103 protein-coding genes, 1 tRNA gene and 5 pseudogenes are annotated in these 113,561 nt (G+C 63.6%); 68 read left to right on the top strand and 41 right to left on the bottom strand.

Annotated features, from left to right (window positions below):
• Positions 1-580 precede the first annotated feature (580 nt).
• Complete coding sequence (locus ACFVTE_RS18170) at positions 581-2,737, top strand: glycogen debranching N-terminal domain-containing protein (RefSeq protein ID WP_387102736.1); 2,157 nt, start codon at positions 581-583, stop codon at positions 2,735-2,737.
• A gap of 613 nt (positions 2,738-3,350) precedes the next feature.
• Here the strand turns inward: ACFVTE_RS18170 and ACFVTE_RS18175 are convergent.
• Together ACFVTE_RS18175 and ACFVTE_RS18180 are read right to left on the bottom strand one after the other, a co-directional pair.
• The gene (locus tag ACFVTE_RS18175; protein ID WP_387102738.1) at positions 3,351-3,557 is read right to left on the bottom strand and encodes a hypothetical protein; all 207 of its coding nucleotides are present in this window, start codon (positions 3,555-3,557) and stop codon (positions 3,351-3,353) included.
• Positions 3,558-3,848: 291 nt separating this feature from the next.
• Positions 3,849-4,190: pseudogene (locus ACFVTE_RS18180) on the bottom strand (acyl-CoA thioesterase domain-containing protein); the annotation flags it as partial.
• Positions 4,191-4,452: 262 nt separating this feature from the next.
• Here ACFVTE_RS18180 and ACFVTE_RS18185 point away from each other — a divergent pair.
• On the top strand, positions 4,453-4,599 hold the full coding sequence (locus ACFVTE_RS18185) for a hypothetical protein (RefSeq protein ID WP_387102740.1): 147 nt from the start codon (positions 4,453-4,455) through the stop codon (positions 4,597-4,599).
• Between the two features lie 656 nt (positions 4,600-5,255).
• On the opposite strand, the pseudogene ACFVTE_RS18190 reads toward ACFVTE_RS18185, so the two are convergent.
• From ACFVTE_RS18190 to ACFVTE_RS18200, 3 genes and pseudogenes are all read right to left on the bottom strand, one after another.
• Positions 5,256-5,536, bottom strand: a pseudogene (locus tag ACFVTE_RS18190) (leucine zipper domain-containing protein); the annotation flags it as partial.
• Between the two features lie 344 nt (positions 5,537-5,880).
• Complete coding sequence (locus ACFVTE_RS18195; protein WP_387102742.1) at positions 5,881-7,269, bottom strand: MFS transporter; 1,389 nt, start codon at positions 7,267-7,269, stop codon at positions 5,881-5,883.
• On the bottom strand, positions 7,259-7,699 hold the full coding sequence (locus ACFVTE_RS18200) for a MarR family winged helix-turn-helix transcriptional regulator (RefSeq protein WP_387102743.1): 441 nt from the start codon (positions 7,697-7,699) through the stop codon (positions 7,259-7,261). Before ACFVTE_RS18200 ends, ACFVTE_RS18195 begins: the two co-directional genes overlap by 11 nt.
• Before the next feature lie 375 nt (positions 7,700-8,074).
• Between ACFVTE_RS18200 and ppsA the strand changes: the two are divergent.
• From ppsA to ACFVTE_RS18215, 3 genes and pseudogenes are all read left to right on the top strand, one after another.
• Positions 8,075-10,474 (top strand): annotated as a pseudogene (gene ppsA, locus ACFVTE_RS18205) (phosphoenolpyruvate synthase).
• Positions 10,475-11,316, top strand: a pseudogene (locus ACFVTE_RS18210) (pyruvate, water dikinase regulatory protein). It abuts the pseudogene before it with no gap.
• A gap of 1,429 nt (positions 11,317-12,745) precedes the next feature.
• Positions 12,746-13,243, top strand: coding sequence for a hypothetical protein (locus ACFVTE_RS18215; RefSeq protein ID WP_387102745.1), 498 nt, complete (start codon positions 12,746-12,748; stop codon positions 13,241-13,243).
• A 707-nt stretch (positions 13,244-13,950) separates the two neighbouring features.
• Here ACFVTE_RS18215 and ACFVTE_RS18220 read toward each other — a convergent pair.
• Positions 13,951-15,021: a glycoside hydrolase family 26 protein gene (locus ACFVTE_RS18220; RefSeq protein ID WP_387102746.1), complete on the bottom strand. Its 1,071-nt coding sequence runs from the start codon at positions 15,019-15,021 to the stop codon at positions 13,951-13,953.
• A gap of 219 nt (positions 15,022-15,240) precedes the next feature.
• On the opposite strand from ACFVTE_RS18220, the gene ACFVTE_RS18225 reads away from it, so the two are divergent.
• The 3 genes from ACFVTE_RS18225 (at position 15,241) to ACFVTE_RS18235 (ending at position 17,181) form a co-directional block, all read left to right on the top strand.
• Positions 15,241-15,651 (top strand): DUF6855 family protein, encoded by a 411-nt coding sequence (locus ACFVTE_RS18225; RefSeq protein WP_387102748.1) that lies wholly within the window; start codon positions 15,241-15,243, stop codon positions 15,649-15,651.
• A 248-nt stretch (positions 15,652-15,899) separates the two neighbouring features.
• Positions 15,900-16,793, top strand: coding sequence for a DNA/RNA non-specific endonuclease (locus tag ACFVTE_RS18230; RefSeq protein WP_387102750.1), 894 nt, complete (start codon positions 15,900-15,902; stop codon positions 16,791-16,793).
• 139 nt (positions 16,794-16,932) lie between these two features.
• Positions 16,933-17,181 carry a hypothetical protein gene (locus ACFVTE_RS18235; protein ID WP_387102752.1) on the top strand — a complete coding sequence of 83 codons (249 nt, stop codon included), beginning with the start codon at positions 16,933-16,935 and terminating at the stop codon, positions 17,179-17,181.
• Between the two features lie 406 nt (positions 17,182-17,587).
• On the opposite strand, the gene ACFVTE_RS18240 is transcribed toward ACFVTE_RS18235, so the two are convergent.
• The gene (locus tag ACFVTE_RS18240) at positions 17,588-18,091 is read right to left on the bottom strand and encodes a DUF4188 domain-containing protein (protein ID WP_387102754.1); all 504 of its coding nucleotides are present in this window, start codon (positions 18,089-18,091) and stop codon (positions 17,588-17,590) included.
• 74 nt (positions 18,092-18,165) lie between these two features.
• On the opposite strand from ACFVTE_RS18240, the gene ACFVTE_RS18245 reads away from it, so the two are divergent.
• Positions 18,166-18,768 carry a TetR-like C-terminal domain-containing protein gene (locus ACFVTE_RS18245; protein WP_387102756.1) on the top strand — a complete coding sequence of 201 codons (603 nt, stop codon included), beginning with the start codon at positions 18,166-18,168 and terminating at the stop codon, positions 18,766-18,768.
• A gap of 295 nt (positions 18,769-19,063) precedes the next feature.
• On the opposite strand, the gene ACFVTE_RS18250 is transcribed toward ACFVTE_RS18245, so the two are convergent.
• From ACFVTE_RS18250 to ACFVTE_RS18260, 3 genes are all read right to left on the bottom strand, one after another.
• A complete protein-coding gene (locus ACFVTE_RS18250; RefSeq protein ID WP_387102758.1) occupies positions 19,064-19,288 on the bottom strand; it encodes a hypothetical protein in 225 nt (74 codons plus the stop codon).
• A gap of 21 nt (positions 19,289-19,309) precedes the next feature.
• Positions 19,310-20,683 carry a hypothetical protein gene (locus ACFVTE_RS18255; RefSeq protein WP_387102760.1) on the bottom strand — a complete coding sequence of 458 codons (1,374 nt, stop codon included), beginning with the start codon at positions 20,681-20,683 and terminating at the stop codon, positions 19,310-19,312.
• Positions 20,684-20,802: 119 nt separating this feature from the next.
• Positions 20,803-21,081, bottom strand: coding sequence for a hypothetical protein (locus tag ACFVTE_RS18260; RefSeq protein ID WP_387102762.1), 279 nt, complete (start codon positions 21,079-21,081; stop codon positions 20,803-20,805).
• A gap of 112 nt (positions 21,082-21,193) precedes the next feature.
• Between ACFVTE_RS18260 and ACFVTE_RS18265 the strand changes: the two genes are divergently transcribed.
• The 3 genes from ACFVTE_RS18265 to ACFVTE_RS18275 all read left to right on the top strand — a co-directional run bounded on the left by ACFVTE_RS18265 (position 21,194) and on the right by ACFVTE_RS18275 (position 26,254).
• On the top strand, positions 21,194-21,418 hold the full coding sequence (locus ACFVTE_RS18265) for a three-helix bundle dimerization domain-containing protein (protein ID WP_387102764.1): 225 nt from the start codon (positions 21,194-21,196) through the stop codon (positions 21,416-21,418).
• A 1,307-nt stretch (positions 21,419-22,725) separates the two neighbouring features.
• The gene (locus ACFVTE_RS18270; protein ID WP_387102766.1) at positions 22,726-24,474 is read left to right on the top strand and encodes an Ig-like domain-containing protein; all 1,749 of its coding nucleotides are present in this window, start codon (positions 22,726-22,728) and stop codon (positions 24,472-24,474) included.
• 289 nt (positions 24,475-24,763) lie between these two features.
• Positions 24,764-26,254 (top strand): sensor histidine kinase, encoded by a 1,491-nt coding sequence (locus ACFVTE_RS18275; protein ID WP_387102768.1) that lies wholly within the window; start codon positions 24,764-24,766, stop codon positions 26,252-26,254.
• Here ACFVTE_RS18275 and ACFVTE_RS18280 read toward each other — a convergent pair.
• Positions 26,241-26,912 (bottom strand): response regulator transcription factor, encoded by a 672-nt coding sequence (locus tag ACFVTE_RS18280; protein ID WP_387103080.1) that lies wholly within the window; start codon positions 26,910-26,912, stop codon positions 26,241-26,243. The genes ACFVTE_RS18275 and ACFVTE_RS18280 overlap by 14 nt on opposite strands.
• 187 nt (positions 26,913-27,099) lie before the next feature.
• Between ACFVTE_RS18280 and ACFVTE_RS18285 the strand changes: the two genes are divergently transcribed.
• The 3 genes from ACFVTE_RS18285 (at position 27,100) to ACFVTE_RS18295 (ending at position 31,547) form a co-directional block, all read left to right on the top strand.
• Positions 27,100-28,257, top strand: coding sequence for a DUF1611 domain-containing protein (locus tag ACFVTE_RS18285; protein ID WP_387102770.1), 1,158 nt, complete (start codon positions 27,100-27,102; stop codon positions 28,255-28,257).
• Positions 28,258-28,277: 20 nt separating this feature from the next.
• Positions 28,278-29,882, top strand: a complete 1,605-nt coding sequence (locus ACFVTE_RS18290) for an ABC transporter transmembrane domain-containing protein (RefSeq protein WP_387102771.1) — start codon at positions 28,278-28,280, stop codon at positions 29,880-29,882.
• A gap of 69 nt (positions 29,883-29,951) precedes the next feature.
• Positions 29,952-31,547: a flavin monoamine oxidase family protein gene (locus ACFVTE_RS18295; protein ID WP_387102773.1), complete on the top strand. Its 1,596-nt coding sequence runs from the start codon at positions 29,952-29,954 to the stop codon at positions 31,545-31,547.
• A 262-nt stretch (positions 31,548-31,809) separates the two neighbouring features.
• On the opposite strand, the gene ACFVTE_RS18300 is transcribed toward ACFVTE_RS18295, so the two are convergent.
• Positions 31,810-32,226 (bottom strand): hypothetical protein, encoded by a 417-nt coding sequence (locus ACFVTE_RS18300; RefSeq protein WP_387102775.1) that lies wholly within the window; start codon positions 32,224-32,226, stop codon positions 31,810-31,812.
• A gap of 256 nt (positions 32,227-32,482) precedes the next feature.
• Here ACFVTE_RS18300 and ACFVTE_RS18305 point away from each other — a divergent pair, with 256 nt between their 5' ends.
• Both ACFVTE_RS18305 and ACFVTE_RS18310 read left to right on the top strand, forming a co-directional pair.
• A complete protein-coding gene (locus ACFVTE_RS18305; protein WP_387102777.1) occupies positions 32,483-33,010 on the top strand; it encodes an undecaprenyl-diphosphate phosphatase in 528 nt (175 codons plus the stop codon).
• Positions 32,985-33,419, top strand: coding sequence for an undecaprenyl-diphosphate phosphatase (locus tag ACFVTE_RS18310; RefSeq protein ID WP_387102779.1), 435 nt, complete (start codon positions 32,985-32,987; stop codon positions 33,417-33,419). The genes ACFVTE_RS18305 and ACFVTE_RS18310 overlap by 26 nt, the downstream gene beginning before the upstream one ends.
• 152 nt (positions 33,420-33,571) lie before the next feature.
• On the opposite strand, the gene ACFVTE_RS18315 is transcribed toward ACFVTE_RS18310, so the two are convergent.
• Entirely contained in the window at positions 33,572-34,252 is a 681-nt protein-coding gene (locus ACFVTE_RS18315; protein ID WP_387102781.1) for a VTT domain-containing protein, read from the bottom strand.
• A gap of 163 nt (positions 34,253-34,415) precedes the next feature.
• On the opposite strand from ACFVTE_RS18315, the gene ACFVTE_RS18320 reads away from it, so the two are divergent.
• From ACFVTE_RS18320 to ACFVTE_RS18330, 3 genes are all read left to right on the top strand, one after another.
• Positions 34,416-35,660 (top strand): alkaline phosphatase family protein, encoded by a 1,245-nt coding sequence (locus tag ACFVTE_RS18320; RefSeq protein ID WP_387102783.1) that lies wholly within the window; start codon positions 34,416-34,418, stop codon positions 35,658-35,660.
• Positions 35,661-35,933: 273 nt separating this feature from the next.
• Positions 35,934-36,470 (top strand): hypothetical protein, encoded by a 537-nt coding sequence (locus tag ACFVTE_RS18325; protein ID WP_387102785.1) that lies wholly within the window; start codon positions 35,934-35,936, stop codon positions 36,468-36,470.
• A 628-nt stretch (positions 36,471-37,098) separates the two neighbouring features.
• Positions 37,099-37,725: a glycoside hydrolase family 16 protein gene (locus ACFVTE_RS18330; protein WP_387102786.1), complete on the top strand. Its 627-nt coding sequence runs from the start codon at positions 37,099-37,101 to the stop codon at positions 37,723-37,725.
• A gap of 274 nt (positions 37,726-37,999) precedes the next feature.
• On the opposite strand, the gene ACFVTE_RS18335 is transcribed toward ACFVTE_RS18330, so the two are convergent.
• Positions 38,000-39,412, bottom strand: a complete 1,413-nt coding sequence (locus ACFVTE_RS18335) for a sensor histidine kinase (protein ID WP_387102788.1) — start codon at positions 39,410-39,412, stop codon at positions 38,000-38,002.
• On the bottom strand, positions 39,409-40,107 hold the full coding sequence (locus tag ACFVTE_RS18340) for a response regulator transcription factor (RefSeq protein WP_387102789.1): 699 nt from the start codon (positions 40,105-40,107) through the stop codon (positions 39,409-39,411). The genes ACFVTE_RS18335 and ACFVTE_RS18340 overlap by 4 nt, the downstream gene beginning before the upstream one ends.
• 389 nt (positions 40,108-40,496) lie before the next feature.
• Here ACFVTE_RS18340 and ACFVTE_RS18345 point away from each other — a divergent pair, with 389 nt between their 5' ends.
• The 3 genes from ACFVTE_RS18345 (at position 40,497) to ACFVTE_RS18355 (ending at position 44,711) form a co-directional block, all read left to right on the top strand.
• Positions 40,497-41,768 (top strand): hypothetical protein, encoded by a 1,272-nt coding sequence (locus ACFVTE_RS18345; RefSeq protein WP_387102791.1) that lies wholly within the window; start codon positions 40,497-40,499, stop codon positions 41,766-41,768.
• Positions 41,769-42,847: 1,079 nt separating this feature from the next.
• Positions 42,848-43,246, top strand: a complete 399-nt coding sequence (locus tag ACFVTE_RS18350) for a DUF3732 domain-containing protein (protein ID WP_387103083.1) — start codon at positions 42,848-42,850, stop codon at positions 43,244-43,246.
• A gap of 448 nt (positions 43,247-43,694) precedes the next feature.
• Positions 43,695-44,711, top strand: a complete 1,017-nt coding sequence (locus ACFVTE_RS18355) for a hypothetical protein (protein ID WP_387102793.1) — start codon at positions 43,695-43,697, stop codon at positions 44,709-44,711.
• Between the two features lie 1,404 nt (positions 44,712-46,115).
• On the opposite strand, the gene ACFVTE_RS18360 is transcribed toward ACFVTE_RS18355, so the two are convergent.
• Positions 46,116-46,250: a hypothetical protein gene (locus tag ACFVTE_RS18360; protein WP_387102795.1), complete on the bottom strand. Its 135-nt coding sequence runs from the start codon at positions 46,248-46,250 to the stop codon at positions 46,116-46,118.
• A 165-nt stretch (positions 46,251-46,415) separates the two neighbouring features.
• On the opposite strand from ACFVTE_RS18360, the gene ACFVTE_RS18365 reads away from it, so the two are divergent.
• Both ACFVTE_RS18365 and ACFVTE_RS18370 read left to right on the top strand, forming a co-directional pair.
• Positions 46,416-48,791: a UvrD-helicase domain-containing protein gene (locus ACFVTE_RS18365; protein WP_387102797.1), complete on the top strand. Its 2,376-nt coding sequence runs from the start codon at positions 46,416-46,418 to the stop codon at positions 48,789-48,791.
• Between the two features lie 409 nt (positions 48,792-49,200).
• The gene (locus tag ACFVTE_RS18370) at positions 49,201-50,022 is read left to right on the top strand and encodes a nuclease-related domain-containing protein (protein ID WP_387102799.1); all 822 of its coding nucleotides are present in this window, start codon (positions 49,201-49,203) and stop codon (positions 50,020-50,022) included.
• A gap of 559 nt (positions 50,023-50,581) precedes the next feature.
• On the opposite strand, the gene ACFVTE_RS18375 is transcribed toward ACFVTE_RS18370, so the two are convergent.
• On the bottom strand, positions 50,582-50,866 hold the full coding sequence (locus ACFVTE_RS18375; protein WP_387102801.1) for a hypothetical protein: 285 nt from the start codon (positions 50,864-50,866) through the stop codon (positions 50,582-50,584).
• A 216-nt stretch (positions 50,867-51,082) separates the two neighbouring features.
• On the opposite strand from ACFVTE_RS18375, the gene ACFVTE_RS18380 reads away from it, so the two are divergent.
• Positions 51,083-51,589: a hypothetical protein gene (locus ACFVTE_RS18380; protein ID WP_387102803.1), complete on the top strand. Its 507-nt coding sequence runs from the start codon at positions 51,083-51,085 to the stop codon at positions 51,587-51,589.
• A 117-nt stretch (positions 51,590-51,706) separates the two neighbouring features.
• Here the strand turns inward: ACFVTE_RS18380 and ACFVTE_RS18385 are convergent, their stop codons facing one another.
• From ACFVTE_RS18385 to ACFVTE_RS18405, 5 genes are all read right to left on the bottom strand, one after another.
• On the bottom strand, positions 51,707-52,192 hold the full coding sequence (locus tag ACFVTE_RS18385) for a hypothetical protein (protein ID WP_387102805.1): 486 nt from the start codon (positions 52,190-52,192) through the stop codon (positions 51,707-51,709).
• A gap of 204 nt (positions 52,193-52,396) precedes the next feature.
• The gene (locus ACFVTE_RS18390; RefSeq protein ID WP_387102806.1) at positions 52,397-52,924 is read right to left on the bottom strand and encodes a DinB family protein; all 528 of its coding nucleotides are present in this window, start codon (positions 52,922-52,924) and stop codon (positions 52,397-52,399) included.
• A 34-nt stretch (positions 52,925-52,958) separates the two neighbouring features.
• Positions 52,959-53,444 (bottom strand): GNAT family N-acetyltransferase, encoded by a 486-nt coding sequence (locus ACFVTE_RS18395; RefSeq protein ID WP_387103085.1) that lies wholly within the window; start codon positions 53,442-53,444, stop codon positions 52,959-52,961.
• A 38-nt stretch (positions 53,445-53,482) separates the two neighbouring features.
• Positions 53,483-53,833, bottom strand: a complete 351-nt coding sequence (locus ACFVTE_RS18400) for an ArsR/SmtB family transcription factor (RefSeq protein WP_387102808.1) — start codon at positions 53,831-53,833, stop codon at positions 53,483-53,485.
• A 92-nt stretch (positions 53,834-53,925) separates the two neighbouring features.
• Entirely contained in the window at positions 53,926-54,666 is a 741-nt protein-coding gene (locus ACFVTE_RS18405; RefSeq protein WP_387102810.1) for an aquaporin, read from the bottom strand.
• A gap of 46 nt (positions 54,667-54,712) precedes the next feature.
• On the opposite strand from ACFVTE_RS18405, the gene ACFVTE_RS18410 reads away from it, so the two are divergent.
• The 9 genes and pseudogenes from ACFVTE_RS18410 to ACFVTE_RS18450 all read left to right on the top strand — a co-directional run bounded on the left by ACFVTE_RS18410 (position 54,713) and on the right by ACFVTE_RS18450 (position 62,083).
• A complete protein-coding gene (locus ACFVTE_RS18410) occupies positions 54,713-55,387 on the top strand; it encodes a helix-turn-helix domain-containing protein (protein ID WP_387102812.1) in 675 nt (224 codons plus the stop codon).
• 187 nt (positions 55,388-55,574) lie between these two features.
• The gene (locus ACFVTE_RS18415) at positions 55,575-55,997 is read left to right on the top strand and encodes an arsenate reductase ArsC (RefSeq protein ID WP_387102814.1); all 423 of its coding nucleotides are present in this window, start codon (positions 55,575-55,577) and stop codon (positions 55,995-55,997) included.
• A gap of 29 nt (positions 55,998-56,026) precedes the next feature.
• Positions 56,027-57,034 (top strand): thioredoxin-disulfide reductase, encoded by a 1,008-nt coding sequence (gene trxB, locus ACFVTE_RS18420; protein WP_387102816.1) that lies wholly within the window; start codon positions 56,027-56,029, stop codon positions 57,032-57,034.
• A gap of 176 nt (positions 57,035-57,210) precedes the next feature.
• Positions 57,211-58,599, top strand: a complete 1,389-nt coding sequence (locus ACFVTE_RS18425; protein WP_387102818.1) for an FAD-dependent oxidoreductase — start codon at positions 57,211-57,213, stop codon at positions 58,597-58,599.
• Between the two features lie 35 nt (positions 58,600-58,634).
• On the top strand, positions 58,635-59,294 hold the full coding sequence (locus ACFVTE_RS18430) for an arsenate reductase ArsC (RefSeq protein ID WP_387102820.1): 660 nt from the start codon (positions 58,635-58,637) through the stop codon (positions 59,292-59,294).
• On the top strand, positions 59,291-59,722 hold the full coding sequence (locus ACFVTE_RS18435; RefSeq protein ID WP_387102822.1) for a low molecular weight phosphatase family protein: 432 nt from the start codon (positions 59,291-59,293) through the stop codon (positions 59,720-59,722). Before ACFVTE_RS18430 ends, ACFVTE_RS18435 begins: the two co-directional genes overlap by 4 nt.
• A gap of 2 nt (positions 59,723-59,724) precedes the next feature.
• Positions 59,725-60,933, top strand: coding sequence for an MFS transporter (locus ACFVTE_RS18440; protein WP_387102824.1), 1,209 nt, complete (start codon positions 59,725-59,727; stop codon positions 60,931-60,933).
• Positions 60,923-61,432, top strand: a complete 510-nt coding sequence (locus ACFVTE_RS18445; protein ID WP_387102826.1) for a universal stress protein — start codon at positions 60,923-60,925, stop codon at positions 61,430-61,432. Before ACFVTE_RS18440 ends, ACFVTE_RS18445 begins: the two co-directional genes overlap by 11 nt.
• Before the next feature lie 140 nt (positions 61,433-61,572).
• Positions 61,573-62,083 (top strand): annotated as a pseudogene (locus tag ACFVTE_RS18450) (recombinase family protein).
• Positions 62,084-62,087: 4 nt separating this feature from the next.
• Here ACFVTE_RS18450 and ACFVTE_RS18455 read toward each other — a convergent pair.
• Complete coding sequence (locus ACFVTE_RS18455; RefSeq protein WP_387102827.1) at positions 62,088-63,338, bottom strand: hypothetical protein; 1,251 nt, start codon at positions 63,336-63,338, stop codon at positions 62,088-62,090.
• Between the two features lie 329 nt (positions 63,339-63,667).
• Here ACFVTE_RS18455 and ACFVTE_RS18460 point away from each other — a divergent pair, with 329 nt between their 5' ends.
• Together ACFVTE_RS18460 and ACFVTE_RS18465 are read left to right on the top strand one after the other, a co-directional pair.
• The gene (locus tag ACFVTE_RS18460) at positions 63,668-64,180 is read left to right on the top strand and encodes a hypothetical protein (RefSeq protein ID WP_387102829.1); all 513 of its coding nucleotides are present in this window, start codon (positions 63,668-63,670) and stop codon (positions 64,178-64,180) included.
• 183 nt (positions 64,181-64,363) lie between these two features.
• Positions 64,364-65,167 carry a hypothetical protein gene (locus tag ACFVTE_RS18465; RefSeq protein ID WP_387102831.1) on the top strand — a complete coding sequence of 268 codons (804 nt, stop codon included), beginning with the start codon at positions 64,364-64,366 and terminating at the stop codon, positions 65,165-65,167.
• A gap of 118 nt (positions 65,168-65,285) precedes the next feature.
• Here the strand turns inward: ACFVTE_RS18465 and ACFVTE_RS18470 are convergent, their stop codons facing one another.
• Positions 65,286-65,843: a recombinase family protein gene (locus tag ACFVTE_RS18470; protein WP_387102833.1), complete on the bottom strand. Its 558-nt coding sequence runs from the start codon at positions 65,841-65,843 to the stop codon at positions 65,286-65,288.
• A gap of 273 nt (positions 65,844-66,116) precedes the next feature.
• Here ACFVTE_RS18470 and ACFVTE_RS18475 point away from each other — a divergent pair, with 273 nt between their 5' ends.
• On the top strand, positions 66,117-66,416 hold the full coding sequence (locus ACFVTE_RS18475) for a hypothetical protein (RefSeq protein WP_387102834.1): 300 nt from the start codon (positions 66,117-66,119) through the stop codon (positions 66,414-66,416).
• Between the two features lie 320 nt (positions 66,417-66,736).
• Positions 66,737-67,903, top strand: a complete 1,167-nt coding sequence (locus ACFVTE_RS18480; RefSeq protein WP_387102836.1) for a hypothetical protein — start codon at positions 66,737-66,739, stop codon at positions 67,901-67,903.
• A gap of 100 nt (positions 67,904-68,003) precedes the next feature.
• Here the strand turns inward: ACFVTE_RS18480 and ACFVTE_RS18485 are convergent, their stop codons facing one another.
• Entirely contained in the window at positions 68,004-68,432 is a 429-nt protein-coding gene (locus ACFVTE_RS18485; RefSeq protein WP_387102838.1) for a hypothetical protein, read from the bottom strand.
• Between the two features lie 856 nt (positions 68,433-69,288).
• A complete protein-coding gene (locus ACFVTE_RS18490) occupies positions 69,289-69,744 on the bottom strand; it encodes a hypothetical protein (RefSeq protein ID WP_387102840.1) in 456 nt (151 codons plus the stop codon).
• Between the two features lie 194 nt (positions 69,745-69,938).
• Between ACFVTE_RS18490 and ACFVTE_RS18495 the strand changes: the two genes are divergently transcribed.
• The 3 genes from ACFVTE_RS18495 to ACFVTE_RS18505 all read left to right on the top strand — a co-directional run bounded on the left by ACFVTE_RS18495 (position 69,939) and on the right by ACFVTE_RS18505 (position 72,467).
• Positions 69,939-70,607 (top strand): TetR/AcrR family transcriptional regulator, encoded by a 669-nt coding sequence (locus ACFVTE_RS18495; protein ID WP_387102842.1) that lies wholly within the window; start codon positions 69,939-69,941, stop codon positions 70,605-70,607.
• A 455-nt stretch (positions 70,608-71,062) separates the two neighbouring features.
• Positions 71,063-71,896: a hypothetical protein gene (locus ACFVTE_RS18500; protein ID WP_387102844.1), complete on the top strand. Its 834-nt coding sequence runs from the start codon at positions 71,063-71,065 to the stop codon at positions 71,894-71,896.
• A gap of 169 nt (positions 71,897-72,065) precedes the next feature.
• On the top strand, positions 72,066-72,467 hold the full coding sequence (locus ACFVTE_RS18505; protein WP_387102846.1) for a response regulator transcription factor: 402 nt from the start codon (positions 72,066-72,068) through the stop codon (positions 72,465-72,467).
• Between the two features lie 409 nt (positions 72,468-72,876).
• Here the strand turns inward: ACFVTE_RS18505 and ACFVTE_RS18510 are convergent, their stop codons facing one another.
• Positions 72,877-73,080, bottom strand: coding sequence for a cold-shock protein (locus ACFVTE_RS18510; RefSeq protein ID WP_387102848.1), 204 nt, complete (start codon positions 73,078-73,080; stop codon positions 72,877-72,879).
• A gap of 1,138 nt (positions 73,081-74,218) precedes the next feature.
• Here ACFVTE_RS18510 and ACFVTE_RS18515 point away from each other — a divergent pair.
• Complete coding sequence (locus ACFVTE_RS18515; protein WP_387102850.1) at positions 74,219-74,968, top strand: hypothetical protein; 750 nt, start codon at positions 74,219-74,221, stop codon at positions 74,966-74,968.
• Positions 74,969-75,011: 43 nt separating this feature from the next.
• Here ACFVTE_RS18515 and ACFVTE_RS18520 read toward each other — a convergent pair.
• The 5 genes from ACFVTE_RS18520 to ACFVTE_RS18540 form a co-directional block, all read right to left on the bottom strand.
• Positions 75,012-75,084 (bottom strand) — tRNA-Lys (locus ACFVTE_RS18520).
• A 343-nt stretch (positions 75,085-75,427) separates the two neighbouring features.
• Complete coding sequence (locus tag ACFVTE_RS18525; RefSeq protein WP_387102851.1) at positions 75,428-75,862, bottom strand: GIY-YIG nuclease family protein; 435 nt, start codon at positions 75,860-75,862, stop codon at positions 75,428-75,430.
• Positions 75,863-76,073: 211 nt separating this feature from the next.
• A complete protein-coding gene (locus ACFVTE_RS18530) occupies positions 76,074-76,313 on the bottom strand; it encodes a hypothetical protein (protein WP_387102853.1) in 240 nt (79 codons plus the stop codon).
• A 46-nt stretch (positions 76,314-76,359) separates the two neighbouring features.
• Positions 76,360-76,779 (bottom strand): SRPBCC family protein, encoded by a 420-nt coding sequence (locus ACFVTE_RS18535; protein ID WP_387102855.1) that lies wholly within the window; start codon positions 76,777-76,779, stop codon positions 76,360-76,362.
• Positions 76,780-77,167: 388 nt separating this feature from the next.
• Positions 77,168-77,404, bottom strand: a complete 237-nt coding sequence (locus ACFVTE_RS18540; protein WP_387102857.1) for a hypothetical protein — start codon at positions 77,402-77,404, stop codon at positions 77,168-77,170.
• Positions 77,405-77,517: 113 nt separating this feature from the next.
• Between ACFVTE_RS18540 and ACFVTE_RS18545 the strand changes: the two genes are divergently transcribed.
• From ACFVTE_RS18545 to ACFVTE_RS18555, 3 genes are all read left to right on the top strand, one after another.
• Complete coding sequence (locus ACFVTE_RS18545; protein WP_387102859.1) at positions 77,518-77,751, top strand: three-helix bundle dimerization domain-containing protein; 234 nt, start codon at positions 77,518-77,520, stop codon at positions 77,749-77,751.
• Between the two features lie 82 nt (positions 77,752-77,833).
• Positions 77,834-79,348: a CHAD domain-containing protein gene (locus ACFVTE_RS18550; protein WP_387102861.1), complete on the top strand. Its 1,515-nt coding sequence runs from the start codon at positions 77,834-77,836 to the stop codon at positions 79,346-79,348.
• 1,014 nt (positions 79,349-80,362) lie between these two features.
• Complete coding sequence (locus ACFVTE_RS18555) at positions 80,363-80,515, top strand: hypothetical protein (protein ID WP_387102863.1); 153 nt, start codon at positions 80,363-80,365, stop codon at positions 80,513-80,515.
• A 188-nt stretch (positions 80,516-80,703) separates the two neighbouring features.
• Here ACFVTE_RS18555 and ACFVTE_RS18560 read toward each other — a convergent pair whose 3' ends face one another.
• Both ACFVTE_RS18560 and ACFVTE_RS18565 read right to left on the bottom strand, forming a co-directional pair.
• The gene (locus ACFVTE_RS18560; protein ID WP_387102864.1) at positions 80,704-80,940 is read right to left on the bottom strand and encodes a hypothetical protein; all 237 of its coding nucleotides are present in this window, start codon (positions 80,938-80,940) and stop codon (positions 80,704-80,706) included.
• Between the two features lie 388 nt (positions 80,941-81,328).
• A complete protein-coding gene (locus tag ACFVTE_RS18565) occupies positions 81,329-81,757 on the bottom strand; it encodes a hypothetical protein (RefSeq protein WP_387102866.1) in 429 nt (142 codons plus the stop codon).
• Between the two features lie 110 nt (positions 81,758-81,867).
• Between ACFVTE_RS18565 and ACFVTE_RS18570 the strand changes: the two genes are divergently transcribed.
• The 4 genes from ACFVTE_RS18570 to ACFVTE_RS18585 all read left to right on the top strand — a co-directional run bounded on the left by ACFVTE_RS18570 (position 81,868) and on the right by ACFVTE_RS18585 (position 86,207).
• A complete protein-coding gene (locus ACFVTE_RS18570) occupies positions 81,868-82,584 on the top strand; it encodes a site-specific integrase (RefSeq protein WP_387102868.1) in 717 nt (238 codons plus the stop codon).
• Complete coding sequence (locus ACFVTE_RS18575; RefSeq protein WP_387102870.1) at positions 82,584-83,045, top strand: tyrosine-type recombinase/integrase; 462 nt, start codon at positions 82,584-82,586, stop codon at positions 83,043-83,045. Before ACFVTE_RS18570 ends, ACFVTE_RS18575 begins: the two co-directional genes overlap by 1 nt.
• Before the next feature lie 512 nt (positions 83,046-83,557).
• The gene (locus tag ACFVTE_RS18580; protein WP_387102872.1) at positions 83,558-85,567 is read left to right on the top strand and encodes a tyrosine-type recombinase/integrase; all 2,010 of its coding nucleotides are present in this window, start codon (positions 83,558-83,560) and stop codon (positions 85,565-85,567) included.
• On the top strand, positions 85,554-86,207 hold the full coding sequence (locus ACFVTE_RS18585; RefSeq protein WP_387102874.1) for a DUF6262 family protein: 654 nt from the start codon (positions 85,554-85,556) through the stop codon (positions 86,205-86,207). The genes ACFVTE_RS18580 and ACFVTE_RS18585 overlap by 14 nt, the downstream gene beginning before the upstream one ends.
• A gap of 179 nt (positions 86,208-86,386) precedes the next feature.
• On the opposite strand, the gene ACFVTE_RS18590 is transcribed toward ACFVTE_RS18585, so the two are convergent.
• Together ACFVTE_RS18590 and ACFVTE_RS18595 are read right to left on the bottom strand one after the other, a co-directional pair.
• Entirely contained in the window at positions 86,387-86,659 is a 273-nt protein-coding gene (locus tag ACFVTE_RS18590) for a DNA gyrase subunit A (protein WP_387102876.1), read from the bottom strand.
• A 1,256-nt stretch (positions 86,660-87,915) separates the two neighbouring features.
• A complete protein-coding gene (locus tag ACFVTE_RS18595; protein ID WP_387102878.1) occupies positions 87,916-88,548 on the bottom strand; it encodes a hypothetical protein in 633 nt (210 codons plus the stop codon).
• 233 nt (positions 88,549-88,781) lie between these two features.
• Here ACFVTE_RS18595 and ACFVTE_RS18600 point away from each other — a divergent pair, with 233 nt between their 5' ends.
• On the top strand, positions 88,782-89,012 hold the full coding sequence (locus ACFVTE_RS18600; RefSeq protein WP_387102880.1) for a hypothetical protein: 231 nt from the start codon (positions 88,782-88,784) through the stop codon (positions 89,010-89,012).
• A gap of 1,722 nt (positions 89,013-90,734) precedes the next feature.
• On the opposite strand, the gene ACFVTE_RS18605 is transcribed toward ACFVTE_RS18600, so the two are convergent.
• Positions 90,735-90,995 (bottom strand): hypothetical protein, encoded by a 261-nt coding sequence (locus tag ACFVTE_RS18605; protein ID WP_387102882.1) that lies wholly within the window; start codon positions 90,993-90,995, stop codon positions 90,735-90,737.
• Positions 90,996-91,552: 557 nt separating this feature from the next.
• Here ACFVTE_RS18605 and ACFVTE_RS18610 point away from each other — a divergent pair.
• The 14 genes from ACFVTE_RS18610 to ACFVTE_RS18675 all read left to right on the top strand — a co-directional run bounded on the left by ACFVTE_RS18610 (position 91,553) and on the right by ACFVTE_RS18675 (position 105,837).
• Complete coding sequence (locus ACFVTE_RS18610) at positions 91,553-91,879, top strand: ArsR/SmtB family transcription factor (RefSeq protein ID WP_387102884.1); 327 nt, start codon at positions 91,553-91,555, stop codon at positions 91,877-91,879.
• Complete coding sequence (locus ACFVTE_RS18615; RefSeq protein WP_387102886.1) at positions 91,876-92,709, top strand: cation diffusion facilitator family transporter; 834 nt, start codon at positions 91,876-91,878, stop codon at positions 92,707-92,709. Before ACFVTE_RS18610 ends, ACFVTE_RS18615 begins: the two co-directional genes overlap by 4 nt.
• A 3-nt stretch (positions 92,710-92,712) precedes the next feature.
• Positions 92,713-93,636, top strand: coding sequence for a cation diffusion facilitator family transporter (locus ACFVTE_RS18620; RefSeq protein WP_387102888.1), 924 nt, complete (start codon positions 92,713-92,715; stop codon positions 93,634-93,636).
• A complete protein-coding gene (locus tag ACFVTE_RS18625) occupies positions 93,636-94,346 on the top strand; it encodes a DsbA family protein (protein ID WP_387102890.1) in 711 nt (236 codons plus the stop codon). The genes ACFVTE_RS18620 and ACFVTE_RS18625 overlap by 1 nt, the downstream gene beginning before the upstream one ends.
• A 233-nt stretch (positions 94,347-94,579) precedes the next feature.
• The gene (locus tag ACFVTE_RS18630) at positions 94,580-95,221 is read left to right on the top strand and encodes a hypothetical protein (protein WP_387102892.1); all 642 of its coding nucleotides are present in this window, start codon (positions 94,580-94,582) and stop codon (positions 95,219-95,221) included.
• Positions 95,222-95,322: 101 nt separating this feature from the next.
• A complete protein-coding gene (locus ACFVTE_RS18635; protein WP_387102894.1) occupies positions 95,323-97,302 on the top strand; it encodes an amino acid transporter in 1,980 nt (659 codons plus the stop codon).
• Between the two features lie 167 nt (positions 97,303-97,469).
• Positions 97,470-97,619: a hypothetical protein gene (locus ACFVTE_RS18640; RefSeq protein ID WP_387102895.1), complete on the top strand. Its 150-nt coding sequence runs from the start codon at positions 97,470-97,472 to the stop codon at positions 97,617-97,619.
• Positions 97,616-97,714: a potassium-transporting ATPase subunit F gene (locus ACFVTE_RS18645; RefSeq protein ID WP_387102897.1), complete on the top strand. Its 99-nt coding sequence runs from the start codon at positions 97,616-97,618 to the stop codon at positions 97,712-97,714. Before ACFVTE_RS18640 ends, ACFVTE_RS18645 begins: the two co-directional genes overlap by 4 nt.
• Before the next feature lie 7 nt (positions 97,715-97,721).
• Positions 97,722-99,389 carry a potassium-transporting ATPase subunit KdpA gene (gene kdpA / locus ACFVTE_RS18650; protein ID WP_387102899.1) on the top strand — a complete coding sequence of 556 codons (1,668 nt, stop codon included), beginning with the start codon at positions 97,722-97,724 and terminating at the stop codon, positions 99,387-99,389.
• On the top strand, positions 99,386-101,518 hold the full coding sequence (gene kdpB / locus ACFVTE_RS18655) for a potassium-transporting ATPase subunit KdpB (protein WP_387102901.1): 2,133 nt from the start codon (positions 99,386-99,388) through the stop codon (positions 101,516-101,518). Before kdpA ends, kdpB begins: the two co-directional genes overlap by 4 nt.
• Before the next feature lie 8 nt (positions 101,519-101,526).
• The gene (gene kdpC, locus ACFVTE_RS18660; protein WP_387102903.1) at positions 101,527-102,144 is read left to right on the top strand and encodes a K(+)-transporting ATPase subunit C; all 618 of its coding nucleotides are present in this window, start codon (positions 101,527-101,529) and stop codon (positions 102,142-102,144) included.
• Between the two features lie 12 nt (positions 102,145-102,156).
• Positions 102,157-104,847 (top strand): DUF4118 domain-containing protein, encoded by a 2,691-nt coding sequence (locus ACFVTE_RS18665; protein WP_387102905.1) that lies wholly within the window; start codon positions 102,157-102,159, stop codon positions 104,845-104,847.
• The gene (locus ACFVTE_RS18670; protein WP_387102906.1) at positions 104,844-105,521 is read left to right on the top strand and encodes a response regulator; all 678 of its coding nucleotides are present in this window, start codon (positions 104,844-104,846) and stop codon (positions 105,519-105,521) included. Before ACFVTE_RS18665 ends, ACFVTE_RS18670 begins: the two co-directional genes overlap by 4 nt.
• Positions 105,522-105,579: 58 nt before the next feature.
• Positions 105,580-105,837, top strand: a complete 258-nt coding sequence (locus ACFVTE_RS18675) for a hypothetical protein (RefSeq protein ID WP_387102908.1) — start codon at positions 105,580-105,582, stop codon at positions 105,835-105,837.
• 72 nt (positions 105,838-105,909) lie between these two features.
• Here the strand turns inward: ACFVTE_RS18675 and ACFVTE_RS18680 are convergent, their stop codons facing one another.
• From ACFVTE_RS18680 to ACFVTE_RS18690, 3 genes are all read right to left on the bottom strand, one after another.
• Positions 105,910-106,089 carry a hypothetical protein gene (locus ACFVTE_RS18680; RefSeq protein WP_387102910.1) on the bottom strand — a complete coding sequence of 60 codons (180 nt, stop codon included), beginning with the start codon at positions 106,087-106,089 and terminating at the stop codon, positions 105,910-105,912.
• A gap of 251 nt (positions 106,090-106,340) precedes the next feature.
• Positions 106,341-106,667, bottom strand: a complete 327-nt coding sequence (locus ACFVTE_RS18685; RefSeq protein WP_387102912.1) for a thioredoxin family protein — start codon at positions 106,665-106,667, stop codon at positions 106,341-106,343.
• A gap of 277 nt (positions 106,668-106,944) precedes the next feature.
• On the bottom strand, positions 106,945-109,077 hold the full coding sequence (locus tag ACFVTE_RS18690; RefSeq protein WP_387102913.1) for a phosphocholine-specific phospholipase C: 2,133 nt from the start codon (positions 109,075-109,077) through the stop codon (positions 106,945-106,947).
• A gap of 230 nt (positions 109,078-109,307) precedes the next feature.
• Between ACFVTE_RS18690 and ACFVTE_RS18695 the strand changes: the two genes are divergently transcribed.
• Positions 109,308-109,700, top strand: a complete 393-nt coding sequence (locus ACFVTE_RS18695) for a nuclear transport factor 2 family protein (protein ID WP_387102914.1) — start codon at positions 109,308-109,310, stop codon at positions 109,698-109,700.
• 288 nt (positions 109,701-109,988) lie between these two features.
• Here ACFVTE_RS18695 and ACFVTE_RS18700 read toward each other — a convergent pair whose 3' ends face one another.
• Positions 109,989-110,570, bottom strand: a complete 582-nt coding sequence (locus tag ACFVTE_RS18700; RefSeq protein ID WP_387102915.1) for a hypothetical protein — start codon at positions 110,568-110,570, stop codon at positions 109,989-109,991.
• Between the two features lie 373 nt (positions 110,571-110,943).
• Between ACFVTE_RS18700 and ACFVTE_RS18705 the strand changes: the two genes are divergently transcribed.
• Positions 110,944-112,056, top strand: a complete 1,113-nt coding sequence (locus ACFVTE_RS18705; protein ID WP_387102917.1) for a hypothetical protein — start codon at positions 110,944-110,946, stop codon at positions 112,054-112,056.
• A 102-nt stretch (positions 112,057-112,158) separates the two neighbouring features.
• Positions 112,159-113,556, top strand: a complete 1,398-nt coding sequence (locus ACFVTE_RS18710; RefSeq protein ID WP_387102919.1) for a hypothetical protein — start codon at positions 112,159-112,161, stop codon at positions 113,554-113,556.
• Positions 113,557-113,561: the final 5 nt, after the last annotated feature.

Genomic DNA, 113,561 nt, shown 5'->3' on the forward strand with positions numbered 1-113,561 from the left:
CGGCAGTCGACTTCGAAGGCCAGCACATCGACATCGCCCACGTGAAGACCGCCGAGGGAGTCATCGCTCTGGCAGAAGCCATCAACACCAACGCCTGAGTTGGACAGCCAAGGTTTCGAGAACGCCTGAGTTGGACAGCCAAGGTTTCGAGTTCATGGTTGAACAGCCACGGCGGCGCTGCTTGACTCCCAACTATCGCAACTCTTGAGCTTGGCGAACGTCGCCACTGTAGAGGTGTCGACATATTGCTGCGTTTCAAGTCAGCTGCGGCTGTGCAAGCGAGGAGTCGACCAATCAAGTCTGCCGTGGAAAGTCTCCGCCAACACACTCGCCCGGTCCGCCCAGGCTTCTTACCGCGCTGGCTGGTGCGATGAACGAATGCCAGAACATGAGGCTGATTTGGGATTGACCAATTGGATCTGAAACCAAAGGTCCTAATCGAGGTTGCCTGACGTCACTTCCCTCTGGTGCCAGGGACAGGACGGGCGTAGTGTCGATCAAAAATCGAGAATGCGGTGATCCGCGCCGGGGTCGGCAGTGCGGCGGCGGGGCCCCGGTCAATCGGTCGAAGGAGCCGGGAATGCCGGGATGGAACGCTGAAACCGCGGCCGGGCCGTTGGGTGCAGGAACGGTCACTTTGGTGGAGGGCACGTCCTTCTGTATCTCGTCGCCGAACGGCGACATCCATCCTGCATTTCCGCACGGGGTTTTTTTCCAGGACACGCGCATCCTGTCCGGCTGGAGCCTGACCGTAAATGGACAGGCGCTGGAGCCTCTGGCAGCAGAGACGAAGGAGCCGTACCGTGCACTGTTTGCCTGTCGCGTTGCACGCTCCGATGGGTACGCGGACAGCCCGCTGTTCGTGGAGCGACTGCGTGAAGTGGGCGCAGGGATCCTGGAGCAGATTACGATACGAAACTACAGCCGGGATTCTTCCGAGTGCCTCATTTCACTGAGTGTCGAGTGTGATTTTGCGGATCTCTTCGAAGTGAAAGAAGCGCGGATCCAGCGACACTGGGACGAAACACGTCAAGTCGCCGGTGATGCACTGACAATCCGGGCTGCATGGAAGGAAATCCGCAAGGCCATGATGGTCCAAGCCCCTGGAGCGGACGTCGGCCAAGAGGCCGTCACGTACCGGGTTTCCATCCCCCCACACGGCAAATGGACGTCCGTGCTCAGCGTGATGCCCCTCTCTGACGGAGTCAGCCCCGCAGCATTGTTTGTCCGTCGGGACTCAGAAGAGCTGTCCCCGAGTGACAGGCGTCGGAGGGAATGGGTAGCGAAGATTCCGGTGCTGCAGATGGGAAATGGGTCGATCGAACGGACTCTTCGGCACAGCTACGACGACCTGGGCGCCCTTCGCATCGAGGACCCGAACCACCCGGACCGCGTGGTGGTGGCCGCTGGCGCACCATGGTTCATGACTCTTTTCGGTCGCGACTCGCTACTGGCGTCGCTGATGGCATTGCCGGTGGACCCCTCTCTGGCCTTGGGAACCCTGCAGACGCTGGCGGAACGCCAAGGGACCAGGGTGGACCCAATGAGCGAAGAGGAACCCGGCAAGATTCTGCACGAGGTCCGTCTCGATGTCTCCAGCGGATTAGCGCTGGGCGGAAAATCCGCGTACTACGGCAGCGTCGATGCGACGCCCCTGTTTGTGATGGTGCTCGGGGCTGTCAGCCGTTGGGGATTCGCCGCGGATACCATCAATGCACTGTTGCCCCATGCGGACCGCGCGCTGGACTGGATATACGAATACGGGGACAAGGACGGCGACGGGTTCGTCGAGTACGAGCGTCTTAACGACCGAGGGCTGATCAATCAGGGTTGGAAGGACTCATGGGACGGCATCAACTTTGCCGACGGGACTTTGGCCGAGCCACCGATTGCGCTCTGCGAGGTGCAGGCATACGTCTACACTGCCTACTTGGCGCGCGCCCGGATCGCTTACGACGCCGGTGACGTGACTTTAGCGGACGGACTCGCTGATCGGGCGGCGAAGTTTAAGAAGCGGTTCAATGAAGCGTTCTGGATGCCTGACCGCGGATACTACGCCATTGCCCTGGACGGCAGGAAGCGACAGGTCGACGCATGCGCTTCCAACATGGGCCACTGCCTATGGCTGGGTCTGGTAGATGAGGACAAGGTCCCACTGGTCGCCGAACGTCTGATGTCCGCAGAAATGTTCAGCGGCTGGGGAGTACGAACCCTGGCAAGTGACATGGGCGCCTACAACCCCGCCAGCTATCACAACGGATCCGTTTGGCCGCACGACAATGCAATCATCGCAACCGGACTGCTGCGATATGGCTACGTCGCCGAAGCGCAGCGGATATCCACCGCGCTACTCGAGGCGGCAGACTACTCCGGCGGCCGCCTCCCAGAGTTGTTCTGCGGGTTAAGCCGGGACCAGTTCACCGCGCCCGTGCCCTATCCGACGGCATGCTCGCCGCAGGCCTGGGCCGCGACCACCCCTATTCACCTAGTAACGAGCCTGATGCGGTACGACACCCATGTTTCCCGCGGTAGCCTGTGGATGGATCCCGTACTTCCCAAGTCCTACGGCGACCTGCACATTACTAATGCGCCTTTGGCCAGCGGCCGGATCACGATCGACATTGCCAACTCAGTACCGTCCGTAGAAGGACTCCCCGAGGGCATCGTTTTTCATCGCGGGCACCGGCCGTGGCTGACCGAAGCCATGGAGCAGAGCAAACAGCAACGGGGGACGTAGCGCCGGCGCAAGGCATCCATTCGGCGTTAGGCCTTCGCCGTTCATCGAAAGCTCGCACCACCGCGCGGACGGATGGCGGCAAGATGGCGCCGAAATCGTCGCCTGACCGCGTGCCTCCGCGGTCCGTGCCAGCCAGCCCCAAAAAGGCCACGGTGCGGACGCGCCGCCGACGAAGGGGCATGGCGCCGGGACGTGCAGTACTTCCCCGTAAGAGGCCGAGCAGCTCTCCGGGTGAAGCATTGATCCCGGAGTCGGTTCAGCCAGTCATGGCTACTCGGGGCAGAACGTGCGGGGCCTGCAGCGCTTTTATGGCATATTCGCTGCGATCATGCTGCAGACCCCTCACCGCCTAGAGACCCCTAACTTGGCTGCAGTTGCAGGCTCTTCCAAACCGCACCGCCAGAGCCCTAGGCGTCGCAATTGCCCACGCCAATATCGTTAGCCGGACGCCGTCGTCGTCGACGGCGCGCTTCAGCAGCCCTGGGCTGGCGCCCAGGTTCACAGCCGCTGAGGCTGCTGTTCCGGGGTGGGATCGTCCGTGCCCGGTCACCCCGCATGAGAAGTGCTGGCTGAATTCGGCAAGCCCTTGAAGGCCTGACGAAGGGGCCAGTAGTTATGGCCGCCCGACACGGACCGCATTCCGCGCATTGGCAAGTCCTACAACGCTCGCGGAACCAGAGGCGCCGTGGCGGTCAAAGAGCACGCCTGTCCCCGTGGAGATCCCAGCATCCGCCGTGCGGTGGCTGATGGAGATGCCGACTCCCTGGGCGAGCGGCATGCGGGAGAGTCCGACCGTGACGTCAGCATTGATGAACTCCACGCCCCGATCGCCCCAGTGGACGACCAAACTGGTGAGATCGCTGGTTGCCGCAACACACTGGAATGGAGTCGGCACCTCGCCCTGCACAACGGGGCGGGGCTCCTGCCAGACCGACTTCGGCTGGCCGTTATTGTGGTCCGTCGCGGAGGATGTCCATGAACCTGAGCCGCTCCGGTAGAGACGGCCTTCCCCGTCGGCCGGAGTGCCTGCCGCAGGCGCGGGCAGATGAGCGTCTGGTTCCCAGAGCAGTCCTTCAGGGTTCGCAGACGCGGCCAGCAAGAGGACGTGAGCACGAGCGACCACGATGTCGTTTTGGACAAGCTCGCTATCGACAAGGGAGAGTCGTCGGCCGGACCGTACAACGGTCGTGCGAGTGGTCGAGGGAACCATGAGCGCGGGACGAAAGAGCTCAAAGGAAGCCCGTGCCGGCAGGCGTTCCCCCGTCGTGCATGCCCTCTCGGCCGCCCGCGCCAGGATCGCCGTAATTGCTGGTCCACGGATATGGCTAGAGTTCCAGCCGCTGGACGCCGCGGGGAGGGTACGAGTGCGCCGCCTTCCAGCCGGTAGAACGAGCTGGCTGCCGTCATGCGCTCGCCACCCCCGTGCAACTCGCCATTGCGCGGTCTGGGCTATCGTTTTGCCTCATAGAATGCATTATATGTGATGCCCTGCCGGCCCACCCTACCGCCCGATCGTATAGATAAACGATTCGCGCTTGGCTACCAAGGGCTCATTCAGGGAATGCTGGCTCCGACTCTTGCGGCCGGCATTCAGCGCGTCGCTCGTAGTTCACCCACGTACCGCCATGGCTTCTCGGGGAGCCTTTGGTGTGGACTAACCCGGGGCGCATGATGCATAATATTTTATATATTTATTAGACGTTTGGAGGATCAAAATGACACGCGAAGAAGCATTCTCCCTCTGCCCGTCGGATTCGTACGTGGAGTACTACGGAAACAAATGGTTGATTGTTCCCTTTGCTCCAGTGGAACAGCCCCATTTCTTCGTCTGCAACCCCGGCGGCAAGCCCCTCGTCGGATAGCGCCGCCGCTGCTGGGGGATTGCGTCTGCCAAGATGGCCGCTTCCAAAGCCGGTGACCCATCCATATGTCGGGCTGATGCCCGGCACGCCTTCCAATCAGCTCAGGCCCTGCGACGATGCGGACTTCAGCGTCCAGAGACTCAAGACGGGATCACCGGGTTCTAGTCTGTAGATTCTGTGGAACACTTCTACTGGCATGCGGCAGTTCATCCGGAGCTATTCAGCGTTCGGGCGACTGAAACCGCTCCGGGTGCTTCTGACCTTTTCCTCTTTCCCGTCAGCACTCACCTCGCCAGACAGCGCCACGGTTGCGCCTGCATCCTGGCCCGGATCTTGGTCGCGCTGGCCGGAGAACCAGTCGCGATGCTGAACGCCAGCGCGGTAGCCGGGTCAGAGCAGACGGACCCGCACGTGATCCTCGGCGCAACTACCCCTTCCACCTGAGCGGCCTTACACCGTTGCTGGACATAGAAGCGGGCACTGCATTCCATCCAGGACTTCGCGTACCGCAGCCCGCGCCCCCCGACAGTTGGCCCGGCGGGCGCGGTCCCGGCCGCGGACCCCGATCCCGGCGGCCGGATCCGTGAAACTAGCGGCGGGCACAGGTAGCGGGTCGGGATCCGGTGGACCGTGGAGACGTTCAAGTGCAGATGCTACGCAATCCTGGCTGGGCCCCAGCGCCTGTTCACCCGCCGTCCCAGCACCCGCCGCTCGGTGTGTATCGTTCTCCGGTGCGGGCAGCGCAGCGGCCGGCTCCGGCGGTCCTCCGAGCGGGCGTCGCCCAGCTTGCGATATCTGCGTGACCAGCGCGACGCGGTCGGGATCGAGGCGTGGAATCTTCGGTCGCATGGCGCGACGGCCAGCCGTCGACCACGACGCGGGGCAGCTGCAGACGACCCGAATGAGCCAAAAACGCGTTACGGTGGGACGCGAGGATCTCCTGGTTTGTGTTCGCTCTCGACAAGCACCACACGACACCCGGAGGTCCTCTTATTGCGTCAAATCAATCCCAGTGTCATCAACCTGCCGGGACAGTACAGCTAGGCCGCGAGAGCCTGGGCTTGAGTTGCACGGGTTCACGCTCTCGCGCTTTGTCGAGAACCGGGGTGTTCCACCGGATATCTTCATTCTGGTCCAGAGTTCTGCCGGTCCAGGCGCTGAGTGCCGACCAGGGAGGCTACAACCTCGGCGATCTTCGCCGCCGCGCACAAGTCGACCATCAGGGAAATCTTGGTAATCCACCAGTCCAGGTTCGCTTGAACGGTTTGGGGAATGCTCCGGTTAGGTGCGGGCAGTGTGTTTTTTGAGGAGTGAGTTTGTCAGGAGAGCGGCACTCAGGAGGAGGCAAAGTATCGCGCCGATTTCGAACGTCGTGTTGATTCCTTGGGCAGACGGCTGGTGGGCATCGGTGGAGCGCGCTGCGATTACGGCTGCGGAGGCTGCCGTGCCGAACGAGCTGCCGATGGTGCGGAGCACTTGGTTAAAGCTTACGGAGCTTCCGAGTTCTTCTGCTGCGACGCTTCTAGCGATCAGTGCAGGCATGGCTGCATAGCTTGCACCCATGCCTAGGCCGAAGACGAGCATGCCAAGCAGAATTTCCCACAGCTGCGTATGTGCAAACCAAAGCAAAGTGCCAGCTGCGGCCATGAGGAGGGCACCTACAGGCAACAAGGGCGCCAAGCCTGTTCGGTGAGCGACGTGCCTTACGATTCTGTTGGCGACAAAACTGCCCACCGATAGGGGAAACATGACGAACCCCGCCCAGAAGAGTGGCAACGCTAAGCCGTAGCCGGTCAACTTGGGTGCCTGGGCGACTAGGCTTGCCACGGAAAGCCCTATGTATAGGGCCGCGCCCAGGCCGATGGCTGCGAGGTTGGCCAGGAGTACGTCACCGTTGCTGAGTGCGCGCAGATTAATAATTGGATGGCGTAGTGCCAACTCAAGTCGGATCCATGCTGCGAGTATGACTGCCGCGAGGATCAGGCATGCGAGGGTCCCTGCCGATAACCAGCCCCATTTCGGTCCTTCGCTGATGCCCAGTAGGAGCAGCGCAAGGCCGAGCCCGAGATAGCACGCTCCGATGAAATCGAACGAGATGGTGAGTGCTTTCTCATCTGGCCCATCGGGTATCAACCGCCACACGATGAGGACAGCGCTGAGAACAAAAAGGGCTGCGAACCAGAAGGCGAAGTGATAGTCCCATGTGCCGGCGATGATGCCAGTAAGCGGGTATCCGATGCCAATTCCTGAGGCGACGGTCACCGACAGGGTCGAGATTGATGGTTGTATACGCTCTGCTTCAACGTAACGGCGTGCTAAGGCAATCGTCACCGGCACGATGCCATAGGTGAGTCCCTGCAAGGCGCGGCCGATAAGGAAGACCAAGAAATTCGGTGCCGCAGCAGCGATTACGGAACCGGCAAGGATGATCGCGAGAGAGGACAGCAAGAGTTTTTTCTTATGTGGGCCGTCGCTTAACCTGCCCATCACAGGTGTAGCAATGGCGCCTACGAGCAGGTTCACGGTCAACATCCATTGTGCGGTGCTGACATCAACGTCCATCTCAAGGGAGATTGACGGCACGAGGAGCATGCCCAAGGAACTGACGACCGCTGTGGAAAGGGCCGCGTAGATCAGCGCTGGAACCAGTCGGGATCGGCTAATGGTCATCGGAGCGCTCCTGGCTGATTTTACGCAGTACAGGAATGGCGGCCTCTGCGATGACCCGGTCGTCCTCGGTCAAGGATGTGGTGATCATTCGTTCCAGTACCAAGCGACCCATGTTCGATTCGGCAGACAGCTTTTCACTACCTCGTTCCGTCAGCTGAAGCCAAACTTTCCTCTTATCTGTTTCATCCTTCAACCGCTCGACAAATCCCGCCGATTCCAGTTCGTTCGCCGCCAGAGAGACGCCCTGTTGGCTCACTCCGACGCTTTTGGCAAGTGCCGTCGTCGTGGTCCGTCCATGCTCGGATAGAACCCGCAGGATCCCTAACTTGCCCTGCGATAATGTCCGTGTCGCATGAATCACGCGCAGTAGCGGATGCAACGCCTCAAACAGATCCGAAGCCAACTGCCGCTCGTAATCGTTTATGCCCATTCCTAGATTGTACAAGTAACTTGTACAAGCTTGTTGTGATTTTCGGCACAAGCGTCGAGGAGATGCAGGCGTGATCCACAACATCTCGAAGTCCCACTCCCGACACCAACAAACCCGACTCGCCGTGCCTTCAGCGTTCTGCCAGCAGTGACTCCCAAACAGCTGCCCATCTGTCATACCGAGCGCGAGCCCACTTCACGTTGCTTCGTCAATCGACATGCATGAGGCTCAATAACGTCGTCTACGGGAGCCCTTTATTACCCCTCCGATGTTGTGTGCGCCACATCTATTTGCGTACGGGAAACAGGGACAGGGATCCTTGCATGACCTAGTTTTTAGCGCTTGTCAGCGCGTGCCCAACGAAGGACACCCTTTATGACTGACGTTCTCTGGTTTTGTGATCTTGGCCTGTCTGACCTTGACCAGGTTGGCGGCAAAATGCTTCTCTTGGCGAAATGGTTCGAAGCCTCGCCTCTGCGGGGGTGAAGGTTCCGGACGGCTTTGCGACGACGGCCGATGCTTATCGACGGTTTTTGAGTGAGTCTGGCCTGGGTGCCCGGATTGGAAATATTCTGGAAGGCTTGGATAGCGGCGATGTGGCCGCTTTGGCTCGCATCGGCCAGCAGATACGGGATCTGATCCGAACTGCTCCGTTCCCGGCCGGCTTCGAAGAGGAAATCCGTTCCGCCTATCATCGTTTGACCGCCGAGCATGGCGCGGACGTGTCGTGGGCGGTGCGTTCGAGCGCCACGGCCGAGGACCTGCCGGATGCGTCCTTTGCCGGGCAGCAGGAGACGTTTTTGAACATCCGAGGTATCGAAAACATCCTTTTGGCGATCAAGGATGTTTTTGCATCCTTGTACAACGACAGGGCGATCGCCTACCGGGTCCACCACGGTTTCACCCATGCGGAAGTGGCGCTGTCGGCGGGTGTGCAGCGAATGGTGCGTTCCGACGTCGGCGCCTCCGGTGTCATGTTCACCGGACACCGAGACCGGGTTCAAGGACGCCGTGTTCATCACCTCCTCGTACGGGCTCGGTGAAGCGGTGGTGCAGGGTGCTGTGAATCCGGACGAGTTCTACGTCCACAAACCCGCCCTGGCCGCCGGTCGTCCGGCAGTACTCAAGCGCGGTCTGGGGGAGAAGGCCTTGCAGGTGGTGTACACGGACTCCGCTGAAGTGGGCAGGACGGTTGATTTCGTTCCGGTCCCGGAAGATTTGCGTAAGCGTTTCAGCCTGAGCGATGCCGAGGTTGAACAGCTCGCCCGGCACGCGCTGGCCATCGAGGCCCATTACGGCCGGCCGATGGATATTGAGTGGGGCAAGGACGGCGTGGACGGGGAACTGTACATCCTGCAGGCACGCCCGGAGACGGTCGAGTCCCGCAAATCTTCGGGCTCCATCTCCCGTTACACGCTGACGGAAAGGTCCGCTGTGTTGGTGGAGGGCCGTGCGATCGGTCAGCGGATCGGCGCCGGGCAGGTGCGGGTGTTGAGCTCGATTGACCAGATGGCGTCCTTCCAAGACGGCGATGTTCTGGTGGCGAACATGACAGACCCGGACTGGGAACCGATCATGAAGAAGGCCGCAGCGATCGTCACGGACCGTGGTGGCAGGACCTGCCACGCCGCCATCATCGCGCGGGAACTGGGCATCCCCGCTGTTGTCGGCACAGGCTATGCTTCCCAGATCCTCAAGGACGGCACGCCCGTGACGGTGTCCTGCGCTGAGGGCGAGGCCGGCCTGGTGTATGAGGGGTTGCTGGACTACACGCTGCAGGAGACCAGCCTGGAGACCATGCCTGAAGCGCCGTTGAAGATCATGATGAACGTCGGTACCCCGGAACAGGCATTCAGTTTCGCCAAGCTCCCAAACCACGGTGTTGGTTTGGCGCGGCTGGAATTCATCATCAACCGACAGATCGGCATCCATCCCAACGCCCTGCTGGCCGTCGCTAGTGAGATCGAGCGCCCGGCAACCCTGGATGACTACACCGTGCGGCAGATCCGGGAAAAAACCGCAGCCTACGACGGTCCACGGGATTACTACGTCCGGCGCCTGGCCGAGGGGATCTCCACCATCGCTGCGGCGTTTGCACCCGAACCGGTGATCATCCGGCTCTCGGACTTCAAGTCCAACGAGTACGCCAACCTCCTTGGCGGTGCGGCCTTCGAACCGGAGGAGGAAAACCCGATGATCGGCTACCGGGGCGCCTCCCGCTACCTGTCCGCATCGTTCCGCCAGGCCTTTGAACTTGAGTGCGAGGCCCTGAACTACGTGCGGAACGAGATGGGTCTGAGCAACATCAAGCTCATGGTCCCGTTCGTGCGGACCCTGGATGAAGCCCGCGGCGTCACCGAGCTACTTGCCGCGAACGGACTCCGCCGGGGTGAGAACGGGCTGGAGATCGTGATGATGTGCGAACTGCCCGCCAACGCCCTGCTGGCTGATGAATTCCTGGAGTACTTCGACGGATTCTCGATCGGTTCCAACGACCTGACCCAACTTACCCTGGGCCTGGACCGTGACTCCGCGTTGGTCGCCGATGGCTTTGACGAGCGGAATCCGGCCGTGACCAAGCTCCTGGAGCTTGCCATCGCCGCATGCCGTGCCAAGGACCGGTACGTTGGCATCTGCGGCCAAGGCCCGAGCGACCACCCGGACTTCGCCGAATGGCTGCTCGGACAGGGGATCAGCTCGATCTCGCTGAACCCGGACGCCGTGACCGAGACCTGGCTGTGGCTTGCCCGCTCCGGCAGCCGTACCGCTGTCTAAATGGCCGAGCCGCGCGCTGTGGGGGAGGGCAACCCGTCCGCCCCCACAGTGTTCTTTCTTTCCGATAGCACCGGCATCACAGCCGAAACCCTCGGCAACACCCTGCTCACCCAATTCCCCGCCCAGCGGTTGGAACGACGGACCATCCCGTTCATCACCACCGTCGAACAGGCACGCCAGGTGGTGGCCTCCATTGACAGCGTCGCCGCGTCCGGGCCCCGGCCGCTGGTATTTTCGACAACGGTCAGCCCGGATGTTCGTGCCGTCCTGGCACAAAGCGCCGGGCACTTCTTCGACCTGTTCGGCGCGCACATCGGCCAGATGCAACAAGCCCTCGGGTCCCCGCCCAGCGGACTGCCCGGGCAAGCGCACGGCGTCGGGGACGCGGTCCGCTATCAGTCGCGAATGGCTGCGGTCGAGTACGCCATTGAGCACGACGACGGGCAATCCCTCCGCGCGCTCGAACGCGCCGAACTGATCTTAATCGCCCCCTCCCGGTGCGGGAAACCCCCACCACCATGTACCTGGCACTGCAGCACGGCATCCTCGCAGCCAACTTCCCGCTGGTAGAAGAAGACTTCGACAGCATGGTCTTTCCCAAGCCCTTGCTACCCTTTGCGAACAAATGTTTCGGGCTTACCTCCCAACCTGTTCGGCTCAGCCAGATCCGCCAGGAACGCCGCCCCGGAAGCAACTACGCCTCACTGCACCAATGCACCTTCGAACTACGCAACGCCGAAGTCATGTACCGGGCCAACAACATCCCATACCTCAACTCCGCAACCATGTCAGTCGAAGAAATCTCCGCCACGGTCCTCCAACGCATGCAACTACACCACTAAACAGGCTCGCGGTTTCCTGCGTCTCGTTTCCAAGGCAAGCCTCTGACTAACCCCCTCCCTCGGCTATCTCAGAACGCTGGTAATGGAGATTTCGTCATATTGGAAGGCGCGAGTCTATTGCGCGTCTAGTGCTCGGCATGGTGAGGGTCCGGGTCATGCTTCTTGCGTCGTCTCCGTCCATGAGAAGTTCGAAGGAGGTCCCAACGCTATGATTCAGGCTGAACCTAAACCGTTTTGCTCCACAAATCACAGCTCAACTCAATTTTCGGGCGTCGGCGGATTTCGGCTGAGCCCGGCAACGTCGTCCCAGTGGACGTCGCAGGGGGCTCGTGACGGAGAGGGAATCATGACGCCCAAAGGACCGTCACACTCGGTTGTGGGGCTCAAGATGCTCACAAACCAGGGTGTGCACAATGTGCACACCCGGGGCTTCGGATTCGGTTGTACCGGCATCGGACTGGGCCGGACTGGGGATGTTTTCGGGAGAGGGGCGGTTTTTCAGGGGGAGCGGCTGGTTCGAGTCCCACCTTGGGCACGTGTTTTCCCTGTTCAGGGGCTTTTTAGCCTCTGAGCGTGCACATATTGCGTTGTGAAGGGCCCCTTCGGGGGCCTTTCCTAGTGGCGGCCGGTGCTGTGGCCTGTTGCCTCCTTGCCTGGTTCTTGTGCTTGAGTGTTTGCTCTTTGGTGCCTGTTCATGGACGTTGTTGGGTTGGCCAACATGATCTGAGAACGTTCGGCGGAAAATTTCTTTTCTGCTCGATGTTGGTTGTTCATCCTGTTCCTCCTGTGCGGTTGTGGTGGACTGTTCTGCTCATTCATGGTCGACCCGGGGTGGAACTGCATGACCTTTGTCGGGTTGGGAGTAACCTGCCGCGTGCTGTGCCGTTGCCTGTTTTTGCTTCCACGACTGTTCATGGCAGGGCTTCCGGCTGGCTGCATGACCAGCGGGGCACGTTCTGTGTGGGATTCGGCTTATGTTGTGCAAGCGCAGGCGGGCGAATCCTGATCTTGCCAGCACACCGTTCAAATGGTCTGGAGGGCCGCGTTTAGTGGCCGGGTCAGGACGGCTGGCTGTGCAACGCCAGCCGGCTCGCCTTGTGCCGCGGACCCGGAATCCCGCTGGGGAGCTGCCGCGGGTCGTTGCCGTCCCTGGGCAACTGCCCCCTCACCAGCATCCACATCAAGCGTGGCCACCCGGCGGGGCTGCTCCGATACAACGCAGTCCTTGCAACGGACCCACTCATCCCTGGCCAGGGAATCTCGAGACAGAGTTTCCAGACATTGTCCTGTTGCGTGTCACATCGAGAGCGGCTCGACGCCACCCTCACGCCGATCCACGGGCGGCGCGCTGTCTTTTATCCATTCGTTGTGTTTATATGATCGTGCTCTGCAGCCTGTTACTTATCCACCCCATGACGATGGAGAATTCATGAAGTTCACACAGCCCGTTCTGAAGTTCAAGGGTCTTACGCTGCTTGCCGCGGTCGCGGTCACAACCGGTGCGTCCCTGATGGCTGCGCTTCCGGCCTCTGCGGCGGGCCCGTGCGGTACCGGATACGCGTATATCGGCTCACACCCGATCACTGTGCCGACTTACAGCAAGGACCACCGCTTCGGGGGACCGGGAACGAAGACAGGCTCCATTGATGTGTACTGGAACTCCTCACTGCGGAAGAACTGCTCCGTGGCATACGCTTACGGCCCCACATACGGTGTGAAGATGTACCGCGAGAACCTGATAGGGAACTACCCTTCATACGGCCCCGACGACGCCTCGCGGGGCTACTACTCCTACTACGCGGGACCGGTCTACACGAACACACAGAAGGTCGGGGGCCAGTGCATCATCCTGGACGCGAGCTTCGGGCCCAGCGCCACCGACAAATTCAGCTGGGGCGCCGCGTTCCACAGCCCGGTTCACTGCTGACCCTCCGACGTCGTCTTCGGCTGCCCATCACTGGTGGTCGCGTGGAATCCAGCGGGGTGGCGCCAAAGTACCCCCCGCGGGCACATACCTGGTCGTCCGGCCCACACCGTTCACCGGGCTGACCTGCGGTGACATCGTCACGTTCCAGCTCGTGTCCGGCAAAACCTGCAGTGGCGTAGTACCGGATCGTCGGGTTCGGCTCCACCCAGACCGGCGGGAAGACCCTGATCACCAAGGGCGACAACAACGACGTCAACGATCCTAACCGTGTCCGCGAAGTCCAGGTGCAGGGGAGGCTCCTCTACGTCGTGCTGTACGCAGGCTTCCTCGCCAACGCCGTGGGCAACAGCGACCGTGACCTCTGGCTGAGCGTGGGCGCCGCCGTCCTCATCGGCTACGGGGGTCTTACTCATCGTCAAAAATCATCCGCGGCCTCCGCCGCGGGACAAAAGCCGCCCCATAGGCCAGCCGGGCACAACTCCCAGTTCGAACATCGGAGAGGCCGCACAGGATCCTGGCGGATGCCGGCCCACCCCCCACTCCGGGTGGCCAGCTGTGGCATTGTTTGCGTCGGCCACCAATTTTTCCCAACCCGGGAAAGCCAGTGTGGACCCGTCCCGACCGGTGGTGCTGCGCGCGGCGCCGCAGGAGTGGGATGCCGGGCCCGGCAGCACTCCCCCCAGGTGCTCCGGGCCCGGTCACCACCGTCAGGACCCGGGTGTGCATTCCTTAGGCGCTGCGGCGAACTGGAACCATTCCGGCAGTTCGGCGGTGTACGCCTTGGCGATGGCAGGGGTTCCGGCGGAGCGCCAGTCGACCACGGCTTTGACCTCCACCTCATTCTTGTTCCATTCGAACCAGTTGATCATCTTCAGCTGCGGATAGTCCTTCGGGATCCGCGCGTCGAAAAGCTGCCGCCACCAGGCCTGCTTGATCGCCAGCTCCTTGGCCCCGCCGCGGCTGGGCACGCTCAGCGCGGCGGTCTCCGGGATCGCCACCGGCTTGCCGCGTTGGGTGCCGTACTCGCCGTAGAAGTCGGGGACGGCGAGGTCGTTGCCGCCGTCGCCGTTGTAGTTTCCGGTCAGTTGCTGCAGGAACTTGCCGGGTTCAGGCACCACATTGGCGCCCCACGGGTAGGTGTTGCCCCAGTGGTAGAGGGACATCCCCACCCAGTCCACGGCGTCGTCGCCCGGGTAGTAGGGTGCGTACGGGTCGTCTGCTCCGGTCACGGCGCCGTCCCCGTTGGTGTCCAGTGCCGCGGCCGCCGCTGTTCCCGCCACGGCCTGGTGCGCCCCGCCTGCGAACGGGTAGCCGCCGCCGTAGTTCGGCGCCCACATGGTGGCGCTGCCCGGCGCGAGCCGGTGGATGGAGCCGGCCACCCGCCGGAACGCGGCCTTGTACTCGGCCGGCTCTTGGCCCCATTCGTACCAGGATCCGTTCATTTCGTGGGCGAACCTGACGATCACCGGAACGCCGGTTTTGTTGAACCGGTCCAGCGTGCCGGCCAGTTCGTCCGTCGCCGCCTGGGTCACGGCGGCGAGGCCCTTGCGCGGCTCCAGGGTCAGCAGCAGGATCCCGCCGTCGGCCCGCACCTGTCCGTAGGCGGCCTCGAGGTTCGTCTCGTCGGCGGCGGTGAACGGAAAATGCGTGAAGCTGACCACCACGGCGGGCCTGCGGCCCAGGCCCTTGGTGTACTGGGCCAGCGTCTCGTGCTCCCAGTCCAGGTTCACGCCGGAGAGAATGCCCGACGCCGGCGCCAGCTGGGTCCCGGGGGGCACCGTGCACTGGGCTGCTGTCGGCGGCGGCGGCTCCTGGGGCTGGGGTGCTGGTGAGCACCCGGCCAAAAGACCCGATATTGCCGCGACTGTAATAGTCATCCATCCCCAGCTGATATTCACAGGCTCCAATCTATGCCACCCCAGTTTCCCGCGGCGTCTGACCCGGTTGGGTAGGCTAAGCCCATCACAGTGGTCGAATCAAAGGCGGGATGTGGACCCATGGCAGAAGGCACCAAAGACGACCCCTGGACACTGACCACGGCACCGGGAACCTCGCAATACACGATGTACCGGGACGAGGAAGCGGACCCGCGGGCGCTGGTCTGCCAGGTCGGGTCCACCACAATGAAGTACCGGCTGAACGCCGTTGAGGACCTGCACACCTGGCTCCTCGGCCAGGGTGACTGGGTGCCACTCGGCGCGGCGGACGAAAACAAGCCCGCGGCCAACGGCACGGTCGAAGCCTGGGGCAGGGACCCCGGCAACCCGGCCGGCGGATGGTACGGGCTCCGCAAGGGCTACCGCGGCCGGTTCGGAATGTACCTTCCGCCGCTGCTCGAAGCCCTCGGCCTGGCCGACCTCACCCACGACAAACGCAACAACAGCATCCGGGCGATCAACCCCGATTGACCCGCTTCCACGAACCGTCCCGGCCTTTTGGCCGCCGGAGGCAACCACGTGTGCCGTTCCCGGCCATGCGTGGGGGCGCAGGCCGGGAACGGTGCCCTGGCCGGGGTGGGTCTCAGCCACCCCGGCACCCAGGGCATCCTGACGGGCCCACCCTGCGGACAGTTGCGCGGCCTTCGTGCCCTGATCCCGCACCCTTGCCGGGGGCCTCCGTTCATCTGTGTGTCACACCGGATTGGTAATGTCCGGGCATGGATGAACTGCTGCAGGACGTTACGGTGACGGCGAACAACTATGCCGGCCGGAAAGGCTTCGATGAGGATTTCCTGGGCCGGCGTGTGCCGCTGCCGGGCCTGGCCGGTGTGGAGACTGTCGTGTTGCCGTACACGCATTTCTCCGTGCTGGTGCGCCCCGATAAGCGGCTCGCCGCCGTGACGGGGCTTGGGATGGACGGTGAGAAGCTCAGGGATCTGGACCGGGCCGGGATCAAGTGGCGGCTGGACCCGCGACTGCCGGCCGACCAGCAGACGGGGGAGCGGGTCTACGCCCGCAACGACATCGACCGCGGCCACCTTGTCCGCAGGGCCTCGGCGGTCTGGGGTGACACCATGGATGAAGCACAGCTGGCCAACGAGGACACCTTCCACTACACGAACGCCGCGCCCCAGGCGGCCAGGTTCAACCAGGGCATGGAACTGTGGCTGGGTATCGAGTCCTACCTGCAGGAGCATGCGGCCCAGTACCGCAGCCGCGTCGTGGTGTTTACCGGCCCGATCTTCAGTGACCACGATCCCGTGTACCGGGGGGTGGACATCCCGCTGCGCTTCTTCAAGGTCGCTGTGTTCATTCACGAGGGCGAACTCGCGGCCACCGGATACGTGGTCGACCAGACCCCGCAGCTGGCAAAGCTGCCGGATGTGCCCCGGCCCGGGGCCGTCGAGGACGTTCCGCCTCTGGGTCCGTTCCGCACCTTTCAGGCACCAATCCGGGACATCGCCGAACTGACTGGCCTGGACCTGGACCAGCTGATCGAGGTGGACCGGATGCCTATCGCCGCTACCCTCGGTGCTGCCAAGGTTGGATCGACCTGGCGGGAGTTGGGCGACGTCGAAGACCTCGACCTGGACTTCGACCTCGAAGACTAGGTTTTCCGGCTCCTGCTGCAGTAGTGGGACGAGGGCCAGGATGTGTCAGCAGAACATCATCCTGCGGACACCGGCTGGCAATCTTGAACCGGCAAACTTGGAGTCAGGGGAGTCCTTCGAAGAGTGGAGAGGACAGTCCATGATCAACAACGACCACTTCGTTATCGGATCCTGCAGCGAACTCGCGCCTGGGGACGCCGTCGAAGCGTTCTATAAGAACACCCTGGTGTACCGAGGGCCGGTGACGGAGATCGCACCTGCCCAAGGACTGTTCTGGATCCTTGACACTTTGACCGGGAGCCGCCGCCTCCTCGACATCGCTGAATTCTCGATCGTGCGTTTGCCAGCGCCCTACCGCGAAGTCCAGCTCAGCGCCCCTCGTCCCTAGTTCAGTTGTGCCTGTGTGGCGTGACATCGGGGTCCCCGTAATGTGGATTTCTGCTGCGTCCGACGGTGCCGCCGATGCTCCGGGGGAGAGAACCGACAGGATACCGGACTGGAAATGCCGTGCATGGCTGGCAGCGGTGCGTCCTGACCCTTCTACCTGGGAGCCCCGGCTGGTGTCTTCCGTCGCTGCTTCCAGGATCGCAGGCGCGGCTGCCGCGACTTGAAGGTCCGGCGGGCATGTTTCAGGTTCTTCGAACTTGCGGCGGTAGAAGTCAGGGCGGCTTGTTCCGTGGGCGACAGTGCCGCATCCGTTTCCACCTCTGCCGGCCATAGGCGGCCGAAGCCGCCACCGGATCTGGGCGGGCGACCCCGTGGTGAAGGCACGCCGACAGGGGACCGGCTGGCCTTCAGGTGCGCGAGTCAGCCGGTCCGATGAAATGCCCCATGCGCTGTTTCGCAGTGTGTGTGCCCGCGCCGATGGGGACCTGGGCGGTGGCTTTGGCGAGCCCGAACAGTGGCATCCCGCTGTAGACAGTCTCGATCCCGGCCGCAGGCACCTGGTACGTCTCATGCCAGATACCGACGTCTCCCGTGCCGGAGAGTTCCTTCATGAAGCGGCGCCACGGTTCCAGATGGGGAGCGTCCCGGTCTGACGCGAACTTCCGCAGGTGTTCAGGGCTCTCCCAGTAGCTCACCAGCATCGTGGTTCGCCCAAACCACTGTTCAAACCCGAGCATGCCCGCGGCAGGATCAACAGCGAGGTGGCGGAGGATACGCGGCATCGCCGCAGCAACCTGCGCGACCTTGCCGACCTTCCACCACCTGTTGGCCCTCATGCCTATCAGGAACACCGTCACAGATTCCCTGCCAGGGTCAGCGGTGTACCGGCCGGGATAGACGTTTTGCCCCACAACATGCCTCCCAAAAAGGGTGAAAATTATTTTGTAACGGCGTTACGAAACAAGGTTATGAAATAGTGGTGTGTATGGCAAGACCTGTGGTGCACACGAGCATTTTGCGTGACGAACTTCTGGCCGTAACGGCTGACCTGGTGGACCGGAGCGGGCCGGCGAGGGTGACGCTGCGGGACGTGGCTGCAGCTGCCGGGACGTCGACGACGGCGGTTTACTCGCTTTTCGGAGGTAAATCCGAGCTTCTCACTGCAGTGGTGGACGATGGTTTCCGCTCGTTTGCCAACTCCCAGGCAGCAGCTTTGAGCGCCGGACTGCGTGGGCTGGGCATCGCGTACCGGAGCTGGGCGCTGAATCATCCAGCGCTCTACCGGCTGATGTTCGGCGGCGCACTGGCCGCCTTCACCGACTGCCAGCCAAGCACGGAAGCCGCCGCTGATGCCATAGGACCTCTCAAAGAAGCCGTTAAGACCGCACAGTCCGCCGGCAGCCTGCTGCCGGCCCCGGTGGAAATAATCGCCGCGGCAATATGGGGCCAGGTACACGGGCTGGTGAGCCTGGAGCTCGCACAGGTCGGCCCGCCGGGCACCGACTGGGACGCCGCCTACGACGCCGCCCTGGACGCAGTAGCACGCAGCTGGACCGCACCGCCGCCGCCCGGCCCGGAGATCCGCTAGATAAAACAGGCCCGACGTGCGCTCCCGCTTTTCGCGACCACCCACGGGCGCTACTGCCTACACATGCCCTATCTGCTTGCCGGTATTGCCCCAGCCGGTGAAGTCCTTGACGACCGACCACTCAACTGCTTAAAAGGTTTGGCCGTCTACCACGCCTTATATCGTGGGTTCGGGGGGAGCGGGCGCTTAGGCGATACAAGCTGTCCGCTACGGTCTTTTGGGAGCAGGAAATCTGACGCCACCGGTGGACCGCGCCGTGGAGGCGGGGGTGTGTCTCACCAGACTCCAGCTGCTGCTAGGCCGTGCGCGGGCCCTGGCTGGTGCCACCGGCGCGTTCGAGGATCCGGTCGACCACGGTCTTTGCTTGCTGGCTGTCTTTGATGCCGGGAACCCGGCCTACGGTCGTACTCGCACCGGAATTGATGACGTATTCAGAAGCCAGTGCCCTGCGAAGTGTCTCCTGAGGCGTAGCGCTGCGGCGCTGCTTGCCGGTTCGCAGTTGCTTTGTCGAGCGGGCCATCGTCCACTCCTTCCTTTGGCCTTATTCTACGGGTTTCGTCAAGGCGCTAATTGCCTCCTGATCCGTCGAATCGCGGCCGGCATCTGTCACGAAGCGAATGAGCCGAACGACGGCCATCAGACACAAGCCTGCAACCACAGCCCAAAGAATGTTCCAGTACAGCGGTGCGAAGGGCACTGCTGCGGCGACCGCCATCAGCATGAGGACTATCGCGCACAAAATCAATACTCTTCTCAACGGACCAAGCAGCATGACGCTCAGATCGTGCTCGCGTGTCCTGCTGAGCCAGGAGAGCATCAAAGCCGGCCCTATCAGGAGAATGGATGCCGAAGGGGAGGGGATCCTGGCTTCGGGAGTAAGGACTGGAACGTGGAACCACCGCTGCGGTACATCGAACTTCAGGACCAGTGCAGCTGCAACGGATGCAGTCACCAGCGTGACGGCCCAGATCGTAAAAGCGTAAATGCCCTGCCTGGACGGAACGACTTCGACGTGGAAGACGCCGGAATCAAAACGGGTCTGGGGGGAGAGCGCCACATGCCCCACAGCCCGTTCCCGTCTTTTTCGCCGCCTGAGTGCCGGATCCTGCACTTCATCCGCCTGCGCGTTCACTGGTGTCCCGTTCGGGTCCACATCGGTGAATCCGACGTATTTGACAGCCAACCCGGGTGGAACCCGCACCTCGACGTGCTGGCTCGCCGCGAAACCGAAGTCAGGAACAGGGTTCCTGAATCCGACGGTTCGGGACCTTGCCGGTTTTGACGGCAGGTCCAGTTCGGTGTCGTGGGAGTACTTCAGGACGATGCGCTTCCCGGCCAGGGCTGCATCAACTTCAGCCAGAAGCAGGAAGTTGCCTGCCAGTTCAACCGCGAAGTGCTGAAAGACGGCCAAATCGAGCTCATCGTCGGACGTCAGCCCCGAGGCCGGTCCCCTGGCAACTTCCACCCAATCGAGGAAACTCTCTGTTGCTGCCTCACGGGCGGTGACACTGTCGGCCCGTACGAGGGATTCCATATGGTCCCCGCACTGCTTCTGGAGGTAGTCGCTGCTCATCAACCATTCAGGGGCAAGTTGCATCAGAAACTCGAGCGCCAGCACGCTGTTCTCCCTGGCACCCAGGACACTCATGGGCTTGCTGGAGTTGTCCTCGGCGTCAAAGCCCCGAAGCATCGCTTTCTGGATCAGTGCCAGCGGCACGATCATTCGCCCGTGCGACCCGGCTATGGCCAGGTTTTTCGGGACCGTCACATCCAGAGAGACTTTCCGCCGGCTTTCTCCTTCGGCGCCCAGCTCCAAAGTATCGACGCGGCGGTGCACCCAGGAAGGGGACCCGATGATGAGCTGGGTCAGCTTTTTTCCCGTCGACAAACCCTCGCCTTCGGCGGAATCTGTCATTGGTTGTTCTCCTCGTCCTGCGGCCCCAGTTGCAAGGATACCTGCCGGGGTTGGTGCGGAGCCTGAGGAGCTCCGTACCTATGCAGGCTACTTCGCGGTACCTCCGGCGCTGGTCCGTTCTACAGTGGCCGGCCCCTCCATGATTCCTTGTCTACCCGCTTGATTTGACCGGCAGGGAACCACTCCACCCGGTAGTTGCGCTGTTCGTCCATCCATTCCACAAGGCCATAGGTTCTCGTGTATCTGGTCGCACGACCGTAGACCTCACCCACGCGGACCAGGGGTTCCGTCCCGGCACTGAACTCCATGATCTTGCTGTCGTCCGGCTTGGGATGGTGTTTCTCCGCCTCCAGCCGGGTCATCATGCGCCCGAAGCCGCCCTCATCAAACTTGTTCACCCTGCAATCTTAGAACATATATTCGAATCAGCCCTCGTCACTCAGCAGGTACTGACTACCATCGCGACCGTCCCTTCCTGATGAAAAGGATGCGAGGGCAGCACTTTTCCCGATGGGAGTCACCGAAGGGTTTCGGGCCCTTCACGCTGTGGTGGATCGGCTCGCGAATAAGCTCCCTGAACTGTCCAGGGAGCGCATCGAAGATGTGGTTCAGGAGGAACATAGTTCGCTGGACAAGGGCAGGGTGAGGGATTTCGTCCCGGCCCTGGTTGAACACGCTGCCCGGGACCGGTTATCCCGGCTGATATTGTCCCGCTACGCTTCGGCAGAACCGTGAGCCGAGAGCTGACCCGCGCTGGCTGATGACAGCGGGTCGTTCAGCTTGCCGTTTCTCCCCACTGCGACACGCCGGACTGGCTCCGGAAGCCTGTCAGTGCCTGGGAGCACCATGGTCGTATGACGGCTCCAACAGTGGAAGCGGCGATCAACGACCTGATGGATCGCGCCTGGAATGTTGTCTACGACCTGCTCAGAGAGCGGGGCCTGCTGGGTGACGGCCTGGATGTCGGGGAGTACACCGGGATCCATTCCTGGGTGGAGGGCCTCACCCGCTACACCGTCGTCAACTCCCGGACCGTGGCGGTGCTGTTCGCCGACACCCGCCCGGTGGACCGTCCCATTCACGCACAATCTGCCCGGTGCCGACGACCCGAAGAGCTTCTTCGGCAACGCCGGATAGAGCAAGGCCCCTCTCCCGGGATTTCGGAACAGGGGGCTCACCCGGGATGTTCCTTCCCCAAGGCCCCCCTGATTTGGTGGCCCGGGGCAACTTGTCCGCCCCGCCCCATAGTTTTTTCCAACCACGGGCCCCCAAGGTGGAAGTGTCCTAGAGCGGATAGCTGCGAAACCGCCCGGGATAGGGTGGGGCCGGCGACGGCGCTTTGAGACCTGCGCGCCCAGACGTCGTCTGCCCCGCCCGAACTTAAAGCGTTCGGGTCAGACCCCGATGGCATACATTGTCGGTGAACTCGCTGCTGAAAACGCCTGGGCATCGGGCCCGATACCGGCTGTTGGAGAGAACAAACCCTGGCCGGGGGGTGGAAGCGGTCCATACGGGTCCCCTTGCCCGGGACGACACCAAGAATTCTGCAAGTTTCCCCGCCTCAGTAGCGTCGTCCCGTTTCACGGCCTGGGCAGCTGTTCACCCCGACGGCACCAGCAGCCGCCAGGACGGGCACGTGCACTCGGGAACGCCGTCAGTGCGCACATGCAAGCGTGTGAGCGGTGCGGGCAGCGGCGTCTGGCGGAAACAGTTGCGCTCGAAATCGACTGGCGTCGGGCAGGAAAATGCCCCCGCGGCCTTTGAGGTGGTACGGGGGCCCTTCCTAGCGGCAGGACCGCTAAGTCCGGGACTCAGTGGGCCTGACATCCAAGCTAAGAACCCTTCCTGAGAATTGCCTCCAAAAGTCCGAAGAGTTCGCCTGCTCCCCGCGATAGCCCCAGCCGATGCTCCGGTTTTTCGTCAAGGTTTCCGCAGGGTTGCGTCGTGATACTGACTGCACCGCGGGCCACCAGCCGGTCCTGCACCGGCCGGCCGGTAATCGGTCCGGGTCAAGTCTGGGGATATGACTAGGGGAGCTTTCCATGAAATCTGAAAGAAATCGTCAACGTGTCGCGGCAGGTCTCGCTGCCGGCGCCCTGGCCGTCGCGGTCGCGCAAACCGCCGCAGGACCGGCCTCGGCCGCCATTAACCCGGTACCGGCCGCCCCGCACTCCATCCTTGTTTTTCCTGTCAGGGACTTCGTCTCCGCGTCCGGGTACGCCAGGACCGACGTAGCTACCGTTCAGGTGCTCAGAGGCGGTGCCGTCATCGGCACAGCCGCCAACGTCATCCCGCAGGACGATCCGGCCACACCAGGCTTTGACGGCCTCGTGGAAGTCAACCATCCCGGAGGTGGATGCTGGGACGGCGTCACCCCGGACATCCGCACGGGCGACGTCGTGAGGGTTCTCACGGCGCCGGGAGTCGGTGACGAAACGTTCACCGCGAATGTCACGGTGACGCAGCAGGCGACCAAGACCGGTCCCGGGACCGTCGTCATGAAGGGAACCGCCGTCGCCCCCGGCGGCGGACAGATCCCCATCGACCAGCTGCAGGCCCGGATCGTCGCGAAGAAGCAATCGTTCGTGCTCAACGGTAAACGGACACTGCGGGCCAGCGCCGCGGCAGGTGACGACGGCACGCTGACCTACGACGGTCCCGGACTCACCACCTGGACGGCAACCTGGACCGGCCTGACCGGCGTAGGTATTGATGGTCTTTCCGACGCGGACAGGGCATCGACACCTGTCAACTCGGAAAGCCGCGGAATGTGGCTCGGACGCAACCCGGCCTTGCTGGCAGAGAACACCATCTTCGAGTTCGGGCAGATTGGCGGACCCACCGCCCCCTGCACCGCCCCGCTGGCGAAAGGCCCGTCGGTTCCGGACATGACCGCCGCGTCGGACACCGGCAGCTCCGCCACGGACAACATCACCCGCAACACCACCCCCACGTTCACAGCAGCCGTCGCATTGCCTGACTCCACGACGGCGACACTGTACGTGGACGGGGCCGCTAACGGCACCGCAGCGGTCGCCGCGAACGGCGGCTTCTCGCTGACCCCGGCCACGCCTCTGGCCAACGGCCGCCACACCATTACCGCCAGTGAGACCACCGCCGGCGGAACCGAAACCATGTCCGCCGGTTCCCTGGCCGTGACGGTCGACACCGTGTCGCCCGTCGTGACAGCCAAGGCACCCGCCCTTAACTCGATGGCAGTCAGCCAAACAGGCAATGTCACAGCCACCTTCAACGAAGCGATTTCCGGTCTGAGTGCCGCACGCTTCACACTGAAGAACGCTGCGGGCGCGGCCGTGGCCGCACCCGTGAGCTGGACGGCCGCAACCCGCGTGGCCACACTCAACCCGGCAGCGGCACTGGCTGCGGATAAACGGTACACGGCAAGCCTCACCGCCGGCATCACCGACGTTGCCGGTAACCCGCTGGCCCCATCCGCCTGGGCCTTTACCACCGGCCCCAGGCCGGTCATGGCCACCAGGACGCCCGCGCCAAACGCGACCCGTGTCAGCCGGACCGCCAATGTCACCGTCACCTTCAATGAGGCGGTCAGCGGTGTCGCCAACGGAACCTTTGCGCTCAGGAATGCCGCCACAGGGGTCCTGGTCAGCTACACCGTCAGCTACAACGCCGCCACCCGTACTGCAACCCTGAACCCGAACGTGACCCTGCCGGCCAACACAAGGTACACGGCCTCGATGTCCTCCGGCATCAAGGACGCCGCCGGAAACACCCTCGCCGGAGGCTCCTGGAGCTTCACCACGGGACCATAGTTCAGCCACGGAGCGACGTATTGCCCGGTGCCGGTCAGAAATGCCGGTACCGGGCTTATGCCGGGAGCGGCGAATTGACGGTCACCTCCGTCTTCGCTTCCGGCGGTTCGCTTCTACCTTGCGTTCGATGTCCCGGAATCCCCGGCGCGGCCGGTTCCCAGGCTCTTGACGGTATGCGGCTTTGGCACGGGTCCGGTGGTTGTCCTTGGTGCCGGCCTCCTGAGAGGAGACTGAGAGGGCGGCAGTGCCTTCCATTGCGTCGGGACGGTTCAGCCTGAATCCTTGGATTATGGATCAACCGGATCCGTCTCCCGCCGCCGGGCTCCCGGCGCGGGAACCAGAGAAGACCCGGCGAGGGCACGGGGTAGCTCTCTGGCGTGGACTGCGCTGGCAGTCCACCGTGGTGGCGGTGGCTGTCGTCGCCGTGGCACTGCTGGCCGGCGGCCTGCTGCTGCTTCTGGCGCTGGATTCGGCACTCGTTGCCGGTACTGACAGCTTCCTGCGGACCAAGGTCCAGGACGTGGCGGCCCTGATCCAGAGCCAGGATGCCGAAGAAGCCAGCCTGGCGGTCGCCGGGACCGCGAAGAAGGACCCCCTGGTCCAGATTCTTGACGGGACGGGGAAGGTTATCGGTGCGTCCGAGCCCAAGCTCCGGAAGGATCCGCTGAGTCCTCTTAGGCCGGCTGCTGGCCGGACTGCGACCGGCAAGCTTTCAGCGCCGGGTCTCCTCGGGGATGGTGACCAGCGCTATGTTGTGGTGTTGGGCGTCGATGATGGAGGAACCCGGTATTGGGTGCTGGCTGGCCGGACAATTCAGTCCCAGTCGGAAACGGTCCGGATCGTCACCTGGTTCCTGCTCGTCGCCATGCCATTGCTGCTGGGGGTAGTGGGCTGGGCCGTGCATTTGCTGGTCGGCCGGTCACTGCGGCAGGTGGACACGATCCGGACCCAGGTCAGCCATATCGACGCGGGACGGCTGAACGAGCGGGTGAACGTCCCGGAGACAGGTGACGAGCTACAAGCCCTGGCAGCGACCATGAATGCAATGCTGGACCGGCTCGAGGCGGCCGACCAAAGGCAACGGCAGTTCGTATCCGATGCCAGCCACGAATTGCGGGGCCCGCTGACGACCATCCGGACCGGGCTGGACATCTCCTTCGCCGACGCCTTGGCAAAGACATGGCGGGAGATGCAACCCATCCTTGCCGACGAGACGCAACGCCTGCAAATCCTCGTGAAGGACCTCCTGACGCTGTCCAAAGCCGATGACCAGAACGCGGCCGTCCGCCTCGAGGAAGTCGACCTCGACGACGTCCTGGCCACTGAATTGCGGAGGGTGAACGCCACCAGCAGTCACCGGATCATTGCTGACCTTGTTCCGGCCAAGATCGGGGGAGATCCTGTCCGGCTCGGCCAGGCCTTCCGGAACGTGCTGGACAACGCCGACCGGCATGCGGCCGCGGGCATCGCCGTGAATCTCTCCGTTAGCGTTCAGGCAGTGGTTGTGACCATTGACGACGACGGGCCACCGGTTCCGGTGGCGGACAGGGAAAGGATCTTCGGGCGTTTCGTCCGGCTGGATGAGAGCCGGTCACGCCAGAAGGGCGGAAGCGGCCTGGGGCTCGCGATCACCCGCGGCATCGTCCAGGCCCACGGCGGGCGGGTGACTGCGGGGGAGACGCCGCAGGGGTGGTGTCGCTTCGAATTCAGGTTCCCGCCCATGACCCGGCCGTGGGTACCTCATGCCGGTTTGCCTGCCACGAGGTCTAGTCAGCGCTGAGCCTGTAGCCCATGCCGCGAACCGTCCTGAGCGTGTTGAGGCCGAACGGCTCGTCGATTTTCTTGCGCAGGTAGCCGATATACACCTCCACCACGTTGTCGCCGCCCCGGAAATCCGGGTCCCAGACGTTGTCGAGGATCCGGGCCTTCGACAAGACCTCGTCCGGGCGGCGCATCAGGTAGTCCAGCAGGCCGAACTCCCGGGCGGTCAGGGTGATGGCCTGTCCGTTGCGCGTCACGTGCCGCGTTGCCGGGTCAAGGTGCAGGGATCCAACGGCCAGGGTCGGGGGCCGTTCCGGAGCTCCTCTGCGGACGAGTGCCCGCAGGCGGGCGACCAGCACCAGGAAGCTGAACGGCTTCGTCAGGTAATCGTCCGCGCCCAGGTCGAAGGCATCGGCCTGGTCATATTCACCGTCCTTAGCGGTCAGCATGATCACCGGCACCCAATTGCGGCGCTCCCGCATCTGCTTCAGAACCGTGTAGCCATGCATGCCGGGAAGCATTAGATCCAGGACGACGACGTCATAGGTGTTCTCCGTAGCGGCCCACAGCCCATCAACACCGTCGTAGGCAATATCGACGACGAATCCTTCGGCCCGCAGGCCTTGCCGGATCGTCTCGGCCAGCAGGACTTCGTCTTCGACCAGCAGGACCCGCACGGTTGCCATCCTCTCACCGGTACTGGGACAAACATCAGTGTGGTGCGGACCGGGAGAAGAGTCCATAAGGTGCCGCAAGCAACTTTTCCGGCGGCGCCATTCAGTGGTGGCGGCGTCTCAGTGTCCTCTCAGGGGGACGGCAGCATCATGGAGGGGATTTGGAACCGCCCAGGATAGGAGAGCCGTGATGTCAACCACCCTCAGTTCTTACGATCTCGCCGAAAGGCCGGCGTTCCGCAGCACCCCTGAACATGCAGAACCGCTTGCGCCGCTGCGCCTCGTCCGTGCCAAAAAGGCGTACACCACCCGCTTCCTGGCTGACCGGCTGAGTCGTTCGCCCCAGGGATTCTTCCTCCACAGCGGAACGGGCGTGGCGCCGGCACCAGGGGATGTGGTGCTGGCAAGGATTGCCGGTGTTGGCCAGCACCCGCGGCTGGAAAGTCCGGCCTCACGGCGTCAGCTTCTGTTTCTTGGGGATGAAATCCTGGTGGCCTACGGTCACCGCTACGCCCCGGACCAGTTCCTGGCCGAGGTGCCGGCCGATTTGGGCCATTGCCACCTTATCGCCGCAGGGGGAGTGGCCGGCCTGGTGACCGCCCGGCATGCACTGATGAGCCAGCCCACACAGCTCGCTCCGGTCGGGCTGCTCGCCGACGTCCACGGCCTCCTCAACCTTAGCCAATTGGCACCGCACCGGGTGGGCGCGACCGGCCCCGGGGCTGTCGATAGCCGGGGCCCGTTGGTGATTGCGGTGCTGGGCACCTCCATGAACTCCGGCAAGTCAACCGCACTGAGCTGCCTGGTCAGGGGCCTGACGGAGGCGGGGCTGGCCGTCGCGGCCGGCAAGGCCACGGGCACGGGTTCCGGAAATGATCCCGGCATGTTTGTCGACGCCGGCGCCGTGAAAGTCCTGGACTTCACGGATTTCGGCTACCCCACCACGTTTCAGCTGGATCGCGGGCGCGTCCGGGGTTTGTTCAGCGATCTGGTGGGTGCGCTGAGTGCCTCCGCGCCGGACGTCGTCGTCGTGGAGATCGCTGACGGCGTGTACCAGGGTGAAACCCGGGCGCTGCTGGCTGACCCGGTATTCCAAACCGGCGTCGACCGCGTCATCTTTGCCGCCGCTGACGCCCTCGGTGCCATAGCCGGCCTCCAGGTTCTCCATGGCGCCAATATTGACGTCGCGGCCGTCACTGGCGTTCTGACGTCGTCCCCCCTGGCAGCCAGGGAAGCCGCTGCCGCCACCGACGTGCCGGTGCTGAATACCGCATCGCTCTGCGAATCCGGGGTGGCGGTGGACTTGCTTCCACGGACCGCCAGGGAACCCGCGGCTGCTTCATCATGAGCCGGACAAGACAAGACAACATGGCCGCGCTGCCAAAACTGCTCGTGGGGCCGCGGCGGCGACTGATGGCGCTGCTGATCGGGACAAGCGCAGGCCTGGCGGCCCTGTCGGGGGCCAGTGCGTACCTGATGGCGCACCTGCTCAGAACAGACAGTCAGGGCCGGATCCTCGCAATAGCCGCCCTGCTGGCTGTGGCCGCCGGCATCGGAATTGGCCGTTTTGCAGAGCGCGTTCTCGCTGAAAAGCTCGGCCAGCACTACGTTCAGGAACTCCGCACCGGTTTAATCGCCGCATACCTGGCGGAGGGGAGGGGGCCGTCCCCCGGCATTACCATAGCCCGGGTCACCAACGACCTGACCAGTGTGCGGAACTGGATCACCATGGGCATCACGCCCCTGATCGTGGGCGTACCCCTCGCGGTTGGAACCATCATCGCGCTGTGGTTGTTGTCCCCGCCGTTGGCGCTGGCCGTGGCCATCCCTGCGTGCCTTCTCACCGCGATTCTGGCGGTGCTCTCAAAGCCTGCATATACGCGCGCCAGGGCGCTGCGCAAGAAGCGTGGGCGGTTGGCCGCCCAGGTTTCCGATATGGTAGCGGCGGCTGCCACCGTCCGCGCCGCAGCAGGGGAGCGGCGCGAGGTTCAGCAAATCGAAAGGCTCGGCGGTGACGTGGCCGCCGCTGCCATAGCCCGGGCCAGAATTGGCGGCTGCATCCGGGGCTCCGCGACATTCTGTGGAGCGGTGACGGGGCTGAGCGTGGCCGCCACAGGATCCTGGCTCTCAATCCACACCGCCACGATCGGAGCAGCCCTGTCAGTGGTTGGCCTGCTCGCCACGCATGTCAACGACTTCGGCCGCGTAGCCGAGTATCGCCAGACATTCAATGCGGCCAAACGCATCATCGGGCCGGCCCTGGTCCCGGTGTTACCGGGACAGTCACGCGAGGCCAAACCGCCGGTTTGCCCAGATGATGGGAATCCGGTTCAGGCAGGTGCCGGGAAGGAGACGGGTGTTCTCGTGCGCGTCTCCGGCCTCAAGTCCCCATCCAATCAGCCGCTGCCCGACCTGAACGCCAGGGCCGGGGACAGGATCGTCCTGCAATCTTCTGAACCAGGCGCAGCAACAGAGGTCTTTGGGATGCTCCTGACCGTGCGGACCAACCCCCAGTTGGATATCTGGGTCGACGGGCACTACTTGCGCTCAGAACCCGGCACCGAGCGCCGCCGGCTAACGGGCTACGCAGGCCAGGGAGGGTTCATCGAACGCGGGACCATCGCCCGGGCTGTGCGGTACCGGCGTCCCGATCTCGCCCCGGAGCTGACCGCCGAGGCACTGGCACGGGTCGGGCTGTCCAGCCGGGTCGCGGGGCTGCCGAGAGCAGAGCACACAGTCCTCAGGCGGGGCGGCGAACCACTGACCATATCGGAGCGGGCCAGACTCCAGATAGCCCGTGCCGTGTTCGGCGATCCCCCGTTGCTCCTTCTGAACCATATCGACTTTGACCTCGGGGCGGAGGGGCGCCCCGTTCTCGCCCAAATCCTCCGCCACTATCCGGGCGTGGCGATCATGGCAACGGAGCATCCGGAGCTCCTCGTTCCGGAGTACGCCGTGTGGGACCTTCGCTAGCCAGGCGACGCAGCCATTTCAGTTCTTCCATCGGTGCCAGCGCGCCACGACAGTTTTCAGGAGACGGACATGCCTGAGACCCGCCGCGATTTTCTGAGGAAAGTCGGCATCGCAGGAGGTGCCGGAGTCATGTACGGCACCATGGCGGCACTGGGCTTGGCCCCGGCTGCGGCACAGACGCCCACCTACACCGCCCCGCACCAAGGTGATCTCCGCGGTGGCCCGAAAACCATCATCGTGCTCGGCGCCGGAATTGCCGGGCTGACGGCCGCCTATGAACTGGGCAAGGCCGGTTACAAAGTAACCGTCCTGGAGGCCCGGAACAGGCCCGGCGGCCGGAACTGGACCGTCCGGGGCGGGACAGTGGAGACGGACCTCAAGGGGATCACCCAGACGGCGGACTTCTCCCGCGGCGAGTACATGAACGCCGGGCCGGCCCGAATCCCGCAGCACCACATCACGCTCGACTATTGCCGGGAGCTCGGCGTCCCCATCGAGGCGTTCGCTAACCAGAACGCTAATGCCTACCTGTACCGGGAGGGCGACACAGCGCTGTCCAACAGGGCCGTCCGGCACCGCGCCGCCAAGGCCGACGTCTACGGGTACGTATCGGAACTCCTGGCCAAGGCCACGGACCAGGGAGCCCTGGACGCCCACCTGACACCTGAGGACAAGGAGTCACTGATCGAGTTCCTGACCGACTTCGGCGATATCGGGCCCAAAGTGCCCGGTGACCCCGGTGCGAGTTTCAGGTACACCGGAAGCCCCCGCCGCGGCTACAAGACACCGCCGGGTGCCGGTCTGCAGGAGGGGACCGAGTTGCCGCCCTACGCGTTGAGCGATGTCTTGGCCAGCGGTGTGGGCAACTACTTCTCCTTCGAGTTCGGCTGGGACCAGGCCATGATGATGTTCCAGCCGGTGGGCGGCATGGACCGCATCCCCTATGCCTTCGAAAAGGCGATAGGCCCGGAGAAAATCACCTATGGGGCCAAGGTGCTGGGGCTGCGCAACACGTCATCCGGCATCGAGGTGGACCACATGACCTGGGAAGGGCAAATCAGGCGCCTCCAGGCGGACTTCGGCATCTGCACGCTGCCGCCGCACATTGCCGCCACAGTTCCGGGCAATCTGCCCGCCCGAACGATTGAGGCGCTGAAATACGCTGAGCCGACCGACGCCGGCAAAATGGGTATCGAATACAGCCGGCGCTGGTGGGAACTGGACCACCGGATCTACGGCGGCATCACCAACACCGACACCGACCTGCGAAACATCTGGTATCCGTGCAGTGGCTTCAACGGGGGACACGGCACGCTGATCGGGTACTACAACGTCGGAAGCCAGGCCCGGAGGTTCGGTGCCATGCACCCCGATCAGCGGCTGGCCCGGGCGCTGGAACTGGGGGCGCAGGTTCACGGGCCTGTCTATGCGAGGGACGTCAGTGCCGCCTTCTCCGTGGACTGGGCCAGTGTGGAGCACTCCGAGGGAGCCTGGACCGCATGGCCGTCGCAGACAGATCCCAGATATAAGGAACTGTTGGAGCCGGCCGGCAACATCTACTTTGCGGGCAGCCACCTAAGTCACGCGATCTCCTGGCAGCACGGTGCCATGGTGTCCGCCCGGGCGGTCGTCACGTCCCTTCACAGCAGGGTCACCCGCACCTGACTCCAGATGGAAACCCGCGTCCTGCCGCTTCCTCCAGCAACATTTTGCGCCCGTTGCCACTGGTGTTTTGGTCGAAGCGTCAACGGGCTGTGCTGTCTCCTTCTGCGGTTGAGGCCACGTGGGCAGCTCCAGTACGGACAACGTCACCCGCAACACCCAAATATCCGTCCACAGCGCACAGGGCCCGTCGGTTCACCGGGTCCGCCGCTGGTCACATCCCCGTGATGGAACGAAGCCAGCGGCGGCGCCAGTCGGTAAAGGGTCAGTGTCCGGGACCACCCGTTTCAGTGGCGGTTACTTTGAACGCGGCATCCAGCTTCACGGTGGCAGAGGTGCCGTCGGCCTTGACGATGTGCGCCTCGTAAGTGGCACCCTCAGCATCGTTTTCCACGCGCTCGATGGTGGCCCCCGGGTTGGCGGCCAGCGCAGCTGCCGTGACTTTGGCGGCTGTGTCACCGGTCAACAGAACCTCAGTTGAGCCATTGGCGCCCACATGGCCGCCCTTCGACTCATCACGCGGCGTCTGTGACGTGTTGGTGCCCGGTGTCGACGACGATGCCGTCGAGGACGTGGTCGGGGTGGACGCGTTGGCCGGCAGGGCCGTGACGGCCAGGGCGCCGCCGCCGATCAGCGCGCCGATGAGCGTGGCGCCTGCAGCAATTTTCTTGACCTGGTTCATGACTGTGCTCCTTGGGGTTGCGCTTCGACTGTTTCGAAGGCCATGACCCAATACTTGAGGGCCGTCCTGTCGTGCGTCTTTCCCGCCGCTGTGTACCCACTGTGAAGCCCGGATACCGGCTGTGAAGCCCGGATAAGGTCGCGTGGCACGCATCGCGACACGCGGCAGCCGGTCTGGAGCGGTAGCCGAGGCAACGGGCGGCGGTCTCTGCCGGACGTTCACCAAACGCTCAGCGGCGGCAGGTATTCTCCCGGGCATGATCACTACCTTTCAGGCCGCCGTCCTGGGACTCCTTCAGGGCATCACGGAGCTGTTTCCCATATCCAGCCTGGGTCACAGCGTCATCCTTCCGCGGCTCTTTGGCTGGAACCTGGACCAGAACGCCCCATCGTTCCTGACGTTTCTGATCGCTACCCACCTGGCCACCGCGATCGTGCTGTTCGTCTTCTTCCTTCGGGACTGGATCGAGATCTTCAAGGGTCTCGGGCGTTCGGTGCGGAACCGGAAAATCGAGCCCTCCGACACCTATGCCAAACTCGGCTGGCTGCTCATCGCCGGCACCATCCCCGCCGGGATCCTGGGCCTGGTGCTGGAAAAGCCCATTCGGACCCTGTTCGCCTCACCCCTGGTCGCCGCCGGCTTCCTCGTGGTCAACGGCCTGATCCTCTTCGCTGCGGAGCGGCTACGCCAGCGGAAGACCTCTCCCATCCCTGCCGCAGCCGCCGCGCACTCTCCGGGGACGCCCGCTGCAGAAACAAGTGGGGCTGAAGACCCCGGCACCTGAGGCTGCCCACTCAGACACGGCCATTTCCAGGCTCACCTGGAAACAGGCCCTCGGCGTGGGGGCCGCGCAGGCCGCAGCCCTGATCCCGGGCATCTCCCGTTCAGGGTCCTCCATGGTCGGCGGGCTGCTCTCGGGCCTGAACAATGAAAACGCTGCCCGCTTCAGCTTCCTGCTCGCGACCCCGATCATCGGCGCGGCGGCCGTCCTGAAACTGCCCGAACTGTTCAGCGCTGAATTGGCTGACGAGCGTGTCGCGTTCCTCGTCGGCGCCCTCTGCTCGGGCCTCGCGGCGTGGTTCTCGACCCGGTTCCTGCTCAGGTTCTTCCACACACGCACGCTGAAGCCGTTCGCACTGTACTGCCTGGCCGGAGGCGCGGTCTACTTCGTGTTGCTGCTCACCACCGGTTAGGGAACGGTTCCGCCCTGGCCCCGGGGTCACGGGTTTTCCGGGTTTGCTTCAAGTCCGTGTCAAGCATGGCATTCCCCCAGGAAACACCGTGCCCGGCAGCCACGGGAGCGCCGGCGTTCGCGGCGGTGCACGCTCCGGCCGGGTTCGGGTTCCTAATCAGCAGCCTTCGCTCGCCTGTTTTTGAGCAGCTCGATGCCGATCGGCAGCACGGAGACCAGCACGATCAGGATAAAAAGCAGGTCAATGTTCGCGCCGATCCACTCGTATCTGCCCAGCCAGAACCCGAGCAGCGGCACGCCGGCACCCCAGAGCAAGGCGCCGATCGCGTTGAACGCGATGAACGTCCGGTACCGCATGCCGCCTACCCCGGCGGTGACGGGAAGGAACGTCCGCACGATCGGCACGAAGCGCGTCAGGATCACTGAACGGCGCCCGTATTTTTCAAAGAACACGTGGGCCTTGTCGGCGTATTCGTGGCGGAACAGGCGGGAGTCCGGTTTGTTGAAGACAGCCGGGCCGGCCTTGCGTCCTATCAGGTATCCGGTCTGGTCGCCTGCGAACGCCGCAACGAACGCGGCGGCGCCCAGAAGCAGGATGTTCACATGCACGGTGCCGGTGGCTACGAGCAGGCCCGCGGTGAACAGCAGTGAGTCCCCGGGCAGGAAAAACCCGACCAGGATGCCCGTTTCGATGAACAGGAACGCGCACACCACCACAACGACCCAGGGCGCGACGGCGGGATCCCGGAGGAACTCGTTAGGGTCCATCCATGGGGGCAGGATTCCGGTGGCCGGGCGGACGGTCAGGGTTGCGGTGATCTCCATGGCACGCATGAAATCACCCTATGCCCGTTGCGCGGCCGCGAGAACGAATTGTTTCCGTCCATCTCAGGTTCACAGGAAACCGGCAGATAAGCCCCTGCCGGCCCGGGCCGGAGGTGGCATATTCTTAGTCGCAGCCTGGGCACGAGGTCGAGCCGAGAGAAAGCCGGGACAGATGCGCAAAAGCACACGCGAGCACCGGAAACACACCATTGCCCGCGCCAGGGCAATAACAATGACGGCAGCCCTGTCTCTGGCATTGTCGGCCTGCATCCCGGCACAGTCGGACACCAGTGCCCCGCCGGAAACCGGTTCACCCAGAGCGACGTCAGCTCCTTCAGAAACGGCGTCCCCGTCGGCCGCTCCGCCGTCGGCTACCCGGTCCCCGGCCGCTGGTCCCACGGGCACCGCCTCCCGGGACGCCCCGCAGAGCGGTCAACAGGCAGGCGGGAAACCGGGCCATGTCTTCGTCGTTAACCTGGAGAACAAGGGCTACTACGAGACCTGGGGCAAGGACTCGCTTGCGCCCTACCTGTCCGGAACCCTCCGCTCCCAGGGCGTGCTGCTGAGCGAGTACTACGGCATCGCCCACAACTCGAACCCCAATTACCTCGCGCAGATCTCGGGCCAGCCATCCAACGTCATGACCCGCGACGACTGCCCCACGTACACTCTGTTCAAGGTGACCGGCACAGCTACCGCGGGCCAGGTGCAGGGCACCGGCTGCGTCTACCCGGCATCGGTGCCTACCGTGGCAGGGCAGCTGAGTTCGGCCGGTAAAACCTGGAAGGGCTACATGGAGGACATGGCCACTCCCTGCCAGCACCCTGCACTCGGTGCCGGGGACGACCACCAGGACGCGACGCCGACCGACCAGTACGCGACCCGGCACAACCCATTCGTGTACTTCGAGTCGATCACTGCGTCCCCGGACTGTGCCAGGAATGTGGTCAACTTCGACAGGCTTGCCGACGACCTGAAATCCGCCGCGACCACCCCTAACCTTGCTTATATCACCCCGAATTTGTGCAACGACGGCCATGACAGCCCCTGCGCGGACGGACGTCCCGGCGGCCTGGAAACCGCCGACGCCTGGCTTCGCCAGCACGTCCCGGCCATCCTGGAATCCCCGGCCTTCAAACAGGACGGGGTACTGGTGATCACCTTCGATGAATCCGAAGGCCACACCACCGGCCCCTCCGGAGTGGCCGGTGGAACCGACGGCGGCAAAGTAGGCGCCCTGGTCCTCTCTGCGTTCACCAAAGGCGGGACTTCGTCGACCGTCCTGTACAACCACTACAGCCTTTTGGCCAGCATTGAGGACATGTTCTCCCTGCCCCGCCTCGGGTACGCTGCCGCCCCCGGGATCAACACCTTCGAAACCGACGTGTTTAACGCCCGGCCCCAAACGCAGCGCTAGCTGTCCGCCGAGGGCGGGCAAGCCCAAGGCAACATCGGGTGGACGCACCGCGCCGGTCCTGCACCAATATCGATGATTCACGACCGGTAACCCTGGGCCGCGCCTGAACGAATCACTCTTTGAAACGGCCAGGACCCATCGAGGAGCAGCGGGATGGGCCGTCTTACCCGGTCCAGCGGGCAGGACCACGGCCGCAATTCCCCTCGAACGCGGGCTGGAACCGCTCTCCTCGAGGCAACCGCTTCCGCCGCGGCTGTATCCGATGATGGAGTCATGAGAAGAACTGTGGGCTGGCTTACAGCGGCCCTTGTGATGACGCTGGTGTTCGGAACCGTCTACGTGGCGCTTCAACAGCTTGGACGGAGCGCCGCCAATGAGGCGTCCGAGGCCGCTCTCGCCACCCAGGTGCAGCTGCCGCAGCCAACGCCTGCCCCCGGGCCCCGGCTGGAACTGACGCCGGACAGTGGTGTGTTCGTCATCGTCTACGGGGCCGATGACCGACCAGAGCCGGGCACGGTCACACTCGACGGCTCGCTTCCCGTTGTACCGGGCGGAGTGCTGGACGCTGCCCGGACATCCGGCTTCAATGCGGTGACCTGGCAGCCGGCACCCGAACTGCGGATGGCGATTGTCGCACGCCCCTCGGCCGGAAAAGTTGTCGTGGCAGGGCAGTCTCTGACCCCCTACGAGGACAGAGACACCAGAACGATGATCATCCTGGCCCTCGGATGGATATGCAGCATCTTTGTCGTTGCGGCCGGCTACGGAACCAGTGAGTTCCTCCGCCGGAAGCCGCGGCCTGCCGCGTGAGACGGGCATGCTGCGTCCGTATCGAAGAAATTATTACTAATAACGAGGCATTTTCGCCGTCGAAGCAGCGCAGCCGCGAGACGCCCTGCCCGTTTTCCTTTTCAAGGTTCCGGCGGCATGGGTATCGTTTGACAATGCTCCGGGTGCTGGCACAGCTCAAGCGGAAGATCTACGGTGAGTACCGCACGCTGATTGTTCTCGGCTGCCTGGCGGCTCTGGCAGTCCCCGTCGCAGGGTGCGACCCGACGGCGCCGCGGCAGGTGGTGGTCTCCCCGGAGCCAAGGCCGGCCGGGATCTCCACCGACAGTACGACAGCTCCGGCTGTCCCGGTCCCGGCAGGATCCGCCGCTGCCGATCCTGCCGGATCCCGAGTCCCGGGGCCCGGGACGCCGCAGGATGCCGGCACGGCGTACACCACCCCTCCGGGCAGTCCAGGAACGCCGGCGCCTAATCCTACGCCTGCGCCGCACCCGGCCGGAGCCTCCAGTTCACCCCCGGACGACACGTCCGTTTCCGGGCAGCGCCTGCCGGTCGGTGATTTGCCGGGGTGGCGGCAGGTATTCGCAGGCGATTTCATCCACGGCGATGTCCCCATCGGCGAATTCCCCGGGGCAGCTTACCGCGCGACATGGAGCGCGGGTTACGCCGACGGGACACCTGCACGGCAGGGCAGGTCAGCGGCGGCAAATCCGGTTACTACCCCACAAAGGTCCTCAGCGTCAGGAACGGCGTCCTGGACTGGTATCTGCACTCCGAACACGGAATCTCGATGGGCGCTGCCCCCGCTCCCATCATCGCGAACACCAGCACCGGGCCTCACCGGCCCAACAGCCAACTATACGGACGGTACTCCGTACGCTTCAGGGCAGACTCGCTTCCGGGCTTCAAGACCGCCTGGCTGATGTGGCCAGACAGCGGCGTCTGGCCCAGGGACGGTGAACTGGACTACCCGGAAGGGGACCTTGCGGGCCCATTTTTCGGTGCGGTCCACCGGAGCGGATCATCGAAGAACATCTATGAAGTGGTTCCCTCACGAACCCTTTTCACGTCCTGGCACACGGCCACCACTGAATGGACACCCGGACGGGTCACCTTCCTCCTCGACGGGAAGAGACTGGGCACGATCACGACAGGCAGACCCGTCAAGCCCATGCATTACATCCTGCAAACCGAGTCCTGCCTGACCGGGTGCCCCCGGCCCGGGACTGCCGGCCACGTGCAGGTGGCCTGGGTCGCGGCCTGGGCAAGGCGCTAAAGAGACGCCGGGTCGAACCCCCATGGGGAACCAGCCAGTAGAACAGGAAGGCGGTAACGAATTGAACCCCGCGAATGTGGCAGCGCCTCGCGTCCACGGACGCCTCCATCCAGAGCGCATCGCCGCAGGCTACATGGAAGACATGCAAAACCCCCTGCCCCCACCGAACCCGGTGACCAGTACGCGACCGGCACAACCCCATCGAGTCCTTCGCAGCAATCAAGCCCTCAAGGATCTTTCGTCTGCGCCCCCTTGCAGGCGTGGGAGCGGCCGGTCAGGTGCCGTCGCCCCGTGAAGCGGGCGCGGGGCGTTCCTTGGATGCCGGGCGTTTCCGGGGTGCCGGGATGGTGAGTCGGACGATGAGGCCGGTGGGGGCTGCGTTCTCGAGTGTGACGGTGCCGTTGACGGAGGCTGCGGCGGCGGCGACGATTGCCAGGCCCAGACCCGAGCCGTTGGCGCTCCCGCGCACTTTGTCCTCTTGCGAGAACCTGTCGAATGCCTGGGGAAGGAACTCCGGATCGATGCCGGGCCCGTTGTCGGTGACAAGGGTGATGAGGTCGGGCGGATCGAGCGTGATGGTGGCGGTGATCTGTCCTTTCCCGTCGAGGGCGTGGAGGGCGTTGGACAGCAGGTTGTCGAGAACCTGGCCGTAGAGGAGTGCAGGCATCGCGATCAGAGCGGCGTGGTCGGCGTGGTCGGGCGTGATCAGGTCAATCCGAACGTCGTCGTTCGTTGCGCGGAGCCGCACCCGGTCAATTGCCTCACCGGCCTCCTCGACGAGCGCGCCGATGGTGGTTGGCGTCGGCAGGGGCCCGGCATCCAGACGGGACAGTTCGAGCAGGTTCTCGACGAGTTTGGTGAGGCGGGTGGTTGCCCGTTGGGCTGCGGCGATGTCGGAGTCGATGCTGCTGCGGTTCCCGGTGCGGAGCAGTTCCAGTTGTGCCTGCAGGACCGCCAGTGGTGTGCGGAGTTCGTGGCTGGCGTCAGAGACCAGCTGCCGTTCCCGGGCAGCGGAGGCCCGGAGGTCCTCGATGAGCCGGTTGAGGGTCCTGGCGAGGTCGGTGATTTCATCTTTCGCCGGTCCCAAGGGCAGCAGTTCGTCGGTGCCGGAGGCGATAATCACTTCCGCGCTTCGGCGCAGCCGGGTGACCGGGTGGAGTGCGGCCCCGATCAAACGCCACGAGACAACGCCGAACAGCAGGGTGAGGGCGCCCAGGCCGAGGATGAGGCCGGTGGTGAGGTCGCTGAGGACGAGCGCGGATTCATCCTGGTTGCGGGCGGAGATGATGGTCCAGTCTCCGGTGCGGGTCTGGACGGTCTCGACAGCGACCAGGTAGGTGGATCCGCCTGCGGCCAGCTGCTGCGGGCCGGTGGCGGCGAGATCGAGGCGGGCCATGTTGGCGGTAACGGGGGTCGGCAGCGTCGACGTCTCGGTTTTGCCGGCGGGATTGATGACCGCGACGAGCTGGCCTTCGCCGGGTTTGTCGCCGCGGTCGTTCGGTTCCTGCTGGATGGCCGTCTCAAACGGGGTCGCGTCGTGCTGGAGCACTTCGAACGCAGCGTTCTGCATGATCTGATCGACCTGCTCCCGCACGACGAAGAAGACGGCACCGAAGAATACGGCGGCCAGCAACAGCGTGCCCATCGTGATCCGGGCCCGGATGGAGAGCCTGTGGAGGGCATTCATCGCTCGCGCGTCAGCTCGAAGCCGACCCCTCGCAGGGTGCGCAGGCTCATCCCGGTCGGGACGCGTTCGAGTTTGCGGCGGAGGTAGCTGATGTACTGGTCGACGATGTTCGGATTGGTGTGCTGAACCGTCCCCCAGATCTCCAGCAGGATCGCCTCGCGCTGCACCGTCTCGTCAACGTTTTGGGCCAGGAAGCGCAGCAGGGCGAATTCCTTCGGGCTTAGCGGAACCACCTTTCCGCCCGCCCGCACGACATGATCGTGACTGTCGATCGTCAGCCCTCCAACTTCCAGCCGCGGGCGGATGGCCAGGCTCTCCCGACGCCGGAGCGCCCGAAGCCGGGCGGAGAGTTCGCTGAACGCGAAAGGTTTCGTGAGATAGTCATCGGCCCCGGCGTCCAGGCCCCTCACCCGGTCGCTGACATCGTCCCGGGCCGTGAGCATCAGGATGATCAGGGAACGGGAGGCATCCCGTAGCCGCCGGCAGAGTTCGAAACCGGACATTCCGGGCAGCATCACGTCGAGCACCGCGATGCCGTAGTTCTCCTCCTGCGCCGTGATCAGGGCCGTCGGGCCGTCTTCGATCCAATCCGCTTCATAGCCCTCCTCGCCCAGGCCACGGACCAGCAGAGGTCCGAGTTCGGTATCGTTTTCGACGACCAGAACGCGGACGGGACGGTCAGGGAGCGCAGCCATGGCGCCAATTCTCGTCCTGGCGGCACTACCTGAACAAATCAATGCCGGGCTCCGGCGCTCAGGGTCACCGGGGAAGGGAGCTGTGAAGAGGAATTCCCGGGGTCCAGGAATCGGATGCCCGGTGACCTCCGGAAGTTCGCGGGCCGAGCCAGGGCGGGGTGCCTGGATGCCGGCCTGGATGCCCGGTTCGGCCTAAACGGCCAGCCTAACCCTGCTGACCCGGACAGACGCCGGACCAGCGCCGGCCCGGGGTCTGTCCTCTTCGGCACCGCGCCCGGTGTTGGGCGTCAAACCGCCGGTCGTGGCCTCCCGCGTTCATGTGAGGATTCTCAGACTGGGCTGCGTCCTTTCGCAGTTCCGCTGCAGCGGCGGCTGAAACCATGCAGCCCATGAGTACACAACAGATGACATCCCTGCCCTCAGTCCAAGCGCGGCTGAGCAAGGTCCCCGAGATCACGATCTGGTTCTGGGTCATTAAGATCCTGTGCACCACGGTCGGAGAGAGCTTCGCCGACTACATAAACACCGCCCTCGGAGTCCGCCTCGTCGCAACCGCCATCATCTTCATCGCCGTCACCGCCGTGGTGCTTGCGGTGCAGATCAGGCTCCGGCGCTACCGCCCGGTCGCTTACTGGCTCACCGTCGTCGTGATGAGCATCACCGGAACCCTGTGCACCGACCTGCTCACCGACCAGGCCGGCGTGCCTCTCTGGATCAGTTCGGCTGTGTTCTCCGCGGCGCTGGCCGTGGTCTTCACCATCTGGTTCGTCAGGGAACGCACCCTTTCAATCCACAGCATCGTCACCGTGCCCCGGGAAGCCTTCTACTGGCTCGCCGTGCTGGTGACCTTCGCTCTCGGCACGGCCCTGGGTGACTGGACCCTCGAGCTCACCGGATGGGGTCCCGGGCCCTCGATCCTGCTGCCCCTGGCCCTCATTGGCATCGTCACCGCTCTCTGGCGGTTCGGCGCCAACCCCGTACTCGCCTTCTGGATCGCCTACATCCTCACCCGCCCCCTGGGCGCAAACATCGGAGACTGGCTCGGCCTGACACCCGCCGAGGGAGGGCTGGGCATGGGGACCTTCACCACGAGCATCATCTTCCTCGCAGCGATCCTGGCCACCGTCGCATATCTCACGATCAGCAAAGCCGACGTCGTCGAACACACCTCCAACAAGGCAGTCCCTGCAGCGTCCCCCGCACGCCGGCGAACCACCCTGGGCATCCTGTCCGCCGTCGCGGTCGCGACCATCGCGCTCCTCGGATACACGAACAGTCTCCCGCACGAGAGCGCTCTCGCCGCCGAGGGCCCGGCAGCGGGCTGTACTGCCGGTTCCGCGCCGCTGACCCGCTCTGAGGCACAAGCGGCAGCGCAGGCACACTTCCCCGCGTCCAACATCACTGAGTTCCGAACCATCACGTCCGACACCCTTGCCCTCGTCAAAAAAGGCAACCAGCCCGCTGCGGCGGCCCGTGTCACCGACCTCGAGACCGCCTGGGACGACAACCAACCTGCACTGAGCGCCGCGGACTGCGCCGCATGGACCTTCATTGATCAGCAGATCGACCCCGTGCTGAGCGCCGTCCGCTCCGACACTCCCAACCCGGCGACAGAACGGGCAGTCCTGAACGACCTCCTCAAAACCCTTGAAGGTGCCTGACCAGCCCGGATACACAACCGGCTTCAACGAGCAGGGACGGCGGCAAGAGGCAGAAAACCGCTCCCGGATACCGGTACCGGATATCCTTCCTGTCGGTCTCAGTGTCTTCTCAGGGAGCAGGCAGCATCATGAAGGAAACCCAAAGCAGCGCGGAAGGAGAGACGTGAACTGGGCCATCGTCCTCAAAGATCCGGCGAGGTCACGGCTGCACGGGTGACTGCACGGCACGAAGGGCCTCTGTAAGGCAGTTGGTGGCAGTCCGACGGAATCTTTGCCGGTTGTCGGCTCTTCGGTTTCGCCCTTTGATTGGGCGGCCCCGGTAGGTGGCGGACTGTCCCCGAAAGGGGGCCCGCAGACCACTGGCAAGAGGAGCCGGCAGACCGCCTGGCCACAGCCCTTGGCACCGAGAGTAGAGGTAATTTCGTGCCGCCGATGGCAAGCATGGACGGGGGAACCCGAAGAATGACCAAGGCCAGCACTGCAGCACGCGCGCAAAACGAAACAGCACCGCCGGGTATGAAGCAGGGCAGGGCATCTGGCAACTATGAATAGAGAGCAGCCATAACCATGCACAACGATCCATTCCTCATAATGACGACTGTACTAATGGCAGCAAGCGCAGTGTTCCTGCTAGGTCTCGGCATGAGCGCCAACGAGCACGAAGGTAAGGACGAGACAGAAGCAAAGATACTTAAAAGACAAGAGCAGTGCGGTAGTGAACTCCGTCTATGACCACGGCAGGGCCTGAAATGCAGGCGAGCACATCCCAAGGGCCAAGTCGATCTCCAGCTGCTGTACTGGAGGCCGCACTACATCCCCAATTTTCGTCATCACCTTCCGCCCTAAGGGGTTGAAAAGCCGGGCCTGCTGCTTTGAAAGCCGACACGCGCGACGGCTCATCGTTCCTTAACTAACGAGTGGTGGGTCGGCGCTGCTCATCCTCGCTGCTTCCTTCTTGCCGACGGTTGGCTCATAGGTGTCTGATGTGAAGGGAGGATCCATTTGCAAGCCGGCCGCTCCGACAATCATTTCGTTTCCTGGAAAAAGCCGATGATGAGAAGCTGCAATTCGCAAAATGTATCAGGGGCCGATCCAGGCCTCATCCATTAGGATTACCAAATATGGGAAGCGCGGAAAACTGGGTCGGCTATCACCTTGTAGCTCACTTAGCGCTCCACCACTGGTTCGCGATAAACGATCGGCCTGTGCCGCGGTTTGTCATGTTCGATCAGCCAACGCAGGCGTTCTTTCCCGAAGAGGTTGTTGATGCTGCTGACGATGAAAACGCCGACTGGGAAGCGGTTCGACGGCAGTTCACCCTAATGCGAGACGTCGTGTCGACGCTCACCGGCAAGCTCCAAGTGATTGTGTGCGATCACGCAAACCTCGCAGACAGTTGGTTCCAAAACGGTGTCATCGAGAATTGGCGAAACGGTGTCGCCTTCATTCCCACAGAATGGTTGACGGAGGATGGCTGAGCTCCCGCCGTTCTGCCGCGTGTGCTGACGTGCTCGACATGTTTTGCACCCATTTTTTCGTGCCGGGGCCGTCGCATGGTCAAGGGACCACTTCGGTATCCTGGCCAGGAAAGTGGTCGTCTGCATCCTCCAGGTTTAGAGTGCGGAACACCATTGCTCCATCCTTCATTACAATCTCGCCGGTCCCCGGCAAGTCTCACATTCTAAGCGTCTAATTGTCGGAAACCGGATTGGTGAACCAGTTGCGGGGCATCAGTGGTAATTCAAGCGGTCCGGCTCGGGGAATGTTCAGAACCCAGCGACTTTGACTTTCAGCGTCCCTAGATTGAAGGACACTTTTGACATTCAATCCGGGGCTCTTTGTCAGGCGAATTGCGGGCAGGAAGACCAGCACCAGTGCAGATACATCGTGGAGCGGATGCTCTGAGCGGCCCGTCTGGAGACAGTCATGCCTAATGCCGAACTACCCGCGACTCGCAGTAATGTCGTCATCGTGATGAATGAAGCTTTGGTTTATACGAGTGCTGCAGATTGGCTGTACCAACAAATCGCGGACGCTGATGGCGAAGTGATCCTGACCAGTCCCTATGTGTCCTCTGATGTGTGTCGGCGGCTGGCGGTGGCCGCTAAAGACTCGGATTCCGAATGGCATTTTTTGACTTGCTTGGACCCAACGGCGGTAGCGAACGGCTACTTGTCGGTTGAAGGCTTGGTTGAACTGCAGCAAAACGGTGTCAACGTCAGTCATGTTGAACGGCTGCATGCCAAGACGTTCATCGTTGGGAGCCGTGGTTTCGTTGGATCGGCGAACCTTACTGGTGCAGGGCTGGGCACCTCGAAGGCTCCCAACTTCGAGTTGGGTGTCGAATTGGGAGCTGCCCAGGTAGACGATGTTCGGAAAGTCATCAATTCTTGGCCCAATCGGGAAGTTACGGCACACGACTTGGAGAAGCTTCTTCTGCAGGCTCGTCGGCTTACCGAGGCAGAGGCACCTGCTTCCTGTGACATGGACAAAAACTCCGCTCTGGCTCTCGTGGAGCAGTTGCTGCTTGATGCTCGAGATGAAACCCGGACTTTGTGGCTGAAATCTGAATACGGTGAACCGGCGCTGGACCAATGGCGCAACGAGTGGTATTTCGGCAGCCCTGCAAAGGGACGGCCAAGCATCAAACCAAGAGACTTGGTCGTCATCTGCGCACAGACCCGCGACTGCTACGCAGTCGTGGAGGTGACGTCAGAGCCAATATTCCTCCCTGATGATTACCGTGCCGAAAGAGGTGAAGAGGCGGATCGTTGGCCATGGGTAAGCAGGACAATACCGCGATTCGTCCCGGATGAATTGCTTGAGCTCAAGGCACATGAACTCGTTCGCAGCACGGGCGGGCTGCAGAACGGACATATTAAGCTGAAGTTCGACCAGTTCACCAACGGCGTTCGTTCCCTCGCCAGACTCGTGACCGACTAGCTTTGGCAATTCACGCTTGACGCTTCTGTCCGTTGCGACCGCTAATTGTTCGCTTGTCAATGTTTTCGGCTCCGGACCGTGCAGTACTGTCCTCAAACTACGCCGGATCTTATGCGGACGCGGCGTTGCCAAATGGCATTAGCTGCTGTCACGTCCTCTCGGGTGGATACCGAGCGGACCGCCGCGACCGCGCTAAACACCGAGGGCTTGACGTATGACGAGGTACTGCGCCTAAGAGTCGGCGGGAGTACTTTGGGCCGATGACGCCAGTCGGCGGCAGGCGATCGCGGAACAACGCTAGGCGTATGGGAGCCGCTCCTGGTACCACAACCGTGATTTCTAGGGGTGCCATCCATGACCGCAAAATGGGGCATGCGGCTGAGGCTGTGCTCAGAGATATTGCTTAAGCCAATCAGGCATGTTCGAATCACCAACTCCCCACGTTTCCACAGCCTCCTCGTCTTCTTGCCAACTGTTTTCGTGGCCGCCAAAGAACTTCTGTCTATGGCATTTGTACTTGACGACACTGTCACCTTCGAGCCTGTATTCGTTCCAGTAGTAATTCTGTTTTCCGTATCCGTTCCACTCTTTGGTTCTATAGATCGTCATACCATGGCCCGAGTTCCCTCTAGATGGAATGCTCTCCTGCGATTGGTAGAGCAGTCGATGTGTGCAGCAAAGTTTTGCTCCCTGTGGAGCGTCTACGCTCTCGAGTCTACGTCTTCAGCGGCAAAGGCTATCGGGACTGCCATATGGTTTGCTTCGATTCCTTGAACTGCTCCAAGGAATGTCGCCGTGTCAACGAGATCCGGGGCAATCCCTAGCTTCGATTATTTAACGGGGTACTTCGGTGGCTTCCTTTGCAATCAGCTGAGGCAGTGGCGGCACCTGGTGCTTGCTTGATCCATCCATGTACGAGGCGTGTGCTGTTCTTCGGTGCGCGCATGGGCGAGGACCTCATCGGCACGAACTCTCACGGCACCGTTATGGAAGAAGGCGAGAGCCGGGGGAGCCGAGCACTTCAACGAGGCGCTCCAGAACAGCTACTGCATATCGGTTCCGATCCGTACAGATCCGCAGGGTCGGTTCGGGGTGTCCTAGGGTCATCCCGCTCCTCCTCCCTTTCGGTTGTGGTGGACTGTTCTGCTTAGTCATGGTTGGCCTGGGTTGGAACTGCATCACTGTCTTGAGTTGGAGAGTTATCTCTGCCGTGCTGTTGCCTGTTTCTGCCTCCACGACACATCCACCTGGAGTGGCGTCGTTGGGTGCTGCGCGGTCCTGCACTTCCGATGGCGGGACCTTGCTGGGCAAATAGACTGATCGTCGGGATTGGGCATTACCGAGGGGGACATCTTGACGGAATGGAAGCCGAGCTGGTGGGCTCGGATGTTCAAAGGAGCAGGGTCATGGGTGCTGTCGATAGGCGACGGTCGTCTGCATGTCTTCGGGATCCCACGTGAAGTGGACGTCGATGTCCTCGACATCCTGGGACTCGTTGTCGATGAGGGCCCGAGACGGATAGTCATCACTCTCGCCCATCGGGCAGAGGCGGTGCTGACGGGGCTCTCACGTCGCGCTGCGCGGGAGGTTGAGGCCGCGTACCGCTCCGAGCTCCACGAGCGACAGCGTCTCGCCGCTCTGGTCTCGGCAGCTGAGAGGCAGGGTGAGGCGGCCCGCTTGTGGTGGTCGCAGGTGCAAGAGGTGATGGAGCGACCGAGATGGGTGGACCAGGAGACGATCGCCGCGCTCGAGCGCATCCGTCCAGACGTTGCTGCGTGGTTGGCTGCCGGCACTGATCCGCGTTTCTCCGCGTTCCCCTTGGGGAATCGCGCTGACCAGCGGGGCGCGGTCGATGCCTGCGGCACTACTGACTTACCGGAGTGGGCTGCCCGGCGTAACGAAGCGTTCCTGGAGTCGGAGAAAGACGCACTGGCGGACTTCTTCCGCACGGTGGAGAAGTCGCCTTTGACCGAGGAGCAGGTTAGGGCGACGGTCTGCTTCGACAATCGGGTGCGGGTTGTGGCGGCCGCGGGCTCGGGAAAGACCTCGACGATGGTTGCCCGCGCCGGGTACGCGATCCGAAGGAAAATCGCGCAGCCGACCGAGATCCTCGCGCTTGCGTTCAACAGGAAGGCGGCCGGTGAACTTTCGGAGCGTCTCGTCTCCCGCCTCGGCGATGATGGTGCGTCGGTGGCATCGAGCACGTTCCACTCCTTTGGGCTACGTATCATCGGCGAGGCCACGGGCCGCAAGCCTTCCCTCCCGGACGACCTCGCCACCGACAACGGCATCGGGAGACTGTCGAGGGTCGTCGATGCCCTCCGCGGCCAGGACCCGGCCTTCCGTCGCGAGTGGGACCTGTTCCGCCTCGTGTTCGGCCGGCAGCTGCCCGATCCCGGAGACGAAGCCGAACCTGAGAAGGTAGACCGGCGGACAGGAGCGCAGGGGTTCGAGACGCTGGCCGGGGAGATCGTGAAGAGCCAGGAAGAGGTGATGATCGCCAACTGGTTGTTCTTCAACGGGGTTTGCTACGAGTACGAGCGCCCATACGCTTTCGACGTCGCGGACGCCCACCACCGGCAGTACCAGCCGGATTTCTGCTACCCGGACATCGATATCTGGCATGAGCACTGGGCGCTGGGACCCGACGGTGTTCCGCCGCCCCACTTCGAGGGATACGCCGAGAGCATGGCGTGGCGGCGTCAGACCCATGCCCGGTACGGCACCGGACTGATAGAGACGACCTCGGCCACCATCCGGGACGGGTCCGGGTTCGACCACCTCGAGCGGGAGCTCCGCAGGCATGGAATCGAGCTGGAGGAAGACCCGTACCGGGAAGCAGCGGGGGAGCCGCCGATCACCGACCGGGCCATGATCACGCTGATGCGGTCATTCATGTCCCATGCGAAGGGCAATCGCCTCAGTCCGGACGAGCTCACGCAGCGGGCCGGCCACGAGTTGCGTGCCCGGCTGTTCGTGCGCCTGTACACGGCGGTTGTCGCGGAATGGGACCGTCAGCTCCGGGCTGCAGGCCAGATCGATTTCGAGGACATGCTGAACCTCGCCACCGACTATGTCGACTCAGGCAGGTGGGCGAGTTCCTACAGGGTTGTCATGGTCGACGAAATGCAGGACACGAGCGCGGCGCGCGCGGGGCTCGTCCGGGCCCTGCTGAAGACAAAGGGCACCTACCTCTACGCGGTCGGCGACGACTGGCAGTCCATCAACCGGTTCGCGGGCTCCGACCTCAGCGTAATGACGGGTTTCGACAACTGGTTCGGGGCAGCGTCGACCATCTGGCTGGACCGCACGTTCCGGTCCCCGCAGTCGCTGTGCGATATCGCCGGCGGGTTCGTGACGAGGAACCCTGGGCAGATCCGCAAGCAGATCGGCTCCTCAGCGCCCGACTACGGCGAGACCGTGTTCGCTGTCAGCGTGGACAACCGTGCCGACTACGACTCGGTCCTCCGGCAGCAGCTCGCCGGGCTCGACGCGCAGCTCACCGCGCCAGCGACCGTCTTGCTGCTTGGCCGGTACACACGTTCCCGGGACGACGTCCGCTCCGCGCTGCACGCCAAGCACGCCCATCTGAAGGTGGAGTTCAACACAGTGCATGCTTCGAAAGGGAAGGAGGCCGACTACGTCGTCGTCCTCGGGCTGGAGATACGCGGCTTCCCCAGCACTGTCGAGGACGATCCTCTCCTGCAGTTGGCCATGGCGGCACCCGAATCGCACCCCTATGCGGAGGAACGGCGTCTCTTCTACGTCGCACTCACCCGTGCACGCCGTTCGGTGCTCCTGCTCACCCGCACCGGGCACGAATCACCCTTTCTCCTCGAGCTCGTCAGGGACCACACGATCTCCGTCCGGTCTTCGAACGGCACAGACATCACCCCCGTCATCTGCCCTAAATGCGAGAAACGGGCCATGCGACGGCGCAAGGGACGGCACGGCGATTTCCTCGGCTGCACGGGCTACCCGCTATGCACCGGAACTCTAAACCTCACAGCCCGCCGGGCCTCATCGGGAACTGCTCAGGACCTGCTGCGCGGTTCTCATGCTTCGAGGACCTTGCCGTGAGTCTTGACTTTGGCGTGCGCGACAGACAGTCGAGGTTGCGCCCTTCTTCCCACCTCGCCAGCCGTTCGAAGTGCGTGTTGTCGGAGCAACGGGGGCCAGATACTCAACCTCGCCCCGAGGAACCCGGGGGCAGATGCTCAACCTCGCCCGAGGATCCCTTTTGCGGGTGCTCTACGGAGTCCCGGGCCCAGCGGGATCTACGACCAAGGCTCCAGACGAAACCTCCCGGTCATGCACAAGACGGAGGGCACCACCAGAATCCGGACAGTTTGGAGGTCCTCGGCATGCCGGACCGCCTGAAAGCTTCAGCCGTGGGCGAGGATTGAGCCATGGCAAAGCACATTCTCGGTCGAACCCCCGTAGGTCACCAGGAGATTATGTCCGTTGCGGTGATCCACCCCCTGTTCTCATGAAGCAGATGAGGCTCCGGTACGCCGGAGCGTGCCGGGTGTGTGGCGCAGCTCTTCCGGTCGGGAGCGAAGCGATCTATGAGAGCGGGACAAGGACCGTCCGCTGCTTGGAGTGTGCCGCCGAGGCTCCGGAACCCGTGTCCCCGGAGCTGGATCCGTCTGGTTATGAGTCGCCGGCCGCTGACTCTGGGGTAGCCGGTTCGTCCGCCCGACGCGAATATGAGCGGCGCAAGGCGAAGGACGAGGAAAGACTCCGGGAGAAGTGGGGTGGCCTGGGTGGCCTCGCAGTTGCGCTCTCTGACGAGCGGCCGCACACCAAGTCCTGGGATCGGGGCGCGATCGGTGAGGAACGCCTCGGCGCCCGGCTAAATGCCCTGGCATCCGATAACCTAGCAGTCCTCCACGACCGACGCATCCCCGGTTCGAAGGCGAACATCGACCACATCGCCATCACTCCCGGCGGTGTCTGGGTGATCGACGCCAAGCGGTACAAGGGGCGGCCTGAACTGAAGATCGAAGGTGGCATCCTTCGCCCACGCGTCGAGAAGCTCCTCGTCGGCCGCCGTGACTGCACGAAACTGGTCGATGGAGTGCTCAAACAGGTCGATGTCGTGCGGGACCTTGTCGGGGATGTTCCGGTCACAGGGGTGCTGTGCTTCATTGAAGCAGACTGGCCTCTGATCGGAGGAGCATTCTCGACTCGCGGCGTTCACGTGCTCTGGCCGAAACGGCTAGCCAAGGTGCTTGCAGCGGTGACAGCCGGCGATGTTGATGTGGCGACTATGCGTGCTGCGGTAGCCTCCCGATTCCGGTCTGCGTGATTTGTCGGGATGCCGACGCAAGGGCTGTCTATCTTCGCTCGCCAAAGGTAGAAAGAGAATCACCGTAAACTGCATGCGTTAGTGGCCCCGGGTACCCAAGTTCCTGCAGACAGGTAGTCATGGCCTCGTCGATTGTTCTGGGCATGAGATGTTCGAAGGAGTCCACCGCCTATGACGTTCGTTGAATCCCGACCCCTGGCTTGGTCCGCGCAGACATGCTCGGCCAATTTCGTGTGTCGAATTCTGGCTGAGCCATGTCCCGCCGAAGGGAAGACGGCCGAAGCTTCCGGCGTCCGAAAATCTGCGGGACATCCACTGAACAGGGTGCAAGGTAGGCAAAAAGAGGGTGTGCACAATGTGCACACCCTGGGCTTCGGATTCGGTTGTACCGGCGTCGGACTGGGCCGGACTGGTGATGTTTTCGGGGGAGTGGCGGATTTTCAGGGGGTGGCGCCCGGTTCGAGTCCCATCTTGGGCACGTGTTTTCCCTGTTCAGGGGCTTTTTAGCCTCTGACTGGTGCACATGTTTTGTTGTGAAGGGCCCCTTCGGGGGCCTTTCTTATTGGCGGCTGGTGGTGTGGCCGGTTGCCTCCTTGCCTGGTTCTTGTCCTGGAGTGTTTGCTCTTTGGTACCTGTTCATGGACGTTGTTGGGCTGGCCAACATGATCTGAGAACGTTCGGCGGAAAATTTCTTTTCTGCTCGATGTTGGTTGTTCATCCCGCTCCTCCTTTTCGGTTGTGGTGGACTGTTCTGCTCGTTCATGGTCGGCCTGGGGTAGAACTGCATGACCTTCAAAAGTTGCGGAACCATCTGTGCGATGGTGTTGCCTGTTTCTGCCTCCACGACTGTTCATGGCAGGGCTTCCGGCTGACTGCATGACTGTCAGGGCTCTATGAAGGATGCCAAGTGGGGCTTCGTCTCCCAGGCCGAAGCGTTCAGGATTTCGGGGGCCTAAAACCCGGTTGCCGCTGGCAGACGACTCTGGCTGGCAAAGCATTTCCACGGTGTCATGACACCTGTAACGTGGGGAGCGGAAGGAAGGTAGCGAGGGAAGGCGCCATGTCAGCCGGTACAACGAGGCATACGATCCGTATCGAGGATGACTTGTGGGACCGGGCCCAGGCCAAGGCTGCCAGCGAGGGCACGACCGTTTCCGAACGCGTGCGGGCGGGACTGCGGGAGTACGTGTACGGGCCGGAGGCCCGGCACACCATCGCTGATTCCCTCGTCTACCTGGTCCCGGGTGCCTTTGAGGATCTGACAGGGCCGGCGTCGGGTACTGTGCAGCTGCCGGTCCATTTGGACTGGGGACCGGATAACGTCTGTGACGTGGCTGATGATGGAAGCTGCGCCGTGCTGTACCAGTTGACGCTGCAGAACTCGGGGTCGGTCGATGAGATGGCCGGGATCATCAATGTCGGCCGGCTGCTCGGGCTGTGGCCCTCGATGCGGCTGCCCGACCCGTGCCGTCACCTCTGGGAGGCGGCCTTCCCGCAGCTTCCCCGACACCATGAAAGCCGGGAGCATCCGTCCTGGGCGGCATCAACCGCTCAGCAACCGAGGTAGCTTCACGGCAACTTCAGACGGCGTTATCCGTTCTCGCTGACGACGGCTTCAATCCTCGCCCGGGGGACAGGCACTAGCCGAACACGGGGCGGCATTCGACCGGGGTTTCCGTGATTCTTAGGAACCGTCGGGGTGTGGAGTAGGCGTTGGGCGCATGGCCTCGACGTCGAGTTCCAGTGCGATTTTCTCGTCCACGGTCAGCGGGCACACTGCCTCCTCGAACAGGTCCGCGCCGGAAGCCCAGTTGTCCCACCGGCCGTCGCTGCGAATGGTGCCGGTGGTGGAGTCTAGAGACCGGACTGCCGCGGCGATGAGGATGGCGGTGACCACGATGTCGTAGGGCCGGTTCTCGGTCGTGCAGAACGTCCCCATGTCGGGGTGGCGCGGCGGTTTGGTGCCGCGCAGATGGAACGTCTCGTCGGCCTCCGCGGCAGCCTTAAAACCGTTCAGACGGATTCCGTCCTCTTCGTTCAGGATTGGCGGTCCCTGGCCGGCCGGTCCGTAGATGGTCACCGCGGAGGCATCAATGATCTTTCTGGCATCGGCGATGACGTCCGCGGTGGCCGCAAGGCCCTGGAAGTAGTGGGTGAAACCCGTGGGCATCTCCTTGGCAGTCTTACCCAAAATCTATCGCTCCCAGAGGATCACGGCGCCTTCGGCTGCCGTCCTAATATGTTTCCATTTGGGGTGAATCTGTGGAGGCGATTGGGGGCCATGCAGATCTGACGGCACTCCAAACAGGCCAGAGGTTCAGGGAATTCATCGTGCATATGCGGGGCGACACGATTCAGCACTCCTGCATCGCGGCTATTGCTGCGGGTGGCTGAGGTTGAGCTGCCGCGCGTGGAAGTCAAAATGCTTGGTGGGGTACGCGTATACGTCGTTGAGCGTCATCGACGGTGCGAAGAACGGATCCCACCGGTCCGGGAAGGGCATCGATCGTGCCAGGGACGCGGGGCTTTCGTGTTCCAGTTTGCGGGAGATGGACCTGATGGTTCTGTCGAGTTTCCGGGCCATTCTTCGCTTGTTGTAGACGAGGGCTGCGCCGCGGGAACCCCAATAGTTGACGGCGTCGAAGGGGGGCGTGCCTGCGTTCAGGAGCGCGGCGAAGGCCTTGCCAACGGGTTTCGGGAGCCGGCTGATGAGGTGGACCAGCGGAAGCAGGGCGCGGACCACCATGTAGCCGAAAACCATATGGAAGAGCAGTTCTTCGTTGGTCCACTTTGTGCCGTTGCTTCTCCGGCGAAGTTCCTCGGCGGTGGCGTTCTCCAGCCAGGTTCCGAGCTCTGTGGCTGCGCGGCCGTAGTCAGCCACGATGTCTGCCTTGGTTGCCACCTCGTGCCTCCCTCCGTTTTGATACCGCTGACGTTCAGATGGCGGGGGAGCGGCGTTCGATCAGGATGGTGTCGCGCCACTGTCCGGCCTGCGGCCCATGGGGCATCCGGGCTATGCGGTTCCTGCGCCCCACGACGACGTAGCCGTTGGCCAAGTGGAGTTTGAGGCTTGCTTCGTTTTCCGGGAAGACGCTGGCCTGGATGGTCCAGATCCCGTCAGCCTCCGTGGAGTCCGCCAGGGCCCGCAGCAGGACCGCGCCAAGGCCGAGCCCCCGCGCTTCAGCGGCGACATATACGGAGTGTTCGACCACGCCCGAGTAAACGGGACGGGCGGAAACCGGGGAGACGGCTGCCCAGCCAAGAATCCTGCCTTCTGCATTTTCGGCGACGAGCCGGTGGCCGGCCAGTCTGGACCGGTCAAAGTCCTCCCAGCCCGGGGCCGCGGATTCGAAGGTGGCATCGCCGGTGTCGATGCCCTCCTGGTAGATGCGCCGGACATCGGCCCAGTCGGCGGGGTCCATGGCACGGACCGCCACCGCGGCGGTCACAGCTTCTGACGTCACAGGTTCGCGAGGTTGCCGGCGATGCCGTCCAGGGCACCGGGAATCAGGGAGAAGTAGGCCCAGGTGCCGCGCTTTTCGCGGTGCAGCAGCCCAGCTTCCACAAGGACCTTCAGGTGGTGGGACACCGTGGGCTGGCTCAGGTCCAGCGGATCGGTCAGGTCACACACGCAGGTGGCCCCGGAGGACGCAGCCTTGATGATGGAGAGCAGCCGGAGCCGGTTCGGGTCGGCCAGCGCCTTGAAAACCAGGGCCTGCTGCTTCGCTTCCTCGGCGCCGAGGGCGGGCGCGCCTGCCGGCGCGCAGCAGGCGTCATCCGTGACGGGCTCGAGAACAGGCAGCAACTTCATGTACCCATTATGCGTCAATATTGATATTCATCAATGTACGACGGCGGGACGCCCCAAGCGGCGGGCCGCCGGACGCTTCGCGCAGCTAGGGGCTAGGAGCCGGCCTTTCCGGCTTCATGCGGGAGTACGACGTCGTCCGCGGCGCGGCCTGCCGAGGGGAACAGGAGGATGAGGAGCCCCAGTCCTGCTGCCGCACCGATGAGCTGCGCGACAATGAAGCCGGGCACGGAGCCCGGCGCGATGCCGGCAAACGTGTCGCTGAAGATGCGGCCGACCGTCACGGCGGGGTTGGCGAAGGATGTCGAGGACGTGAACCAGTACGCGGCCCCGATGTAGGCGCCCACCGCCGGCGCTGCGAGGACGCCCCGTTTGGTGGCTGCCAGGGTGAAGATCAGCAGGATGAGTCCGGCGGTCGCAACGACCTCTCCGAGCAGGTGCCCGCCGGTGGCGCGGTCCTTGCCCGAGATGGAGGTTCCGGCCTCAAACATGGCGTTCGCGACGACGCTGCCGCTTATCGCACCCACTGTCTGCGCGGCCACGTACGTGCCGAGATCCGGAAGGGCCAGCCCTGCACCGCTGCGCCGGCCCAGGATCCAGTCGGCCAGGGACACTACCGGGTTGAAGTGCGCCCCGCTGACCGGGCCGAAGATGAGGATCAGCACCGTCAGGCCCAGCACCGTGGCGGTGCTGTTCTGCAGCAGCTGCAGGCCGACGTCGTTCGGGGAGAGCTGCTGCGCGGCGATCCCGGAGCCCACGACGATCATCACGAGCAGGCTGGTGCCAAGAAGTTCGGCAAGGGCACGGCGCCACAGCGGCGGCTGGTTGGAAGTCATGGGACCAAGCTTGACCCAAGAAATTAACTCAGTCAAAATTGAGTCAATGAAAAATGAACCAGCGGAGGCCTTTCAGGCGCGGGTCGCGAAGCATGGGGCCCTTGCCGATCCTGCGCGGCTGCGCATCGTCGATCTGCTGACCCTGGGCGATTTCTCCCCGACGGAGCTTCAGGCTGAGCTGGGCATGCCCTCGAACCTGCTGTCGCACCATCTGCGGACGCTGGAAGGGGCAGGCATGGTAACCCGCCACCGCTCCGAAGCCGACAAGCGGCGCAGCTATATTCTCCTCGCCACCGGCGCACTGGAAGGCCTGGCGCCCGGGGTGGAGCACGGCGCCAGCCGTGTCCTGTTCGTCTGCACCCGCAACAGCGCGCGTTCCCAGCTGGCGGCAGCGCTTTGGCAGCAGGTCAGCGACATCCCGGCGGTCTCGGCCGGAACGCACCCGGCTGACCATATCGCGCAGGGAGCTGTCGATGTCGCCCGCCGGCATGGACTCACGCTTGCAGACCGCTTACCGCGGAGGCTGGACCAGGTTGCCGGCGACGGCGACTTCGTCGTGACCGTGTGCGACAACGCCCATGAGGAGCTCTCAGGCCTGGGCGGCGTCCACTGGTCCGTGCCGGATCCGCTGCGGATCAACACCGAGGAGGCCTTCGAGAACGCCTTCACCGACATCTCGCACCGCATCAGCGACCTCGCGCCACGCCTGACCGCCGCCTGACCCCGCAAGTCCGGCCCAATGGTCCGGCCAGAAAAGCCGCCTGACATAAATATTGACAACCATCAATGTATCGTTCGATACTCCATACATCGATCATCATCAATATCTAGTGAGAGATGCAGGACGTGCCGGGCGTGACGACCTCGCCAAGACCGTTCACCCAACCAGATATTCCAGGAGAAAAACCGTGAGCACCGAAACCGCCAAGAAGCCCTCCGTCCTGTTCGTTTGCGTCCACAACGCCGGCCGCTCCCAGATGGCCGCAGCGTTCCTCACCACCCTGGGCAAGGGCGAGATCGAGGTCCGTTCCGCCGGGTCCCAGCCCGCTGACAAGATAAACCCCGCCGCCGTCGAGGCCATGAAAGAGGTGGGCATCGACATGTCCGCCGAGGTCCCCAAGGTCCTCACCACCGAAGCCGTCAAGGAATCCGACGTCGTGATCACCATGGGCTGCGGCGACGAGTGCCCTTACTTCCCCGGCAAGCGCTACGAGGACTGGGTCCTGGAAGACCCTGCCGGCAAGGGCGTGGAGTCCGTCCGGCCGATCCGCGACCAGATCAAGACACGCATCGAGGGCCTGATCGAATCCCTCATCCCCGCCGCAAAGTAGCCGGCCCCGGACAGCAGGAGAAAAATCCCGTGAGCAGCAACACCAAGGCCCCCAAAGAAGCCATCCGCGAGCAGCTGATCATCGTCGGCTCCGGGCCCTCGGGCTACACGGCTGCGATTTATGCGGCCCGGGCAGGCCTGAAGCCGCTGGTCCTGGCGGGTTCGGTCACGGCCGGCGGGGCGCTGATGAACACCACCGAGGTGGAGAACTTCCCTGGCTTCCCGGACGGCGTCCAGGGGCCCGAGCTGATGGACGGCCTGCAGCAGCAAGCAGAGAAGTTCGGCGCGCAGGTCGTGTTCGACGACGCCACGTCCGTTCAGCTCAAAGGCCACCTCAAGCGTGTGGTCGCCGGCGGCGGCGAGACGTATGAGGCTCCCGCCGTCATCCTGGCCACCGGTTCGGCGTATAAAGAACTGGGGCTGGCCGAGGAGAAAAAGTTCAGCGGGCACGGGGTCTCGTGGTGCGCCACCTGTGACGGGTTTTTCTTCCGCGACCAGGACATCATCGTGGTCGGCGGTGGCGATTCCGCGATGGAGGAGGCCACTTTCCTGACCCGCTTCGGGAAGTCGGTGACCGTCGTCGTCCGCAAGGGTGAGCTGCGCGCCTCCAGGATCATGGCGCAGCGTGCCAAGGACAACCCGAAGATCACCTTCGCGTGGAACTCGGCCATCACGGCGATCCACGGCAACGGGAAGGTCAGCGGGGTCACCCTGACCGACACCCGCACCGGCGAAACACGGCAGCAGGGCGCAACCGGTTTGTTCGTGGCGATCGGGCACGTGCCGCGCACCGAGCTGGTGGCCGGGCAGGTGGAGCTCGACGCCGAGGGCTACATCAAGGTCGATTCGCCCACCACGTGCACCAACCTCAGCGGCGTGTTCGCCTGCGGGGACGCCGTTGACCACCGCTACCGCCAGGCAATCACCGCCGCCGGCACCGGCTGCGCCGCGGCCCTCGACGCGGAACGCTACCTCGCAGCGCTCGAGGACGCGGACAGCATCGCCACAGCCCTGGTGGAAGACCCAATCCACGCCTGAAACCCGGAACCGGGGGAGGAGGTGAGCTGAATGAGGAACGGATGCTGCGGCGACTCGGGCTGCTGCGACGACGATCAGGACTGCTGCTAAACAACCCCCGGCCCGCCGGCCCCTAATGAAGGGCCGGCGGGGTCCGCCGGAACTGAACCGCTACACCTAACACGAAAGAGGACAGCATGGATTCGACGAAGAACTTTCCCGTGGCCGTGATCGGTGCCGGACCGGTCGGACTTGCCGCCGCGGCGCACCTGCTGGAGCGCGGGCTGGAGCCGCTGGTCTTCGAGGCAGGTCCGACGGTGGGCGCGGCCATCGAGCAGTGGCGGCACATCCGGCTGTTCTCACCATGGCGGTACAACCTCGACGCCGCCGCCCTCCGCCTGCTCGAAGCCTCCGGCTGGAAGTCTCCCCGTCTGACCGCGCTTCCGTATGGCGGGGAACTCGTCGACAACTACCTCGCACCGCTGGCCGCTCTCCCGGAGATCGCGTCCCGGCTGCAGACCGGCGCGCGCGTCGTCGCCGTGACCAGGCAGGGCCTTGACAAGACCCACGTCCGCAACCGCGACACCACACCCTTCACCGTCCGGGTAGAGCACGGCGACGGCGAAACCCGCGACCACACAGTGGCGGCCGTCATCGACGCCTCCGGCACCTGGTCCCGCCGAAACCCGCTGGGCACCTCCGGCCTGCCCGCCATCGGCGAAGACAGCGCGGCGGACCGTATCTCCGCGCCGCTTCCCGACGTCACCAGCCGCGACCGCGCAGCCTTCGCCGGCAAACGTGTCCTGGTGGTCGGCGCCGGGCACTCCGCCGCCAACACCCTCATCAGCCTGTCCGAACTCGCCAAGGACGGACCGGACACCACCATCCTGTGGGCCGTCCGCGGCAACTCCGCGGCGAAGGTCTACGGCGGCGGCGACGCCGACGGCCTCCCCGCCCGGGGCCAACTCGGCGGCCGGCTCCGCCGGCTCGTGGAAGCCGGCAAGATCGAACTGCACACCGGCTTCGGCATCGCGTCCCTCAAAGCGCTGGACTCCGGCGTGACCGTCGGGGCTGTGGACGGCCGCACCCTCGAGGCCGACGTCGTGGTGCCCTGCACCGGCTTCCGCCCGGACTTGGACATCCTCCGCGAGCTCCGGCTCAACCTGGACCCGGCCGTCGAGGCACCGGTGGAGCTCGGCCCGCTGATCGACCCCGAATTCCACTCCTGCGGCACCGTCCCGCCGCACGGCGCCAGGCTGCTGGCCCACCCGGAGAAAGACTTCTACATCGTGGGCATGAAGTCCTACGGCCGGGCACCCACCTTCCTGCTGGCCACCGGCTACGAACAGGTCCGCTCCGTCGTCGCCGCCCTCGCCGGGGACCGCGAAGCCGCCGACACCGTCCACCTCGAACTCCCCGAGACCGGCGTCTGCTCCACCGACGCCGGCACCAGCTGCGACGTCCCCGCCGCGACCGGATCGGCGGCAGCTGATGCCAACACTGAGGGCGGCTGCTGCGGCACGCCCGAACCGGTGCTGGTCGGCTTCCCTACCGGGTTGACGCACGGCCGCTCCGGCATCAACTAGGAATCCGCGCGAAACCCAATCATTGGAGTGCTGTCATGACCGAGAACCATGAGACCCATTTGGGGCTGCAGGACAACACCGAGGTCCTGCACCGGATCAGTGCCCGCCTCGGCGAAAGGTTCGCAGGGATCTTCGCCGCCGAAACCGTCGAACGCTACGTCTTCGAGTCCTACACGGCCCTGGCCCGGACCGCGAAGATCACCACCTACCTTCCCGCGACCACCGAGCACTTCGCTAGCGACCGGCTCAGCGCCCTGGCCAAGTCCAAGGGAGCGATTGCCTCCGAGGTCCCCGAGGTGCTGTTCGTGTGCGTGCAGAACGCCGGACGGTCCCAGATGGCCGCCGCGCTGCTCACAGTGGAGGCCAAGGGCAGGATCCACGTCCGCTCCGCAGGCTCCCTGCCGGCATCGGAACTGGACCCCGCCGTCGTGACGGTGATGTCGGAGATGGGCCTGGACCTGTCCCAGAACTACCCCAAGCCGCTCACCGACGACGTGGTGCGCGCCTCCGACGTGGTCATCACGATGGGCTGCGGTGACTCGTGCCCCATCTATCCCGGCAAACGCTACGAGGACTGGGACCTGCCGGACCCGGCCGACCAGCCCCTCGACACGGTCCGGGAGATCCGCGACCAGATCCACGACCGGGTCAAAACCCTGGTCGCCTCACTCACAAAGGAACCAACGCACTCATGACCGAGCAAAACCCCAGCCAGAAGACCCCGGCCGTGCTCTTCGTCTGCAGCAAGAACGGCGGCAAGTCCCAGCTCGCCGCCGGCCTGATGAACCAGCTCGCCGGCGGGGACGTCACCGTCTACTCCGCAGGCACCAAACCCTGCAGCTCCCTCAACCCGCAGGCCGTGGAGTCCCTCACCGAACTCGGCATCGACATCACCGGCGAACACCCCAAGCCCGTCACCGACGATGTCCTCGACTCCGTGGACGCCGTCATCGTCCTGGGCACCGAAGCAAAGCTCGAGGCTCCGGCGGGGAAGAGGTTCGAGGTCTGGGAAACGGACGAGCCCTCCGAACGGGGCATCGAAGGCATGGAGCGGATGCGCCTGGTCCGGGACGACATCAAAGCCCGGGTCCAGAAGCTGCACGCGGAGCTCACCGGGAAGTAGCCATGCCCGCCCCTGCGGTATCCCGGAAACTGGTCGCAGAAGGTGCGCTGCGCGGCGGCCTCGCCGCGCTGTGCATCACTCAGACCACCGCATGGGGCGTGCTCTACTACGCGCTGCTGGCCGCAGTCCAGCCGATCAGCAATGACACCGGCTGGGACCCCGCGCTGGTCACCGGTGCCTTTTCCGCCGGACTAGTGGTGTCCGCTGTGGCGGGGATCGCGGTCGGAAGAATCCTGGACAGGACTGGCCCGCGGAACCTGATGATCGGCGGATCCCTGACCGGCTTCCTCGCCCTCGTCCTGGTCTGTGCGGCACCGAACCTGCCCGTGTTCGCTGCGGCCTGGCTGCTGGCCGGAACCGCACAGGCCGCCGTGCTGTACCAGCCGGCGTTCACCGTGATCAGCCGCTGGTACGGCCCCTCCCGGGTGCGCCCACTGACCATCCTGACCCTCGTCGCCGGGTTCGCGTCCACGATCTTCGCCCCGCTCACCGCTGCCCTCTGCAACGGCATCGGATGGCGTGGAGCTTTCCTCGTTCTCTCCGGACTGCTCGGCGCCGTGACCGTTCCACTGCACACCCGCTACCTCAACAAGACCTGGCAGCAGGAACTGTCCGCGGCCCGGATCCTCGAAGATTCCGCCCAGATACGCCGCATCCGGCGCAGCCGCGAATTCCTGGCCCTGCAAGCCCTCATGGTCCTGCTGTGCCTCGGACTCTATACGGTGACGCTGAACATCATCCCCCTGCTCATGGAAAAAGGAGCCGACTACACCCTGGCCGCCCTCGGCCTCGGACTCGTAGGAGCCGGACAAGTCGCCGGCAGGCTGCTCTTCGCAGCCCTGCCCACCAAAGCACGCATCCCCGCCGTCACCGGCACAGCCACAGTCGCGCTCCTGCTGCTGGCACTCCTGCCAGGACCGCTGCCGCTGCTGATCGGCGCCGGAATGATCGCCGGAGCCGTCCGGGGCTGCCAGACTCTGCTGCAGGCCACGATCGTCGCCACCAATTGGGGTGCCACCGGTCTTGGCACCCTTCAGGGCCTCTTCGCCGCGCCCCTCACCATCGTCACAGCACTCAGCCCGGCCCTTGGCCCGGCACTGGCCACCTGGTGTGGCTCCTTCACGGGCATGACCTACGCTATGGCAGCCGCCACCGGGACCGCCCTGCTCATCACCGTCGCGCACACCGTGCGAGGCCGCTATGTCCGATGAGGAACGGCTGGAAGGCCCCATTATCCTCGGCGTGGGGTGGTGCTTCTCAGAGCAGCTGATCCGGACGGCAGCCGCCCTGGCAGCTTCCATGGAAGAACATCTCATCTGCGCTTTCGTCGACCCCGCCAGTTACCTGACTGAATGGGAACCAGCGAACCACAGGACAGCCCTATCGCTGGACCCCAGCATCAACGAAGAAGCCGAGTTCCCGTCGCAGTACCTACAACACAGACTTGCAACCATTCTCGGCAAGCCCGGGCAAGCCTGGTCCTTCCGAGTGCTCAACGGCGCCGTGCCCAAAGCCCTCAGCCGCCTGGCCGAGAACACAGGCGCTGCGCTGCTCATCGTCGGGGCTGGTAGGCCAGGTTCCCTGGCAAGGCTGGACCGCGCCCTCGAAGGGTCTGTGTCAGCGGCCCTCGTCCATCGCCAGCAGCGGCCCGTCCTCATCATCCCGGAGTCCCGCACTAAACCCCGAAAGGAACAGCCCTCCCCAACCTAGACCCGCCGGGACCAGGCGCGAACCTGAGAGAGGAGGCCATTTAGCGTTGCGAAAAAGATGCCAAATATAGCTACGGTTCACAGTCAAAACTGGATGCCGAAAAGAACGACGATCAAAAGGTTGGTAAGAGGGTTTTTGACGTGTCTAGGAACATAGTCGGCTGTGCGAGGGTCAGCACTTGTGGTCAATCGCTCGATTCGCAGGTGGACGCGTTGGTAGCGGCCGGGGCAGTCCGCGTCTTTCAGGAGTATGCGTCCGGTGCTACCCAGGTAAGGGCACGGTGGAAGGACTGCTTGTATTATCTGCAGCCGGGCAACGTGCTATTGGTCGCGGAGCTGACCCGGCTGGGCCGAAGTACCTCCGACCTTGCGGACATCGTCACAGTGCTGGGTCAGCGGGGGATAGGCTTCCGTTCCCTGGCTGGATACGACTAGTGCCCACGGCAAGCTCATCTTTGACATGTTCGCTTCCCTCGCGGAATACGAACTATCACGGCTATCGGAAAGAACCAAGGCCGGGTTGGCTGCAGCTAAAGCGCGAGTTCGGCTCGGCGGCCGCCCACGGTCGATGACGCCAGGGAAGCTGGAAACGGCCCCGGCAGTTGCTGCTGTCTGTCGTTCATCCCTTGGGCCGAAAGAGGATGGTCCCTAGGGCCTTACTTTTCCCGTTGGTTTACGGCATCCCGAATCTTGGAGAACGGGGTGAGTTCGTGGAAGGTGTCGTCAATTAATTTATTTCGTGGCATCGCATCTGACCCGATGACGTTAGCTATCGCATCGCTGAGACTCATGTTCACAAGATGAGAATCTTTCAGTATTCGGAGCAAAATCTCGCCGAGGTTATCCGGGCTAAGGGAAGACATCCGCTCAATATCAGCCAGCGAAGCTGTCAAAACCGGGAGCAGACCAGTTCCGAAACGCTCGCGCGTCTGCACTGAGTTGGCCCCGATCATCGGCTCAGCGGTAACAATCAGGCCGACCAAGGGGCGATCCGAGGGGATATGGCTGAAGGCAGGGCTGCCGGCAGAAATCTCGGAAGCGTTGTTCTCTAATTGTCGATAGGCCTTTCCTATGTACTGTTCAATCAGCGTTTCGGCCGCCTGGGTGCCTGCTCTAGCTTCCAGGCTCATCCGTGCTGACTTGCACTCGATGAGAAGGGTTGCGGCCGGGGTGACAAGAAACCAGTCGGAAGACCGCATGAGGCCAGTCCGCTTTTTGTTCCAGGTGAACTCTGGGATGACGCTGTGCTCGCCCGTATGGCGGAGCTGCATGCCGGTATAAGCCTCTACCCTTGCGCCGAAAGCTGATCCGAAGCCCTTTCCCCAGCGCTGCATGCCGCGGTAGTAGAGGTTTTCTGTTGCGAACGCTCTTAGGACGAACTGTGGCTGTGGCGCATAGCGGAGGCCGTCACCTAGGTCTACAAAAGGGCGTTCGATCAACGGATTAAACGCATATCGCTGAAGCCCGGCGGGGAGCTGGACAGTGGCCTCGGCCCTTTCCTTTGCCTCTTGGACGGTTGTAGTCAGGAGGTCCAGCACCCGGCGAAGATGCTTTGCGGGGATGATTTCTTCGAGCTGGGAATAGTCCGGACTACCTGGCCATTCTGGGTCGAAGGTGCCCATGTGACTGCAGGCTAGGGCGAACAGCGCAAAGGATGCTGTCATTGCCGTAAGGAAGGGGACTCCTAGCAGTTCTTCCCAATCATGCTCGTTAGGGTGCTCGTACTCGGGCGCGCTCTGTGTCTTGGTGAACAGAAGAAACGATCTTGCCAGTTCGTGCCTGACATTCCTCTGATACCACGTCTGTTCATAGGCCATCCCAAGAAGCATCGTGAAGATGCTGGTCGTTGACTCGTGCGTTTCGTCCCATCCCGGCGAATTGAAAAAGTAGTTCTGCATCTGCTGCATCGCTCGGGCATCTACAGGCTTAGACCTAAGCTCATTGCTGTACAGCATGCAATCGCGCGCCATAGCCGCAAAGACCCAAGGGTGGATCCCGCGGGCCCTCTGCTTGGGCTTGTCATAAGCCCGTCGGGCCGCTGCTTCGGCTACGGCAGGAATAAGGTCAGAAGGGGCATGACGCCTAGTGGCTTGCCGGAACTGAGAGTAAGGAATGGTCGTATCCGGTGTCCATGGTTCCTTGTCTGCTCGCATAGCCAGAATTTACCCTTGCGACCAGACAATTCTTTGCAGCCCTGGCTTTCGCCGGGGGTGTTATCGACCGGTATGCTCCGGGCATGGCAGCAAAGATTACAGAAAACGAGTGGCGGCCGCTCCCCGGCGCATTGCCTGAAAACGTGCAGGCGGACAAGGTCTACGTCATTCCGATGAGAAGGCCGATGGAGGCCGACGAAGATGCCACCCCAAGGTACACGGACACTGTGCGGTACCTGCCTAAAGAGGCACGAGCCGCTGGCATCCCGCTAGAGTTCGCAACGGGCGAACGCAAGCGTAAATACCTGCAAGAGTTCAGTGCCGGCCCGGACATGTGGGCGCTCGGTCTCGCTCTCCTGACCATCACCAGCGATTGGGTCATCTTCAGTGTCCAGCAGTTCATCCACACCCGTGCAAAGGCTGAGGGATGGACTCAAGAAGACGCTCAGGAGTTGCCTCTAAAGGTGTCAATCGCGGAGACCAGCACTTCACGAAACATCGTTGAGGGTAGCGGCGCCGAAGTCCTCGAAGCTCTACGGCTGCTCCAGCAGAACTCTCCTGAACAGCACGAAGATGGTCACAATGGCCAAGACTAGAGGTCGACGATTTAGGACAGTAATCATGCAGGCGGGCCCAATCCCCCATCAGGTGGACCGCATCGCTACCGCTACCTCGATTCAAACGGGAGAGAGTCGCTACAGACCGCCGATGAAAGTTACATTGCAGCTCTAAAAGCACTCGGCAATCGGGCCGAAGATATCCCGGCGATGCACGCGCCATTGGAATCAGATGACGACGTTCTTCGACGGCAGGTACAGCGACAGAAGCGCTCCGAGTGGATCGACTTCACTGCGACAATCGACCAGAAAACACTGGACGAGGTCGAACCGTTAATCCGGCACTCGGAATCCGCAGCCGTAGCCGCGCTTAACTACCTAGAAGACCACGAGCTAGCGGAAGTCGCTCACGCCGCGATTCATCGGGCTGCTTTCATGCGACGTGGATTGTTTGGATGCCCCATAGTCTTGCGCGAAGACGACGAATTCTGGACGAACTGTTCGATAAGTATGTCTCACCTGCGTCTAGGCACGTCCGCAGGCCTGATCAGCGACTTCGAGTGCTCGATTTGTGGGAAATTGGTCGAGGACTGCGACCACATCATGAATGAGGTCTACTACAAGAGCGCAGCGCATATCGACGGCAAATGTTCAATCTGTGGGGCAACGACCTGCGAGCACGAGGCCGGCAAGGCTTACCCAGCCGTGGCATATGCCAACGCGCGCAACATGGGGCTTGAGGAAGTGTCGCTAGTCGCCCGCCCTCGCTACCCGCAGGCGCGCATAGTCGAGGAGTCGGTTGACTTAGGGCCAGCCGGGGACGACCCACGAGTTCGCCGTGCGGCGCAGCAACACATTTTGAATTGCGATGGGTGCCTTGGGCCGTGCAAGGGCTTCAACGATATGCAGAACTGGCCAGATATCCGGGCATCGGTGCCGGAGACCGAGACCGACCATCATGATGACGTTATCGAAATCGACGACCTAGACGTTCTCAATGCCGCTCAAAAACGGAAGGGCGGATGACGGCTCCGTTCAAACTATGCCTTGCACTATGCCCAGGCCTGTTTGAGGACAGATCCGGCCAACGGCTGGTTGAGTTCACACCGCGGTGTGCCTTTCTGGTCCTCGTCCGATGATCTTGTTACTCCATCCGAAGATATCGGTACACAGTGGCGCGGCTCGCCCCGATGATCTTTCCTATGTCGGCAGGCGTAAGCCCTTGAGCTTTTAGGTCGCGGGCACGCTTGACCTTCGCATGGTCGGCGGTGATTTCCCGTCGGCCAGCCTTCCGACCGTACTCGGCGGCCGCGGCCATGCCGGCCCTGGTCCGCTCGGCCAACTGATCGCGCTCGAGCTGTGCAAACGCTGACATAACGGTGAGCATGGCCCTACCCATTGCCCCTGTTGTGCTGATCCCTTCCGTGACGCTGCGGAAATGCACGCCCCGGCGCTCCAAATCATCGATGAGGGCCAGCAGGTTGCGGGTATTTCGCCCCAGGCGGTCCAGCTTCCAGACCACGACCTCGTCACCTTCCCGAAGGTGTTCGAACATCTTGTCCAGCTCGGGCCGGCTGGCCCTTGATCCACTCACACCATGGTCGGTGAAAATCCGGCGGCAGCCCGCGGCCCTCAACGCCGCATGCTGCAGATCCGCGATCTGATCTGCGGTGCTGACCCTGGCATATCCAATACTCGCCAAACCGACTCCTCGTAACTCATCAAAGGCTGCTTTCTCTTTTGTTGAGAATAACCTACGTGAGACACATTGATGAGACGACCCACCTTCAAAGAAATCGTCGGAATAACGGGGTTTAGAAACTCGCCCACAGACTGCCCGTGGGGTCCTGACAAGGGATCCTTTGCTGAGACCGAGGACCTCGCCGATGATGTCTCGGTGCCATCGTTTTGGTGATGGTTCTGGCACCATGACATTTGGCACAACCGATGCCATGAAGTCGATTCGGGAGATGCAATGAACCGTCGTCATACAGACCGTGTTGGAAAACCATCGGCGGCCTCCACAGCTTCCTTTGCCCTGAGCCTCAGCGCACTGTTCGTCACTAGTCTGGTAGCCATCGTGTGGATTCCGGTGGATCAAGACGTCCTCAGCCGTGCGGACGCTGCCGGCTGGGACACCCGTATGCTTCTGCCGCATCAAACAGAACTCACGCTCTTGATCTACGCGTCAGTCCTGGCCACGGCGATCGTCGTCGTGGCCACGTTCATTGGCTTGATGGCCTCCCGCCGGGGACCGAGCTTTCTGCGACAGTAGATCTTCAAACGCCTTGTCCAACCGGCTCAGCGGAACCTTCAATAAAGATGTGCCATTCGCACTATGGCGCAAAGAAGAAGACGACCTGTATCGGCGCGGCCAGGGCGGACTAACTGATATCGAACTTTCCTGGGCCGCATCGGTGACCTGTTGAACGTATAGGGCACCCCTACGGGCACCTTCAGCGTGCGGGGTAAACGTACACGAAGCCCTGCCGGGGCCCGCTTGACTTGAATCTGTGCCTGGAGTGCACGTAAAGCGACCGGCTTGCCGCTGACATAGAGTCAGCACGTGAGAGAAGCGTGACTAATAGGAGTGGCATGGGAACGGGTCGAGGAACGGGCAAGCGAAATGGGCAGCCACCGCTAGCGACAGAGCAGTATTCCGAGTTGAATGCGACTTTCTATTCTTCTGGCGGACCTCACGAGTACATAAGAGCCCGCCTGCAGTCGATCATCTTCACCCTGTCCGATGCAGACGAGGCAGAGGCTATCGTGCAACAAGACCTGTTCATCGGAACTCTGCAGGCAGGAGGATCCCAGCGCCTATCTCAAGAGGTCAGACAACGATACGCGCTCATGGAGAGCACCGTCCTGCTACACCACGCCGGCGAAGCACTGCTACGGCTGTGGATGGCTCATAAAGACTCACCATCATGTCCGTGGCTGGAAGTTGCCAGTCTCACCACCGCGAGAATTTTCAAAGAGGAAGCAGAAAAACACGCCTCGGATACCAGTCGTATTCCTCGATCGACCATCGCCTCTGTTTTTCTCGGAGGGAGCACCCGTGAGGACGCCCACGTGGAAATGACGGAGGGCCAGTGGGAGCGTTCGATCGACGGATTTCAAGAGTTACTCCGGCTCGTGGCACATACGATTACCAGCGAAGCTACTCTCTACAACGCAGCCAAACATGGGCTGGTAGGTCTGCCTGGTGATCAAGCAGACATCGTGTATGAAGGGAAGCGTGTGGCCGGCGGAGGGGGTATCACCTACCTTGAAAAAACCCCTGACAATACTAAATTCCGGTCAGGACCACATAGCTGGTGGCTTACAACGTCATTCACCAACCTCGAAGCTAATCTGTTTCTCATCGAATTGACTTTGCGAGCCATCAGTTCCCTATGGGCTGTGGCGAGGAGAAGGCACCTGGGGGTACCCGGCGAGGTCGTGCTAATCAGTCTCGATGAGGTACTCACGGCCGTGGCGATGGGTCCCATCGCGGACAACCGAATGCTGTCATCGTTTTCCGAGAGTCTTGTGACCTATACCTATGAGTCTGGACAGCAACAGTTTGGCCAACGAGTGCACCGCCCCAACTTGATCAGGTTGGGGCCAGATGTTGTGGAGGCTTTTGATCGCGTGAGTGGTGAGCATGTTCCTATGACATTCGTGGCCTTGCCTCTGCGTGAACAGGATAAGCGCACGCCATCAACATCCAATAAGCAGTTTTTCCGCTCGTCACCTCCAGGCAGTTCAAGCGTCTAGAGCAATATTCTCCTGAGAACGTGCGCTAGCGAGGGAGCCAGCACAAGGGAGAGCGAAACAGGATCCTTCTGCGAGACAGCAGGACGCTGACCGCTCGCCACTACCGCTCGGGCTCGATGTAGCCATACGACGAGGTGGACCGGCCAAGACGCCATTCGTAGCCGTCCACTTCAATCCTCAGAACTGAGACCTCGCCCCGGCGAAACAGCCGCCGCCGCTTTTCTATGTGCCCTTGCCCTTGAAGGTAGGCGCGCATCACGAGGCAGAGCTTACGGAGTTCGGCTTCCTTTTCATCCTCGACGTCGTCGTATTCGAAGAGGATCGCGCCGACGTCCAGCTCAGGTATGAACACATTCGCCCACTCGTAGCTGGCTCTGATCCTTGCTGTGCGGTCGTTGCCGAAGCGGCCGCTGACACGAACGCTGTGCAGCCAGGGATCGGCTTCAGGGATAACGTCCACCACGGCAAACGTCTCGTTAAACACTTCGTCCACGACACGGTGCAGCATGGCTTTGATGTCGATCGTCACGGTGACAGTCTCTCAGTCCATGGACAGCTGTGGAGTCCGATTGAGGATACTCACCGGCACCATTACTAACCCGGACGGCAGCTACGGACACATCGAGGCCGAAGGCGACAACTACGACGAGGCGGGTTCTCTAGTCCGCTCCTCAGTCAGGCTGCTGCAGGTTCCAGAGTCCGAGCTGGCCCCTCGCCGGATAAGGGGATGCTACCGGCACTGGGCGGGCAAGACTCCAGTGCCAGTAACCATCCTCCGCCCATTCCGAACATGAATTTCTGCACTCGTCGGAGTGGTGGCAGCCAACGAGTTCAACGGCACCTATTACCATCCCTCGGTAAAGGACTGCTTCGCAGCGCGTAAGAGCATCCTGGAGAGCAGGGAATGCATAGGCTTCCGTGTCCTCCCCCTGACCTGCATGAATGACGAGTTGCCCGCGATAGTGCGTCCGCTGGCCCCTATTTTCGACGTCTTTGCCAGCGTGAACTATGGCCCATGCCCAAGGCTGCTTCACCGTCAGCGCTTTCATAGCCCAGAGCCTAGACCTGGATCTTGAAGACCCCCACATACAACATAGTCCGAAAATTCTCGGGCCTCCCACCGCGCTAAATGAGCAGGCCGCGGACCAGGTCAAATCAGCGATCCAGCTGGCGCCTAGCAGGAAGCCGGGGGCGGATGCATTGCCCCGCATCGGCCGGACCATGTGCCCTCCAACAACTACTACTACTGGCCATCAGCCAAGGTGCGCGCTACGCGTTCCCCTTCCGAACAACCGAAGTTGCGCTTAGGAAGCTATAACCACCCAACGGCAGAAAGGCCACCCCGGCGGGGTGGCCTTTCGCTGTCTGTGGTGTCGCTTCTCGCGTCAGCAGTGAACCTGGCTGTAGAACGCGGCGCCCCAGCTGAAGTGGTCTGTTGCGTTAGGACCGAAGCTCGCATCGAGGATGATGCACTGGCCGCCTGGCTTCTGCGCGTTCGTATAGACCGGCCCGGCGTAATAGGAGTAGTAGCCCTTTGAAAGATCGTCCGGGCCGTATGAGGGGTAGTTGCCTATCGCGTTCACCCGGTACATCTTGACCCCGTACGTGGGGCCGTAAGCGTACGCTACGGAGCAGTTCTTGCGCAGTGCTGAGTTCCAGTACACATCAATGGAGCCGGTCTTCGTGCCGGGCTTTCCGTAGCGGAAATCCTTGCTGTAGCTCGGCACGGTGATGGGGTGCGAGCCGATATAGGCGTAGCCGGTTCCGCATGGCCCGGCCGCGGCGGCGGGGCCCGCTCCCATCGGGGACGCGGCCCCTGCAAGCGCGACTGCCGCCAGCAAGGTAAGGCCTTTAAGCTTCAATTTGGGGCGCCCGAATCTCATGTTTTCTCCATCATGTGAGGTGTTTGCTTCGAGTGAAGTTGCTGGAAAGCAGGACTATATAAACACAGCGAATGGATTAATTACATGGGGCGGCCTCCCCAAGCGCTGGAACAGACAGGTCTGTCTCGCTTTGCATGTAGTGTCTGCTTGTTATGCGAAACACTTATGACCTTCCACCCGCCGTCGATGGCGCCCCTGCTCCGCCACCCATGACGCCAGGTGGGGCCAGGGACCGCATCCTCGATGCCGCATACGAACTGTTCTTACAGCGCGGTATCCGCGATGTCGGCATCGCTGAGTTAATTTCACGGGCCGGGGTCGCCAAAGCAACCTTCTATGCGCACTTCACGTCCAAGGATGAACTGGTCCTCGCATACTTGGAGCGCTGCCACCAGGACATGACGGTTGAGGCCATCATCACCGAAACCCTAAGGCGGACCGAACACCCTACGGGCCGGCTGTTGGCTATTTTCGATGTCCTCGACGGGTGGTTCCGCGAGGATGACTTTCAGGCCTGCGCCTTCATCAGCACCATGCTGGAAGTGGGCCCCGCCCATCCAGTGGGAATCGCATCAATCGAGTATCTGGCGCAGGTCCGGGCCTTCATGCGCACGCTGGCCGTCGAGGCAGGCCTTGAACAACCCGACATTCTTGCCCGCTCCTGCCACATCCTGACAAAGGGCTCCATCATTTCCGCGGTCGAAGGGGACCGGGAGGCAGCCGTAATCGCCAAACGCATGGCCGCTTCCCTCATCCGTGACCACGGAGGGGACCGGGCCACTCTGAACTCACAGTCACAGGCCGCAGTCTTCAATCAATGAGACACCTCATATCCCAAGGGTTGTGAGGGGTTGTTGAGACGGCCTAATGCCGCAGTTGGAGGACGGACAGTCGTCTCCTGCCTTGACGAGATCTTGACCGAGCAGAGTTGGATTGCGATGGTTGCGGGTTAGAAGCGTGTGTGCAGATTGGTACATGCTCGGGGGCCACGGGGACCGTATGAGAAGGGCCGGTAGACATGAGTGGGTTACTCATTCGGCAGGGCGACGGGTCTTGGCTGGAGCCAGCCGATGCCGGATACGCGTTGGAGTCTGAGCTGCAGGAGATCTTGGCATCGCATCCGGAGCTCATTCCCGGAGTTAGTGCAGATGCCAGGACCTGTCGTGAGTTCCAGTCGGAGGCTGGCCCTGCCGACATTGTCGTCGTGGACTCGACGGGAGAGTTGACGTTAGTCGAGTGCAAATTGGCCTCTAACCCGCAAATAAGGCGCGAGGTCGTGGGACAGATGTTCGACTACGCATCTCGTCTCTGGAAAATGGACGTCGACGAGTTCGCTGCGCAATGGCGTACTCGCAGGTCCCGCCCGCTGGACCTCGATGATGCCCCGGAAGGATCCTCTCTGAGAGATTCCTTGGCGATGAACCTGGAGGAGGGCAGGTTCAGGATCGTTCTCGCGGTTGACCGCATTAACCCGCCGCTAAAGAGAATGATCGAATATCTCAATGTCATGGCAGGGCCTGCAACATCGGTCATTGCTGTCGAATATTCTCGACTCAAGCAAGGGGAGGTCGAGATCCTGATGCCGCATGTCTATGGGCAGGAACTGGCAGAAGCCAAGTCTGTTCCTATTAAACGCGATCTTACTGCCTGGGATACAGACAGCATCCGTTCATGGCTGCTGGAGCATGACAGTCGGAACGTCGACCGGTTCGAGCTATTCCTGGCGGCCGCACGCTCGGTCGGATTGACGTTCCTCGGGTCCAAGACTGTGAACCCCGCTGGAAGCCTGCCGATTTTTGATCCCGACAACACCCAGCTTGGAACAGTTTCCATCTTCTACTTCAGTGGACAGGGAACATCAGTGGAATTCAACTTCACCCGGATGTCGAAGATGTCGGACGAAGAAGTACCGGACTCCGCCGTGCTGGACCAGTTCCTCACGCAACTCGAAGACATCCCTGCCCTCCGGGATGTCGCACTGAACCTCCGGTCCAGCAGATTCGCCAGTCGAAAACCGAATGTACCGCTTTCCGACTTACCAAACGATTCAATCCAGAAGATGGTCGATGCGCTGAAAGTCTTTACCCACAGGGCTGACTCAGTGTCTTGATACAACCGTGTCTCTAAATACAAGGGATATGAGCTCGCAACAGCGCCGGGTTCACGAGTCAGCTTTGACGTTGGTACGGGCTACGCCAGGTTTCAAGGATGCTGGTTCAAGCGCCGCATTTGAGGTTAGCGCTCTACAATGTGCCACCACTACATGCCGAGGGATCATTTTGATTTCACGCGGGCTTTGCCTGGTCATTGAGGATGACCAGGACATTCGGGATCTGCTGACGATGGTCCTGACACGAGTGGGCTTCGATGTTCATGCTGTATCGACGGGCGTGCAGGGGGTGGCTGCGGCTTGGGAACACCATCCGGTCCTGGTCACGGTGGATTTGAACCTGCCGGACATGGATGGCCTCGACGTCGCCTGGTATATCCGGAAACGGTCGGACGTGCCGATGCTGTTCATTACGGCGCGGGCCGAGCCTGATGATGAAATGGCCGGCATGGCCTGCGGGGCCTCGGCCTATCTGACCAAGCCCTTCCGGCCGCGGCAACTGACGGAAGCCGTGAACAAGCTCTGCCCCGTCGGGCCCCTGACCGTCCATGGCCTGCAACCTGGTAGTTAGCCGGAGGTCAGTGCGTTCATGGGCGGGGACCAGTGATCTGTGCGCTGGGGGAGAGGTGAAACTCACTGCGCATATCAAAAGAGCGGCGGACGGCTGGCTCGACCTTCGCGTGGTCGAGTTGCCACAACTTGAAGCGCACGCCCGGAGTTCGCTGACATCCCTGACGCTGTGAGGGACGCTGCCGCGAGCCTGACCGGCCGGTCCGGGCAGGACTTCGATGTCGAGGTCAGGTATTGAGAACCTGCAGAGTCGGTCCCGCCCCGGCATCGGTTAGCAGCGGCGGGACCTCAGGCATCGCCGTTGATCGGCCTGCTACACGACCGCATTAGTATTCCTTCTGCGCCGCGTTGTCTCCAACTCCGGCCTGTCGCCCCCTACCACGGCGGCTTCGGTGCTGCAGTGCTTTGGGTCAGAGCGGGCGGATGTTTTCCGCCTGAGGGCCCTTAGGGCCGTGGGCGACGTCGAACTCTACTTTTTGGTTGTCTTCCAAGGACCGGTACCCATTGCCGGCGATTGCGGTGTAGTGGGCGAAGATGTCCCCGGTCCCGTCGTCGGGGGCGATAAAACCAAGGCCTTTTTCCGGGTTAAACCATTTCACTGTGCCTGTTGCCATTGCCCGCCCCCAAAGGAACTCTCTTCTTACCGCGGGCACTGTGCCCACCGGCGGCGCGGACGTCTTTATCCGCTGGCCTATACCGTAGGGTGACCTGTCCCCGGGGCACAAGGGACAGGGCTGCGGGAGTGGTCGTACCCGGGACCGACGCCGGAGCTGGGTGCCGGCTGGCATGGGGGACACGAGCCGGCCGTCCGCCGCCGGCCGGTTCCAATTTTACGCCGGGTACAAGGCGAAGAATGCGTGGTCCTCCTTCAATCGGCCACGCTTGATCCATCCATGGAAAGCAACCCGGAAATGAGCTCGGCGGTCCCGGAAGAGACACTATGAGGCGAAGGACTGCAGCGGAGGCCTCCGGCAAACCTTGAACGGCGGCAGGTCTTCCGGGTCCTGGACCTCGCGGAGATGGGCGAGCAAAGCCTGCCCGGGATGCCCCGGGTTCTCGGACAGGTGCCGGAGGAGGCAAAGACGCGTGTCAGGCTCCAACTCCTGCTGGGCGAGGATCCCATTGATCAACTGCTTCAGCTGAAACTGCAGCAGCCCGTCCGCCTCGGCCGGGCCCGGCGAAGCTGTTTGGGTCTGGGCTGCCGTGGACGGTCGGGCACACTGTTTCCTGCGCCCAGCCGCAGGAACAGGAACCCCGGAAGGAGGCGCCACTCCATCTCCTGCCACCCGCACCGCGGTACCGGCCGTGGGGCAGCCCGCGCCGAGGGTGCCGCCAACTGATCCGTTAACCACCTGAACCACCTCCCCTCCCTCGTCCTGATCCCCGTACCTTGGCACAGCATCATGATGAATTCCCTATGTCACCGGGCCGCGACCGAAGTTCCGACCCTCTGTTCTGGTGGGCAACCAGGGTTTCTTCGAGGGCGTTTTTCTGAGTGGGCGGTCTCAGTTCATAGGGATTGTCGGCTTTCCCCAAGGGGTCAGCGGGAGGATCTGAGCATCTGGCGAACGAGGCGCCCTTCAGGCCAGTCCGCCGGGCCCGGCACTGCACCCCCCGCGAAGCCGGCCCGGCGGAAACCCCGATGCAGCGAAGATCGGGAATCCGGACTCCTCCGACTTCAGCAAAAAGTCCTACCGGACCGGGGGCTTCTGCCAAGAGTCTCCTGAAGACACCGGGTGTAGATTCACTGATATGCGTGAGACACGCAACGTCGCCTGGGACGGGCGGCTGGAAGCCATCAAAGGCAGGGACACTGGACGCTACGTGACCACGGCCGCAGCGGTCGCCCCGGCATGCGCTGCCTGCCAGGGCCCGCTTCAGGCCAACGATCCCCTGTCTTTGAGCGTGGACATCAGCGAAAGCACGGCACCCGACGGAACGGAGTATGTCACGTTCCGTGACTATGTCTGTCACCGGCACTGCAGTTCACCCAGCCTGACGATGCACAAGGCACCCTGGAGGCCGCCAGCGCTGACGCCTCTCGCGGCCCGGCTGATCCTCATCCAGAGGGCCGGTCCCGGCAACCCGAAGACCATCATCCCGACGCTGGCCTACACGCAGGTCCCGGTCGTTTCCTTCCGGGACCCCGGCGGGGAACTGACCTCGGCCCTGGTGTCAGTTCTGCTCTCCCACGGCTTCCAGCTGGCCCTGAGCCCGGACTACTACTCCATCCTGGAACAGGCCACCGACGTGGAGGGTGAGTGCAGCATGACAGTGACCAGCGACGGGCTTATCAGTCTGAACGTCGCCGCGGAAACTATCTACTCCAAACAGCTCTACCCGATGAAACCAACCGATACCGGGTGGCTCAAAGAGGCAGACCGCGGCAGCGTCCTTGTCATAGCCGGCGACAACCTCGTCATCACCGAACGGCTACTGGACCTCGCCCCGGCGGCGGCAATGGGCACCCTGGTCATCGGTAAGGTCCCCGTCCGGTCGTAACAACCGCGGCCGACCTCCGCGTCACTCCTCGGGGGCCGGAAAGTGCACCCGGTGGGGCTCGAACCCACGACCCGAGGATTAAAAGTCCCCTGCTCTTCCAGCTGAGCTACGGGTGCATACTTGGCCCTGCACAATATTTCACTGCCTTGCAGTCACGCTCAACAATGAAGGAAGAACGCCACCTCCATCCAGTTCGTCATGGTCCCTCCCACAGGGGCCCGTGGGGCAGAGCTTATGACGTCTGGAGGGCTCCCGGTCGCAGCGGCACGGCACTGTCCCGGGCGTTTCGCAGCTACCGTCCGGAGACAGCTCCACGTTCGCAGTCACCGGTTGGGAAAAGCGCGCTAAGTGGAACGCTAGTAGGGGACGTGACCAGAGGCGCCCTGGCTAAGGGGAAGCGCGGGGCTGCGGTGGTGTAAGAGAAGGTTTAGTCGGGACCACGCACGAGCCAACAGGCTGTCATGGTTTGATGTGGGGGTCGGTGGCGCTGACGAGTGCGCGATGGTAGGCGTCCGGGTGGGGAAGTTCGCTCCAGCTGATGAGCAGGTGCGCGCTCATCCATTGGGTTAACCGGGTTTTTTCGAACCGATTGGGCGGTGGCGGGTAGCCGTTGGTTCGCTGCCGAAGGTTTAGCGGGCCGGCCAGGAGGGCTGCCAGGCTTTTTCGGAACGCTGAGGCCCGGATACCGGTGGCGTCTGCTTCGATGGCGGCGGCGAGGTTCTTTGCGGTTCCGAGGTAGAGAGGGCGGCGAGCCTCGTCAGGTTTGGATTCGGTCTGCTTTGTCTGATCGGTATCCCACCAGGCGTAGAGGCCGGGGGTTTCGGGCAGTGTGAGCCGGCCGGCGAAAGGGATCCGCCGGGCCGGGTCCAGTAGCGAACGACATGGAACATCCATCACCTTCGAATGTACACTCGCTGCTGCCCCATGGTGCCGCGGGTGAGGGTCCGGGCATGCTGATGGTGAGCGTTGGGGTAGGAGCGATCATGCTCGTTCCTTGTCGTGTTCGTGCTACCTGCAGGAACAGATCTGGGATTAGGAGGCAGGGCACCGGTTCGATTGAGGGGCGCGGTGCGGCCGGACGCCTGTCGTGCCGGCCGGTGACGCTCTAAAAGGCGGCGGGGGTTTCCTGTTCGGGGAGGATGGCTACCGGGTCTCCGGCCAGGAACATCCTCCGTGGAGATGTTCCGGTGATCCAGACCCACACGACTGCCCCGTCTGGGGTCATGTTGTCAATGATGCCGGTGCCGTCGGCGTGACCGGCTTCCTTGACCTGGACTGCCTGTCCCGGCTTCAGCGTTCCCCAGTTGGCCGGAGGTTCATAGTCATTGCCTGCGTTTGCGTCCATACGCTGATAGAACCATCCCCGGATGAACGTGTGAAGTTGGCGGCGCCTATGACACTCTGTCGAGTATTTCCGAGCGGGCCCTGACGGCTTCGGTGAACCGGTCAAGGAAGGGATCGGCGTCGGGGTGCTTCGAGAAGGGGAGCAGCAGCCCGCGGTGATCTTCGGTGACGGTCAGGCGCGTGTGCGAGGATTCGGGCGTGAGAGTGAAGGTGCGGGTCCTGGCCCATAACCCGAGTGGCAGGCTGCGCTTCCAGGTCATCACTTCGCCCTCGATTTGCTGGACACGCAGGTTGACGGGCCGCCGGCCGACCATCGGGGTGATCTGGACTGTATCGCCGGCGCGTATCGGGCCGTCGGCCTCCAGGATCCCGGATTCCCAGACGCCGAAGTTCGTGCCGTCGGTAATGACGTGCCACACCGTGGAGGCACGGGCGTTGATCAGGACTTCAGATCGAAAGAAGCGCACCGCTCCAAGCTACCGGTGCAAGCTGAACGGGAGGTGGCCTGCGCGCCGTGCGGTACAGAGTCCGGGGTTTCTGGCGGGCCCCGCCCCGGGGGCCGGATGCTCCGTTGTCATCCCACCGCTTTGAAGGCTTCGACGAAGAGCCGGGCGCGTTCGGTGATGTACTGCTCAAGGGGCACGAAAACCGTTGTCGTCTCCGCGTTGCTGTTGCGGCTCACGCTGGCGATGAAGAGGTCATTAGTTTCGATGTCCAGGAGAAGCTGTGGCGGCGGAAACCGCTCCGTGGGGGTGTCTGCCGGCCCGGTGTCCTGAGGATCCTGAAGGTGTCCCAGCTGGACGTACGGGATGAGGGCGTTGGTGAGCGCTATAGCGTCCTTCGGGCTGGGCAGGGTCAGTTCGCCATCGCGGGTGATGCTGAAATAGACCGCGCCCCGTGATTGATAGGTGACCCCATACCATAGTCTTTTCGGCTGAACCGTGCATCAGCGATGGGGAACGAGGTGTCGGGCATGACCGCGAGTATCCCTGCCCGCTCATACGTCTCGCGCGTCTGGTGGCCCAGGTTGCGAAGGAAAGGCGCAAGCTCGTCCAGCCGGCGCTGCACCGCCACGCCGTGGTGCTCGTGCATGCGCCGATGATACGCCCGGCCGTCAGACGTAGGCCACGGTGCAGGCACAATCGGGGCGGAATCAGGTTCCGCCGGTCTTGACCCTCCAGGTTCCCCGGCCCGACACTGGGTTGGTGAACGCCGAAACAGGGAACACTGACGACAGGGAGCACATCGTCTCGGCGGTGGTTGGCCGTCTGGCCCTTCGCTACCCGCAAGCCCCACGGAAGCGCATCGCCGACGTCGTTGACGATGAGTATGAGGCCCTGGACGGGGGCCGCATCCGCACCTACATCCCCACACTCGTCGAACACGGTGCACGCGACCGTCTGCACCGGGAGTTTGCCCGGCGTCCCGGCCTGAGCTGACCCGGGCCGGTGCCGCCGGCTGGGATGGGTGGGGCATATTTTTCTTACTGACGCCCGGTGGCGCCGGACGTAAAATGCGGCCATGGGCACCGCACCAGTTGTTGAAGTGGAACGGAAGTACGACGTCAAGGACTCGGCCGTCCTGCCACCGCTGCAGGACCTGCCCGGGGTCCGGGGGGTCGGTCCGCCGGTGGAGCACCAGCTCACGGCTGAGTACTTCGATACCAAAGACCTGCGCCTGGCGTCGGAGCAGATCACCTTGCGGCGCAGAACCGGCGGAGATGATGCCGGCTGGCACTTGAAGCTCCCCGCCTCGGTGGACGAACGGCACGAACACCGCGAACCGCTCGGGCAAGACACCGCCACCGTTCCCGACGCTCTCCTGGAGCTGATCCTCGTCCATACCCGGGAGAAGAAGCTGGTCCCCGTGGCTAAACTGACGACACGGCGGACCGTACACCGTCTTCAGGGAAAGAAAGACGGCATGCTCGCGGAAGTCAGCGACGACCGGGTGGAGGCGGAAACGCTCCTGCCCCCGCAGGAGACCAAGCGCTGGCGCGAATGGGAAATTGAACTCATTGACGGTGGACGGGACCTTCTGGACGCCACAGACCAGATGCTTGCAGCAGCAGGTGTCAGGCCCTCAGCCCATGATTCCAAGCTGGCCCGCGCCTTGAACCGGAAAGCGCCCACAGGACAGGGAAGGACACCACAGGCCAAACGCAAAGGAGCCGCCGGCGACGTCCTGCTCGCCTACCTGACAGAGCAGGTACAGACCCTCAAGGACCAGGACCCGCAGGTGCGGCGCAACACCCACGATTCAGTCCACAAGATGCGCGTCGCGACACGGCGCATGCGCTCGGTCCTGGCCACCTACCGGAAACTGCTCAGCGACGGCGATCGCGTCCAGTTCGTCCGGGACGAGCTCAAGTGGCTGGCCGGGGTCCTGGGCGAGGCCAGGGACGCCGAGGTCATGCACGCACGGCTCAAAGACATGATCGCCCAAGAGCCCACCGAGCTGGTCATGGGACCGGTCACCCGCCGCGTCGACATTCAGCTTGGAGCTGACTACGAAAAGGCGCACACCAAGGTGCTCGAGGTGTTAAAAGAGAAGCGCTACTTCGGGTTGCTCGATGCCCTGGACACCCTGCTCGCCGCGCCCGGTCTTGCACCGCTGGCGGACAAACGGGCGGGCAAGGTCATTCCCAAACTCATTACCAAGGATGTAAAGCGGCTGGCCGCTGCTGTTACGGAAGCCCGGAGACATCCGGCCGGGATCACCGACCATCCGGCACTCCACGAAGCCCGGAAAGACGGCAAGCGGCTGCGCTACGCAGCCGAGGCCGCCGCCCCCGTCAACCCCAAGGTTGCCGGCCACCTCGTCGACGCAGCGCACAGCGTCCAAAAGATCCTCGGCGACCACCAGGACAGCATCGTCACCCGCCAGCTGCTGCGCCGGCTCGGCGCCGAATCCTTCCTGCAGGGCGAAAACGGCTTCAGCTACGGCCGCCTGCACGCCCTGGAACAAACCGCGGCATTGGAGGCCGAGGCTAAATTCCACCGCGAATGGAAAAAATTCCCCTCCCCAAAGCTCTAGAAACCATGCCCGTAAGACCGCAACACCGTAACCGGCCGCGCATCGAGCCGACGGTCACCTCGTGCGCACTATCTGTTTGACGGCGTCGTCGGGTAGTTGCCGGATCTGTTCTTCGCTGTTGAGCCCGCCAGTGACGGGTGCGGATCTGTGTAAGCACGAACAGCGGCGTTGGCCGGGACCATACGGCCTTGGGGTTGCTTCCCTCTTGAAGGCACCGGGTCGGGCAGGAGTAGTCCGCCTTTCCCGGTGCCTGCCGGCCTCGCGCTGGCAGGTGCGTTACCGGCAAACCCCATTCTCAGCTGCGCGCCTTAGGAAAACCTTGCAAAGCGGCATCTTGCGCAGGACGGTGCAGCGACTGGCCGTGGGAGGAGAAAGTAGAGGGCCGGTGGAGGCCCCGGTTTCGAAGCCGGGGCGCCCGCACCTTCCGGCGGTTTCCATAGTCCGGTGCGGCGGCGTGGCGGTACCGGGGCAGGCCTTGAGCATCTCGCTCCAGCGTCGCCCTGGGTGAAGACGCGCGAAGTTGCTGCGGGTGACGGGGGCCCGGGCTTGGTGCCGGATCCGGTGCATGTTGGGGGGTGCGTTCCGGACCCGGCTGTCCCACGCGGAGGAGGGCGCGTTCGTTCCGCGCAGGCACGGTTGGAGTTTCCCGCATGCGCCTTGGGAAAACCTCGGGTTCAACATCCCTCGAGAGCTCGACACGGCGCGCGGTTTCTCTGCAGACCAAGCCTGCAGGCTGGGATGGGGGACACCAGCGGCCGTCCGTCGCCAGGCAGCTGCAATTTTTGCGCCGCTCACACAACTACGACCGAGAGGCGGACTAAGAACCAGAGGATTGCCTCGTAGGCTTCCTGCCGCTCCTGAACGATGGCAGGTCCTACAGGTTCTGGACGTCGCGCCGGTGGGCGAGGAGACCCTGCCCGGGGTTTTCGGGGCCTCGTGGCTGGGGTTTTTCCGGGCTTCCGTTGCAGCCGGGATGGATGGGACCATAATGTTCCAGCCTACGAAGGGGTAGTCATGGATGACAGCAGCCGCAAACCGCCTTCGGCGGTGAGATTCCGGATCACCATGGTTATTGTTGTCCTGCTGCTAGCCGTCGCGATGTGGTTCGGCATTCCAGCCTTGGCCCACATTCTCGGTCCCGCATGGGAGAGGCTCTTTAATCGGTGATGGGAGTGCCTGCTGAGCTTCTGTCCACACACCACGGCAGATTCCTTCAAGAGGGCCTCCGGCGTGAACTGCTCTCCGCCAATGAACAGGCGAAGGTGATCCGATACGACGTGCGCGCCTGATCGAAGGCGGCGGCACCGGGCCCAGAGCTTTCAGGTGGCACACCAACGGTGGGGCTGGTTCGGATATCAGGAGTGACGACCGGCATCTTCGCGGTCCTGCAGGTGGGCCATTAGGGCCTGTTCGGGGCGGTCGATGTTCTCCCGGAGCCGTTGGAGCAGGCCTGTACGGGCTTCGAGCGTCGTGTCCGCGTTGTCGAAGACGTCATTGATGATCTTAAGGACCTGCCAGCGCAGTACTGTCCGGCACCCGCAGCTATCGACGACGGTGCACCCCGCGGCCCGGTGGGCTTGCTCGTGTGTCATGGCAGCAGGTTCACCTCAAGACACTGGAAATAGCCGGAGAAACAAGGCCCCTAGAAAAGGGCAGACGGTCCCGGTCGTTTTGTCAGGATGCGGTGCAGGGGACACCCGCCTGGTCCACCCCAGGTTCGGCCTCACAGGAAATTCACAGGTTTCTATAACGTCGGGGCGTCAGGCTCTGGGTATCTGGCTGGGGAGTTAGAGCTTGTAACTGGTTCCCGTCAGTGCGCCGGGTGCGGCAGCGCACAGGCACTACCGGACCCGGCGGCCCCCTCCCGCTTCTGGACGTGGATGCCCCTCCACTGGCCGCGTCACGGAGCAGCGTTCACGGATTGGATGGCGGATATGCCGATCACAAGAAATGTCGCCTGGGATGCGCGGCTGGAACTTTTCAAGGGCAGAGACAGCACCCACTACGTAAGTGCGGCTGCCAGCATGGCCACCGCATGCGGCACCTGCGGTCAGCCGCTGACCGGGGATGAGCAGCTCGCCATATCCGTTGACGTGTCCATCGCACATGGACCGGACGGCGCGGATTACCGTGCCTTCGATTGCTGTGTCTGCCACCGTGGGTGCTGCGTGCCGGGCCTGACGGTGGCTCCCAGCCGTCGCCGAGTTCTTCCAGGAGGGCCCGCCGCTGGGACAACGGCAGGTCCCGGGCGTCATGACCGGCAACTGCCAGTACATCGAACGCAACGTAATTGGCAGGTGTCGCTGCTGCCAGCCCGGAAAGGGTTTTTGGTCCAGCGCCCAGTCGTTGTTGCAGGGCGGTGAAGTTCAGCCGGCCTTGGCTCCAGATCACGGCTTCGCCGTCGATCACGCATCCTGGGGTTATCTAGCCGCCATGGATCTAGTCAGGCACTGTCAGTGGCGGGATGGGTAACGGCGTGGCTGACAATCTATCCTTGCTGCTGTCAGTAGATTGTGACCGTGGCTTCTGCGGCGGCGTATTCGCTGGCTATGGCGTCTGTGAACGGCGATGACACTTACGTGATCGTCGATGAGACAGATGCGCTCCATGTCGCATCGTCGTGGCTTCGGTTTCTCACTGATACGGGCAAGTCGCCGCATACCGTGAGGAACTATGGAAGCCGGGTTGCGAAATACCTCTCCTGGACGGCGAAGACCTCAGACTGGCGCTCTGTTAGCGTTTCCCACCTTGCTATGTGGCGAAACGCTGTTGGCTCGGAAATCATCCGGGGCGCGGACGGTGTTGGGCACCGCCGAACCAGCCGGACGGTCGAGCTTTGGATGATTCCTCTGCGTTCGTTCTATTGGTGGGCCGATTCGATGGACCTGCTCCGGACTGATGTCGTAGCCCGCATGACTGAGGTGAAGTACTTTCCGCCGGGTTCCGCAGCGGGAGGCGAACACGGAGCCCACCGCCGTGTCCTGGCGGATGCGCTGAAGCCACACCAGTCGCTGGGGCAGAAAAGCCAGGAATTGGAGTGGATCGACGACCCCGGTGCCCGGCGACGATTGGAAACTCTGGAGCTGACCGCCCGCGACCGGTTCCTGATCGACCTCCTCTATTACACCGGCATCCGCGTCGGAGAGGCGCTCTCCCTCTTCTCAGGTGACATGCACTTCGGGGGTGGATCCCCTGAGTTGGGTGCCGGACGGTGGATCCGCACTTCCATGTCGTGATGGGCAATTCCACCGAGAACGGGGCCCGCTCCAAGGGCGCGGAGCGCACGCTCCACGTGACCCCGCCGTTGGTTGAGCGCTACGTCGATTACGTGCTGGAACGCTCAGCCGTTCTCGGGCTGGACGATCATTCAAAGCATGTCTTCGTGAATTTGTACGACAGGGAAAACGACTACCTTGGGCGGGCCATGACTTATTCCAATGCCTACGACCTCGTGAAGCGGGTGGGGGACAAAATCGGCATCCCCCTCACGCGTCCCCATATGCTCCGGCACACGTTCGCCACCCGACTCGTGCGCGGCATCGACTGTGACCGGCAGGACCTTGACGTTGTCCAGTATCTGCTGGGACACCGAAGAATTGAATCAACCCGCGTCTACACGCACGGGCTTGAGCCAGCGGCCAAGGCTGCCCTGGCCGCACTTGCTCCACGGGCGATCGAACTGAGGCCGACAGAATGACCGTCGCAGCAGTCCCTGTCGGGACACGCGACGAGGGATCGGAGGTTACGTGGAGCTCCTACCTTCGCAGTCGTATCGCCCAGGACTGGAGGCCGTCCGAGTTCGACGCTGACTCGCTCGTTTTCTTTCCCGCTATCGGCAACAGGGATACAAGGCTCACCGTATGCAGCAAGGCCGGCTGCACGGTCCTGCTGCCGGAGGCCGGGCTGTGTCCCGGGTGCAGGAGTACCTGGCGGAAATCCAATGCGGCATGGGCCTTCGAGGATTGGTTGGCCCAACCCAAGCCGGCCAAAGCCGCGTCGGCTTCGGGATGCATGGTGGAAGGGTGCCGCCGGGTGCATTTCGCGCTCGGGCTTTGTGACTTCCACCGCAATGCGTTCCTGAGGGCGAAGAGTTCGGGGCTAGCGGTATCGACGGCGGCGGAATGGATCTCGGTCAGCGAGCATGTCCTTCTGCACAGGGAGAAGCGCTGTTTAGCGGGATGCGGGCACGACGCCACGTCGAGCCAGGGATTGTGCTCGAAGCATACGCGGCTTTATCTGAGCTGGGCCGGCAGGCAGCCGGAGGTTTCCGGGTCGCTTGTCGAGGACTGGGTCGCAAGGGAATATGAGCCGGAGGTCATCATTGATGGCATCCCGACAACCTATGCGACCCGCGTCGCAGTCCCGTTTGCCTTGCTTCCGGAGCCGGTTCGCTCGGAGCTCCTGTATGCGGTCCAGGCCCGGGACCTCGCAGGGATCTCACGGTTCGATCCGCTGGTGCTGCGGATGGTGTATTTGGACTTGCGCCGCCGTGGAGTGACGAGCGTCGTCGGCCAGACGTCGCTGGGGCAGTCAAAAGGTCACAAGCAGCTTCGGTTTCTCCGAGAAGACCTCCAGCGACGGATTGACCAGGCACACCGCGACTGGTCGGGAATGGACCCCCGCGACAACCGTGTCCTCTACTTCGCTGACCTCGCTTTGCGGGAGTCCCAGCAGAGCTTCGGGCATAACGCGAAGATCGACCTTCGGGGCATCAGCCAAGGCTGGGTGGCCCAGTCTGTGACCGCATGGGCCAGACACGGCGGCCCGCACAACGTCCCCACGCTCTACTCCGCACAACACGCCTGGACCCTGATAGACGAGATCCTTACCCTCCGCGGCACGTCGCCGAACGCGCTGGGAGTTGCGGACATGGATGCCGTGATCAAGGCGGTGCGGGAAAGATGGCCCAGACAGCACCCGCAGGCCAAGGTCATTCGAATGATCAGCCAGGTCATCGCCTTCGGCCGCCGTGACGCCTCGGTCGCCCGTTATTGGAAGGACGTCCCTGCCCAGTTCGCCGTTGAAGAGGCCCGTCACGCCGCCGCGGGAAAGCGTTCCCGGTCCGCGTCGAACGCGGACGAGCCCTTCCGCTACACACCCGCCCCTATCATCGATTGGGTCATGGACCATATCCAGCTCATTGATCGCGGCAACCCGTACACCACGGCGGAGGCCAGGGTCATGATTTACCTGCAGGAGCGGTGCGGCCGCCGAACCAGCGAGACCCTGCGCTTGAAGGAAGACTGCATCTCCTATGACCATAGCGGGGCCCCTTACCTGAACTGGACCCAGGCCAAGCCCCCGTGGCAGCCCGGGCCAAGGCTCCCCATCCACCAGGAAACCCACGACATGATCCGCGAGTGGCAGCAGATCAAAGCAGACCACGGCGTTGTTTCCCGATGGCTCTTCCCGACCTTCAAAGGCACGCGGGACCATCACCGGGCCGATGCCTTCCTCAACCACCGTCTCCGCGATTTCCTGAAGCTTCTCGCCGCGCAGGCACCGTTCACCTCCCCGGTCGAGGGAGCGGAAGGCAACCTTGTCTACTTCGACCTCACCCAAATTGATCCGTATTCGTTCAGGCACGCCTTCGCCCAACGACTCGCGGACGCCGTCGACGAAAACGGAGTCTCAACCACACCGCCGGATGTCCTGCGCGAACTGATGGGACACAAGACCCACGGCACCGCGATGGCTTACTACGAGGTGACCGCAAAGCGCCGAAAGAAGGCGATGGCCTCGCTGCCGGCACGCCGGCTGGACATCAACGGCACTGTCGTTCCCTTCGACCGGGAACGTGAGGGCTTCGGCAAGATCGCCCTCACCGTGGGAACATGCACCGAACCCCAAAACGTCGCCGCCAACGGCCACTTCTGCAGCGTTGATTACGCCTGCGAGGCGTGCCCCTTTTTTCTCGTCGACCCCTTGGAACGAGACGCGATGGAAGCCAAACGACTCCACCTGAAGGTCAAATACGAACGCGCCCGCGCCATTCAGACCCGCCAGCACGTACTCGACTACCTGCTCAAACGGATCGACGACTGCTCATCCCTTATTGGAGCCATAGATGCTTACATCGCTTCCCTTCAGCCAGCTGAACGCCGGAAAATCGAAGAGGCCCTGGCGGCCATGGCCGACATCCGTGCCCGGGCGTCCCTGCCACGCAGGATCGACCTGCGCCGGATCCTTCAGGAGGGCGTTTCCAGTGCCGGGCGGTAGCGGGCAGGCTCTCCGGGAGCACCGGCAGGCGATGTCCGGACAGAAGAAAGAAGCCGTCGGCCAGGCTCTTCTGGCCTTGGCTGGACGAGGGGCGGCGATCACCATATCCTCTGTGGCCAGGGAAGCAGGCGTGTCCCGGGAATTCATCCACAGCCACCCCGAACTGCACATCGCCGTCAAGAAGGCAGCCCGCAAAGTCAGGGAGGCATGGAATCGTGACCAGGGCCTGGCAGCAGCCGCTTCCGCCCGTGGCGCAACAGCGGACCGCTTGACCTTTGTCGCGGAGATTCAACGCCTGCGGGAACGGGTGAAGGAACAACAGAAATGCATCGACGAATTACGCCCCCAGCGGCGCCGATGGCTCGGCGCGCAGTTCCCCGACGCCGCCAGCGTCGACCCGGCAGTCAATGCGGAGTTGCGTTCCGCCAACGAGCGGCTCGTGTCGGAAAAGGCGGGGCTCACCAACACCATCAACGACCTCCGGCGGACCATCAAAGCCCTTGAGAACGACCTCGCCGCCACCCGAGAAGCCTTGGCTCAGGAGCTTGCGGAACCCGGATCGGACTACGCTGACATGCTGCGTGGATGCCCCGGGTGCCGCTTCCGGCCAGTTGGAGGCAGAGCGTTCAGAGGTCGGTGAGGCCAGTTCCTGCGCACAAACTAACGTTGTTATCTAGAACCCAGCCTTTCCTTTTTAGTAACCTCAACCGGGCCGGCTTCCTTGGTCTACTCCAAAGGGGAAGCCGGAAGTCGAATCACGGAGCCGCAGCACCTGTAGCGGATGACGAGGAACTAGTGATCGACAGAGACAGGGGGTCCTCAGCGGCCATCAGGCAACTTTGATCTAAGTTCTTCTGCCTCGAAAGCGAGCCTCTGACGCTGGTCTCGGGTGAATCTTCTAACCTGCATGTCAAGGACAGCCCGGCTGCCCAACTCTCCCAAACCCAACAGCTGACCAACCCGACGTCTTGCTTCGTCCACGTCCTCTGAATCCTCAATAATCTGAAAGACCTCGTCACGCCGATCCACCGCCCGCACCAAGGCATCGACGATCATCAAGTGGTCCCTCATCCGCCGCTCATCCTCATCCATGCGGCGATTCTTGCACGACCGTAGTCACTGGGCATTGCGTCCGTTCGGCATCGCCGAAGGAACGGCAACCGGAATGATTCGTATGGACTAGGCCAATCGAAGCCCGTCGCCTTAGTGCCACGGCCAGGCTCATCGAATTCACTGACTTCCACGAACTCTCCCCCTGCTTAGGCGGGCTCCGAGCGTATTGGTTCGGAGTTCCGAGGTCAGCATTTGAAACTGGGACCGTCGAAGCCGTAGAAAGTTTCTATCAACGGGTTACGAACGGGCCGAAGGGAGTTCCTTCATGGGGGATGAAGCGGTCTTTCATCAGCTGTTTATTTCCCGGGTCGCCATGTTTGCTTTTTTTCTGGTGTGCCTAGGCGGTGTGATTGGCGAAGGTTTAGTTCCCCTTTCAACCCCGTCGGGCGCGCCGACGGACGCGCTGGTCTTCGTGGGCTGCGCTGGTGTGATTCTGCTCTGGTTGAGCTGGCGAAACTGGAGGCTCGGGGTTCGGCTCACCTCTACTGAGGTTCACATAAAGGGTTTGTTCCGCGACAGGAAGATTCCCCGGGAGAGTGTTTTGGACGTCACGCCGCTGGGCCACCTGGTCTGGATAGCCCCAGACACCGATGTGCGTGTGTCCCCGTTGATTGCGTTTACAGATCTCGGCGGGCTCGCCGGGATCGTCCGTGAGCACAATACTCGGACCCTGGCACGGCTACGAGAGGAACTGGTTGGACCAGCCCTGGCGCAGCCAGAATTTGCAGCGTCAGGAGAGGACCGCAGTTACGATCCTCCAACGTACCGACGCCGGCGGGACCGAAGCGGGCCGGCGAAGCGCGCTGGCCGAAGGAAAGTGTTGCGAGACGGTTGGCTCGCTGTTCTCCAGCTTCTGGGCTGGAGCCTTTCCGCTGCCCTGGCTAGTTGGCTGGCCATAGAGCCCGCTCTGTGGTTGGGAGGGCAGGACGCAGACGTTCTCCGCTCGGCTCTACGGCTTGATCCCTACACCGATAACAGTGCTATACAGGCAGTGCTCTTCTGGGGCGTCGCTGCAGCTGTCCTGGCAGGAAACACCATCCGGTTCACCTACCTTATGTTCCGCCCTGATCGGGCTTAACTCCTTCTGATTCCAGCGTGGGAACCCTTCACGGGACAGTTCGGCGTTGTCTAGTCCCTGCGGATAGTTGCCGGTCGGCACCACTGCGCGCCGTCCTTCGGCACGAGGACTGACACACGGGGGACTGCTGCTCTGTAGACCGGTGGTCACATTAGCTTTACGGGAGTTCGACTGAGCCAACGGACCGGGACCAGCGGTCCCAGTAGTAGGCGGCGGCCCGCAGGAACTCCTGGCTGTACGGCGATGGCTGCTCATCACCCTCAGGACGTATGGTTCTCCAAACCTCGCCCAGTAGAGGCGTGCGCGGTGTATCAAAGTCCGGCCACTCCTCCGGCGACAACCCCTGCCGGGCCTTCTTCAGCCGGTTCATGTACTGACGGTGAAGACGATCCCGCTCTTTCCGGAACCGGACGGATTCCTCCTCGGTGGCTTCCTTGTCCTTGAGGTACTGATAGATCGACCCGTCCATTTGCCAATGAATCGGAGCCAGGTCCTTGAGCGTGGCCGGCGCGTTCTCATGTATCGAGGCCGCCGGAATCTGGTCCGGATGCCGGCTGACAAGCGACGCCAGAACGCTGGCCGAGGTCAGATGGTTCATGGCAATGCTGTCCCTGATGCTCGGGTCGGAGTCCTGGGCCAGGATGGCGATGACTTCCGGCGACAGGTCGTCGCGACCGGCCAGATCCCACTTCTCGTGATGCGTACCCGTTCTGGCGATCTTCTCGTGAAGTTCCTTTGGCTGCTCAGGGAAGTACTGGCTGTCGTAGGTGAACCCAAAGGAGAAATCCATGGCCTCAGACTAACGCGGCTACGGCAGTACCGTCTCGAATAGCTGGTCGCGGTGTCCCCCTGCGCAGCGGGGTAGCTGCAGCGTTGCCGACTCGGGGATTGGGTACGTCCCCACACCCGGGCTATAGAAGGAACGCTTCACGGCACAGACCAATTGGTCTTACGCCATGCTTGCCCCTGGAGAACCTCGCGGGGCGTCGAGGGCCGGCGGTCTAAGCTGATGGCGTCATGAAAATGAATACTGAAGAATACTGCGAATTCGTCGCTGAAGTTTTGTGGAGCGCGGCACTGGCAGAGCTCGAGAATGCCTCATACGAAGTGGTGAGGGAGGACCCAACGGTGAGCCTGCTGACAGCCTGCCCCGAAGGGAAGACCTTCCGCGTACAAATCCGCGGCGATCTTTTCCAGATCATCTACGACGAGAAGTTTGGTATTCACCGACTTCATGACGGTCGTGGAAGATGAAATCGAGGAATTTTCAAGTGAGGCGCTTCGCGAAGTCCGACGGGTATGTAGGGCCATGTCCCAATTGATCCCCTCGAAAACTCTGCTCAGACGCAGGCCGATGTTTAGCCTAACCACGGCCAGTGGCCGCATCTGGCCTTTCTACTCTTGATGGGGAGGCGCTTCATCCGCACGGGAACCGCCGGTCTAACTGTCGGCTGGTTTTACCTTGGCTGTTCGTTTCCAGGGGAGGGCTGCATAAGAAAGAATGTGGCCACTGCAAGGATGATGCCTAGCAGGGCAAACCATCGAGGTCATGGCGTACCCAATGCCAGGATCTCGAATGATGCCACTCAAGTTGATGCTTGCGGGCAACCATGCAACTGACCAGATCAGGACGTCAAACCAGTTTGCCCACGTCTGGCCGATTCGGAGCAGCAGGAAGGCGCTTCCAGCGAAGACTGCGGCGATGAGGCCAGTGGCGATGACGATACCCGGGCCCCGGGTGACGTCACCGTCCACGAGGCCTGGGTATGTGGCAATGTACCTGGCGAATTGGATGGAAACAGCCACAGTCAAGAAGAGCCCTCCCAGAAACAGCAGCGCATTAGTAGCGAGGGAGGCGCGGTAAACCACCCGGCTTATTCCAGACCCAGGAAGTACGTAAGCCATGCTTTCATCCCCAATGATTGCGCCTGCTGCACGCCTAGGTTATCTCAGCAAGCGTTCTAGCATCCCGAATTCTCTCCCCAGCTGCGGATCATCTTGGGAAGTCTCTACGGACGTGCGCCACAGGCTCCGTTTGTTCGCACCGCGACTCACCAACCGTCGCGATCTTTCAAGCTTGGCCTGCGGCCTGTAACTAGTTCAGCCACATCCATCCACCGCGGCTCCTTGCGGGACCAAGTGTTCTGGCAGACGATGCTAGTCATTTGGGAGCCATCTTCGAGGATGAATCTCAGCCCCCATTCTGTTGGGCGCACATCTTTGACCTGTTCGCGATGAAAAGTGTGTCTCTGGATAGGGCCCTGCAACACGACTTGGCCATCCGTTCGGACTTCTATGTACGGGCGGAACAACAGCAGAACAACGAGCAAAGCGAGGGCACGAATCGCGGTCCAGCCGAGAGGGATTTCAGAAGCAGCCATTTCTCCACGATCAACGAAGCCGATCGTGGAGAATTGCTGTCCCAATAGGATTAGAACGGCAGAAATGCCTGCGAGGCGAATCCACCAACGCACACTCCAGCGGTGCCCAGTTTCCAATCGCGTCCTTTCCTAGTCCGCACGAACGCTGTCGTCTGCGTGACATCCTTCCACGGGAACGTCCCGGAGAGGGTCGCCCCGCATACCGTCCCGTAAGCCGGTCCCTCCAGCAGGATTGCCGTTGTCGGGCAGCCCGGTACCCCTGCCGTGAGGTGGGTCGGTCCGTAGGCCCGATCCGGTGGGCTGTCCGCTGAAGGGGCGCAAAACGGCACTCCGCTAGTAAGCGGGAAGGAGGCTGAAGCAGCCGACATGACCGCACATTGCTGTCGGGGCTCGCTACCTTCGTTGGGCGCTCCGCTTGGAGCCGAGGCGGCCCTGAATCAAGCCGTCTTGGTGGTCCTGAATGATGTTGACATATCAGTTTGTGCAGTTCGCGCCGAGACTCTGCTGCTCGACCACCCGCAGGTAAGGGCTGACAATGCCTGACAGATGCAAAGGCTCAAACAGTTCATCCTTGTAGCCGGCAGCTTCGCTGGGGCTAGGTAACCGGAGGAACGGCCGAAAAGATCGCCGAGCAGAGTTCGGGGAAGTACTTCGTCAGGTCCTTGCCCTGACGGGACCACAGGCTCGTACGCTCCGCGTCACTGAAAATAACGAGCCGGTAGCCATCTACCTTGGGCTCAAAGAGCATTTGCCCGGGCAGCGAAGAGGACCGGGGCATCCCCTTGACGGATTTAGCCAGCGCAACTTCCAACGGCGGGCGTAGCCTCGGGGGAATCAGCTCGGCGGACTCTGCCATATCCCAACACTAGGCTCAATGCCGAAGATCGCGCCGGGACCTTGACGAAGTCCAGTGAGGAAAGCCGTCCCACTTCGGCTCATAGACGCTGCCGCCGGGAAGCGCCGCCTCGGCCGGCACCCATTCAACCGCTCTCGCCAGTGCCAACGGCACGGGCGGCCGCAGCGAGACCGGTACGTCCTCAGTCATGACAGCCACGCTACCGCCGCCAGCCCCAGAGGGTTACGCGGCGGCAGTCCCCGCGTCCGTGATGCCGGCCAGCAGCCACTGCTCGGACAGCGGGTCCCGGCGCAGCTCGAAGGTTCGCAGCGCCGAGGTCGAGGTCAGCCGGATTATCTGCCCCCCGGGATCGTTTGAGCTGATCAGGGTCGATCGATGTTGGGAGGCACGTTGGGGACGTGAGGAGTTAGTGCGGGGAGGGGTCAATTGCGGGGTTTGATCCGTGGCCGCAGGGCCACCCATAGGCCGCAGCGCCGTGCTCTTTCAGGCCTCAACCGGAAAATGGCGGGCCTCAGTACAGGATTGCATGAATACATCAGTGACTGTACTTTGGATTAATGGAAACCCTCACGCACGCCCCGGTCCTCGCGCGGTTCGGTTACGCCGTTTCTGACCCGACCAGGGCCAGAGTGCTGCTGGCCCTGTCCGACGCACCGTCATATCCGTCTGACCTGGCCGATGCCATCGGCGTGTCACGGCAGAGCATGTCTAATCACCTCACATGTCTGCGCGGCTGTGGCTTGGTGGTTGCGGTCCCGGACGGGCGGCGGACCCGGTATGAGCTGGCGGACGCCAGGCTGGGGCATGCGGTGAAGGACCTGATCGGTGTGGTGCTTGCGGTGGATCCGGCGTGTTGCGCCCCGGACGGGACGTGCCTGGCATGAGCGCCGCCATCCCTGCACCGGCGGCGGAACGCCGGGCTGTCCTCACCCTGAGGATCCGGCTGTTCGCGGCCGCGACCATCACCTACAACCTCATCGAAGCGGTGGTCTCCCTCTGGGCCGGCGGCGTTGCCGACTCCTCGGCGCTGATCGGATTCGGCTTGGATTCGGTGATCGAGGTGGCGTCCGCGCTGGCGCTGTCCTGGCAGTTTTCGGCAAAGGATCCGGAACGGCGTGAGCATCTGACGCTGCGGATCATCGCGGTGTCCTTCTTCGCCCTCGCCGCGTTCGTCACTGTCGACGCGGTCCGGTCACTCACCGGCGGAGGAGAGGCGCAGCACTCTACCCCGGGAATTGTGATTGCGGCCCTGAGCCTGGTGATCATGCCGGTGCTGTCCTGGGCGCAGCGCCGCGCGGGCCGCGAACTCGGTTCCAGAACGGCGGTGGCTGACTCGAAGCAGACACTGCTGTGCACCTACCTGTCCGCGGTGCTGCTGGCCGGGCTGGTCCTGAACAGCACGCTGGGGTGGTGGTGGGCAGACGCCGGCGCGGCACTGGTGATTGCGGCGATCGCCGTCCGGGAAGGTATCAACGCCTGGCGCGGGGACGTCTGCTGCACCGTCCCCGGCGCCGCCGCTGACGGACATTGTACCGGGACGGACGACTGCTGCGGGCCGGCGCCGGCTGGAACGGAACCCGCGGTGCGAATCCTTTCGGAGCAGCCCCTGACCACACACAGCAGTACCGGGCCGGCCAACGCCGGCTGTTGCGCCGGGTGCGAACCGGAGACCCCTCCACAGACCCTGACGCTGAACATCCGCCCGAAGGACTGATTAATGGGCAGCGGGCACGACCATTCCCACGGCGCCGGCAGTGCCGCCGGCCAGCGCGGCAAACTGATCATAGTCTTCGCTATCACCTTCGCGGTGATGGTCGCCGAAATCATCGGCTCCCTGCTGACGGGCAGCCTGGCACTGCTGGCCGATGCCGGGCACATGTTCACGGACTCGGCCGGGCTGCTGATCGCACTGATTGCCGCGTCGCTGGCGCTGAAGCCTCCCACGCTCAAGCGCACCTGGGGGTACAAGCGCGCCGAAATCGTCGCCGCAGCCGGGCAGGCGGCCCTGCTGCTTGGCGTGGGCGGATTCGTCATCGTCGAAGGCATCCGCCGGCTCGTCGAGCCCCCAGAGGTCGGCGGATCCACCATGCTGTGGTTCGGCATCATCGGCCTGGCCGGCAACGCCGTCGGCCTGCTGGTGCTCGCCTCGGGCCGGCACCACAACTTCAACATGAAGGCCGCATTCCTCGAGGTCCTCAACGACGCCCTCGGCTCGGTGGCCGTCATCGCCGCAGCGGTCATCATCGCCCTCACCGGCTGGACCCGGGCCGACGCGGTCGTGTCCCTGCTGATCGGCGCGCTGATCATTCCCCGCACCCTGAAGCTGCTGCGCGACACCACCGACGTGCTGATGGAAACCGTGCCCCGCGGCCTGGACATGGCCAAGGTCCGCGAACACATCCTCGCCCTGCCCCACGTCATCGACGTCCACGACCTGCACGCTTCCCTCGTCGGCTCCGGCACCCCGGTCCTCTCCGCCCACGTCACCGTTCAGGACATGTGCATGCGGGACGGCCACTCCGGCACCATCCTCGCGGACCTTCAGCGCTGCGTCGCCGAACACTTTGACGTCAGCGTCGAACATTCCACCTTCCAGATTGAACCCGCCGCCCACCGCGACCAGGAAAGCCTGCCCCACTGATGACCCCAGCTCCGCCGGCCACAACCAGACCTACAGCTGCCACCAAGCGCGCCGACACCGCCAAGAAAGTCCGCACCGTTCTCTGGGGCCTGCTCGCCTTCATCGTCGCCGCCGGCGTGATCGGGTACGCCGTGTTGACGGCCGCGAAGCCCGCTACCACCGCGGCGGCGCCGGCTGCTGACGCGCAGCTCGTCCGGGAGGACAGCCACCGCGTCACCACTCCCGCCACCGAAAAAGCACAGCTGGTGGAGTTCCTGGACTTCGAATGCGAATCCTGCCGGGCCGCCGTGCCTCTGGTGGAGGAACTGAAGAAGGAGTACGGGGACCGGATCACGTTCGTCAACCGCTATTTCCCGCTGCCCGGCCACTGGAACTACGGGACCGCCGCCCTCGCCGTGGAAGCCGCCGCCCAGCAGGGCAAATACCAGCAGATGTACGCGAAGATGTTCAGCACCCAGCCGCAGTGGGGCGAGAAGCAGGACTCGCAGGCCGCCGTGTTCCGCGCCTACGCGCAGGAACTCGGGCTGGATATGGCTAAGTACGATGCCGCGGTTGAGGCGGAGGCCACCAAGGACCGCATCCGCAAGGATATCGCCGACGGCAAGGCCCTCGGCGTCACCGGAACGCCGACGTTCTTTCTCAACGGAGAAAAACTCACCCTGAACACGGAAGAGCAGTTCCGGCAACTCCTCGAAGACGGCGCCAAGTAAACGCCACCCGCTCCCGCTGGGGAGCGGGCCCTGGGGTGGTTGGGTGGCCGCGGGACCCACGCTGCCTAGTTCCCCTGATTACCGGACAGCGTTAGGGGAGCGTTAATTTCCGGCCGGTGAGCGTATGGAAAGCGTTAAGCCAGCCACCGGGCGGACCTGCCGGTGATGTCATGGAGGAAGAGGCCGTCGCGGACACCGGACGCGGGGCCGTTCTCCATAGGAGCAGGACAAAAATGAACGTCACGCCCCGGCTGCCGGCCAACACCGCCAAAGGCCATCCGGTGCCTGCTGGCAGATCCCGGGATTTCATTGCCGTTGATGACGGCGGTAACTTCACGTATCACCCGTCGGAACAGGATCTGTGCGCGGCGTTTGAATACGTGGAGGAGGCCAGGAGTATCGTCGACCGCTGCGGAACGGACTTCCGCCTGGCGCTGGGTCCGCACCGCCGCGTTGTCCTGGGGCCGGATCTCGGACCGGTGGAGTTCCACTGGCTCCGCCAGGCATGGCATGCCTCCCTCACAGTGCACAGCAAGGCGCACCGGCTCCAGCGGTTCTTCCCCGGAACGCGCGAGCAGCTGCTGCTGGACCTCTTCGAGTGCCTCGCCCTTGAACGAGCAACCGCCGTTGGCGCCGGGGAAGGGACCGGTGATGGGGCATGGAACGTTGAGATCGACGGCGGCCAAACCCGGGTCCCTGACCTCCAGGGAGTCGACCGTCTGCTCTCGGGCCCGGTGCGGCTGGAACGTGCCCGCGTGCGGGATCCTTTTGGACACGTGTATCGGCCGGTACGGCACCGCAGGCACTGGTACCTGCCGGTCGTCGTCGGGCACATCCTTTACGTTGAAGTCCCTCCCTCCGGGGCCACGCGTTAAGGATCCGTAAGGATTGGCCCGGCGCCGGGTGTGGTGCGGCTGGCCGGTGTTAGCTTCGCAGTGAGCGCGGCGCTGTGGACTGCGCTGAGAGAGGCAGAAAAATGACGACATTGAGCCGGCCGCCGGTTGAACCTTCGGACCTGCGCCCTGCCGCGGGGGAGAGGTTCAGGAAGTGGCTGCTGTTCGGCCTGCAGGACGCTAAGGGGATTCATCAGGGCCCGGGCGCGGTGGGTGATGCCCATTTGAAGAAGCATTCCTGGTGGCAGGTGATGTGCCTGACCGGTGTCGATTATTTCTCCACGCTGGGTTACCAGCCTGCCATCGCTGCTTTGGCTGCGGGTGTGATTTCCCCGCTGGCGACGCTGGTGCTGGTAGCGGTGACCCTGCTGGGTGCCCTCCCTGTGTACCGCAGGGTTGCCGGTGAAAGCCCGCGCGGTGAGGGTTCCATTGCGATGCTGGAGAAGCTCCTGCCCCGGTGGGGCGGCAAGCTCCTGGTTCTGGTGCTGCTGGGCTTTGCTGCCACGGACTTCATGATCACCATGACCCTCTCGGCCGCCGACGCGACGGCCCACGCGATTCAAAATCCGTTCGTGCCGGGCTGGATGCAGGGGCAGAACGTCGTCATCACGCTGTTCCTGCTGGCGCTGTTGGCGGCAGTGTTCCTGCGCGGCTTCAAGGAAGCCATCGGCGTCGCCGTGGCCCTGGTCGCCATCTATCTGGGACTGAACGTGGTTGTCGTGGTTGTCACCGTTTTCGAGGCCCTGATCCATCCGGCGGCCGTGGGGGACTGGTGGCTGGCTTTGACCACGTCGCACGGAAACCCCCTTATGGTGGTCGGCATTGCCCTGCTGGTCTTCCCGAAGCTGGCCCTGGGCCTGTCCGGCTTCGAAACCGGCGTTGCGGTGATGCCGCAGATCCAGGGACGGCGCAGCGACACCGAAGACAACCCGGCCGGCAGAATCCACGGAGCCCGCAGGCTGCTGACCACAGCGGCTGTCATCATGAGCTCCTTCCTGGTCACCACGAGCTTCACCACCGTGGTGCTGATCCCCGCCCGGGAGTTCGAACCCGGCGGGCAGGCCAACGGCCGCGCTTTGGCGTTCCTGGCCCATGAATACCTGGGCAACGGGTTCGGAACCGTCTATGACCTGAGCACCATCGCCATCCTCTGGTTCGCCGGCGCCTCGGCCATGGCCGGGCTGCTGAACCTCGTGCCCCGCTACCTTCCCCGCTACGGCATGGCCCCTGGATGGGCCAAAGCTGTCCGGCCGCTGGTGCTGGTGTTCACGCTGATCGGGTTCCTGGTCACCGTCCTGTTCGACGCCGACGTCGACGCCCAAGGCGGTGCCTACGCCACCGGCGTGTTGGTGCTGATGACCTCAGCGGCGGTCGCGGTCACGCTGTCGGCCAGGCGCCGCCAGCAACGCGGACGCACGATCGGCTTCGGAGCCATCGCCATAGTCTTCATTTACACCACCGTGGCCAACATCTTTGAACGCCCCGAAGGCATCCGGATCGCCTCGTTCTTCATCGCCGGCATCATCGTGATCTCGCTGCTGTCCCGGATCAAGCGGTCCTTCGAACTGCACGCTACCCACGTCCACCTGGACCGGCAGGCCCTGGAATTCATGTCCGAGGTGCTGGACGGGCCACTTGCCCTCATTTCCCACGAACCGCTGCGCATGAGCCCCGAAGCCTACCGGGACAAGCTGACCTCGGCGATCGAGGTCAGCCACCTCCCTGTGGACCAGCAGCAGGCCTTGTTCCTGGAAGTGGTCGTCGATGATTCCTCCGATTTTGAAACGGCACTGGAGGTCCGCGGCATCGTCCGGCACGGCTACCGGATTTTGGAGGTGCACGGACCCGTCGTGCCCAACACCATCGCTTCCGTGCTCCTGCACATCCGGGACGTCACCGGGCTGATGCCGCACATCTACTTCCGCTGGACCGAAGGCAACCCCGTGGTGAACCTGCTGAAGTTCCTGTTTCTCGGAGAGGGCGAGATCGCCCCGGTCACCCGCGAAGTCCTCCGCGAAGCAGAACCCGACGTCACCAGGCGGCCCTGGGTCCACGTCGGCTGACCGCCCGCGGCCGCCATAAACGGCCCGAAATCCGCGTGCGCGTTAAGACCGCATCAATATTCCGGCCCGGTGCATTAAGGATTCGTCAGGAACGCGCTGGCCCAGGTTTTCCGGGACTTGACTGGGAGTAGCCCCGCATCCGGGGTGCAGTCGAAAGGAAACCTGCAATGGCCGATGTGGCTGTGATCGGAATCCTCATGCTCTCCATGGGATTCGTGATGTGGATCGGTCAGCTCCTGACCGGAATGCTCAATGGCGCCGGAATGCCCAGTGGTGCCGGGAGGAGCAGCGCTGACCCGGCGGAGGCCGGGCGATGAGCCCCGACGCGATCATGTGGCTGGTCCTGCTGATCGCGGGGCTGTGCCTGTTCGGGTACCTGCTGGCGGCCCTGATCCATCCCGGGAAGTGGTGAGCGGATCATGACCTTCAATACGGCATCCTTCGTCATCCAGGTCTCGGCGCTCGTTCTGGCCCTGGCCGCCGTGCATAAGCCGTTGGGCGTCTACTTGGCACGGGTCTTCGACGGCAAATCCATGACACGGCCGGAACGGCTGTTCTACCGGCTGGCAGGTGTGGACGCCGAAGCCGAACAGACCTGGTCCGTTTACCTGCGCAGCGTGCTGGTTTTCTCCGCCGTGTCCATCCTGGCGGTGTTCGGGCTGCAGCGTCTCCAGGGCCTGCTGCCAGGCGCCGGGTCCCTGGCCGGCGTTGACCCGTGGGTGGCCATGAACACGGCCATCTCCTTTGTCACCAACACCAACTGGCAGACCTACATACCCGAAACCACGTTCGGCATCCTGGTACAGATGCTCGCGCTTGCGGTGCAGAATTTTCTGTCCGCCGCGGTGGGGATCGTCGTCGCGGTCGCCCTGATCCGCGGCATCGCCCGGACCGGGACCGACCGGCTGGGTAACTTCTGGGTCGACCTGGCCAGGACCTCCTTCCGGGTCCTGCTTCCGCTGGCCGGCATCGCCGCCGTGGTGATGGTCCTGGGCGGTGTGGTGCAGAACTTCGGGCCCACCGAAGTCAGCAATACCGCGACCGGGGTCACCCAGGTGATTCCGGGCGGCCCGGTGGCTTCCCAGGAAGCGATCAAGATCGTGGGCACCAACGGGGGCGGCTATTTCAACGCCAACTCCGCCCACCCGTTCGAGAACCCCAGCGTTTTCATCAGCCTGTTCCAGGTCTTCCTGCTCCTGCTGGTCCCGTCCGCCCTGCCCTACGCCTACGGCCGGATGGTCGGGGACCGGCGCCAGGGTTACATGGTCGCCGCCGTCATGGGCGCCCTGTGGCTGGCCTCCACCGCCCTGACCGGGTGGGCCGTCGCCGCCGCGCAGGGGACAGCCACCGCGGCCGCCGGCGGTCTCGGTGAAGGCTTCGAACAGCGGTTCGGTCCGGCGCCGAGCGCGATCTTTGCCGCGTCCACCACGCTCACGTCCACCGGCGCGGTCAACGTCGCCCATGATTCCCTGCCTCCGCTGGCCGGCGGGGCGGCGATGGTCAACATGATGCTCGGCGAAGTCGCCCCCGGCGGAACCGGCTCCGGGCTCTACGGGCTGCTGATCCTGTCGATCATCTCCGTGTTCATCGCCGGTCTCATGGTCGGCCGGACACCGGAGTATCTGGGCAAGAAGATCGGCCCGACGGAGATGAAGCTCACCGCCATGTACATCCTGGTCACCCCGGTCCTGGTGCTGGCTCTGGCCGGCATCACCGTGCTGCTGCCGGACGTCATGGCCAATGCACCCGCGACAGGGCCGCACCGGTTCAGTGAAGTGCTGTATGCCTTTACCTCCGGGGCGAACAACAACGGCTCCGCGTTCGGCGGCATCACCACCTCCGGCCCGTATCTTTCGGCCATGCTCGGTGTTGCCATGCTGCTGGGCCGGTTCCTGCCGATCGTGCTGGTCCTCGCCCTGGCCGGTTCGCTCGCCCGGCAGGGAAAGGTCCCGGCCTCCGCCGGGACCGTGCCCACCCACGGGCCGCTGTTCGGCTCGCTGCTGCTCGGCGTGACGGTCATCCTGACCGCCCTGAGCTACTTCCCGGCCCTCGCCCTGGGCCCCCTCGCAGAAGGACTCCTGACATGACCCGCACCACCACGTTGGCCGCGGACACGGCCGCCCAGACCTACGCGGACGGCAACCCCCTCGGCACCCCCGGCGAACACAAGCACCACACCAAGGCCCCGGCCAAACTCACCGCAGCGTCGGTGGCCGCGGCCCTGCCCGTGGCCGTCCGGAAACTCGCCCCGGGCCAGATGATCCATTCCCCGGTCATGTTTACCGTCCTGGTCGGCGCTGCCCTGTGCACGGCGATCTCGGTGCTCAGGCCCTCGGTGTTCGGCATCGCCGTCACGGCCTGGTTGTGGCTGACGGTCCTGTTCGGAACGCTCTCCGAAGCCATCGCCGAAGGCCGCGGCAAGGCCCAGGCGGACAGCCTCCGGGCCAGCCGCAAGGGCGTCCAGGCCCGGCTCAGGATGCCAGGCGGCACCACCAAAGAGGTGCCCGGCACGGAACTGCGCCTGAACGACGTCGTCATTTGCGAGGCAGGGGATGTCATCCCCTCGGACGGCGAAATCATTGAGGGCCTGGCCAGCGTCGACGAATCGACCATCACCGGAGAATCGGCTCCGGTGATCCGGGAGTCCGGTGGGGACCGGTCCTCGGTCACCGGCGGCACCAGGGTCCTCTCGGACCGGATCGTCATCCGCATCACCGCCGAACCCGGACAGACCTTCATCGACAGGATGATCAAACTCGTCGAAGGCGCCGTCCGGCAAAAGACACCCAACGAAATCGCCCTCCACGTCCTGCTGGTCTCCCTGACCATTGTCTTCCTGGCCGTCACCATGTCCCTGGCACCCTTCGCCTCCCTGGCCGGCGCCACGCCGTCACCGATCGTCCTGGTCGCGCTGCTGGTGTGCCTGATCCCCACCACCATCGGCGCCCTGGTCCCGGCGATCGGCATCGCCGGGATGGACCGGCTCGTCCAGCACAATGTCCTGGCCACCTCCGGGCGGGCCGTAGAAACCGCCGGCGACATCACCACGCTGCTGCTGGATAAGACCGGGACCATCACCTACGGCAACCGCCGCGCCGTCAACTTCTTCCCCGCCAACGACGTCGACCGCGAAGAGCTGATCGAAGCGGCCCGGCTGTCCAGCCTGGCCGACGACACCCCCGAAGGGCGCTCCGTCGTGGACCTCGCCGCCGAGAAAGGCGTGACCGGGCCGGACCTGACCGCGCTCGAAGGCGGTACCGGCCACCTTACCGTGGTCCCGTTCACCGCCAGCACCCGCATGAGTGGCCTGGACCTGGACGGCCGGATGATCCGCAAAGGCGCCGCCACCGCCCTCGCCGCGTTTGTCACCGGTCTGGGCGGCCGCACCCCGGCCGAAGTGAGCCACCGGGTGCAGGAAATCTCAGCACAGGGCGGCACGCCCCTGCTCGTCGCGTCGGCCACCGGTGACGGCGCCCGGATCCTGGGCACCATCCACCTGGCCGACGTCGTCAAACCCGGCATGCACGCCCGCTTCGCCGAGCTGCGAAAAATGGGCATCCGCACCGTCATGATCACCGGCGACAACCCCGTCACCGCCAAGGCGATCGCCGCCGAGGCCGGCGTCGATGACTTCGTGGCCGAGGCCACCCCCGAGGACAAACTCGCCGTCATCAAGAAGGAACAGGCCGCCGGGCGGCTGGTCGCCATGACCGGCGACGGCACCAATGACGCCCCCGCCCTGGCCGCCGCCGACGTCGGCGTCGCCATGAACTCCGGCACCCCCGCGGCGAAGGAAGCCGCAAACATGGTGGACCTCGACTCCGACCCCACCAAACTGATCAACATTGTCGGCATCGGCAAACAGCTGCTGATCACCCGCGGCGCGCTCACCACTTTCTCCGTGGCCAACGACGTGGCCAAGTACTTCGCCATCGTCCCCGCCCTGTTCACCGCCACCTTCCCCGGGCTCGGGCTGCTGAACATCATGGGCCTGGCCAGCCCGTCCTCGGCCATCCTCTCCGCGGTGATCTTCAACGCCCTGATCATCATCGCCCTGGTGCCCCTGGCGCTGCGCGGCGTCACATACCGTGCCGTCTCTGCCAACCAGGCCCTGGGCCGGAACCTGCTGATCTACGGCCTGGGCGGGCTCATAGCCCCGTTCATCGGCATCAAAATCATCGACCTGGTCCTCTCCCTTATCCCCGGCATCGGCTAGGAAACCCCATGAACACTCTCACCGGCTATCTCCGCCAGGCCGGAACCGCCGCCCGGTTCCTGCTCCTGGCCACCCTGGTCCTCGGGTTGGCCTACCCCGCCGCCGTCGTCGGCGTCGGACAGCTCTTTGCCCCCTACCAGGCCAACGGCTCCATCATGAAGGACGACGGCGGCGCTCCCGCGGCGTCCGCGCTCCTCGCCCAGGCGAAGGCCGATACCGCCGGCACCCAGGACCCGAAATGGTTCCACGCCCGGCCCTCGGCCGTCGGCTGGGACCCGGCGTCATCCTCGGCCACCAACCTCGGCCCCAACGACCCCAAACTCCTCGACACCGTCGAAGCCAACCGGGCCGCCGTCGCCAAAGCCGAGAACGTCACCCTGGCGGAGGTTCCGGCCGATGCCGTGACCGCCAGCGGATCCGGGCTCGACCCTGACATTTCCCCGCAGTACGCCAGGCTGCAGGTGCCGCGGGTTGCCGCCGCGCACCGGCTCAGCACCGCAACGGTCCAGGCCCTCGTCGACCGGAACACCAGCAACGGGCTGGAGGCCTTCCTGGGGCAGCCCTCGGTGAACGTCACGGCCCTGAACCTGGACGTCGCCGCGGCGTCATCCGGCCGTCCCCAGTGAAAGAATGACGGCATGGCACGCGGAACGCTGCGGATCTTCCTCGGGGCCGCCCCCGGGGTCGGCAAGACCTACGAAATGCTTGAGGAAACACACCGCCTCACAGGGCGCGGCGAGGACGTCGTCGTCGCGTTCGCCATGGACCACGGCCGCGCCGAGACCCGGGCGCTGCTGGAAGGCCTCGAAGTCATCCCGCCCCGGCGCCTTCCGTACCGGGGCACCGAGTTCGAGGAAATGGACCTCGGCGCCGTGCTCCAGCGGGCACCGGCCACAGCCGTCGTCGACGAATACGCCCATTCCAACATTCCCGGCAGCCGGCACGCCAAACGCTGGGAGGACGTCGACGAACTCCTCGCTGCCGGCATCAACGTCCTGTCCACCGTCAACATCCAGCATCTGGCCTCCCTCGGGGACGTCGTGGGCTCCATCACGGAGGTGCGGCAGGCCGAAACGGTGCCCGACGACGTCGTGCGCCGGGCCGATCAGATCCACCTCGTGGACATTTCCCCGGAACTGCTGCGCCAGCGCCTGGGCGACGGCAAGATTTACACCCCGGACAAGATCGACGCCGCACTCTCGAACTACTTCCGCCTCGGCAACCTCACCGCCCTGCGTGAACTGGCACTGCTGTGGCTCGCGGACCGGGTCGATGAGGGCCTGGCCCGGTACCGGTCCGAGAACGACATCCAGGCCACGTGGCCGGCCCGAGAACGCATTGTCATCGGGCTGACCGGCGGCCCTGAGGGTGAGATCCTGATCCGCCGCGGCGCCCGGATCCTGAACCGGGTCAATGGCGGGGACCTGCTCGCCGTGCACGTCCGCGCCGCCGACGGTGTCACCAGCGAATCCCCCCAGGCGCTGGAAGCCCAGCGCCGCCTGATCCAGGACCTCGGCGGCAGCTACCACATCGTGGCCGGGGAAGACCCGGCCAGCGCGCTGCTGGACTTTGCCCGCAGCGTCAACGCAACCCAGATCGTCGTCGGAATATCCCGGCACGGCAAACTCGCCGGGATCCTCGGCGGCCTGCTGGGCGGTGGCGTCGGCATGCGGGTGGTCCGCGAATCCGGGGATATCGACGTCCACATGGTCACCCACCCCCTCGGCGGCCGCGGCACCGGACGCCGGCGCGAACGCGATCTCGGCCGCACGCGCGTGACGGTCGGCTTGATCCTCGCGGTCGTGCTGCCCGTGGTGCTCCAGCTGGTGCTTGGCCTGAACCCGGAGCCAAACGTGGCCACGGCAGTCCTGGTGCAGCTGACCGGAGCCGTTACGGTGGCGCTCATCGGAGGTCTCTGGCCGGCGGTCCTCGCCGCGCTCATCAGCAGCCTGCTCGTCAACTATTTCTCCACGCCGCCGGTGGGGACCCTGACCATCAGCGATCCCCAGAACGTCCTCGCGCTCCTGGTCTTCGTCGGCGTGTCGGCCGCCGTCGCCGTCGTGGTCGACCTTGCCGCCCGCCGCTCCAAGGAAGCCGCCCGTGCCCGGGCTGAGGCCACCACCCTCTCTGACCTCACCCGCGGAGCGGCAAGCTCCGAGGACACCGTCACCGGCCTGCTGCAACAGGCACTGGACGTCTTCAGCGTCCGGGGGGCAGCCCTCTACGGCACCGACACCCGGGATGCCCGGGCCGCGACGAACTGGCAGCTCCTCGCCAGCGCAGGCGAGATCCCCGGCGCCGCCGCAACCGACGCGGCTTCCCCGGCGCCGGCGGAGAACGTTGCGCCTGCGGCGTACCGCACCGAAAACACCGAGCAGATCGATGCCGCCACCCGCCTGATCCTGTTCGGCCGCGCCCTGCCAGCTAGCGACAGGCGCCTGCTCGGAGCGTTCGGCGTGCACCTGGCCGCCCAACTCGAACGCCAGCAACTGGCCACCAGCCGCCGCGAGGTCCTCCGCCTCGCCGAAGGCAACGCGATGCGCACCTCCATCCTCCGGGCCGTATCCCACGACCTGCGCACACCGCTGGCAGGAATCAAACTCTCCGCCGGCATGCTGCTTCAACCAGGCCAGCACTACGCCCCCGACCAGCAGCACGAACTGCTCCAGACCATCGACGAATGCGCAGACCGGCTCGACCTGCTCGTCGGGAACCTCCTGGACATGTCCCGGATCACCGCCACCGCCACCAAGCCGCTCCTGAAACCGCTGCGCTGGTACGAAGTCCTCCCCGCAGCCCTGCACACGATCCCGGCCGGCCGGGTCCGCACGGAACTTCCACCCAACATGCCCGAAATCGACGCCGACCCCGGGATGCTCGAACGCGTCATCGCCAACATCGTCGAAAACGCCGTCAAATACGCACCCGAATCCGACATCGTCCTCGTCGGAACCGCAGGCGGCCTCAGCACTGAAAACCTCAACGGCCGCCCCGCCGGGGAACTCCGTGTCATCGATCATGGCCAGGGCGTCCCGGCAGAAAGCGTGATGGCAATGTTCCAGCCCTTCCAACGCCTCGACGACGTCCCACAAGCCACCGGCGTCGGCCTCGGCCTGGCCGTGGCCAAGGGATTCACCGAAGCCATGGGCGGAACCCTCACCGCAGAACAAACCCCCGGAGGAGGCCTGACCATGATCATCCGGCTGCCACTGTCCACCGGCGCACCCGCCGAAGACCAGCACGGACAGGCACCCCTGGTTCCGCAATCGTTCCTTGACAAACGAATCCACGCCACGCCTCTGCAGCCGTCCCGGACGGAGCGGCCATGACCGGCGTCCTGATCGTCGACGACGACCCGCACCTGCTCAAAGTCCTCAAGATCGCGCTCGAAACCAACGGCTATACCGTCACCACCGCCACCGACGGAGAATCCGCGCTCCTCGCCGCAACACAGCACCCCCTGGCCCTGGTCATCCTGGACCTCGGCCTGCCCGACATCGACGGCACCACCGTCATCCGTAAACTCCGGAGCTGGAACCCCGTCCCCATCCTCGTGCTCTCCGCCCGGCACACCTCCGACGACAAGGTCGAAGCCCTCGACGCCGGAGCCGATGACTACCTCACCAAACCCTTCGGACCCGACGAACTCCTCGCCCGGCTCCGCGCCCTGCTGCGCCGCACCATCGACCAGCCAGCGCCCGAGCCGATCGTCACCACCGAGAACTTCACCGTCGACCTGGCCAAACACCGCGTCACCCGCGACGGCAGCGACGTGCGCCTGACACCCATCGAGTGGAACGTCCTGGAGATCCTGGTCCGCAACCCCGAAAAACTCATCACCCACCGCCAGCTGCTTACCGAAGTCTGGGGACCGGCCTACGCCAAAGACTCCAACTACCTCCGCGTCTACATGGCCCAGCTCCGCCGCAAACTCGAACCCGACACCGGCAACCCCCGCCACCTCCTCACCGAAGCCGGCATCGGCTACCGATTCCAGCCCTAAGCGTGGTGTACGCCAGCGTGCGCTCGACCATCGGTGAACGGCGTGGCAGACTCCCGCCATGAGCATCGAACAATGGTGGCCAAGACTGGAACCATCCACACGGCAGTGGCTCATCGACAACAACGGCGACGCGGTACCAACGGAGGTCGTCGACGAGATCACCTCCGCCGGCGGGGCAACAGCCTCCGACGCATGGTGGGTCGGTCAGAGCACGCCTTCGGGGTTCTTCTTCTCCGACGCGGCGGTCGACTGGATCGAAACGGTCGGGAACGGGGAGGCACCCGAACAACCCCGAGGCGGCATCCCGCCGGCGTGAAGTTCTCCGGGGCCGGCCACCCGGCGCGATCGTTGCGCAGGCAACGGTAGCGATCCAGTTGGCCACTACCGGTTACCGGCCCAAATATGCTGCCAAGGCGTAAATCAGCACAAACAGTGCCAACAGACCAATGATCGCCGCTGCCCAGGCGTCGATCTTATCCGTGGCGGGCCCCGTGTTCCCTTCCGGGTTGGCCGTTGGTCCGGGCCGCTCGCGAAGATTTTCATGCTGCTCCTGATCCCGTCTTGGCATGGAAACCTCCTTCACTCACGACATCGACCGGCCGCCCGTGCAGTTTCCCAGCCCTAGGTAAGCAACTTTAAGTCGTCGGTCTGGCCGGGGCCCTGCGGAGTCTACAACTTTCCGCTGCGGGCCGGTCGGGCCGAAGTCGGAAGGCTACCCACAGACCGCACCGCCGGCATATGTAGGTGGGCGTTGGGCCAAGGGCGTGCAGTTTCTTGCGGTCCATGGTTCTGCCGCAGCAGCTGCAGGCATGCTGGCGTTCAGAGTCCATGCTTTTTGAGCGCTTCCGTTGGCTGGTCAATGGTTGGTGTTCCCGCAAGGCCATGGGGCGTTTGGTAGACGCGGCAGGCGAGTTCACTTGCCGGTGCTCCAGTCGGGAAAATGTCGGCCCCGTCGACCGTGATGGTCGGTGATCCGGCGAATCCGCTGCCTTTGATGTCCGACAGGGTCTTCAGAAGCCGCATGTGTACTTTGGTCTCCTTGCGGCCCAGGGCGGCCAGCGGGTCTTCAAGACGATTGCGTGCTTGATCCGAGTTGGGGCACTCAGTGCCAACAGCACGAAGCCGCCAAAAGGCCTCCAGCCCCATCGGGGATTTTGTCCGCGCGGAAAGCGGCGTGGTATCCGGGGGGGCTGAAGTCCATGGAATTGGACAGCGAGATGTAAACGTAGTCGATGAACGACGCAGTCCAGCCGGTCTTGACCGAAGACCTGGCGGCAACTTCCTTCACGGCCTCGTGGTCCTCGTCCTGTGGAAAGCGGAAGTCCGCCCTGGGCGGTTCGTTCTGCTCTTGGTCCACTCGGCCGGCGCGGCGGCTGCCGGTGAGTCGTGGCGTTCCCGGTGGCAGGCCGCGCGCAGCGTGCGGTCAGCCCGAGACGCCCTCGCTGCCGTCCTCTTCCCGGCCGGTAGCCCGCCGTCGGAATCTCGTGTCGTTCACGGAGGTGAGTTCGATGTCGTACCAGCCATGAGGTGCAGGCCACGCGAGTCTCTTTCGTTGGCCGGGCTTGAGCGTGAGCTTTTCGGTCGCTTTGGCGTACTGCAACGAGCGCGCTTCAAGGCTCACGGTGTCCCGGCCGTGGTTGCTGAGCTCGAGCTCCACGTCGCGCTGCCCGTGGCGTCCTGTGACGGTGAACCCGACGCCGGCGGCTGCGCCCGCCGTCGAACCCTTCATCTCGTACTGGAAGCGATTAGGGCCGAGGACGGTCAGGTCGAAGCTGCCGGATGGAACGGGAACATGGACTTTCTGCCGTCCGAGGACGTCGACGTGCTGGGGTTCCGCGAGTTCCCCTTCGTAGCCATAGGCGATGAAATGTGCCGACTGCTTCCCGCTGTTTGCCAGCTCGAGGGTGACCCCGGCTGCACCGGCGGTGGCCTGGACGCGTGGCCTGTATGGCAGGGGGCGGGCCGGGCGCGTTCCGGGTTCCTGCGCGGGGGCCGTCTGGTTAGCTGGCGGGTTGGGACGCCAGCGACTGATGGCCGGCGGCACGGGCCCGGGATGTTCCGGTACCGGGGGCTTGCCCGCGGCGTCGAAGTTGAAGACGCTCGTCAGGTCCCCGCACACTGCCCGGCGCCACGGGGCGATGTTCGGCTCCTGGACGCCGGTCCAGCGTTCCAGGAAGCGGATGACGGAGGTATGGTCAAAGACTTCCGAGCTGACGTAGCCGCCGATGGTCCAGGGCGAGACAACCGTCATGGGGACCCTGGGCCCCAGCCCGACCGGCTCCCCGGTGAACCAGTCGGTCGATTCTCCCGATGCCGGCCGCGGCTGCACGGGCGGGGGAACGTGGTCAAAATAGCCGTCGTTCTCGTCGAAGTTCAGGAAGATGGCGGTGCCGGCCCAGGTGTCGGGGTTGCTCGCGACGGTGTCGAGCAGCCGGTAGACGAAGTTTGCGCTGCCGACGGGGGTTGATGCGCTGGGGTGCTCCGAGTCCGCCGCGGAAGGGACAAGCCAGCTGACCTGCGGGAGCGTTCCTGCGGAGATGTCCGCACGGAGCCGGTCCAGCAGCGTGTTGGGTTCGCCGCGCCACATGGCCTTGTCGAAGAGCGCCCTGTCCGCGTCATTCAGCCGGGAGCGGCCCTCGGCCAGCTGGGCGAGGAGGTGTTCCTGTTCAGCGGGCGTCTTCCCGGCGAGCTGGTCGTAGAACTCTTCGGTGGTGCGAAGGTTCCCGTCCACGGAGGCCAGGATGGTGTGGCCGATGTCTTTGAAGGTCTTGAAGTACTCGACGGCGTTGTCGGTGAAGTTGTCCCAGTCCTGGTAGATCCGCCAGGACACGCCGGCTGCCTCCAGCCGCTCGGGGTAGGTGGTCCAGTCGTAGCCGGCGTGGTCGTAGCTGTAGGCGGCGTTGGTGACGGCGCGGCTCGCGCTGCCGGGTTCGTTGAGTGTGGTGCCGGACCACAGGTAGTTGCGGTTCGGGTTGGTGGAACCGTTCACAGAGCAGTGGTAGGCGTCGCAGATGGTGAACGTGTCGGCCAGCTCGTACTGCAGCGGAAGGTCCGCCCGTTCGTAGAACGTCATGGTGGAGGGTCCCTTGGCGGGAATCCATTTGTCGCACCAGCCGTTATTCCATGCCGCCGTGGTGCCCTTGAAGGAGTGGTCGAGGGCGCCGAGGTACTGAATATCGGAGCCGGGCCGTCCGGCAAGTTCGGCGGCCTTGCGCAGTGAGAACGGCAGCACGGGTTCGCCGGTGGCACGAGGTTGCTCGAACATGGACTTTCCACCGGGCAGCCGGGGCGTCGATTTGTCGCCGAAGCCGCGGACGCCGCGCAGTGTTCCGAAGTAGTGGTCGAAGGACCTGTTCTCCTGCATGAGCACGATGACGTGCTTGATTGCCTTGAGCCCGCCGGGCCGGATGGGCTGGGCCATGGCCGCCTGCACCGATGGCGGGAGCAGTGAGCCCGTAGCGGCCAGCGCCGTCGCCGCCGCTGCAGTTCCGAGGAAACCTCTGCGGGACAACCCGGAGGTAGCAGTGCGTTCGGAGCGGGGGACGAGAGGGGACATCTAATGGGCGCCTTTCATGGGGTGTTGTTGCCACCGCTCAAGCTAGGGCGCACGGGTGAAGGCGCAGTGGCGCGCCGGGAAACTGCTAGGGCACGCCACCCAAACACGAGAACCGATGCGGAGCACGCCGGGCTGTCCGCTACCAAAACTACATCGACAGGCGCATGTGTCAGGACTACCCTTTAGCCGTCCGAGAGTGTTCCGACAATGGAGACGGAGAGGTCCGGAAAATGGGAACCCAGGAAGATGTTGAACTAATTCGGGGCGGCTACAAGGCCTTCCAAGCCGGTGACATGTCAACACTCCGCGAAATGTTCGCCGAGGATGCAGTCTGGCATGTCGCGGGAACCGGTGTGCTGTCCGGGACCAAGCAGGGGCGTGACGCCGTCCTAGGCTATTTCGGCGAACTGGCCACGCGATCCAACGGAACCTTCAACGTGACAATTCAGGAGATCATCGGCGGAGACAACCACATTGTCGGGCTGCAGCATAACCACGCTGAGAACAACGGCAAGACCCTGGATACCGATGCCGCCCTGACGTTCCAAGTCCGCGACGGAAAGATCAGCGAGGGCCGGGAGTTCTTCGACGACACAGCCCAGGCAGACGCCTTCTGGGAGTAACCCGAGCCAGAAAACCCAGCCGGTCCTTCGAATAGGTGGGTCTTCCTCAAACCAGAGATCGGGCGAGGTTGCTCCGACGACCGTCAGCCGGTGACGCGCGCAGGTCCGGGAGCCCGGCATTTCCGGCACCACCCCGGGCGAACCCCATGCGGCAGCGGCGGACCCAGCCCGGGCCGGACGCGGCCGATGGCCGTGAACCGGTTTTCAAGAAGTACGCCACGTTCAACTCAGGCTCGGCGTGTACCGCGGTGCCTTGCAATCTGAGAGAACACGCCGTTGCGGCAACGGCTAGAACACAGGCTGAACCATCGGCGAATGATCGATGTCGTACCGGGGCCCGTATTTGACCACCGAGCCACTGATGGCGGCGTCCTGCAGCGCCAGGAGGGCCGTGGCCGCTGTGCGCTCGCAATCCCGGGCTGTGCCGTACCACGACGGGGCCAAGAGCAGGGGGCGGGATTCCAGTCCCGCGTACCAGCCGATCTTTCCTGTCCCGGCATGGCGGACGAAGCTGACAGTTAGCCGGTTCGCCTCGTTGATGAGGAACTGCGCGTGCGTGACCGCCATGGCGTGGGTGTCGAAGGAGCCTGCACCGCGGCCGAGCTCCCTGTGGTTTCCTGACACCAGGCGCCACACGGTAAGCGGCTCGGCGACGCCGGGCAATCTCCTGGTGAGGCGCTGTACCGCCGGAACTGGCTGTGACTGGAGCCCGGGTCCTGCGGGGTGGTGGCGATCCTGCAGGTTGGCGTGCCTGGGGGTGTGGGCGGGCTGCGGGAGCGAGGCCAGGACCTCTGCCTCGCGTTCCTTCCAGCGCACGACCGCCGGAACGGACCGGCTCGTGAAGGACGTGAAAGCAATCCGCTCGTTCACCAATCCGGTCTCCTCTGTAGTTTGACCGGATCAAGCTGTCAGCCGCTGATCAAGATTCGCGCAGCCGTGGATCAAGATTCGCTCAAGAACATTGGCGAAAGGCAATGCGATGGGGGCTGGCCGCCGTGGCATCCGCGAGTTCCCGGGATGGTCGACTGATGTTCACCCGCAGTGCGCTGTTCCTTTGTCTGCGGCTTCGCCGCCCGGGGTGGGCCTGCCGCAGACTTTCTCTGGTCTCACTCCACCGGTGGCGAGCCAGCACCATGCCACCAGCCGGGCGTCATATCAGCGGCACCACCCCGACGCCGGCAGGCCATGATCCGCCAAATTTCCTGAACTTCCTAGATACCGAACTTCCTAGATGGGGAACACCATGAATTCACAGACCCTCAAGAAAGCCGGGGTCATCAGCGCCTCCGTGTTAGCTCTTGGGCTCGCGGGCGTCACACTCGCCTCGGCCGATCCGGCCACCGCGGGCCGGCCCTATGCCGCCGTCGGATCCGATACCACCCAGGACGTCTGGAACGGCCTGACCAACGCCGGTCCGCTGCGCTCGGTGGCCTCCTATAACGCCTTCGGGAATGGGCCCATCACGCTGGAAACCGGCAAGCAGCTGTCCCGTCCGGCAGGTTCCGGCGCCGGCGTCAAGGCCCTTAGCGCCGCCCACAACCCGGCAAACCACGTCTACAAGGACACCACCGGAACTGCCTTCACCCTGGCGCCGGAGGACATCAGCATCGCCCGGTCCTCCTCATCGCCCTCCGTCGCCGGTAACGACCTGACATTCCTTCCGTTCGCGCGGGACGCGGTCAGCGTGGCGTACAAGGACTCGGCAAGCACGGTCGCGCTCGACCTGACCACCGAGCAGATCAAGAACATCTTCACCTGCACCGCCGGCGCAGGAGTCAGCATCGATGGCGCCGGGAAGCCGGTGATCAACGGCATCACGCTGACCCCGAAACTGCCACAGGCCAGCTCGGGCACCCGCAGCTTCTTCCTGAAGGCAGCCGGCATCACCGTGAGCACCTCGTGCATTCCGGCCGAAAACCAGGTGGCGGCGGAAAACAACGGCGAAGCGCTGGTCAACGAAGGGGACATCATCCCCTTCTCCGCCGCCCAGTGGATCGCCCAGAAGAACGGCGCCACCGGCAACACCACGGCCGCGGGCCAGGTGCTGGCAGACATTGACGGGCTGAAGGCTGTTGACCCGGCCTCATCCGGAACCTCGCTCCGGCCGGGAACGCTGTTCGGAAACCCGGCCCTCGTTCCCGCCAGCGCGGTTGGCACGTTCGCCCGCGACACCTACAATGTGGTCCCCACCTCGGTGCAGACGGCCACCGACGGCCAGAGCGTCATCCTCCGCAACACCGTCACGTCACTGCTGAAGACCACGGCAGCCAAGAGCATCATCACCAAGTTCGGCTTCAAGAACATCGAGTACGCCGGCGACTGGACCAAGGGCAAGCCCTCCGGCTACACCAACTAGCGAAACTCTTGGGGGCCGGCCACGCCGTGCCTCCTGCCACGGGGCATTACCCGGTTCACAGCTTCTCGCCGGCTTGGCGACTATTCATGAAAGAGAAGGCTCATGGCCATCGAAGGCAATTCATTCCCGCGGGGCGCTAAGACCGCCGCCGCCGTACTGGGCGGGGCCCTGCTGCTGAGCGGCGGCATCGTCCCGGCCCAGGCAGCAGTCCCGGCAGGCTCCGCCGGGACCGTCTCCTCGAGCAAGACCACCGGTACCTGGGCCGCGGCGGACCTCGCGGCCGCCGAACTGACCACCGACATGCAGTGCCCGGTCACCGACGCGATGTCCGGCGCCCTGGTGTTCCTGACCGACAAGGGCACCGAGACCCCTGCTGTGGCAGGCTCCGACGTTCGCGTGGAGACGCTGTATCCATTCACCCAGGATCCGCTGTTCCAGATGTCCCTGGATGCCAACGGCAACCTCGCCGCGCCGAGCACCCTGGAGAACGGCTTCCGGGACCGCGCCAATGCCGCCATCGCCAGCATGGCCTCCGCGGCGGCACCCCACCACACCTATAGCATCGGCTTCGTGTGCACGCAGCAGTCCGCCGATTTCGCCACCGCGACAGTGAACGCGGTCAACGGAAAGCCCGTCGCCGCGTGGGCGACGCTGACCACGGACGGCGCCGGACAGTGGAGCATCAGCGCCGCCGAAGGCACGTTCAGTTCGGTGGCGGCACCGAGCATCAGCGGCACGGCCGCCGTCGGCTACACCCTGACGGCCAAGGCCGCAGCGCCGGTTCCGGCCGCTGACAGCACAGCCTTCCAGTGGCTGCGCAACGGATCCCCGATCTCCGGCGCGACGGCGGGCACCTACAAGCAGGTGGCCGCGGACCAGGGGCAGAAGGTCAGTGTCCGGGCAACACACAGAAAGTCCGGCTACTCCGACGCCGCGTCGACCTCCGCCGCCGTCACAGTCCAGGGCGCCTTCGGCTCGCTGGTGGTGCCGAAGATCTCCGGAACCGTGGCGGCCGGTTACACCGTGAAGTCCGTGGTGACCCTGCCGGCGCCCAAGCCGACGGCTGTCACCTACCGGTGGCTTCGCAACGGTGTCATCATCAGCGGCGCAACAGGCTCCAGCTACAAGCTGACCTCCCTGGACACTGGCAAGCAGATCCGGTCGCGGGCCTACTTTGCCCGGCCCGGGTACCTGTCGACCTACCGTGACTCGGCCGCCGTGGTGTCCAAGGCGGTGTTCACCTCGGTGACAGCCCCGGGCTTCAGCGGCACCACCACGGTTGGCTCCACCCTCAGGGCAGTGGTGAAGCGGCCTTCACCTGCGCCCTCGGTCACCGGCTACCAGTGGCTGCGCAACGGCGCGGCGATCAGCCGGGCCACCGGGGCCAGCTACCGGCTGACGGCCGCGGACCGCGGCAAGCAGATCCGGCTCCGGGTCACGTTCAGCCGCGCCGGGTACCTGACCGCGACGGCAACCTCGGCCTACCGCATCATCCGCTAACCGAG

The organism is Arthrobacter sp. NPDC058097 (assembly GCF_042884885.1).
Lineage (GTDB): Bacteria > Actinomycetota > Actinomycetes > Actinomycetales > Micrococcaceae > Arthrobacter.

Excerpts from the sequence above, each read along its gene's own strand:
- ACFVTE_RS18555 (WP_387102863.1), top strand. The coding sequence starts at position 80,363 with ATGGATGACAGCAGCCGCAAACCGCCTTCGGCGGTGAGATTCCGGATC.
- ACFVTE_RS18455 (WP_387102827.1), bottom strand. The coding sequence starts at position 63,338 with ATGCAGCAGATGCAGAACTACTTTTTCAATTCGCCGGGATGGGACGAA.
- ACFVTE_RS18400 (WP_387102808.1), bottom strand. The coding sequence starts at position 53,833 with ATGAAGTTGCTGCCTGTTCTCGAGCCCGTCACGGATGACGCCTGCTGC.
- ACFVTE_RS18670 (WP_387102906.1), top strand. The coding sequence starts at position 104,844 with ATGACCGGCGTCCTGATCGTCGACGACGACCCGCACCTGCTCAAAGTC.
- ACFVTE_RS18630 (WP_387102892.1), top strand. The coding sequence starts at position 94,580 with ATGAACGTCACGCCCCGGCTGCCGGCCAACACCGCCAAAGGCCATCCG.
- ACFVTE_RS18250 (WP_387102758.1), bottom strand. The coding sequence starts at position 19,288 with ATGGCCCGCTCGACAAAGCAACTGCGAACCGGCAAGCAGCGCCGCAGC.
- ACFVTE_RS18275 (WP_387102768.1), top strand. The coding sequence starts at position 24,764 with ATGGATCAACCGGATCCGTCTCCCGCCGCCGGGCTCCCGGCGCGGGAA.
- ACFVTE_RS18370 (WP_387102799.1), top strand. The coding sequence starts at position 49,201 with ATGAAGCAGATGAGGCTCCGGTACGCCGGAGCGTGCCGGGTGTGTGGC.
- ACFVTE_RS18345 (WP_387102791.1), top strand. The coding sequence starts at position 40,497 with ATGAGTACACAACAGATGACATCCCTGCCCTCAGTCCAAGCGCGGCTG.
- ACFVTE_RS18595 (WP_387102878.1), bottom strand. The coding sequence starts at position 88,548 with ATGGATTTCTCCTTTGGGTTCACCTACGACAGCCAGTACTTCCCTGAG.
- kdpA (WP_387102899.1), top strand. The coding sequence starts at position 97,722 with ATGACCTTCAATACGGCATCCTTCGTCATCCAGGTCTCGGCGCTCGTT.
- ACFVTE_RS18410 (WP_387102812.1), top strand. The coding sequence starts at position 54,713 with ATGAAAAATGAACCAGCGGAGGCCTTTCAGGCGCGGGTCGCGAAGCAT.
- ACFVTE_RS18645 (WP_387102897.1), top strand. The coding sequence starts at position 97,616 with ATGAGCCCCGACGCGATCATGTGGCTGGTCCTGCTGATCGCGGGGCTG.
- ACFVTE_RS18340 (WP_387102789.1), bottom strand. The coding sequence starts at position 40,107 with ATGGCTGCGCTCCCTGACCGTCCCGTCCGCGTTCTGGTCGTCGAAAAC.
- kdpC (WP_387102903.1), top strand. The coding sequence starts at position 101,527 with ATGAACACTCTCACCGGCTATCTCCGCCAGGCCGGAACCGCCGCCCGG.
- ACFVTE_RS18495 (WP_387102842.1), top strand. The coding sequence starts at position 69,939 with ATGCGAAACACTTATGACCTTCCACCCGCCGTCGATGGCGCCCCTGCT.
- ACFVTE_RS18550 (WP_387102861.1), top strand. The coding sequence starts at position 77,834 with ATGGGCACCGCACCAGTTGTTGAAGTGGAACGGAAGTACGACGTCAAG.
- ACFVTE_RS18615 (WP_387102886.1), top strand. The coding sequence starts at position 91,876 with ATGAGCGCCGCCATCCCTGCACCGGCGGCGGAACGCCGGGCTGTCCTC.
- ACFVTE_RS18515 (WP_387102850.1), top strand. The coding sequence starts at position 74,219 with ATGCGTGAGACACGCAACGTCGCCTGGGACGGGCGGCTGGAAGCCATC.
- ACFVTE_RS18665 (WP_387102905.1), top strand. The coding sequence starts at position 102,157 with ATGGCACGCGGAACGCTGCGGATCTTCCTCGGGGCCGCCCCCGGGGTC.
- ACFVTE_RS18245 (WP_387102756.1), top strand. The coding sequence starts at position 18,166 with ATGGCAAGACCTGTGGTGCACACGAGCATTTTGCGTGACGAACTTCTG.
- ACFVTE_RS18640 (WP_387102895.1), top strand. The coding sequence starts at position 97,470 with ATGGCCGATGTGGCTGTGATCGGAATCCTCATGCTCTCCATGGGATTC.
- ACFVTE_RS18575 (WP_387102870.1), top strand. The coding sequence starts at position 82,584 with ATGGGCAATTCCACCGAGAACGGGGCCCGCTCCAAGGGCGCGGAGCGC.
- ACFVTE_RS18680 (WP_387102910.1), bottom strand. The coding sequence starts at position 106,089 with ATGCCAAGACGGGATCAGGAGCAGCATGAAAATCTTCGCGAGCGGCCC.
- ACFVTE_RS18430 (WP_387102820.1), top strand. The coding sequence starts at position 58,635 with ATGACCGAGAACCATGAGACCCATTTGGGGCTGCAGGACAACACCGAG.
- ACFVTE_RS18605 (WP_387102882.1), bottom strand. The coding sequence starts at position 90,995 with ATGGCAGAGTCCGCCGAGCTGATTCCCCCGAGGCTACGCCCGCCGTTG.
- ACFVTE_RS18625 (WP_387102890.1), top strand. The coding sequence starts at position 93,636 with ATGACCCCAGCTCCGCCGGCCACAACCAGACCTACAGCTGCCACCAAG.
- ACFVTE_RS18460 (WP_387102829.1), top strand. The coding sequence starts at position 63,668 with ATGGCAGCAAAGATTACAGAAAACGAGTGGCGGCCGCTCCCCGGCGCA.
- ACFVTE_RS18320 (WP_387102783.1), top strand. The coding sequence starts at position 34,416 with ATGCGCAAAAGCACACGCGAGCACCGGAAACACACCATTGCCCGCGCC.
- ACFVTE_RS18710 (WP_387102919.1), top strand. The coding sequence starts at position 112,159 with ATGGCCATCGAAGGCAATTCATTCCCGCGGGGCGCTAAGACCGCCGCC.
- ACFVTE_RS18270 (WP_387102766.1), top strand. The coding sequence starts at position 22,726 with ATGAAATCTGAAAGAAATCGTCAACGTGTCGCGGCAGGTCTCGCTGCC.
- ACFVTE_RS18540 (WP_387102857.1), bottom strand. The coding sequence starts at position 77,404 with ATGCACGAGCACCACGGCGTGGCGGTGCAGCGCCGGCTGGACGAGCTT.
- ACFVTE_RS18610 (WP_387102884.1), top strand. The coding sequence starts at position 91,553 with ATGGAAACCCTCACGCACGCCCCGGTCCTCGCGCGGTTCGGTTACGCC.
- ACFVTE_RS18690 (WP_387102913.1), bottom strand. The coding sequence starts at position 109,077 with ATGTCCCCTCTCGTCCCCCGCTCCGAACGCACTGCTACCTCCGGGTTG.
- ACFVTE_RS18635 (WP_387102894.1), top strand. The coding sequence starts at position 95,323 with ATGACGACATTGAGCCGGCCGCCGGTTGAACCTTCGGACCTGCGCCCT.
- ACFVTE_RS18475 (WP_387102834.1), top strand. The coding sequence starts at position 66,117 with ATGAACCGTCGTCATACAGACCGTGTTGGAAAACCATCGGCGGCCTCC.
- ACFVTE_RS18215 (WP_387102745.1), top strand. The coding sequence starts at position 12,746 with ATGAAGTTCACACAGCCCGTTCTGAAGTTCAAGGGTCTTACGCTGCTT.
- ACFVTE_RS18195 (WP_387102742.1), bottom strand. The coding sequence starts at position 7,269 with ATGACCATTAGCCGATCCCGACTGGTTCCAGCGCTGATCTACGCGGCC.
- ACFVTE_RS18695 (WP_387102914.1), top strand. The coding sequence starts at position 109,308 with ATGGGAACCCAGGAAGATGTTGAACTAATTCGGGGCGGCTACAAGGCC.
- ACFVTE_RS18525 (WP_387102851.1), bottom strand. The coding sequence starts at position 75,862 with ATGGATGTTCCATGTCGTTCGCTACTGGACCCGGCCCGGCGGATCCCT.
- ACFVTE_RS18315 (WP_387102781.1), bottom strand. The coding sequence starts at position 34,252 with ATGCGTGCCATGGAGATCACCGCAACCCTGACCGTCCGCCCGGCCACC.
- ACFVTE_RS18600 (WP_387102880.1), top strand. The coding sequence starts at position 88,782 with ATGAATACTGAAGAATACTGCGAATTCGTCGCTGAAGTTTTGTGGAGC.
- ACFVTE_RS18385 (WP_387102805.1), bottom strand. The coding sequence starts at position 52,192 with ATGCCCACGGGTTTCACCCACTACTTCCAGGGCCTTGCGGCCACCGCG.
- ACFVTE_RS18360 (WP_387102795.1), bottom strand. The coding sequence starts at position 46,250 with ATGGGCGAGAGTGATGACTATCCGTCTCGGGCCCTCATCGACAACGAG.
- ACFVTE_RS18355 (WP_387102793.1), top strand. The coding sequence starts at position 43,695 with ATGCCTAATGCCGAACTACCCGCGACTCGCAGTAATGTCGTCATCGTG.
- ACFVTE_RS18395 (WP_387103085.1), bottom strand. The coding sequence starts at position 53,444 with ATGGACCCCGCCGACTGGGCCGATGTCCGGCGCATCTACCAGGAGGGC.
- ACFVTE_RS18675 (WP_387102908.1), top strand. The coding sequence starts at position 105,580 with ATGAGCATCGAACAATGGTGGCCAAGACTGGAACCATCCACACGGCAG.
- ACFVTE_RS18235 (WP_387102752.1), top strand. The coding sequence starts at position 16,933 with ATGATCAACAACGACCACTTCGTTATCGGATCCTGCAGCGAACTCGCG.
- ACFVTE_RS18200 (WP_387102743.1), bottom strand. The coding sequence starts at position 7,699 with ATGGGCATAAACGATTACGAGCGGCAGTTGGCTTCGGATCTGTTTGAG.
- ACFVTE_RS18480 (WP_387102836.1), top strand. The coding sequence starts at position 66,737 with ATGGGAACGGGTCGAGGAACGGGCAAGCGAAATGGGCAGCCACCGCTA.
- ACFVTE_RS18325 (WP_387102785.1), top strand. The coding sequence starts at position 35,934 with ATGAGAAGAACTGTGGGCTGGCTTACAGCGGCCCTTGTGATGACGCTG.
- ACFVTE_RS18305 (WP_387102777.1), top strand. The coding sequence starts at position 32,483 with ATGATCACTACCTTTCAGGCCGCCGTCCTGGGACTCCTTCAGGGCATC.
- ACFVTE_RS18170 (WP_387102736.1), top strand. The coding sequence starts at position 581 with ATGCCGGGATGGAACGCTGAAACCGCGGCCGGGCCGTTGGGTGCAGGA.
- kdpB (WP_387102901.1), top strand. The coding sequence starts at position 99,386 with ATGACCCGCACCACCACGTTGGCCGCGGACACGGCCGCCCAGACCTAC.
- ACFVTE_RS18435 (WP_387102822.1), top strand. The coding sequence starts at position 59,291 with ATGACCGAGCAAAACCCCAGCCAGAAGACCCCGGCCGTGCTCTTCGTC.
- ACFVTE_RS18265 (WP_387102764.1), top strand. The coding sequence starts at position 21,194 with ATGGGAGTCACCGAAGGGTTTCGGGCCCTTCACGCTGTGGTGGATCGG.
- ACFVTE_RS18230 (WP_387102750.1), top strand. The coding sequence starts at position 15,900 with ATGGATGAACTGCTGCAGGACGTTACGGTGACGGCGAACAACTATGCC.
- ACFVTE_RS18705 (WP_387102917.1), top strand. The coding sequence starts at position 110,944 with ATGAATTCACAGACCCTCAAGAAAGCCGGGGTCATCAGCGCCTCCGTG.
- ACFVTE_RS18510 (WP_387102848.1), bottom strand. The coding sequence starts at position 73,080 with ATGGCAACAGGCACAGTGAAATGGTTTAACCCGGAAAAAGGCCTTGGT.
- ACFVTE_RS18685 (WP_387102912.1), bottom strand. The coding sequence starts at position 106,667 with ATGGGGCTGGAGGCCTTTTGGCGGCTTCGTGCTGTTGGCACTGAGTGC.
- ACFVTE_RS18225 (WP_387102748.1), top strand. The coding sequence starts at position 15,241 with ATGGCAGAAGGCACCAAAGACGACCCCTGGACACTGACCACGGCACCG.
- ACFVTE_RS18365 (WP_387102797.1), top strand. The coding sequence starts at position 46,416 with ATGGAGCGACCGAGATGGGTGGACCAGGAGACGATCGCCGCGCTCGAG.
- ACFVTE_RS18425 (WP_387102818.1), top strand. The coding sequence starts at position 57,211 with ATGGATTCGACGAAGAACTTTCCCGTGGCCGTGATCGGTGCCGGACCG.
- ACFVTE_RS18445 (WP_387102826.1), top strand. The coding sequence starts at position 60,923 with ATGTCCGATGAGGAACGGCTGGAAGGCCCCATTATCCTCGGCGTGGGG.
- ACFVTE_RS18560 (WP_387102864.1), bottom strand. The coding sequence starts at position 80,940 with ATGACACACGAGCAAGCCCACCGGGCCGCGGGGTGCACCGTCGTCGAT.
- ACFVTE_RS18185 (WP_387102740.1), top strand. The coding sequence starts at position 4,453 with ATGACACGCGAAGAAGCATTCTCCCTCTGCCCGTCGGATTCGTACGTG.
- ACFVTE_RS18255 (WP_387102760.1), bottom strand. The coding sequence starts at position 20,683 with ATGACAGATTCCGCCGAAGGCGAGGGTTTGTCGACGGGAAAAAAGCTG.
- ACFVTE_RS18530 (WP_387102853.1), bottom strand. The coding sequence starts at position 76,313 with ATGGACGCAAACGCAGGCAATGACTATGAACCTCCGGCCAACTGGGGA.
- ACFVTE_RS18290 (WP_387102771.1), top strand. The coding sequence starts at position 28,278 with ATGGCCGCGCTGCCAAAACTGCTCGTGGGGCCGCGGCGGCGACTGATG.
- ACFVTE_RS18295 (WP_387102773.1), top strand. The coding sequence starts at position 29,952 with ATGCCTGAGACCCGCCGCGATTTTCTGAGGAAAGTCGGCATCGCAGGA.
- ACFVTE_RS18405 (WP_387102810.1), bottom strand. The coding sequence starts at position 54,666 with ATGACTTCCAACCAGCCGCCGCTGTGGCGCCGTGCCCTTGCCGAACTT.
- ACFVTE_RS18335 (WP_387102788.1), bottom strand. The coding sequence starts at position 39,412 with ATGAATGCCCTCCACAGGCTCTCCATCCGGGCCCGGATCACGATGGGC.
- ACFVTE_RS18620 (WP_387102888.1), top strand. The coding sequence starts at position 92,713 with ATGGGCAGCGGGCACGACCATTCCCACGGCGCCGGCAGTGCCGCCGGC.
- ACFVTE_RS18330 (WP_387102786.1), top strand. The coding sequence starts at position 37,099 with ATGGAGCGCGGGTTACGCCGACGGGACACCTGCACGGCAGGGCAGGTC.
- ACFVTE_RS18380 (WP_387102803.1), top strand. The coding sequence starts at position 51,083 with ATGTCAGCCGGTACAACGAGGCATACGATCCGTATCGAGGATGACTTG.
- ACFVTE_RS18440 (WP_387102824.1), top strand. The coding sequence starts at position 59,725 with ATGCCCGCCCCTGCGGTATCCCGGAAACTGGTCGCAGAAGGTGCGCTG.
- ACFVTE_RS18300 (WP_387102775.1), bottom strand. The coding sequence starts at position 32,226 with ATGAACCAGGTCAAGAAAATTGCTGCAGGCGCCACGCTCATCGGCGCG.
- ACFVTE_RS18590 (WP_387102876.1), bottom strand. The coding sequence starts at position 86,659 with ATGGATGAGGATGAGCGGCGGATGAGGGACCACTTGATGATCGTCGAT.
- ACFVTE_RS18285 (WP_387102770.1), top strand. The coding sequence starts at position 27,100 with ATGTCAACCACCCTCAGTTCTTACGATCTCGCCGAAAGGCCGGCGTTC.